This is a genomic window from Ewingella sp. S1.OA.A_B6 (assembly GCF_049889095.1).
Classification (GTDB): domain Bacteria; phylum Pseudomonadota; class Gammaproteobacteria; order Enterobacterales; family Enterobacteriaceae; genus Ewingella.
This window is the reverse complement of sequence record NZ_JBLJFK010000001.1, coordinates 1,432,888-1,548,230: the sequence shown is the minus strand read 5'-3', so window position 1 is coordinate 1,548,230 and position 115,343 is coordinate 1,432,888. Positions and strand designations below refer to the sequence as shown.

The window sequence follows — 115,343 nt, the reverse complement described above, 5'->3', positions numbered from 1 at the left end:
GAGGGAGACGGATTAGCAGACTCTGTTGAAGGGAATTCCGCAAGGTCTGCTGACCGCAGGGAGGTGATGCGTTGTTGAAACCTTCATAGTAGCCAATAGCCGTGTAGGGTAACGCCAATCTTTATAACAAGATTTTTGAGTCAAATAAATCTATGCTCACCCGCTCGGATAAAATTTATCCTGGCCAGATGTTGCGTATTCCTCAGTAAAGCGCTCGCTGAATATATTCCCGCCACGAATACCCAAAATTCTTGAGTGAACTGCGGTGCTGACTTATTTCAACACCATTTGTTATTTGTAGAATACATTTTACAACGCTTGTACTTATTTACCCTTGATCAATTTTCCGGCCAGTATTTGTATGCCGGTAATATACCGGCCTGTCCTTCTTTGGCAGAATTATTGAGGGTAAGCGTTTATTGTTTGGCCAGTTAAGCGGAAGTCTTTTCGCTGCCGCTAAAAAAGCCTTCTACAATCGAACCAAAAGTGTTGCCAACAAAGCTACCAATCTGCTTGCCGATAAAGCCGGTGATATTTGATACCACGGAGGAAATAATCGGAACGGGTATCAGACGACCAAGTGCACTGCCGATAAATTCGCCCACGTGACTCCCTAACCAACCACTGGTATCACGGAAAAAACCTGCGCCGCTTACATGTTCAACTTCCTGTATTGTCAGTTCTCTCATTATCAATCTCCTTATAATAAACGAAATGTTTTGTAATATATTTTGAGGGAATGCACAACAATCCTGCGGTTGTTTGTTTTTTAATACCCAATTCATTGATTTAAATCAATGATTTTTCCGTATTATATAGGATGTTTATTATTAGTTTTCAGCCCTCAGTCGGTATTCTTCTGGCGTTAGGCTATTCAGTGACTCATGGGGGGCGTTTGCTATTGAATAAATCACTGATTGTCGCCAGGAATGTGGTGATCTGATCTTGATTACAGCCAAACGTTCGATTTATTAAACAAAGCCGACAGGATTATCTGCTTGGCGGGGCTGAAAAAATCGGGAATATAAATAAATAGATTTTATCTCAGTCTGATGGGGATATCCTATATTTAATATAGCCGTCATTTTTCAACCTGCAGGTGTGTTGGCCGCCTTCATGACTCAGCCCATCTATAGGGCTCGGCTCTGTTTGTCGTCATCCTGCACCTTGAAATCTATTGTGTATAACACATTGAATTTAAGGATATTACTGCATGGAATTTAAAGACTACTATGTCGTCATGGGCCTCGAGCCCACGGCTTCCCTAAAAGAGATAAAAACAGCCTATCGCAGGCTGGCACGTAAGTACCACCCGGATGTTAGTTCTGAAATTGATGCTGAAAGTAAGTTTAAGGAAGTTGCCGAGGCTTACGAAGTATTAAAAAATACTGAAAAGCGAGCTGAATACGATGAATTAAGATCACACCGTAATGACCCACGATTTGGTCGACAACAGGCGGCTTACGATACCGATGGTCAACAGTGGCGCAGTCGTACGGACAGTGGCACGCATGACTTCTCAGACTTTTTCGAATCTTACTTTGGTCATCGTAGTTCTTCAGATCAACGCTCATCTCATCGAGCAGGTCAAGGGGGGCACGGGCAGGATCTTGAGATGGAACTCCCCATCTTTTTAGAGGAAACGTTAACTGAACAGACTCGTTCGATCTCTTACAAAATACCGACTATTGATCCCTCTGGCTTCCCTGGCGCTGAGACGTCTAAGTCACTCAACGTAAAAATACCTGCAGGCGTAGGCGATGGCGAACGCATCCGTCTTAAAGGGCAGGGAGCGCCAGGTTTTGGTGGAGGAAGCAATGGCGATTTATTCCTGATTATTCGCATTGCGCCGCACCCGGTGTTTGATGTTGATGGCCAGAACTTACAAATAGTGCTGCCGTTAGCCCCATGGGAAGCGGCATTAGGTGCCAGTGTTGAGATACCGACACTGACGGGGAAAATTGCCTTATCTATCCCGGCGGGTAGCCAAAGTGGCCAGCGCTTGCGCATTAAAGGCAAAGGTCTGGTCAGTAAAAAGGGTGCTGGCGATTTGTACGCAATTCTTAAAGTGGTCATGCCACCAAAACCTGAGGAGAAAACGCGGGCGCTTTGGCAACAACTGTCAGAGCAGGCGGCATTTAATCCTCGGACTGGATGGGAGTAACAGATTATGACTGAAATAGAAATCACCTACACCGTGACTGAATTATGCCAGTCAACGGGGATCATGCAGGATGAATTAGTCGAGGTGGTCGGGCTGGGTGTGATTGTGCCCTTAGAGCGTGCCGACAGGGTTTGGATTTTTGATGCGAATGCATTAAACGGCCTTAAACGTGCCCGGCGTCTCCAAAATGAGCTGGATTTGGAGTGGTCTGGTGTCGCCATGACATTGACACTGCTTGAGAAAGTTGAGCAGCTAAAGAAAGAAAATGACCAATTGCGCAGGCAACTTGATCGTTTTCTTCAAACCTCTTAAAACGACCAACACGAGGGTGCTGCATCGAAAGCGCATCGGTATTTGATGGATAAAATCTGAACGGGCAGGGGCTACAAAGGAATGCGGCCTTGTTGGGGCGGGATCAGTCCAAAATAGATGCCTGCCTGTTAATCAAAATAGGGCTCCAGTACACCTTCAATCCAACTCATGAAGGCCCGGACGCGTCGTGACAGATTACGCCGATGGGCCACGACAAGTGACGCGGCCAGTGGCTCAGGACGCAGGTCGGGCAGTATTTCTACTAAAGCACCGCGTTCAATGTGGTGCGCAAGCGCCGAATATCCAGCCTGAATCAACCCAATCCCCGCAAGTCCGGCTTCATGATAGCTCTGCACACTATTGACTTGTATCGCACCCGGCAGCGGAAGCGACGTATAGCCATTGCCGTCTGGGTATTCCCATCCGGGAAGCCTGCTGCCGAATGTTCGCGTGTAGTGGACCATCAGATGTCCCTGACTGCGAAGGTCGTCGATCGTGTGCGGTATGCCGAAATGTGCCAGATAGTCCGGGCTTGCCGCATTGATCATGCGCAGTTGACCCAGCGGTCGTGCAATCAGAGTCTCGTCGACAACCGGACCCAAACGGATGACGCAGTCGAACCCTTCCTGAACAAGATCGACTCGGCGATCGGTACAGGAAAGCTCCAGCTCCAGTTCCGGATGTGCCGCCATCAGCCGGGGAAGTGCTGGGATCACGACGCTTTGTGCCAGCACGGTTGGCATATCGATGCGCAATCTACCCCGTAATGGTGCGCCGTTACCGCCGATATTTATTCCTTTGGTCAGTGTGAATGCATAGTTGGACAGGCGCTGAAAGACCTCGGAGTGGCGCGCAGCGAAATCGTGCTGGCGACGAAAACAGCCGGTGTGATAGGAGCGAAACCGGATGGATGATCGCGCAGCAGGATGCGAGCCGACGGCCTTTTTCTTTAAAGTCCGCCGCGTCAAAATAAACTTGATAAGTTCACACCCGTATCGTCAACGCGGAGCGTTTATTAGCATCTGCTTCGGTTGTAATGAAAACCACCACTACAGAAGAGAGAAAGAAATGCCAAAAGGTTATCTAATCGCACACGTCAGCATATCTGACGACACTGCTTATGCCGAATATGCAAAAGCCGCAGGCAACGCAATGAAAAAGTTCAACCCTAAGATCATTGCATGGTCAGGACAGTATGAAAACCTCGAAGGCGAGGCTCACCAGCGTCATGTAATTTTTGAGTTTGATTCTTTCGCCGAGGCCAAACGTTTTTATGAGAGTCCTGAATATCAGGCCGCTAAGGTACTTCGCGCCGGTGCAGCGACCGGGACTTTTGTCCTTGTAGAGGGACATTCATAATTCTCAAGATGAAGTTGAGGGATATAAGTTCTTTTTTATATCAATGAGCACTATGTTGAATAAATCGAACTCCTGGCCGTAATCAGGAGCAGATCTCTCTTCTGGACGATATTGCGGTATCTCGCGGCAAAAAAAGACTCGAAGTCACTCACTGGAAAGTTTACAGCAAGGCGCTCATTAATCACGTCAGAGCTACCTTACGGGATGAACGGCCAGCCGGCAGTGGGCACGGTTGCCTGTCGGGTAATGACAGTCGGACTACAAAATTACTGGCTTAATTAAGCATGTAGCAGGGCGCTTCTTTTAAACAGTCGCGCCTTCCCGCGAACGGATACAGGCGAAACTTATATTGTTGCCGTTATAAATATTGTGGATAGTAGATAGAAGGGGATGATTGAGGTACCACTGAAAAACCAAAAGCCCGCTTAAGTTTCCTTAAGCGGGCTTTTCTAATTTGGCTCCTCTGACGGGGATCGCCTTTGCCATTAAATGGCTGATGTTTTATCCGTTTTGATGCGTGCCATATAAAATATAGATATGAGTGTCCCCCGATTAAGAGCCGCCTCGTATCTATAATTTCGATAGTGATATCGAAATTATCCATTAGAGCAAAGAGGAGAGTTGTTCTAATAATAGCAACGTCAGCATCGTTTTTAAGGTTGATCATCACAGCGAGAACACTTATTTCCATGAAACTGAAAAAAATAATATGGAGTATTAAATGTTTATTCGGCCACTTAAATTAACTCAGCACGTCGATGTGCAGGGTCCAGAAAATGCAACCACGGTGGTACTTCTTCATTCTTTGGGGACGGATTTGCACCTTTGGGATTTGCAAATGCCGCGTCTGAGTGAACGCTATCGCGTTGTTCGCCTGGATATCCGCGGGCATGGATTAAGCGCAGTCGACGCTCTGCGATTTTCAATGTCAGATTTGGCTGACGATGTCGTGGCGGCACTTGATCATCTTCAAATCAACGCGTTCTACGTTGCCGGGGTTTCAATCGGTGGAACAATAGCGCAATGGATTGGCTTCAAGATCCCCAAACGAGTACAGGGAATGATTATTGTTGATACTGCACTTGTGAATGCTGCCCCGCCTTCGCTCTGGCGAGCCAGGGCTGAAGATGTCTTTCACCACGGTGTAGAACATCTTGAGATGGGGATTTTAAGCAAATGGGTGACACCGAAATTTCTCGACTCACCCTACGCAGACGGTATGAAGCAGATGCTGCGTAGGACAACGGTTGGAGCCTTCGCGGGTTGCTCTTATGCCATCGCCGATACCGATTTGACCGATATGAATATTCCGGGGGTAAGGGCTGTGGTCGTGAGAGGGCGTGAGGATCAACTTACGCCCCCGGACTACGCGCAGCGTCTGGCTGAAAAACGAAATGCAGAATTGCATATCATACCCGGCGCTGCCCATTTACCGAATTTTGAGCAACCCGGTGCGCTCACTGATGAAATCATCTCGTTCATTGAGAAAAAGAATACACATTAGAAATCCGCAGCAGGAAGTCAGCCGCTGAAAGGGGCTCATGCGCGTTGTTAATGGGCAAATCTGGCATGGCAGACGATATAAGGTCTGATGCGTGATCGGAGTAAATCATATGAATCGTCGGTTGTTTATTGGCGGAAGCCTGGGTCTGTACGCAGGTACTGTAATGCTTCCTGCCGCGTTGAAAGGATTAATGAATCAAAGTGATCTCATCGAGATGGAACTGGAGAGTGGATCAGTGACCATCCGCTTATTTCCCGATTTGGCACCAGGACATGTTGAACGTATAAAATCGCTGGTGCAGGCCAAATTTTACGATGGCATGCCATTTAGCCGGGTCATAGAAGGTTTTATGGCACAAACGGGTGATCCGGTAAAAGAGACGGGTCTGGATTACAGGCGATTACCGACGCTGGCCGCAGAGTTTAATAGCCTGCCTTTCGAGCGCGGTACCGTCGGCATGGCCCGGTCACGACATCCACACAGTGCCAGCCATCAGTTTTTCATCATCTCGGCCAGAGCAGGCTATTTAGACCAAAATTATACGGCTTTTGGGAAAGTAACGCATGGCATCGACTTGATTGACCAACTCCGCCAGAGGGCTCCTGAAACGGGCTCGGTGGTTAATCCGGATGTCATTAAAAGCATGCGATTAGCTACTGTCAGAGCAGAAAAATATAACCCAACGGCTTAAATATAAATCTGAGGGAGTCGATATAAGATGCCCAGCATTACGCTCTATACGTCTGCAAGCCATCGGTTAGATGCAGATTCTTTTACGGAATTTTCAACTGCTTTAACCCGTCTCGCCAAAGAGATACTGAAAGCGAGAGAAAATAATATTCACATCAGCTACCTCACCGCAGAGATAGGTTTTGGCACGCCGATCTACTTCGAAGCAAAACTCCGGCAGGACGTTTTCCGAACGGTGTTCGTGTTGAATGAATTTATGCATCAGGTTGATTTATTAATTAAGGAGAAGACAGGAGTCACAGCGCGAATTCGCTGTTTCTCTTCTGAAGCGAGTCATATTTATGCAAAGAACTAAGGAACAGATTATGAATGCCAATTTTCCAACAAGAGATCTCGGCGATATAGAGGTCACAGCAGTAAGCGATGGATATTTGCAAGTCGGCTTCGCAATGCTTTCAAATGTTGATGAGCAAGAGTGCGAGGACATTCAACGCAGTGCGCAAGTCAATGAACTCAATGCGGTTCATATTAATACCTTCTTAGTACGCCGGAAGGGGAAAAATATTCTTATTGATAGCGGGGCTGGAGGTGTTAAAGGCTGGGGGGGCAGGCTGATTGCCAATCTCGCCAGGCTAGGTATACAACCTGACGAGATTGACGCTGTTCTTCTCACACACGCACATCCCGACCATATTGGTGGATTATTAAACGCAGAGGGTGAAGCTGTATTTTCTAATGCCGAATTGATTATAAATAGTGATGAGTTTAATTATCTGGAAGACGATGAAAACTTCGCAGCAGTCAGTGACCGGATAAAAGGTAATTTCCTGTTAGCGCGGAGTGTATTTAAAAGGTATCAGAAAAGTCTTCGTATGATCGATGAAGGCGAGGTATTTCCTGGTATTTTTGCCATCCCGCTGAAAGGCCACACGCCGGGTCATACAGGTTACCGGATTGAGGGCAAAACAGGCAGCCTTTTAATTTGGGGGGATATTGTTCATTTTCCCCATATTCAATTGCTAAAACCGGATGTTGCAATCGCCTTTGACTATGATCCTCAAATGGCGGCAGAGACACGTTCTCGCATGCTTGATGTGGTCAGCTCGGACAAAATCCTTGTCGGTGGCATGCATTTTGGCGAGCAAGGATTTGGTTATATTGAAAAACTTAAATCTGGATACGGGATCGTCGATATCGAATAGTTAAAAACTATAGGTAGAACTTTCTGCTCTGAAAATAATTTATTTCCTGACAGGCATCGCAACGGTTAATTATTGGAAATCTGTCAGGCCCTGCTACGTTGCTTTGTCGTATTGATTTTTTCCTGTGTAACATTGTCGCTATGCTACCGAATAAATTTTTCGGTATAAAATACTATCCTCAGGGGGAACGCAATGAATCCTGCAATAAACAGAGAAATAAGTATTGATGCTATTCATACTGACGTAAAAGAATTAGATGGGAGTCAGTCAACCACGACAGATAAATTACTCTCTCCGCCCAAACTTCCATCGCTTACCGGAAGCAGGTTCTGGGCAGCATTATTGGTTTTTTTATTTCATTCATCGCTACCCAGCGATCTGGCTCCCTTTTCAGACCCCACTATTCAGCATATTTACACTCTTTGAGGATCGGATTATTTAGATGGGAGGGCATACATCAGATGTATGCTCTCCAACTCTCTGCTTGATGAGTGGCTGTCAATAAAAATGGGGAACCTATGTGTGTTTGCTACCAATATCCTAATAACCGATATTGTGCAGTCGAGGATCCTGAAAAACTGAAGTCATTATACCTCTGAATTTAGTGCTATCCAGATAGGGTGAATCAGTACGATAAACAAGCTCTATCTTGAAGTCATTGAACTGGCCACAGAGTTCATGAATTTTTATCTTATTTTGAACCTCACCACTGATCGAACAACGTAATACTAACGATACGCCTTTACCGGCAGCAATGCTGGAGAACAGCACGGGATAGGATCCACATTCAACAACTCGCTTAGGCGTGATATGGCCTTCATTAAAGAGAACATTATAGTTGCGGGTCGTACTAGCACATTTTTTACTGCTGAGTAAAAAAACTTCGCCATCCAGACTGGAGATATCTTTAATTGTTGGGTAATCTTTCTCTGTAATAATAACCAGTTCGCTAGTGAGCAGTATAGAACGTGCATGTTGCGTGTTTGAAAACCCCGCGCCGATTATTATCGCGTCAAATTCATTTTGGTCAAATGATTTGAGCAAACTTATTGTATTTCCAATCGAAATATCTATATCCCACCCCAAATCATGACCTAAGTCGATCAGTGAGCTAACGATATAGGGGGGTAAACACTCGATTATGCCAATACGTATATTCAGTTGGCTATTTTTGGAGTGGGAAATGTTGTTTTTACAATCATCCGCAAGGTTCAATATTTTAAGGGCGTAGTCATAAAGTATCTGGCCTTGTGCAGTAAGTGAGCACCCATCGGTTTTTCGATCTAATAGGGTGACATCCAGGTTATTCTCCAGACTCCTGATTCGGTGGGAAATACTCGATTGCACTCGATTAAGACGCTCGGCAGCCTGGGTTATGTTTCCTGTCTCCACGACTGTCACGAACGCAAGAAGTTCACTTAGCTTCATTTGAGACCTCATGCTAAAAAGTAGCTCACCGTCACAACAATTATTTATATTCTGTATTATTAATTTTGTCACTATATTTAACCTCGCCTCTGGGAGACGGGTTCGAGCACTGCGTGACCCTCTCAGGGGCGTATCAGTATTATTATCCTTCAAAAAGATATTAATCCTGAATTGCCCGCTTTTAGCAACAGACTCTGCTTATATCCCGACCCTGTAATTCATGATCTTTTCCCCGATCTGCCATCATCCTCAATAGGAATATTGTTAGGGCATCAATATTTTCGATGAGCGCCTCAATTTTATTCGCTGGTCTTTTATTGTCATGACAATTACGATTTTACAAGTGAGTGTTGATAGTAATCTCATATAAATCAATTGGTTGAATATTTATATTGTCTGCATGTATATATTACTGGGTCTCCATTAATTGTATTTTAGAAAATTCATTTTCGTTTATGGGATGAAATATGGCGCACGCAGAGTTTGGTAAGGTAATGGTTGAACTGGTTGACTATGCCTATGAGCAAGCAACTTTTGATAATGAGGCTTTACGCCTGGCGCGTTTTTGCCTGTTGGATTCGATAGGTTGCGCGATTGCCGCATCCACCGACCATGACTGTATGAGGCTGATGGACGGCGCTCAGTTCAGCAAGAGCCCCGAAGGTGTCCGCGTTGTCGGTACCGGGCTGAAAGCCTCTGTGCGTAACTCCAATTCACTATAGGATGTCCGCGATATGTCGTTGGTAAGCAGTAGTACCTTAGAACAAGGATTTGAGGCGCCCAGGCGCTATCTGGCGGCTGCCGCCATCTTGATTGGCGTTGTTATGGCGGCGCTGGACAGTTCCATCGTCAATATCTCCTTGCCCTCTATTGCCGCGGCTTTACGGGTAGATTCAGCCTCTGTCATCTGGGTGACCAACGGCTATCAGGTTGCCAGTGCTGCAGCGATGCTGATCTGTGCATCATTGGGTTCGAGGATAGGGGAGCGGCGCTTCTATACGGCGGGCATGGCGCTGTTTACGCTGGCATCGTTAGGTTGCAGCCTCTCCTCAACCTTCGGCATGCTGGTTGCCATGCGGGTACTTCAGGGGGTGAGTTATGCGGTCATGATCAGTGTCGGACTGGGTCTCTACCGGGTTATCTTTCCGCCGAATGCGCTGGGAACGATTTTAGGGCTAAATGCGCTGGCCTTTGCGGTGGGGACGGCCATCGGACCTGCGTTAGGTGGCCTGATCATCTCCTATCTCGACTGGCCCTGGTTGTTCTATATCAATATCCCGCTGGGTGCACTTGCCATTGTATTCTCGCTTATCTCGTTGGGCGTCGATACTGAGAGGGAAAAAGGTTTCGATTGGGGAGGGGCTGTTACCTCAGCAGCGGCCTTAGGTCTGATGGTCATTGCTGTCGATCAAATCGGGCGCTGGGACAGCCGCACACTCATACTTTGTGGCGTTGCTTCAGTGGTGCTGATCGCCATCTTCCTCAACGCGCAGACGCGTTCAAAGAACCCGTTGCTGCCTCTGGATATATTTCATTCCCGGCGATATTCCTTTGCGGTGATCTCTTCCGTCTCAATGTTTGTGGCTCAGGGGATGGCGCTGGTCGGTTTACCCTTTGTATTGCAGCACGCCTATCACTATTCTGTGTTGGAATCGGCGTTCATCTTTACACCGTGGCCGATTGCAGTTGCAATCTGTGCCCCGATTGCTGGCAGGCTGTCCAATCGTTTAAATCCTGCCCAGATATCGACTGTCGGCGTGGTGGTTTTCTGCCTGGGCTTAGGGTCTCTGGCTCTGCTGCCGGCAGCCGCGACGGTGAATGATTTTCTATGGCGTGTGGCGATTTGTGGGATTGGTTATGGATTATTCTTGCCGCCGAACAATAAAGAGATGTTTTCGAATGTAGCAGCGAATCGAACGGTAACGGCCTCGGGTGTATTGTCGACCGCCAGGACAGCAGGGCAATCCATTGGAGCGGCATTGGTTGCGATGGTTATTGCACTTTTGAACGGATTGACGGGCCACGCGGGCGCGCAGTTCGCCGTCTATGTATTTGGATTAGCCTGCTTTATATCAGCGCTATCGTCTCTTTCAAGTATGCTACGTCTGCATCGATAATATACCGGGTAGCCATTATGCTTCATGCCAGCAGTATTATTAATGCTGTCCTGCTGCGGGCGTGTATCGGTCCTCATTTAGTGGAAGACTTTTCAGAGAAGCAAAAAGCAAAAAGCCCGCTTAAGTTTCCTTAAGCGGGCTTTTCTAATTTGGCTCCTCTGACTGGACTCGAACCAGTGACATACGGATTAACAGTCCGCCGTTCTACCAACTGAACTACAGAGGAATTGTCTGACGGGGCGCATGATATCCAGCCCCCCGCAGGGTGTCAACGCTAAATTAGCTTTACAAAGCTGACTGCTCACCAACTGAGCAAAAACAGGTGAAATCCCTTAGGATCCTTATCAATAACAACCTTGTGAAGATAAATTAACAGTCGCAAGGGTGGTTACGGGCCAGCCTGGCCAGTGGGTCTTGCTTATAAAAGCGGGTAAAATGACCATAAACCAATGGAAAACGGGTAGAAAGCAGATCCGGCGCACTGAAAAAGTATTCTGACAGCACGGCGAAACACTCCGCGGCATCACTGGCAGCGTAGGCGTCCATACTGGCGGCATCCTCGCCCACCATGTCGATTTCGTCCTGAAGATTTTCCATGGCCGCGTGGAGATCGTGCTCCCAGGCCACTACATCACGCAGCGCGACAGGCGGAATTCCGCTGACCTCGCCACCGTTGCGTAGATCCAGTTTATGCGCGGCTTCGTGAATGATTAGGTTAAAACCGGAGTTATCAAAGGAGTCTTCTATATCTTGCCAATTGAGTACAACAGGGCCCTGATCCCAGCTCTGCCCGGCATGAATTTGTGAACCCGCATGCACCAGACCGTTATCATCCTGCCACGGAGAGTCAACCACGAAAGGATTCGGATAGAGCAGAATTTCATGGAAACCGTCGAGCCACTCCGCGCCAAGTTCCATCACCGGGAGCGCAAAGAGCAGAGCAATCCTTGCCTGCATTTGTTCATTTAGAACAATACCTTGCAGGGGTACTAGCCGTTTTTGATGTAATAACTGGCTAGCCACTTGCACCAGACGTTTCTGCTCTTGGTCATTCAATGACGCCAAAAGGGGGATATTCAGTGCATCTTGCCACGCAGCCCACTTTTCTGTCTGGAGATCGTTCGTTTTCCACGGCCACTTAATCATTGGATTGCTCGCACAGTGATCATTTGAACTGCTCGCTGGAGTTGAACTGTAAACTTGCCGCAAAACGGGGGCGCTTTGCAACCTGCAATACAGGAGAGGGCGAAGTTGCTGAACTTCGAATTCTCGTAACCGTTTGAACCATGAAGATATTTATTCATATTCGAACGATTTTCATTCAGCGCTATTCAAGCACTTACAGCAACAAATGTCTGTGACCAAAACCACGTTACTCTGTGCCTAATTTATCGTATCCCTTCCAGCGATAATTGGCCGCCGATATACCCCAAAAGAGAATGAACAACGCCACGGCGGCATAGCCTACGTTACCCATATTTTCATTCAGCCCGTCTATGATCCGCCAACCTCCCTGGTGCCAGTTAAATTTATCGGCCAGCAGACCGAGTGTTTCCAGTCCGCCGATAAACAGAGCAATCATCACGCTGGTGGCGGTGATGGTCATATTGTAATAGAGCTTGCGCACCGGTTTATCGAAAGCCCATCCGTACGCGCCGACCATAACAAAGTTGTCGAGTGAGTCAATAAGCGCCATGCCGCTGGCAAAAAGTGCTGGAAACACCATGATGCTCCAGACTGACATACCCGATGAAGCGCCCGCCGCAGAAATACCCAGCAAGCCGATTTCCGTTGCGGTGTCGAAACCTAACCCGAATAAAAACCCGACCAGATACATCTGCCAACTGCGGTTAACCAGTTTGAATGCGAAACCAAAAACGCGGGTCATCACGCCACCCTGCATGTCTTGCGCATTTTCCGGTTGAATAAATGGCACACCGCGCTTTACCTGTTCAAAGCGACGCCAAACATCGCGCAGGATTGCGGCATTAACTGCTGCCATCAACAATAAAAAGAGCGCTGAAACCAGCGTGCCAATGGTGCTGCCGTAGTGATGTAACCAGCCGATCTTGTCACCAAATAACAAAGAGGTGGCCGCAATTGCTGCGCAGGCAATGACCACAATGCTTGAATGACCGAGGGAGAAATAAGCCCCGACCGCCACCGGACGCTGTCCCTGCTGCATTAGTTTGCGGGTGACGTTGTCGATCGCCGCAATATGGTCAGCATCCACTGCATGACGCAGGCCATAGCCATAGGCCAGCAGGGCCGCCGCAATCAATGCTGCGCTGTGGCGGAACATCACCAACGCCCAGCCCCAGGCCAACAGATTGACGGCTATCAGCCCGGTGAGAAGCCAGAAAGCACGGCGGTGCGTTTGGAAAAAATTGCGGTTAATCATGAGGACCCTTATTTTATTTCAATTTAAAACCAGAGGCAGTTTAAAACCAGAAGCATGTTGAAGACGGGCGCAGGCGATGACCGCCTGACCCAGTGCCAGCCCACCGTCGCCTGCCGGATAGTCGAGAGGCATGAGTATGTTAAGTGGCGATAGCGCGCGATGTAAAAGCTGGCGCAGTAACCGGTTATGCAGCACGCCGCCGCCGAGTGCGACGGTACGGATGCCCGTTTTCGCGCAGTAATAGCGGGCGAGGGTCGCAAGTCCTTGTGCCAGCGCGTCATGGAAGGCAAAGGCGCGCGCAGCCGGTGCGGCTTCCCAGCGGAGCCACTGTTGCCAGAACACGGCTAAATCCAAAAAAGTGCCGTTAGCGGTGTGCATGAGTGGCAAAGTGACCGGATGTTTGGCGCCAGCCCCTCGCTGCGCCAGTGCTTCGAGCTGACATGCTGCTTCACCTTCCCAACTCAGGACTTCTGGCGTGCAGCCCAGAGCGAATGCCACGGCGTCGAATAAGCGTCCGCAGGAAGAAGCCCGCGGCGAATTAATTCCTGCCGTAATCGCTTTGGACAGCGGTTGCCACGGATGCGTAAGTAACGCCTGCGCCTCAGGAAGACTCTGCCAGTCCGGCACAAAAGCCATCCACTGCGCGAGCAGGTTACGCCAGGGTTCCCGTGCGGCACGGTCGCCACCCGCTAGCGCGATTGCCGGTAAGCCGCCCAGATGCTGGCAGTGCAGATAATCCACCAGCAAACATTCGCCGCCCCACAACGCGCCTTTATTATCATAAGAGATGCCATACCCGAGCCCGTCCAGTGCCAGACCGATGACGCTTCCGCCGTCAAGCGGCCAGAGGTGTTCTGCCAGACAGGCGGCAATATGCGCATGGTGATGCAGAACATTCACCACCCTTATTGCGGGCTTGTGCGTCCGAACGTGGCTCACGTAAGCAGGATGTGCATCGCGGACGACGGTGAGTGGCATGCAACCATAGAGATGCTGAAAATGTTCAATTGCCTGTTGCTGTTGTAAGGCAATATCACGATGCGCCAGCGAACCAAAGTGCGCACTGAGTACTGCCTGTCCACCGCGCACCAGACAAAAGGTATTTTTGAGATCGCCACCGAGTGCCAGTAGCGGCGCCTGCGCGATAAAGCCTGGTGGAAGTGATATTGCGTCAGGTACGTAACCCCTTGCGCGTCGTAGCACTTCGGTGCCCTGTGGAGTAAGGCGGACCAGTGAATCATCAGCACGCTGAACGATATTGCGGTTATGCATTAACCACAGGTCGGCGATACCCTCGAGTTGGTGCAGCGCATCCGCGTTGTTTAACGCCGGTGCGCAGCCTGCGGCATTGCCAGACGTCATCACCAGCGGCGTCTGGCAGGCTTGCATCAGCAAGTGATGCAGTGGTGTAAACGGCAGCATCAACCCAACTTCATCCAGTTCCGGCGCAATGGCTGCACACAGCGGCGACGTCTTACTTTGTGCCGTCAGTACAATCGGCGCAGCGGCGGACTGCAACACTTCACGCAGCGCAAACAACGGGCTTTCATTGCTGCACCGCGCCAGCCAGTGAATGTCAGGCAGCATGACCGCCAGCGGTTTTGTCGGGCGGTGTTTACGCTCACGCAGGCGCATTACGGCGGCCTGCTGTGTGGCATCACAGGCCAGATGGAAACCGCCAAGTCCTTTGATCGCGATGATTCTCCCATCTCGCAGCGCTGCCACTGCCTGTTCAATGGCCGCCTGATCCTGCGTCATTGTTTCGCCATTGGGTTCGCCATTTTTATGGATGGCGCTGACCCGTGGACCGCAGTGAGGGCAGGCTATCGGCTGGGCGTGAAAGCGCCGGTCAGCGGGATTTTGATATTCCTGCTGACACTCGGGGCACAGCGTAAATTCCATCATGCTGGTGGAAGAGCGGTCGTACGGCATTGATCGGATCAGCGTAAAACGCGGGCCGCAATGGGTGCAGTTGGTAAAGGCATAGCCGAAACGACGCTCGCCGGGCTGGTTGATCTCTTTCAAACATTCCGGGCAGGTTGCGGCATCTGGCACCACCTGAGTGTCCATCTGACTTTTGCGACTACCGGTAATGGTGAAGTTTTGTGGGGGAGTCGGCCAGTCAAAAGGATCGAGGGCAATGCTGTCGATACGGGCCAGTGGCGGACAGTCGCGCTGCAACTGTTCGACAAAAGCGTCGATATTGACTGGCTGAAGCAGTCTGATTTCTACACCCGCGCTGTCGTTACACACCTCACCGCGCAGCCGAAGCCGTTCAGCCAGTTGCCAGATAAAAGGGCGGAAACCCACGCCCTGAACCTTGCCGCTGATGCGGATGAGTAAAGAATCAAACATAAAATTTCTCTGAAAATTTTGAGGGATAGCCGGGAAGGTCAAAGCACACTTCAACTTTGTGATTGACCTTGATACCCCACCCCAACTTTTTCCCTGGTGAGAAGTGAAGGAGCAAAAAACTAAATCTCAACCACCGGGATCACATCTTCGACGGCACTGCGCAGGCGTGCTTTCATGTCGCTGTAAGTTTGCTGGGCATAGTTTTCCGCCCAGCGCTGATCGGCGATTTGCTCGACGTTTACCGCGCAATATTTGGTTTCTGGCGTTTTGGAGATCGGATCCAGATTTTCCTGTGTCAGTTCATTACAGGCACCGATCCACCACTGATAAGTCATATATACCGCGCCAATGTTGATGCGCTCGTTGTAGTTGGCGCGGGTGATCACTTTGCCACGGCGTGAAGCGACCCAGACCAGTTGTTGATCGCGGATACCCAGCGCCTGCGCGTCCTGAGGATGCATCTGCACGAAGCCCGGTTCATCGGCCAGGGTTTGCAGGGCGGCGCAGTTACCGGTCATGGAACGGCAGGAGTAGTGGCCAACTTCGCGCACGGTACACAGCACCAGCGGGTAATCGCCGTCCGGCACTTCAGCCGGTGCGCGCCACGGTGCGGCAAACAACTGGCCTTTACCGGTTGGCGTGTCGAAGTGATTATCCTGATACAAGTACGGAGTTCCCGGGCTTTCGAGCGTGGTGCACGGCCACTGGATATGCCCAAGCGCGCCCATTTTTTCGTAGGTTGCGCCATAGAACAGCGGGCACAGCGCGCGCATTTCGTCCCAGATTTCCTGATTGTCGTTATAGTGCATCGGATAACCGAGTTCGGTTGCCAGCAAGCTGATAATTTCCCAGTCGCGTTTGACGTTATACTTCGGCTCGATGGCTTTCTCGAATCGCTGGAAGCCACGGTCCGCGCAGGAAAATACACCGCCGTGCTCGCCCCAGGACGTCGCAGGCAGGATCACGTCAGCCTGTTCAGCGGTTTTGGTCATGAAAATATCCTGCACCACGACAAACTCCAGCGCCTCGAAGCCTTTACGTACTAAACTCAAATCCGCTTCGGTCTGCAGCGGATCTTCACCCATGATGTAGTAGGCTTTGACGTGGCCTTCGATGGCCAGATGCGGGATCTCGGTGATGCGCAGGCCAACTTCTGCGTCCATCTGGTTGACGTCAATGCCCCAGGCGTCAGCGAATTTCGCACGGACTTTCGGATCGGTGACCGACTGATACCCTGGGAATTCATTCGGCAGCACGCCCATGTCGCAGGCTCCCTGCACATTGTTCTGACCGCGCACTGGCCCGACGCCGACGTTGGCACGGCCCAGATTACCGGTCAGCAGCGCCAGGCCCGCCAGGCCTTTCACGACATCAACCGCTTGACCGAACTGCGTCACGCCCATGCCCCACATGATGGTGGCAGAAGGCGCGGCGGCATAAGTGCGCATTGCCTGACGGATTTGCTGGGCGGATACACCGGTCTGTTCTGCGACCGCTTCCGGCGAATAATCGGCAACGTTTTTGCGGTATTCGTCGAAGCCTTCGGTGTATTTGGCGACATAGTCCTGGTCATACAGATTTTCTTCGATCAGAACATGAGCAAAAGCATTAACCAGCGCCATGTTGCAGCCGTTGGTGATTTGCAGATGTTGATCGGCGATACGTGCGGTTTCGATGCGGCGCGGATCGCAAACAATGATCTGCGCGCCTTTCTCTTTCGCTTTGATCACGCGGCGGGCGACGATCGGATGTGAATCGGCGCAGTTATAGCCAATCACCAGCAGACATTTGGAGTTCTCGATATCGCCGATGGAATTACTCATCGCACCGTTGCCGAGCGTAGCCTGTAAACCAGCGACCGACGGGCCGTGACACACGCGGGCGCAGCAGTCGACGTTGTTAGTGCCGATCACCGCACGGGCGAATTTTTGCATCACATAGTTAGTTTCATTACCGGTGCCACGTGAAGAACCGGTATGCATAATGGCGCGTGGACCGTGTTTTTGCTTGATCTCTTTCAGGCGTTGCGCAGTATAGCGGATGGCTTCATCCCAACTGACGGCTTCAAATTTTCCGCCTTTTTGACGACGGATCAACGGCTGTGTCAGGCGCGGGGTCAGCAGTTTTGTATCATTGAGAAAATCCCAGCCGTAGTAGCCTTTCAGGCACAGTTCGCCCTGATTAGTGACGCCATTGGCGGCTTCGGCGCGAATAATTTTTCCGTTATCCACAACCAGATTCATTTTGCATCCCGCCCCACAGTATGGGCAGACAGTGGTGATTTTTTTCATGTTCTTCCTTCCTCTCTCCGAGGTTAAAACAGCAGGGGTGAGGTGCTATCGAGCGCAGCGCGGCGGCGTTTTTCTGCGTTCATTTCCTGTAAGTGATTACGGTCAATGGCGAACAGCGCCTTGGTCGGGCAGATTTCCATACAGGCCGGGCCGCCGGCACGGGTGTGGCACAGGTCGCATTTATGCGCTTCGGCTTTGTCAGAGGTGGCAGTCATGGCCGCGCCGTTCTGGCGGAAAATTGGTTTGGTGACGACTTCCATTGCGCCGTAAGGGCAGGCAACGACGCAGGTTTTGCAGCCGATGCAGCGTTCCTGCATGACCTGCACGCGGTCGCCGACGCGGCTAATAGCACCGTTCGGACAAACGTTGGCGCAGGGCGCATCTTCACACTGGCGGCACATTACGGCGGTGCTAAGATTGACGCCTTTGATCACATGCAAGCGCGGCGCGAAAGTGGCGGCATTGAGCAGTGAAATATCCTGCGATTCACTGTGTGCCATCACGCAGGCAATTTCACAGGTACGACAGCCGATACATTTTTTGGGGTCGGCGATAATAAACCGGTTCATACTTAACTCTCCAAATCCCCTTCGTCCTTGACGCCGCAGGTGTGCTGGCTGTACTCACTCGCCCGAATAACTGATTCATGTCAGCTCATCGGGACGCTTTCGCTTGCCGCCTTCCTGCAACGTCAATGACGTTGGGGGATCTCTGTGTTCAGTTTTAAACGTTGTCAGCTACTGGCTATACATAAAACGTGCCAGTTCTGGTTATTTATTTTTAGTATTTATATTCAAATGGTTAGCTTGATATTTTTTCGCAGTGACGAAATTCATCGCTGACGTCATGTCCGTGTCGTCACCGCTTCGACAGTTGTGTCGAAAGCCGTTGTCAGGCTATGTCCGCATCAAAAAGAGCAATACCCAGCCCGGTTTCAAGCAAAGGTAAAATCTGATGTAAATGGCAAACCGCCTGTTCCACCACCGGGCTCATCGGGTAGTAAAACGCCACGACATCCGGCTGGATACCGACAAACGTGATTTGCGGGATGTCTTCACGTAGTTGCTGGATCAGGAACGTGAGCGGCAAATTATGGGTGGTCATCATGAACATCTCACCGATGTCATTTTCGTCGATAATGCGCATCTCTCCGGGTGTCAGGCCCATATCGGTGGCATCGACAATCACCAGATGTTCCGGCCGCAGTTGGCGCAAAAAACCGATGTCGTTTTCCGGTGCGGCACCGCCGTCAACCACCGTCCAACCGGTCAGCGGTTGTTCTGCGCACAGTTCTGCCAGCCTCGGGCCGGCACCGTCGTCACCCATCATGCTGTTACCGACGCACAACAGGGCGTAGCGGGAAGGGGTATCAGGCATCGTATCTCCTGACCATCAGGTACATGGCGGGGTCGTTTTCGATTTGCTGGAGCAGGGCGATAAGCGTGTCGCTCCAACCCTGTTGCTCCGCGTTCATATGTTCACGGGCGTCGCGCAGCGCCAGCGCCAGACAATGCGTGTGGCTGCTGTCGATATTTATTTCGCCAAAGCGTTGTACACCGGCCAATTTCCGATGTGCAACGCTATTTTCCGGCAGGCAGTCAACCCACTGCCGGTAGGCGTTGAGCGGGCATTCGAGGCGGGATTTCAGGCAGTCGATCACCCCAAGGTGATGGCCGATCGCCAGACTGTAATAAATCACCTCCTTTACTTGTTGTGAGCTGCGTTTCTGCGCGCTTTTCTCGTCGACAAACTTGCTGCTCAGCGAATAGAAAATCACTTTATTCTTATCGTACGCGCTGCCCGCTGGCTTCTGATGCCGGGCATAACGCTGGTCGTTAGCGGAAGCCATCACAGATGCACCTCCCCGCGCAGCACCTGCTGATAAATCTGTTGCAGGTTGCCGACAATTTCGTTGAGCCGCATATCCCCTTGCTCGTCGAGATACGCCGACACGCGCTGTTCGACCGGTTGCAGGCCGGGTGCGGCGACCAACTGCATAAATTGGTCGGCAATCTGGCGGCCATAGCGATAACCGGCCATGCGGCGCGCTTCGCGATCGAGCAAGACACGCAGCGGCTGTGGCAGCTCGGGGTGCAGTAACGCCGCCGGAACCGCTGCCGCTTCATCGTGCTGCTGACCTTTGATTTTTTGATCCAGCAGGCCGAGCGCCATCGCGAAGCCGTAAATCGTGGCGGCAGGGGTCGGCGGGCAACCCGGAATATACACATCAACCGGAACGATTTTGTCGGTGCCGCCCCATACGCAGTAAAGGTCGTGGAAGATACCGCCGCTGTTGCCGCAGGCACCGTAGGAAATGCAAATTTTCGGATCCGGTGCAGAATCCCAGGCACGCAGCGCGGGCACGCGCATGGCACGGGTGACGGCACCGGTGAACAGCAAAATGTCGGCGTGACGCGGCGACGGCACGACTTTAATACCAAAGCGTTCGGCATCGAACAGCGGTGAAATTGCGGCGAAAATCTCAATTTCACAACCGTTGCAGCCGCCGCAGTCTACGCGGTAGACATAGGCGGAACGGCGGATGCTAGTGAGCAGGGTGGATTTCAGTTTGGCAATGCTTTCGTCAATAGTGACGGGTACCGGCAAGCCATTTTCGTCACGCGGGCCGATCAGCGTCTGGCTCATAGCTGTGTCTCCGTGGACATATGACGGCCGATATCAATACGGTCGGTGGATGCAAGGCAGTGCATTTTTTTGCATGTCGGACAGGTTTCATACTGTGCCCGGCGGTCGGTCACCTGACGCTCGCTCAGCGCGCCGTTTTCCTGCAACAGGCTGAGCGCGAAATCGATTTCCTTTTGTACGGCGTAAGGTTTACCGCATTCACGGCAATGGCAGACGGGAAAATCGGCGGTTTCGTACAGGTCTTCTTTGCGCCACACGGCCAGTTCGAACTCTTGCGAGAGTTTAATTGCCGCCGTCGGACAGACTTCTTCGCAGCGGGCGCAGAAAATGCAGCGACCTAAAAACAGCGACCAGCGGAGACTTTCGCCGTCTTCCGCCGTGGTCATGGTCAGTGCGTTGGAGGGACAGGCGTTGGCGCAGGCCCCGCAGGCGATGCACTGCTGCGCCGTATAGTGCGGTTTGCCGCGAAAGTTAGGTGCCAGATCCAGCGGTTTGAACGGATAGGCCACCGTTGCCGTGCCGGTTTTTAGCACTTTCTTAATCAGTTTCAGCATGATGAGCGGTTCCTTAAAGCGGTGAATTTTTACGTTCAATGCCGTAACGTTCGATCTCTTTGTAGGGCACTACGATGGTCGTTTTCTTCCGCACATCGACCACCGTCATGCGATCGGTGCAGGAATAACAAGGATCGAGGCTGCCGATGATCAGCGGTGCGTCGGACACGGTATTGCCGCGCAGCATATAGCGCAGCGTCGGCCAGTTGGCGTAGGTTGCTGCACGGCAGCGCCAGCGGAACAGCTTCTGGTTATCGCCGGTCATGCTCCAGTGAATGTCGTCGCCGCGTGGTGCTTCGGCAAAGCCCAGCGCGAAGCGGTGCGGAATATAAGTAAAGCCTTCTACCGCCAGCGGGCCGCCTGGCAAGCTTTGCAGGCCGAACTCAATCATATTCAATGAGTTAAAAACTTCGTGGATGCGTACTTTCAGGCGGGAATAAACGTCGTTACCGGTTTCGCTGTAAAGCTCGAACGGTAACCTGGCGTACCCGGCGTAAGGATGATCCTGGCGCATGTCGCGGCGATGGCCACTGCCGCGCACCATGGGACCAACGTTGCTGAAATCGCGTGCCACCTGCGGGTCGAGAATACCGACACCAACGCTGCGCTGTTCGGTATTCGGCGTGCTGAGCAGAATATCCACCAACTCATGCAGGTCACGGCGCATGCTGCCCGCCAGCGCAATCGTTGCGATCATGTCATCTTTCAGGATGTCGCGACGCATACCGCCAATCAGATTCATACCGTAGGTTTTACGCGCGCCGGTGAGAATTTCGGCCATTTTCATGGACTGCTCACGTACGCGGAAAAACTGCATAAAGCCGGAGTCAAACCCAACGAAATGGCAGGCCAGCCCAAGGTTCAGCAGGTGGCTGTGCAGGCGTTCTACTTCCAACAGAATCGAGCGGATCATCTGCGCACGTTCCGGTACCACAATCCCCATCGCATTTTCTACCGATGAGGTGTAGGCCACGCTGTGGGTAAAGCCGCAGATGCCGCAGACGCGATCCGACAAGAACGTCACTTCGTTATAACCCATGCGCGTTTCAGCCAGTTTTTCCATGCCACGATGCACGTAAAACAGGCGGTAATCTGCGTCGATAATGTCTTCGCCGTCGACGAACAGACGGAAGTGTCCGGGCTCGTCAGACGTGACGTGCAGCGGGCCAATCGGCACAATTTTGCTGCCTTCTTTGGCCTCGGAAATAAACGGATAGGTCTCCTCGTCGGTAGTCGGCGCAGGGCGCTGACGGTAATCCATTGAATCCTTGCGCAGCGGATACAAATCGTCAGGCCAGTCATCGGGCAGCACCAAGCGGCGCTCATCCGGCAACCCCACTGGGCGCAGACCGTACATGTCGCGGACTTCGCGTTCGCCCCAGACTGCCGCCGGCACGCGCGGCGTGACCGAAGGGAATTCCAGCGAAACGGGATCCACGTCGGCGCGCACGGTGATCCAGCACTTCACGCCTTGTTCCATCGACAGCACGTAATACAGCGCGTAGTTGCCGCACAGCGTGCGCTCATCATTGCCAAATACCACTGACAGCCAGCCTCCCTGCTGGTAATACAGCCACTCGACCACTTCCGGCAGGGCGTTCAGTTTGATAGTCACCGTCGCCTGCGTGTCGGTCTGCCATTCGCTGCCTAAAATCGCTGACGGGAACTGCTTCACCAGCGCCGCCAGATAATGTTTACCGACCGGATTTTGGTTTAACGCGGTATTTAAATCACTCATTACAAAGCCTCTTCCCACCGCAGCGGGACAAGAAAAATGTCAGGTCAGCCTGCGACCCACCAGGAAACCAGCGCCAGAAACGCCAGCCCGAAGCCTGCCCAGGTGGTGCGGGACGTTTTAAGAAAGCGCAGACGGGCGACGCTATTTTCGATCAATGCCACCAGGAAAACGGCAATCAGCAGTTTCAGCAGGCACAGCACCACGGCGGTCAGTAACGTCAGCGGGGTGATGTGCTCCGCCAGCCCGAACGGGAAAAACAGGCCGAGGAACAACTGCAACACCACCAACTGCTTCAGGCTTATACCCATTTTCAGCACGCCCAGCGCGGCACCGGAATATTCGGTCAGCGGGCCTTCCTGCAACTCCTGTTCGGCTTCTGCCATATCAAACGGCAGCTTGCCCATCTCGATATAGGTGGCGAAGGCGCAGGCCAGACCTGCCAGAATTAACGTTAAGGAAGACGACACGGGCCAGTGCAGCACGCGGGTGGAAATCGCGCCAAGTGAGGTCGAACCGGCAACCAGCGCCGCCACCCACAGACCGAGCAGCAAAATAGGCTCAACCAGCACACCGAGCACCGCTTCGCGGCTGGCACCGATGCCGGTGAACGGACTGCCGGTATCCAGACCGGCGATGACAAACACGAAACGCACCACGGCGAACAGATAAATGACGGTGATCAGATCACCGGCTGCGCCCATCGGCGACGCTAGGGTGACCATCGGCAGGGCGGTAGCGATCACCAGTAATCCGCCGGTCAGCAGATAAGGCATACTGCGAAAGGCTTTGCCGGACGCTGCCGGAGCCACGCTCTGACGCGTTAATAATTTGGCGATGTCGCGATATTCCTGTAACACGCCCGGTCCCTGTCGGTTGTGCATACGGGCGCGCATCACGCGGCTGAAGCCGGCAAACAGCGGCGCAATGGCCAGCAGTGCCAGTGCCTGAATCAGCGCCAGTGGCCACAGTGAACTGACCAGCAGCTCTTCATAAAAAACGGGGAAATTCATGTTCAGTTCCTCAGGCAAAAGCCACAACCAGCAGCACGGCCAGTTCGATGAAAGCCAGACGACGGCAGAATACCCCCAACCAGCCCTGATGCAGGGCGGCAACCAGCGCGGCAGGGGTGGCCCAGACACGCAGCCGGTACAGCGGCGCAAACATGATGCGCAGCGGCTGGGCGAAACCGGTGGCGGTCACCACCATGTCCGCAGAATGTCCGTAGCCGCAGGCCCAGGCGTCACCGCGCAGGCGGTTTGGCGGGCGGCTTGCGCGCAACAGGCTGGCTATCAGCCACGGCAGTAACGGCATCGCCAGCAGCAGCAGGGCAATCATTGGCGCAGACACGGCAGAGGTGGTGGAAAACACGATGCCGTGTTGTGCAAACGGCATGACCGGCAGGTTCAACGTAGAAGCAAGCACCGAGGCGGCAACGGCGGAGAAATGCGGAATGATCCACGGTGATGCGATGCCACAAATCACGCACAGCAGCGCCAGCAGCAGGCTGCCTAGCGTCATCGCCAGCGGTGCCGGTGCGGCGTTCGCAGCGGCTGGGCTGCGCGGTGCACCGAGAAAAGTGACCCCGAACACTTTGCTAATACACATCAGCGCCAGCGCTCCGGTCAGTGCCAAACCGACCGCCAGCAGCGGCCCAAGCAGACGCGCAATAAATACCTGACTGCTGCTGAGCTGGAACAACGACTGATACAACAGCCATTCGCTGGCAAAACCGTTCAGCGGCGGCAGTGCCGCCATCGACATCAGCGCAATCAGCATCGCCACGGCGGTCCAGGGCATCAGGCGCGCAATCCCGCCGAGTTTTTCCATATCCTTAATACCGGTCTGCATTTCGATTTCACCGGCACCGAGGAATAGCGAGGTTTTGAACAGCCCGTGGTTGAAAAGATGGAACAATCCTGCCAGCAGCGCGAGGGAGGCCAGCACCGGCAGATCCAGCGCCACGCCAACCATCGCACCGCCAACGCCAAGCAGAATAATTCCGACGTTTTCCAGCGTGTGATAGGCCAGCAGACGGCGGATATCGTGCTCCATCAGCGCATAAAGCCCACCAATAAACGCGGTCAGCATCGCCAGGAGCAGAACCACAACCCCCCACCAGAGTGGCGGTGCGCCGAGCAGATCCAGACCGATTTTCACGATGCCAATAATGGCGACTTTCATCAATGCGCCAGAGAACAGCGCGGCGGCATGAGCCGGTGCGCTGGAGTGAGACTGCGGCACCCAGCCATGCAGCGGAATCATTCCGGCGTAGAGCCCGAAACCGGTCAGTGCCAGCAGAAAGGCGACTGACTTCACACCTGCCGTAAATTCGGTATGACGCAGCACCTCAAAATTCACACTCCCGCTGGTGTGATGCAGCAGGGCAAAGGCCAGAATCAGGCAGGTCGTGCCGAGACGGCCAGATAAGAACTGGTTCAAACCGGCGCGACGGCTTTTTGCATCGTCGCTCTGCACAATCAGGAAGTAGGCGCATAGCGCCGCCAGCTCCATCATCAGGATCAGTTCAACGGCGCTGGCTGATATTGCCGCCGCTGTCAGCGCGGCCATTAGCAGGTTACACAACAGGCCGGTGCGCGCGCGTTTGCGCTGATCCACACCCCTGAGCCATGCGCAGGCGTACAGGCTGCAAAGTAGCGCCGGCACTGACATCGCCAGCAGCAGCAAGCCGTTCAGCGGACTGAATTCAGCGGAGTAATGGAGCGCCGGCAAGGGGATGATGTGTACAGGACCATCCTGGAGTATCTGGAAAGCGGCAATTATCGTCACCAGACAGGCCAGCATGCCTCCTGCGCCGGAAATCAGGCTGCTCAGACGGGCGAAAGCAGCCACCAGCCAGCTCACCGCACCGCTCAGCAGCCAGAGAGCCAGCGCCAGGGTAAGCAGTGACACCGGGGTAAAAACGAACATAGTCGTCATTATTTCGTCTCCGCTTGAGGTGCGGTGAAGGTTGTCAGTTCGACAGGGAGATCGGCGGGGAAAACATTCATGGCGTTCAGGCGTTTCTGCTGACTGACGTCTTCTGCCCGCGCGGCGGTCACCAGCGTAATGGCCTGCGTCGGGCAGGTAGTAATACACGCGGGGCCTTCAGGACTGAAGCTGCACAAATCGCATTTCACCGCCACGGCACGGATGCCGGGAATACAGTCAAGAAATGGGCTGATGGCTCTGGGCGCCTGCGGTGCGGGCAGGGCTTTCGGAGTATTACAGTCGCGCGGGATATCCAGCGGTGTGCTGCCGGAAAAGGTGATCGCGCCAAACGGGCAGGCGATGCCGCACAGCTTGCAACTGACGCACAGACTTTCATTCAGATGAATGGCGTTGTTCTCGCGAGTGATCGCATTGACCGGGCATACCTGCGCGCAGGGTGCATCTTCACACTGGTGACACATCACCGGCGCGGAATCGAGACGGTTACGCATCACCTGCAAACGGGGGGCGGACTGTAAGCCGTGGCGCTGATGTTCCTGCGAGCAGCTGGCCATGCAGGTATTGCAGCCGATGCAGAGTTTCGCATTGGCTATCACATATTGATTCATGGCGATGTTAGTTCGGCTCATGAAGTCTCCTCTCTTGACCCTTCATACTTCGAGCCGCAGATGCCTTGGCTGCTCTCAGTCACACGAATCACTTACCTGAGTAAGCTCATCGCAATGCCTTCGTTTGCCGTCTTTCTGCAATTCGAATTATTTTGGGTAAACCTCGTCAAAGATGACGAAATCGGCACTTAAAATGACATTTCGACATTTGTGTCGGAATTAATCCCACGTTCAAACGGCAGTTCAGCAGCGATAACGCTTATTTTTTTCATGCCGTAAAAATTAATTAAGGGGTCGTTTTAATCCTGCATAAGTAATTTCTCTAATTGCGGCTGAATAGGCTGGTTATTATACAAAGAGTCAAACAGGCACTGATAAATAGCGGAAATTTTAGTCAGATAATGTTCCTGTACAGCATTCTTGTCGCGGATGTCTACAACGCCGTCGAGAAGCCCGTCATCACTCAGCTTTGCTCGGGCAAAGTCTTTAAATATCGGCTCTTCGCTGGCGGGTGCCATATTCAAACTGTAGATAATATCCTGACTGTAAAAGTCGTCGCTTAGATGAACGCTGACCGCAAAATGGTTAAACAACATGAAACGGACATCCTGTTCTTCACTACAGGTAAACTCATGATTTATCTTGTTATTGTATGTGGTTATTGCCTGGATTAAGCTGTTTTTATAGCTGTGCCACTGTGATTTCAGATGATTATTTTTACTGGCAATGAAATCCGCTTTAGTGGTCAGTTCGCTGAGAGTGCTCATGGTGGTTACCCGTTGTTGAGTTCTTTATGGGTGCCATTTCGACATGTCAGATGACGACGAAAATACGGCGCATAAAGCTCTATCAGCATAAAGCGTGCCAGTTACCAGATGTATGTATTAAATTATTTAAAATCAATGAATTAAATTTATTTAAGTGATCTTGTTCATCACTGCAGGAAAATATTGCCATGTCGATGGCAGGTTGTTTCGACAAATATGACGGAACAGGCACGCTACTTTATTTCCAGCATGCTGAATCAGATTTTAATCAGTCATTGGATTCTGGCATTAATATTGCAATAACCCATTTATTGATCTCTGGAGGGACCCGTAATAATGCACGAAATAACACTGTGCCAGAATGCCGTGGAAATAATGCAAGAGTTTGGGCAGCAAAATAATGCCCGGCGAATTACGGCGGTGTGGATGGAAGTCGGCGCATTTTCCTGCGTTGAGCCAGAAGCGCTGAGGTTTTGTTTTGAACTGGTCTGTCGCCAAACGCTGGCCGAAGGCTGCGAACTGCACCTTGACACGCCCGCCGCAGAAAGCTGGTGTCACGATTGCCGACAGGATATTCACTTACTCAGCCCCGGCGTGTTGCTTTGCCCGCAGTGTAGCGGCCGCAATGTGCGGGTCATTGCCGACGATGGCATGAAAATTAAACGTATTGAAATTGAATAACGGGCGTTCATTTGCCTGAGGAGAAAACTATGTGCAGTACCTGTGGTTGTGCCAGTGGCGAACTTCGGATTGAAGGTGTCAGCAGCAAACATTCTCATCAACATTCTCATGATGCTTCCCCACATTCTCATGCGCACGGCCTACCGTTTTCGGCTCGCCGCCTGATTGATATCGAAATGGACGTGCTGGCGAAAAATAATTATATCGCCGCTCACAACCGCGAGCATTTCGCCGCGGCCTCGATTCTGGCGCTAAATCTGGTCTCCAGCCCCGGCTCGGGCAAAACAACCTTGCTGACCAGTACGCTGAACCGTCTTGCGTCACAGCTCGATTGCGCCGTGGTGGAGGGCGATCAACAAACCACCAACGATGCCGATCGTATCCGCGCGACGGGCGTTCCTGCGATTCAGGTGAATACCGGCAAAGGTTGTCATCTGGATGCACAGATGGTTCACGATGCGGTGCATCAGCTGGCACCGAAAAATAACAGCCTGCTGTTTATCGAAAATGTCGGCAATCTGGTGTGTCCGGCCAGTTTTGATCTCGGCGAGCGACATAAAGTCGCCGTTCTTTCCGTGACCGAAGGCGAAGACAAGCCGCTCAAATACCCACATATGTTTGCCGCATCTCGACTGATGATCCTCAATAAAATTGATCTGCTGCCCTACGTCACTTTTAACGTCGACATCTGCATTGCCAATGCACGTCAGGTCAATCCGGAAATCGACGTGATCGCGCTGTCAGCGACGACGGGTGAGGGAATGGATCAGTGGCTGGCGTGGCTGGAGCAGCAACGATGTGCATAGGCATTCCGGGACAAATCGTGGCGCTGCACGAACAGCAGCCCGATCACGCCTGGGCAGAGGTATGCGGAATGCGTCGGGAAGTGAATATTGCGCTGGTCTGTGAGGGAAATTCGCCAGACTTGATCGGCTGCTGGGTACTGATCCACGTTGGTTTTGCGCTGAGCAAACTCGATGAGCAGGAAGCCCGGGAAACGCTGGCGGCGCTGCATGCGATGGCAGAAGTGGAAGCCGACGTCGCGATGTTCCTCGGCAAAGGAGAGACAAAATAATGCGTTTTGTCGATGAATTTCGCGATCCCCAACTCGCCAGGACGCTGATTGAACGGTTGCATCAGCGTGCGGCAGGGCTGCCCTATACCGCAGAAAAACCGATGCAGATTATGGAAGTGTGCGGGGGTCATACCCACGCTATTTTCAAATTCGGGCTGGATAAACTGCTGCCACCGCAGCTGGAGTTTATCCACGGGCCGGGTTGTCCGGTTTGTGTCTTACCTATGGGGCGTATCGACGCCTGTTGTGAAATTGCTGCCCATCCGGAGGTGATTTTCTGCACCTTTGGTGATGCGCTGCGCGTGCCCGGCAAACAGGGTTCACTGTTACAGGCGCGCGAACGTGGCGCGGATGTGCGGGTGGTGTATTCGCCACTCGATGCCTTGAAAATGGCGCGTGAAAATCCTCAGCGCAGTGTGGTGTTTTTCGCTCTCGGTTTTGAAACTACGCTGCCGGTGACCGCCGTCACGCTGCAACAGGCGCGCCGGGAGGGGCTTACCAACTTCAGCGTGTTCTGCCAGCACATCAGTCTGATTCCCACGTTGCGTAGTTTGCTACAGCAGGACGACGTGCGGATTGACGCCTTTCTCGCGCCTGGCCACGTCAGCATGGTGATCGGCACTTCGCCGTACCACTTCATTAATGAACAGTTTGGTAAACCGCTGGTGATCAGCGGGTTCGAACCACTGGATATGCTGCAAAGCGTTCTGATGCTGGTGGAACAAGTTTGCGAGGCATCGTGTAAAACGGAAAACCAGTACCGTCGCGTGGTGCCGGAAGAGGGTAACCTGCTGGCACAGGACGCGATACGTGATGTGTTTCAGCTCTGCGGCAGTAGCGAATGGCGTGGTCTTGGGTTGATTGAAGACTCAGGTATTTCTCTGACCACCGCCTACGCGGCCTTTGATGCTGAACAACGCTTCAGCCCGCAATCGCAGTCGGTTGCCGACGATCCGCGCGCACGCTGTGGCGAAGTACTGACAGGTCGTTGCAAGCCGCATCAGTGCCCGCTGTTTGGCACAGGTTGCACGCCGCATAACGCTTTCGGTGCGCTGATGGTGTCGTCCGAAGGTGCCTGCGCGGCATGGTATCAGTACCGGCATCAGGAAACTCAACACGTGCAAAAGCAAGAAAAACAGAAGGTGACAGGATGAGCCATCGTAACCAAGTGGTCACGATGGCGCACGGCAGCGGCGGGCGTGCCATGCAACAGATGATCGAACGGATGTTTCTCTGCGCGTTTGACAACCCGTGGCTCAACGAGCGCGAAGATGGCGCGCGGCTTAGTTTGGCCGATCTCAGCCGTCAGGGCGATCGTCTGGCGTTTACCACCGACAGTTATGTCATCGACCCGATTTTTTTCCCCGGCGGCAACATCGGCACACTGGCGGTGTGCGGCACGGCTAACGATCTGGCGGTCAGTGGCGCAATACCGGCCTATCTCTCCTGTGGGTTTATTCTTGAAGAGGGCTTACCGCTTGACGACTTGCAGGAAATTGTCAGTGCGATGGCGCAGACCTCGCGGGATGCGGGCATTGCCATTGTGACCGGTGATACCAAAGTCGTTCAGCGCGGTGCGGCGGACAAAATCTTTATTAACACCGCCGGGATCGGCGTGATTCCGACGGCAGTGAGGTGGGCGGCAAAAACCATTCAACCCGGTGACAAAGTCATCGTCAGCGGTACGCTCGGCGATCACGGCGCGACGATCCTTAATCTGCGCGAACAGCTTGGTATGGAGCTTGGTGTTAAAAGTGACTGCGCGGTGCTGGCACCGATGATTGCGCCGCTGCGTGCGCTTTCCGGCGTGCATGCTTTGCGCGACGCGACGCGCGGCGGGGTGAATGCTGTCCTGCACGAGTTCAGCGAAGCCAGCGGGTTCGGAATTTGCATCGACGAAAATGCTTTACCGGTGAAACCGGCGGTACGGGGGATCTGCGAGTTACTGGGGCTGGAACCTTTGAATTTTGCCAACGAAGGCAAACTGGTTGCGGTGGTGTCCGCCCAGGATGAAGACGCTGTGCTAAAAATCTTGCGTCAACATCCTCTGGGGGCCGATGCCGTGATCATTGGTGAGGTGACTGAACAACCGCAGGTATGTTTACGTGGTGCGCTGGGCGTTATTCGCCAGCTCATGTTGCCGCATGCGGAGCCTTTACCCCGCATTTGTTGATCTCGTCAGGGAGTGGTCTGCGATGAAAGAGGTAGAATTTGGGTTATTACCCTGGTGATAAAATTCTTGCTACCAAAACTTATGTTACAGAACCTCTTTTACTAAAAAACGGGTATCCAGAGCTAACGCTATGCAGAGTGCAACAATGAGTATCACAAAACATAAAGGACTATTGGAACTGACGCGCACGTTGCTGCTGCAACAGACCATGACATCGCTACTGGAAACCCTGACGCAGGTAGTCCAGAGCGCGGGTATCGCGGAAGCCGTTACGCTGGTGCTGTTCAACAGCAACAGCGACCGCGTCAGTTTTTACGGCATCGATCCGCATCATCAGCCGGTCAATTATGAAGATGAAACCCTGCTGGCGACCGGGCCGGTGCATAGCCTGCTGAACAACCCCAAAATGCAAATCTGGCGCAGTGAAGCACTGAATCTGCGTTACCCGCAACTGGCGGCACTGAATTTATATCCGTCGTTTACGGGATATTGTCTGGTGCCTTTGCTGGCGTCTTCCGGCCTGCTCGGCGGCTGTGAATTTATCCGTCACCATGAAGATCCGTTTAGCGATGAAGATAAAGCCGGTTTGCACGAACTGTGCATGCTGGCCGCCATTGCGGTCGAACAGATCCAACTACGTGAAAGCGCGCTGTTTCAGCAATCTTTGCTGCGTCACGAACGCGATGATTTTAGTATTCTGGTGGATATCACCAACGCGGTACTTTCTAAGCTGGATCTCGACGAGTTGACCGGAGAAATCGCTAAAACGATTCATCATTTCTTTCACATCAACGCCATCAGCATTGTGCTGTGCGATGCCGATAAAGACAGTAAGCAAGCCAGCGTCTACGCCACGCATTACGTGCAAACACACGTCGCCGAACGGGAGCAATCACGCATAATGCTGGACGGTTCGTTGGAACGACAAGTGATGAAAAGCGGTGAGATGTTGCTGACCAATATACGGCCTTCCGCAGAAGATGAAAGCGAGGAGAGCACGTTGCTCAAGCTATTATGGCGCGACCAGACACAAACGCTGTGTATCCTGCCGCTTCGCTTCGGTCATAAAACGCTGGGTGTGCTGAAGTTGGCGCAGTGCCAGCCGGACAATTTCAATTCGGCTAATCTGCGGGTGTTACAGCAAATTGCTGAGCGTATTGCCATTGCGGTCGACAACGCGCTGGCCTATCGGGAAATCAAAAGTCTGAAGGAAAAGCTTCAACACGAGAATCTGTATCTGACCGAGGAGATCAACAGTAATAACCCGGATTTTAGCGACATCGTTGGGCGCAGCCCTGGCATGTCATCGGTGCTGAAACAGGTGGAGATCGTGGCGAAAAGTGATTGTTCAGTGCTGATCTTAGGTGAAACCGGCACTGGCAAAGAGCTGATCGCACGCGCGATCCATAACCTCGGCGATCGCCGCGATCAGCGCATGGTGAAAATGAACTGCGCCGCCATGCCTGCCGGACTTATGGAAAGCGACCTGTTCGGCCATGAAAAAGGCTCATTTACCGGTGCAACGGCGCAACGCATGGGGCGCTTCGAACTGGCAGACAAGGGTACGTTGTTCCTCGATGAAGTGGGTGAAATTCCTCTTGAGCTACAACCCAAACTGCTGCGGATCTTACAAGAGCGTGAGTTTGAGCGGGTGGGTGGAAACAAGCTGATTTCGGTCAACGTGCGGATGATTGCCGCGACTAACCGCGATTTGCAGCAGATGGTCGCCGACAAAGAGTTTCGCAGCGACTTGTTTTACCGGCTGAACGTTTTCCCGATCGTCATTCCGCCCCTGCGAGAACGCCCTGAAGATATTCCGCAACTGGTGAAATTCCTGACCTATAAAATCGCTAAACGCATGAAGCGCACCATTGACAGTATTCCTGCCAGTACCCTACGTCATCTAAGCCAGATGCCCTGGCCGGGCAACGTGCGTGAACTGGAAAATGTCATTGAGCGCGCCGTCCTGCTGACGCGTGGCACTGTTTTGGATCTGCAACTTCCCGAACTCAACTATTCGCTGAGTACTCTGCCGGTGGTTGAGCCTCTGGCGAGGACTCAACCTGTTGCGCACCTCAGTGACGACGACGAACGCGAGCGCATTATTGCGGTGCTGAAAGAAACCAACGGTGTGGTCGCTGGGCCACGTGGCGCGGCTCAACGTCTTGGGTTAAAGCGCACGACGCTGCTGTCCCGGATGAAGAAGTTGGGTATTACTTCGCATTAATAACCCGTTATTATTTTTACCCTCATCTCCTATTTAGAATCCGGGGTGGTCACCGAAAGCGGCCCCCTCTTTTCGCGCTTACTCAACTCATTTCTCGTTCAGTTTTTAGGTTCTAACCACTGGCGGTTGAATTCTTCCAGTGGCATCGGTTTGCCGAAGAAATAACCCTGCAGGTAGTCCAACTGGTAAGGCGCGAGGTAGTCGATTTGAGTCTGAGTCTCGATGCCTTCAGCCACAATGACCATCTCCAGGCGTTTTGCCAGATCGATAACGTTATCAACAATATGACCCGAAAGGGAATCCGTACCGATACGGGCAATAAAACTTTGGTCGATTTTCAGGAAGTCGATGTGAAACTTCTGCAGATAGGTCAGGCTGGAGTGACCGGTGCCGAAGTCATCCAGAGCAACCAGCACCCCCAGACGCCGCAGGGCTTTGAACAGGTTATCGGTAATAGGACTTGGCACAATCAGTTCGCGTTCAGTCAGTTCCAACACCAGTTTGATGGGTTTGATTTTGAAGGCATGAATAAAAGCTTTGCAATCTTCTACGAGACTTAAATCTTTAAAATGATTGGCGCAAATATTAAACGCAAAATGAAAATCATCCGGCAGTTGTGCAGCCAGCGGGGCATAAATATCACGGGTTTGCGCCATCAGTTGGCGGGTCATGTCGATAATTAAACCCGTCTCTTCGGCCAGCGGAATAAATTGATAGGGCGATATCAGACCCATTTGCGGATGTTGCCAGCGCATCAGTATTTCACCGCCGGTCATCTGATGAGTCGTGCCGTCGACCACTGGCTGAATGTAGGGGACGAACTCATGGTTTGCCACGGCGGCTTTCATCATGGCCAAAGGCGTACCGACACGACCCAGTGCCAGGTAGGTCATGATACCAACGAACAGACCTAACAGAGGGAACAAAAACAGGCTGATGGGCGAGTAGTAAAGGGCTTGACGCCAGTGGCTGGTATGCTGAATAAATAACATCACCTGATAAGGGTAATGTGAAGAAGCGTGCTGGATCTTTTCACCGTTTTTACGGTAAATACCGTCGTGCACTTCTCCCTGAGTATCCAACCATTGGTCGCCAACTTGTAGCATTATCTCGACGTGGGTGCTTAGCAGGTTGAGAATATTGTGCAGGTAATAGCCGTCAACGCCAACCAGGATACTATTTTTACCTTGCTGGTCACGGTAGACAATCAGCGGGTGATCGGGCGTAACGTCATTACCACTCATCAGTAAAAGTTGACCGCCGACGTATTCATTATTGTCAACGATGCCAGTGCTGGGGCCAAATAACGTCGTACAGTAAATATCTTTTCCTCCGTTCGTCGCCAGATTGATGGTTCGAACGTTCGGCATCACCACAGTCTGGCGACGTAATTCCAATACTACTTTCTCACTACAGGGCTGCCCAAGTAAGGGTTCCACGGCTTTTGCCGCTTTTTCAGCATTATTGAACATCATATCAATTTGCTCTACGGCCATACTAAGGCGCTCATGTGCGTCATTTTTCAGACCGTGCGACGTTTGCCAGGAAACAGAAAAAATACCGAGCGCAACGATCAGCAGAGAGGCGATCACCGCAAGGATGATGCGGGTATGTGATTTATTGATGTTAGCTCGGAACAAAAGTAAGTGATCCCTGTGCTTTTAAAATAGCGTGTTGATATGGGTTTAATATAACCTATTTGCCGGAAACCGATTTCAAAAAAATAGGTAACTGTGCCGGCCCCCCAATGAGACTATCAGTGATTTTGTGCGGTTGCGGTTATCACACGATCCCTTTAGCGGGCTACAATTTGTAGGATCACTCTTTACGCCGTTAATCAGGTCGTCGGTGATAGCGCTTGTCGCAATCAGCTAGGGTTAACCAAATTACTCGTTTCCCGGAGAACGACAATTCCTGGTTTTGAACTCATATATTCCATAAGCGGTGAGTCTACTACTTCCCTATTTTTTGACAGCGAGGATGCATTTCTGAACCAGACTTTTCCGCCTTCCTTTACGACGATCCCAACATGAGAAACATCCAACCCGTCAAGTGGTGTGTATATACCAATAAAATCTCCAGTGTCTAGCCTATCAAGCACCTTTTCGTTTATGGCATTACCTGGAATATAATATATAACGCGTGGAATAATACCGAGACCTGGAATATATTCACCACCTCCGGGTTTACTGTTCAGTTCCTTTCTTACGGTGATGTAATTGGGGCTGATATCTCTGGTGACATCGACAGCATTTCTGGGCGAGGTGGCGAACCAATCAGAGAAAAAATGCTTTCTGCTAAGATAGTCTACATGGCCGTTAACATATCGCGTTCTGACCAGATGATTTAGAAACGTTTGCTGATCGCTTGCGCGAGAGAGTGCTGCAACATAGTCAATCAGAGTGAAACAGTCGACGTCATTAAAATTTGCAACCAGGATTTCTTTGGTATCTGGAGAGCCGACAAGTGAATCTGCACGGTATGGTGTGCCAAGGAACGCTGATGAGACTGACTCAATGATAAGACCGTGTTTTTGTTTTTTTGCCGGGATGACGCGAGTGTGAATAATCTCATTCACTTTTTCAGCAGTAGGTGTATCGATTTGAGTCTGATATTTTTGCCCGCCTGCTGAGCAGGAAGCCAGACATACTGACATCAATAATAAAACAGGTATTTTCATTTTTCTTTTCCATAAGTTTTTTTCCTTCAGTTTAAGAATATCAGATTGAAGTTTGCTGAAATGAGTAATAAGTGTTGGTTTATGAACTGTTAATACAGCGGCGCAAGGTAATACCCTGTAGCGCTCACTCGTTTATGGATCGTTGACGTAACGCTGCTATCATCAGCACCGCAAATAATGAATAAGGTAGGAATTGATGCTAACTCGATGGATTGTTATTGCTGCGATGAGTTTATTGGCCGGCTGCGTTGACCTGGGCCATGTTGGGAGCCACCCGCAGTTAAAAGAAGCCTGGTTCCCCGCTAACGTTGAAAAAACATATACGTGTCTCTATTCGGCTGCCCTGGTGAACCATTTGCGTCTGGAAGAGGATGAATCTCTGCCCGGCGGCCGTAGACGATTTAATCTTCTGAACCAGAACGATGAGTTGGTGGCCTGGTTAGATATGGCCCGTTCAGGTAAACAAACCGACGTTGACTTTTTCTATGGTCGTAATGATAAGCCAATCGAACAGCGGCTGATGGCGATGATTAAACAGTGCCGACAGGAACTGAACTGAAATATAGAGTCTGGAATATTGGAGCGGTAATGCAGGTTGAATTGAATAAAAGCACCAGAGAGCGGATTTTTCATGCGGTATTGTTTGAGCTGATTGGCAATATTCTCATTACGTTGTTTGTTGCATATATTCTAAAGGTTTCGCTACTCCAGTCTGGAATGCTATCGGTGATTTCTGCGTTGATGGCAACGGTCTGGAACTACATTTTTAATAAGATTTTCGACGAGTTGCAAAAGCACTATGCGTTCGAGCGTAATTTCATGGTGCGGCTGCTGCACGCTGTTGCATTTGAGATCGGCCTGATTGTTACGCTGACACCGGTAGTGATGGTATTGCTTAATCTGTCGTTAATTAACGCATTTTTTGTTGAAATAGGGCTAGTGCTATTTTTCCTGCCCTATACCATGATTTATAACTGGGGCTACGATTATATCCGAGGGCTTCTTATGCTCAGGCAACGGCAGTCGGGCGCTATAGAGTAAAATTCTGTTCGTTACGCGTGATCCCGTCTGCCGTTTTTAGATGCATTTCAAACTATGTAGCCGGGAGTCTCAGCGTAAACCGGCCGGGAAATCTTTCGGCAACTCGCTGGCCGCGCAGTTGATAACATCTTCGTTGTTTTCACCACAGTCGCGTACAAAGCTGATGGTGGCGAATTCGTCGATGACTTCTGTCGGGTAAGCCGGGCCTGCATCTCGCAGCGCCTTCATTTCATCAATGTGGTCGTTCTGGAAGCAGACGGTTTTTTCTGGATTGTTCATCACCCAGCGTGGGAAGAAGATAGTGCCATGGAATACCTTGTCGGCCAGATTGGCGATCAGGCTAACGTCGGTGCCGGTAGGTTCAGTCCAGGATATTTTGTAGACATCCTGACCGACGCGCACGATGTACGCCAACTGGTTTTTTACCCAACGGTTTCCAACCAGCCCGCTGTGAATACGGTAGTCGAGCGTGGTGGCATTTTTGACATAAATTTCATAGTTCCAACCGTTGTCATAGGTGTAAACCAGATGTTTACCAACGAAACCGCTCAGGTCATGTTTATCAAAGCTGCTCATGTATTTATCCTTGAAGTGTCTATTTACTGTCGATGAAATGATCCTACTCTTCCATTTTTTAAATAAAAAACGCTTATTTTTGATGAAACACATCTAAAATTCAGATGTGTTTGGGTCGTATTTGACAGATATACCTTTTGGGGAGAGGCAGATGGCAGTACCGCAAACCACGCTTGAGCAATGGTTCGTTTTGCAGACGGTAATCGAGAAGGGAGGATATGCGCAGGCGGCGTTGCATCTGCATCGTAGTCAGTCTTCGGTCAGTTACGCTCTGAGCAGTTTGCAGGAACGGCTTGGTTTGCCGTTGTTGGACATCGTTGGCCGTCGGGCGGTGCTTACTGAGCAGGGGCAGGCGTTGTTGGCGCAGGTCCGACCGCTTATTGTGGCATTCATCCAGCTTGAGCAGCGTGCTGCAGGGTTGAAAGATGGAGGGCGTACGCAGTTGAGCCTGGTAGTAGACAGCGTTTTTCCAAAGCGTCAGCTGTTTTCTGCGCTAAAGATTTTTCAGCAGCAATTTCCGCAAACGCAGGTACACCTCACTGAGATTTTGCGAACTGAAGATGCGCGCCAGCTTTCCGAGCGGGCGGCTGATGTCTATATCACCACGCTGGCGCCGGAAAATACCCTCAGTGGCCACTGGCTGTTGGACGTGGATTTTATTCCGGTTGCGAGCAGCAAACATCCGTTATTGCAGCTGTCAGCAAACCTTTCGGGTGCCGATCTGGCACGTTTCCCTCTTATTACTATTGCTGACCGTGACGCGCAGCGCTGGGAAAAACAACGGCTGGACGCCGCGAGCAGTTGGACGTTTACCACGGTTGAAGCCGCAGTGGATGCAATCTCTGTCGGCGTAGGCTACGGCTGGATGCCGCTTGAGAGGGTAAGGCGTGCGCTGGAGAACGGCGTGCTGTGCCGGTTGCCGCTGGCGGCGGAGACGGTGCGCCAGACGCCCCTGTATCTTAGATTTGGCGCGGGTTCCAATACGCTCGACCACACGGCGAGTACGCTGGCGCAGATTGTGATGCAGGAAATTGCTGCCACATCGCTATGAGCCTTTCCTCGCCAGCGTAAGTGAAACCCGCTTTTAGCTAGCGCTGCTATTAACCTGTTTTGCAATCGCGCAAGATGTTCAACTGCGGATCAAGTTCGGAAGTCTGTACGTTCATGGCATCCAGCACGGTATGGAACAGGTTGTCCTGAGACACATTGGCTTGGGTGCCTTTGTGTTTCAGACACTGCAGATTGATGCCGTTGGCTTCGACATAACCGGGCGAGAGCCAGAACAGCATCGGCACATGGGTTTGCTCTGCCGGGGCGATGCTGTAAGGGGTGCCATGCAAATACAGGCCATTTTCCCCCAGGGATTCACCGTGATCGGAGAGGTAGATCACCGCTACGTTGTATTTGTCCTGATACTGTCTGGCCTTTTCGATGATTTGTGACACCACATAATCAGTGTAGTGCAGTGTGTTGTCATAGGTATTGACCAACTGTTCATGCGAGCAGTTCTCAATGTCGCTACGCGGACAGTCCGGCATAAAAGTGCGGAATTCTGGCGGGTAACGTTTGTAGTAGGTTGGACCGTGGCTGCCTATCAGGTGCAGTGCAATCAGCGTACTCTTACCGTCATTTTTAATGTCGGCATCAATGTTGTTGAGTAATGCCATGTCGTAACAGGTATCTCCGTCACAATACTTGCCATCTTTGGTGGTGCTGATGATCTCATTCGACACCCGGTCACACACGCCTTTACAGCCTTCATCATTGTCTTTCCAGAAAACGGAAACCCCAGCTTTCTGCACGATGTCCAGTACGCCTTCGCTATTACGGGCGCGGTTGTTGTCGAAGTCTACCCGCTTCATGTTTGAGAACATGCAGGGAACGGACACGGCCGTTGCCGTTCCGCACGAGCTGGTATGACTGAAATAGGCTACGTCCGACACCTTTTGCGTGAATTCGTTGGTCGGTCGGTCATAGCCGTTGTAAGACTGGTTCTGAGCGCGCGCCGTTTCGCCGATGACCAGGAACAGCAGGGTCGGTTTCTGGCCCGGTTGCTGAACTCGTTTTGCGTCATTGCCGATGTTCTGGAAAGGTCCGGTGTGGGTAAAGTAGCGGTGGTTGTAGTACTGGAAGGCGCTGTATAGATAATTAGTCGGTACAATTTCAAGATTGAGCGTGCGGTTATTTCGTCCGACTGACGCGTAATCCTTGTAATAAACGCCGGCAACCGAGGCCACCACCAGCAGGGATAGCACCATCGATAACAGGCGAACTCCCAGACGTTGAAGCGCGGTCTTTTCGTATTTTACCGGAGTGAAAAACAGCAGGACTGCAGGCAACACGCCGGTCAGCAAGAACCACAGCACGACTGAAATATTCAGATATGACGTGGCTTCACTCTGTTGGGTTTCGAGAATGTTCTCTATCATCCCGCGATCAAAAATGATCTGGTACTCGTACATCGCGTAACTGGCCAGTGCGCTGACCTGCAGAATGATGATAAAGAAAGGTTTAAGTAATGGTCGAAAACTGAAAAGCGTGAAGACGAAATTCAGCGCGGCGAAGAGCACCAGCGGAATAGTGATGGCAAAACCGATACTAAAGGCAGGAAGCGCGTGAAGAATCCGGTAAAAATGCAACAAAATCGGAAAGTTAACGACGAAGACAAAATAGAGACTCAAAAGTAAAGTCAGAGAAAGGTAACTGACTCTAGGCGTGAATTTGCGCAAAAAATAACTCCAACTAAAAGGCAATTCGCTGAATGAATTAACATCAAAAGCGGACGGTCAGGTAAAAAATGGGATGACACCATCAGGATGACTGAGATCCTAATTGCGCAAGCTTAAGAAAGCCTTAATCCTTATGCACAGGTTTTCCAGGAGAGATAAAGTTCATAAAATAAAAAAAATATAAAATAGCCACTTAGCTGTTCGCCCAACGTATGCTGAGTGACGTGTGCAATAAAATGGTCAGATGAATTGACCGGCATACACACTGCGTGCTTTCTGAATGCCTTTCTGTTTTTTCAGCGCGACTCCAATTTTCTGTCGATTTTCCTTTTGTGAAGACGATCACTGATGCCTATTTTGCAGGTGTCTGGAGGCTTTTGCGTTGATTTCAATCACTGCTATCGTGGCAAGTAACTCTGTTATTGCCACCGGTGCCACTCTGGGGGCCCATGTTCGTATTGGTGCATTTTGCGTCATCGAGGCTAATGTCGTGATCGGCGACGGTTCGATCATTGCCTCCCATTCTGTGATTAATGGTCACACCCGTATCGGCCGCAACAACGTTATCGGCCAGTTTGCGTCGATAGGCGAAATCAATCAGGATCTGAAATTCCGTGGCGAACCTACCACCGTGGTGATTGGTGACGACAACCAGATTGGTAAAAACTCCACTATTCATTGCGGCACTCTGCAGGGCGCGAAAAGTACATGGATCGGTAACCATAATCGGTTGTTATGCAATGTGCATATTGGACATGATTGTGTGGTGGGAAATTCGACACTAATTGGTGACAACAGTGGGCTGGCCGGACACGTAGTGGTCGGTGATTTCGCCCAGATTGGCTCAATGAGTGCGATTCATCAATTCTGTGTGATTGGTCAGGGAGCGCTGATAGCCGATCAGTCCGCCGTAGTGCAGGATGTTCCACCCTATGTCTGCGCCAGCGGTAACCATGCAGTACTTGAAGGATTTAACGCCCTGGCGTTGACCTTTATGAACGCCAATTTGCCACTGAAGCGAATATTGTTGTCAATTTATGCCAAGCTGTTTCATGACCGCGTGGCGATCGATGATGTTAAATCAGAAGTCCTGCGACTTAGCGAGGAGTACCCGCTACTGTGCTGCTTTAATGAATTCTTCGATCTTTCGAAGCGCGGGATCATTCGCTAACCTCCCGCACGTCGTTAAGTCAGGCTTCCAGCGCCAGCAACGCAAAGGTAGCGAGCCAGTGTTGCCCCATGTAATCGGCGTCGAGATGCGCCATCGCGCTGGATAAATGCCGCTCTGCGCTATCATGCAGTGGGGCTATGCGAGGGTCACCTGCCGGTAGGACTGCTGCCAGCGATCGCTGGCACCATGCGCGGCTGAGGTTCAGTCCGTCAAGATGACCGATTTTACCGTCTGTCCTGTCTGTCACCGTCGCTGGGGTAAAAAGTGCCGCAGGTTGGCACCGTGCCAAATCCGGCAGAAATTCACCAAACCATATTATAAACGCCTCTCGTGGCAGTACCCGACGCATCAGTTCTGCTTCCATTAATGACGGGGATAAAAACTCGTCGCCACCTGGCTCCCACGCCTGACAGTTCACATCCTTTAAATGCCAGCCACGGGCGGTTTCTTCAATCAGCGTATTTAAAGCGGTGTGGTTGATGCTGCGTGAGTAGTCCAGGGTCAGCGACAGGGCGAATGCTGTATTGAAATGGCTGCCGACGCGCAGCGGATAAGTGGCCTTGGGTAAAAATTCGCTGAAACAGTTTTCGAAAAAATGGCTCATTGGCGCAAGGTTGTTCGCCCAGCCCGCGGCTTGTGGCAGTGACATGCTATTCAGCTGTTGAGTCAGCGCGAGGAACCACGCCCAGCCATAAGGTCGCTCGAAACCGGCATGCTGCGGCTGTTGCAGATACTCCATTTCGCCCGCAACATTTTTTACCGTAAAGTGCCGGTCAACCACGTCAATAATTTCTGCCGCCTGCGGTAACTGTGGGTAGCGGTCTACCAGCTTCAGCAGCAACCAATAACCGTGTACACAAGAGTGCCAGTCGTAGCTGCCGTAAAAAATCGGGTGCAGCTCTCGCGGTGTTTTGGCGTCCTGCGGACTGCTCATCGCGTGCATCAGTTTGTTAGGGAATTCGCGGTTCAGATGATCCAGTGCCATCAGGGCAAAACGAGACGCCATTGCTGGCGTCATATGCATTGTCATTTTTCTCTTCTCTGTTTCAGGCGTTAAAAGCGAAACACTAACAGGTACATCAGCGCGGTATTGACCAGTAGCAACAGGGCACCTGTCAGCCACTGTGCTTTGATAACGCCATTTTTGTCCTGGAGCTCAAGCAGTGCTGCCGGAACAATATTGAAATTCGCTGCCATTGGTGTCATCAGCGTACCGCAGAAGCCGGAAAGCATACCGATAGCGCCCATGATGGCAGGGTTACCGCCGAGCTGGTTAACGATAAGCGGCAGGCCGATACCGGCGGTCATCACCGGGAATGCAGCAAAACCGTTACCCATAATGATGGTGAACAAGGCCATACCGAAGGTGTAGGCAACGACTATTGCCAGCGGTGAGCCCAGAGGAATCACATTTTTGACCAGATCTGCTACTACGCCACCAACGCCAGCCAGTGCAAATAGCGCGCCGAGGGCTGCCAGCATCTGCGGCAAAATAGCGGCCCAGCCGACGGTATCCATCATTTGTCCACCGGCCCGGATGGCTTTGAGCGGTGAGTCGCGCAACATCGCTAGCGCCACCACGAAAGCCACCAGAGTTCCCAGAACCAGAGAGATCAGCGTGACATTTTTTGCTTCCACCAGTGGGGTGTATTTCAGGGTCAGCGTGCCGATGAGGGTCACGACAGGGATTAGCAGAGCAGGTATGAACAGTTTATTGCGGTAAAGCGAGGCACCAGATTCTCGCTGGGCGACCGCTGCGGGCTGTTCAGTATCCGTTTTCCCCTTGCCGAGTTTGCCGGTGCCGGCAATCACCGCCAGCAGAATTGCCAGACAGCCGGTGACAAAATGGGGCAGTACACCGCCGAACAAAAAGGTAACGCCATAAGCGCCCCAAAACAGCGCGTTGATCCAGCGGCGGCTGTTGGTTTTATCTTTCAGATTGAAAATCGCGAAGCCGCAAAACAGCAGGCCTGCCAGAATATAAAGTGATTGAAGATTGATCATGGCGCAACGCCCCCGTGCTGGCTGTCAAAACGTTTTGCCAGCGAGCGGTCAAGCAGCCAGAGGCGGATAAAGTGAATGATTAACGCGGCGATAGCGGTTGGGATCGCCCAGACCGACAGGTGCAGAGGTTCGACGGAAATGCCGTTTTGTTCAAGGAAGCCTTTGATCAACAAGATGGACTGCACGGCGATGAAGATATCTTCACCAAAGAATACCGCAATGTTGTCCACGGCGGCCGCATTGGCGCGGATTTTCTGGCGTACATCGCTTGGCAGATCACCGTATTTTGTAACGGCGGCGGCTTCTGCCATCGGTGCTATTAGCGGGCGAACCATCTGAGCGTGGCCGCCGAGTGAGTTCAGACCCAGCGCTGCAGTCATCTGGCGCAAAAAAAAGTAGAGCATCAGAACGCGGCCGGTGGTGGCGGCGTGAATTTTTGAAATCAGATGGCTGGCCTGCTCTTTCAATCCATTACGCTCAAGTAATGCAATGACTGGCAATGTCAGCCAGATGAGACCCATATAACGGTTGTCAGCAAAGGCTTTGCCGAACGCGCTGATAATTTCTACCGTCTGCATTCCTCCGGCAATACCGGTTGAAATACCCGCGATAGTGACCACCAGCAGTGGATTAAAACGTAGTGCAAAGCCCAGCACTACGATCGGGATGCCTATTAGTACCCACATGCTTATTACCCCTGTTTTCTATAAGGTGTTTGTCGACCCAAAAAGTCACTTGTCTTTATATTTTTTAAGCGTCCAAAAAATTTATAATAACTTTAAGTTATTAATTAGATTGATATCGAATAATGAACGCCCTGGGTCGGAAAGTATCAAGCACGTTTGCCGAGTGCAAGGCTCAGGCTTTATGCCATACAGAAGGGCTGGCAAGGTTTATTTAGGTTACAGGGACACGCGGCAGAATAAATAACTGCCCTTAAGCGTGAGATGAGTTCATTTGGCGGAGCATTTGGCAATATACCAGTGAGATTAACCCGTTCACTTAACCGGGTCTTATCCAAAAGAGGGGCGAAAAAACTTATTCGTCGTCTTCGTCACCGTAGTATTTGACGCCAAGCTTGATCAGATCGCGGCCCTGGGATTTTCGGTGCAGGTTGCTGTCGCGCAGCGAATAGACACAGCCGCAATATTCCTGCTGATAGAAGCGCTCACGTTTGCTGATTTCTACCATACGCGCTGAGCCGCCTTGCTTGCGCCAGTTATAGTCCCAGTAGACCATGCCCGGATAGGGCGCGGCGGCGCGCACGCCACATCCGGTGATCTGCTTCATATCTTTCCAGCGTGAGATACCGAGACAGCTGGTCATTGCGCTGAAGCCATGTTCAAAAGCATACAAGGCCGTTCGCTCAAATCGCATATCAAAACACATGGTGCAACGAATACCGCGCTCAGGTTCTTTTTCCATGCCGCGCGCGCGTTCAAACCAATTATCGCTGTCGTAGTCCGCATCAATAAAAGGAATGCCGTGCTGCTCGGCGAAGCGCATATTCTCTTCTTTACGCAGCGTATATTCTTTTTGTGGATGAATATTTGGGTTATAGAAAAAAATAGTGTACTCAATACCAGAAGCCTGAATAGCTTCCATTACTTCGCCGGAGCAGGGTGCACAACAGGAGTGAAGTAATAATCTATTGTGTCCATTGGGAAGGGACAGTTTCTCGCGGATCAGTTCTGACATCTTTTTCGCCTATGACTAAGATTTTTATAAACATTGATTGTTCATTAGGGTTGATGCCTATGATAAAAGACTGTGGATGAGTGTCAAAAATTTCTTATCGGTTTCACCGGCGTACGCAATGCCCTAAGAAACAACAGTGCTATGATATCGGTCGGGATGTTGACCGAAGAAGCGGGACGATGACCGGCAATTGAATGTTAAGGATGCAGGCAATGCAATTAATGAGATCGCATCACATCCGCTGGCTCAGTTTGTTTATCGTGATGGGCGGTTTGTTACTTATTCTTCCTCTGCATTTACTTGCGTGTTTTATCGCTGGTTTTGTAGTGTACGAACTGGTCAATGGGCTGACACCGCACTTCCAGAAAGTTATCAGCGGTGAGCGCGCCCGCTGGCTGGTGGTGGCGTTGATCAGCACCATCGTGGTTAGTGCACTGATTATGGCAGTCGTGGGGATCACCAATTTTCTCATGCAAGATGTGAGAAACCCAGCGGCATTCAACGCGATGGTTTCCCGGTTGCTAACGGATGCACAAAGCCGGATTTCACCCGTGATGCTGCACTATATGCCAGCCAATATAGAGGAGTTGCAGCGTGAGTTCCTGCAGTGGCTACGTCAGCACGTTGCGATGATCCAGACCGTCGGGAAAAACGCAGCACATGCTTTTGTCACCATGCTAATTGGTATGATTTTAGGGGCCATTGTTTCCCTGCAACGTTACGATAAGGAAGCGCAGCATGCGCCACTGAAAAGTGATTTGCTGCAGCGTATCCGCCTGCTGGGAGATGCATTCCGCAACGTAGTTTTCGCTCAGTTTCAGATTTCACTTATCAACACCGTGCTCTCGGGCATTTTCTTGTTTGGTATTTTACCGCTGTTTGATATTCACCTGCCGCTGGCAAAAACCTTGGTGGTATTCACCTTCGTCTGCGGACTATTGCCGGTGATTGGTAATCTGATTTCCAATACGGTCATTTTCATCGTCGGCCTGTCTCTCTCTTTATGGGTAGGCGCGCTGGTGCTGGCGTACCTGATTGTGATCCACAAGGTAGAATATTTTCTTAATGCGCGGATTGTCGGGACACGAATCAACGCCAAGTCGTGGGAAGTCCTGCTGGCGATGCTTATTTTTGAGTCGGCCTTTGGTTTGCCGGGTGTGGTTGCCGCGCCGATTTATTACGCGTATCTGAAAAGTGAGCTGAAAGCTGCCCGTTTGATCTGAGCGCCTTTCTCGGTTAATCCTCCCCCTTGCCGCCAGCGACGTGCCATTCCTGCCACGTCGCTGTGCTGACCTTAGCCATATATCCTGAAAAAAACAGATTCAGGCAAGTAATGGCGAGGATCGTTATAACGATTTTATCTTTCCGTGGTCCATACTTCTTAACGTCAGCGCACCTTGCGCTGACGAATTTCGTCTATTGATCACCCCTCAGGAGAAAACTGATGACCCTTAACGTCCGAGGTTTTGCTGCAACGTCCGCTGATGCGCCGTTGGCACCCCATAATTTTGTACGCCGCGACCCGCGTGATACCGACGTCGTTATCGACATTTTGTATTGTGGTGTTTGTCATTCAGACATTCACCAGGCACGTAATGAATGGCATCAAAGTATCTATCCGATGGTGCCAGGGCACGAAGTGATCGGCCGTATCACTAAAGTCGGCGCCAGCGTAAAAGGCTTCAGCGTCGGCGATACCGTCGGTGTCGGTTGTATGGTCGATTCTTGTCAGCACTGTGAGTCCTGCGCAGAAAGCCTGGAACAGTACTGTGAAGAAGGCGCGACCATGACCTATAACAGCTACGATCGTCATGACAACATGATGACCTATGGCGGTTATTCCGAGCAGATCGTGGTCGCTGAGAAGTTCGTGCTGCGCGTGTCTGACAAATTGGATATCAAATCCGCTGCGCCACTGTTGTGTGCTGGTATCACAACCTATTCACCGCTGAAGCACTGGAAAATTGGTAAAGGCCATAAAGTGGCTGTCGTCGGTTTGGGCGGTCTTGGCCATATGGGTCTGAAATTTGCTAAAGCGCTGGGCGCTGACGTGACTTTGTTCACCCGTTCCGCAGGCAAAGAACAGGAAGCATACCGTCTGGGCGCAGATCACGTCGTGCTGTCAACGGATGCAAAACAGATGGAAGCGGTTAAAAACCACTTCGACTTCATCCTTGATACCGTGCCAAACCAGCACGATCTGAACCCGTATCTTGAAACCCTTAAACGTGACGGAACCCATATTCTGGTTGGGTTGGTCGAGCCTATTGAGCCTGCACTGCACAGTGGTGCACTGATCATGGGCCGTAAAACCGTGGCCGGCTCACTGATTGGTGGTATCGCGGAAACTCAGGAAATGTTGGATTTCTGTGCCGAGCACAATATTGGTTGTGACGTCGAAATGATCGACATGCAAGACATCAACGGCGCGTATGAACGTATGCTGAAAAGCGACGTGAAATACCGTTTCGTGGTGGACATGGCTTCGCTTAAAAACGCGTAACTTTGAGCGGATAGTGTAAGAATGCGTCGAGATGCGCCTGTGGTTTTTTGCCCACAGGCGTTTTTTTTAGTACGCCGAACAGGATGCTGAGCAGGGTTAGCAACATCACACCGCTGCACGCCCAGAGTTACGCTTATTATTTTTGGCGTTGTGACAGTAGTTACTTTCCGTGGTTAATATTTGCGCCTACTCCTTTAGGGGCGTAAGACTATTCCCGACTTCTCAACAAGAATTATCGGGCGGGGTTGCCTGATTTGTATGAAAAGTACCTGAAACCCAATACATAGAGGATACGTTGTATGTCTGATCATGGAAAAGTGGCGTTAGTAACAGGAGCAGGACAAGGGATCGGTAGAGCAATTGCGTTGCGGCTGGCAAAAGACGGTTTTGCCGTCGCCGTGGTAGATTTTAACGCGGAAACGGCCAAACAAGTGGCGGAAGAGATTAATAATGCAGGTGGACGTGCCATTGCCCATCTGGCTGATGTGTCGGACCGCGACCAGGTGTTTGCCGCCGTCGAAGCGGCGAAAACCCAACTGGGCGGATTTGACGTCATCATCAATAACGCCGGTATTGCGCCCACCACGTTGATTGAAGATATCACGCCAGAAATCATAGACCGCGTGTACAACATCAATGTGAAAGGCGTTATCTGGGGTATGCAGGCGGCAATCAAAGCGTTTAAATCTCTCAATCACGGCGGGAAAATCATTAATGCCTGTTCGCAGGCCGGGCATGTCGGGAACCCAGAATTGGCGATCTACAGCTCGAGCAAATTTGCCGTTCGCGGGCTGACTCAAACCGCTGCGCGCGATCTGGCTCCACTGGGTATTACGGTTAATGGTTACTGTCCGGGCATCGTGAAAACGCCGATGTGGGAAGAGATTGATCGTCAGGTGTCCAAAGCAGCGGGTAAACCAGTAGGTTACGGTACCGCTGAGTTTTCTAAAAACATTACTCTGAAGCGTTTGTCCGAGCCGGAAGATGTGGCAGGGTGTGTGTCTTACCTCGCCGGTCCAGATTCCGATTACATGACCGGTCAGTCATTATTGATCGACGGCGGCATGGTGTTTAATTAAGTTAAACGCGATTGCTGCGCTAGCTGAAGCCCGCCTTTTGGCGGGTTTCTTCGTTATGCGCCTTGAGAGGTGCAATGTCATGTTTAGACTAAATCGGCCTCACGAAATCATTGCGTGCTGAAATTTCATCTTCCCTGTCTTGCTGGCTTTTCGCTGGGTGCCGGCGGTGGTATTCTTCGGCTTTCGCCGAGCGAAGGAAAATCAGTGGCAAAGAATTTTGATGAATTGATCAGAGATATTGATCTGATGATTGAACATGTGGATGGTCTAAAAAACCTTCCGCCGCGTGCACAAATTGTCGCTGCAGTACCAGCTGACAAGCCTGCCTATGACTCATTTTGTGAAATTTATGCGCTGAAAGCGGTGATGCGGGCATTTATTTCTTCGGTCGATACCATCGTGAAGGTCCAAATTGCCAAGAAAGTTGAACAGGATATTGGCCATCTTGAGAACACTGTTCGCTCCATTGGCGGTGGTAACGCCGATGCGGAAGACGTAGCGCAAATCACAGCGTATGTGCGCAAAGCCGTTTCTGAATTAATGGATTAAACCGCTTCAGGCACAGCGTGCAGACAAAGAAGCGTCGCCCACTATGCGTGGTCGGCGTTTTTTTATGTGCGTGACTTCATTGTGCGGAATCCGGCCGGAATTCGCCTTCTTATTCGGCATTGTCACCGGATACATCAATCGGATGCATTTTTTTGCGTAAACTACGGCGCAAAATTCTCAACTGTTTACGTTCAACATATTGATAAAAATCGATTAATCGCACAAGGAACGAGCAAGGTGATGCTTAAACCACCATTTTATGGGGTTTGCAAAGATTATTAGATAAAAAGAGTTGCTATTAATGGGCCATCATGAGTAAATACATCCCGGCCTGTGGTACAGACCTATTTATGCACGACATCCTGAGTAAAGTTGTTCAAATGTAATGAGTTATCCATGATAACACTGATCTGACGAATTTCCTTCTTAGTGCCTCCATAAGTAACGACTGAAATCCGGCTATAACATGCCCATGGTGGCGAAATTTTTATATAAAAGGTAATTCTTATGTCAATGATGAAAGGTCAGGTTAAGTGGTTTAACGAGTCTAAAGGCTTTGGCTTCATCACTCCTGCTGACGGCAGCAAAGATGTGTTCGTACACTTCTCTGCTATCCAGGATCAAGGTTTCAAGACCCTGGCTGAAGGCCAGAATGTACAGTTCTCTATCGAGAACGGTGCTAAAGGTCCGTCTGCGGCAAACGTAACCGCTATCTAATCTCGCTTCTGCGCTGTTTACAGCACATTAACGTAGATTACAAAAACCCGCATATGCGGGTTTTTTTATGCCTGAATTTTGCCAAACGTCGTACCTCAGATCGTTTGGCAAAGTCTTGGTATACGTGCTGTTTTGACAGATTCTGTACTACAATCAACAGCATTGAAAATGATAGGATAACTCGATGAAAGTTAACGATCTGGTTACGGTAAAAACTGACGGCGGTCCGCGTCGCGAAGGTAAGGTTCTGGCAGTTGAAGAGTTTTACGAGGGCGTGATGTATCTGGTGTCGCTGGACGACTATCCGGCAGGCATCTGGTTCTTCAATGAAGGTGATAGCAAAGATGGCACCTTCGTTGAGCCACGGGTCGTAAGCAAATAAGGGGTGACGGCTTACCCCCGCGTCGGCACTGACTTGATCCCATAAAAAAACACCGGAAGGCGACTGCATCCGGTGTTTTTGTTCTTAATGGGATCGACTACCCGTCTAACGTCATTTCTAACGATCACTATCGATATCGATACTTAGAATTTTTCCCAATTCTGAACGCTGTTGCTGCTCGCTTTGGAAGCCCGTTTGGCATCCAGCTGAGCCAGCTTCGGCTTGTGTTTCAACGGTGATGAGGCACGTACATCAAGGCGGAACACTGCCACGGCTTGGGTCAGGCGCTCGGCTTGCTCTTCCAGCGAGGCCGCCGCCGCAGACGCTTCCTGTACCAGCGAGGCGTTCTGCTGGGTCACGCCGTCCATTTCTGATACCGCCAGGCTAACCTGACTAATGCCGCGGCTCTGCTCGTCAGATGCTGAGGCTATCTCGCCCATAATATCGGTAACATGGCTGACCGCGGTGACAATTTCATACATAGTGTCACCTGCATCTCCCACCAGCAGACTGCCTTCACCGACATAATCCACCGACTCTTCAATCAAAGACTCTATTTCTTTCGCAGCCTGTGCGCTTCGCTGTGCCAGGTTGCGCACTTCGCTGGCCACGACGGCAAAACCACGACCCTGTTCACCCGCGCGTGCGGCTTCAACGGCGGCATTCAGTGCCAGAATATTGGTTTGAAACGCAATGCTGTTAATCACGCTGGTAATTTCTGCAATTTTGGTCGAACTGCGCGAAATATTCTCCATCGTACTGACCACGCTCGCGACAATATCGCCGCCTTTTTGCGCTTTTTCGGAGGCCTCTGCGGCCAGTTTGCTGGCGTGATGGGCGTTTTCAGAATTCAGTTTTACCGTAGCGGTGAGCTGCTCCATGCTGGCAGCTGTTTGCTCCAGCGCAGCGGCTTGCTGCTCGGTACGGGAGGATAAGTCCGTATTGCCGGACGTTATCTCGGTAGAACCCTGATAAATCGACGTTGCTCCTTCGCGGACAATCAGTACCGTATTGGCAAGCGATGACTGCATAATGTCGACGTTGCTACTCAACACGCCGATTTCATTGCGCCCCGCGCCATCAGCCGGTTGGGTCAAGTCACCTTCGGCAATTTTCTGAATGCGGCTGACCAGTCGGTTGATTGGCGTGATGATCACTTTGCGTATCACAATATAGGTGATGATTGTCAGCACCAGCGCCAGCGCGAAACTAGCCACCATCAATATATAACCCAGCTTCGCATCAGACTGCGCTTTCTGATTAATCTCATTGGCAGTTTTGGTGCGGTAGGCAATGGCCGCCAGCAGAGGGATATTATTGTCCTGATCTAGCCCGCGCACCGTTTCTGCTTCCTGAGAAATGACTTCCTCGAAATGAGCCTGACGTGCTGACTCGAGCATCGGTGTCAGGCCGATTTTCAGGTAGTTATCATAGGATTTTTTCAGTGGCTCATCGAGGCTGAGGTCGGTGGCGGTTTTATTCGGGCGGTCAGCATATTGCTTGAACGACAATTGCGACTGCTTAATACGATTTTCGGCATCGTTGATGTTCTTTTGGAAGACCTTCTGATCGCCAATACGTGCTGCTGCGGCGGCCTGAATCAATAGCAGGCGTGCTGTGCGCAGATGGTTGGAACTGTTCGAGAGCGCCAGGCGGATTTGCAGCTCCTGGGTGGCATTTTCCAGGGCATCATTACTCTGTTTAAGGAAAAAGCTGGAGGTAGAAATAGAGAGGGCAAATAAAATCAGGATCCCGGACAAGATAGTACTGATCAAGGTGATCAGACGAATGTTACTGATAAAAGAGATGTTTTTTTTGGCAGTGGTTAATGCGTGTTCCGTCGTGAAATTATCCATATTATTCCGCTCTGTTAATCGTGCATGTGCGGCAATTATGCAGCTCACGCTACAACGATGTAGGTTTGCCTGACGGCAAAACCTGCCGTGACGCAAAAACGTCATCCTCAGTTATCGGCATTTCATGGCGGAAATTGAATCTATAAGTGGGATCCAGATCTCACTTTTGTTATTAATCCGGCAGGTCGTTTTGTAGTATCTGCGAAAGAACACTGCTAATGCATTGTCCCCTAAGATAAAAATAGCGACTAGTTGACATAAATGCCGCCGGTGAATTGATCGCTCAGGCGCACGACGTGATAAATAATATGTTTATTTGCTGTTTTTATTTTACGTTTGATACTGCCTTTATAGGATGAAACCGTTTTTACTTTAATGTGCAACTTATCCGAAATTTGAATCGTGCCTTCTCCTGACATCCACATTTTTAACGTATTGGACTCGCTGCGGCTGAGCATCACCGGGGTAATATCCAACATCGCAAACTCAAGTTCTGCTAAATCATGATGATACAAGTATTTACGAATCAACAAATTAAGCGTCATTGTCTTAATTGATTTTGATGAAATAATGACGTTCCTTCTAACGAATACATACTCTTCGAAATGGATCCGCATTTCCGACATGAAAATAAAGAACAACGTTTCCGGATACTGACTGATTAAATTTCTTATCTGCTCTTTACTCTCATCATGGGGTTGCAAACAAGCTTCATTGATAAATACCATCCCGGTTTTATTTTCCAGACGACTTAAATTTAACTGTTCAAAAGTACGAACAAAACTGACATTTTGTGCCTGAATACCGCTATCGCGTAATGACTGAACTAGCCCAAGGCAGGTAAAACTGCATGAATCTAAAATTATTGTTTGCATCGTTAATCCTCATGGGACATCCCTGTTCGTCATAATATTTGCGTGGTATATAACTGCTGGTGATGAAAGCTATAAATGTGTATTTCTTATATCTTTGTGCAACAAAAGTCCGCGCAGTCATAGGATTTTTTTTAGTGAAATAGCAACCTGTGTGAGCCAGTTAAATTTGCTTTAAGTCGCTACGGAGTGGGAAGGGACAACAATAGGCATCACTGATTGGGAATATTCTTAATGGTGCTAATCACATAGCGGGAAGGGTTTAATGAAACGTTAGGATTTCCCTCATAAAAATTGATGAGTCGGTTTATTATTCAAACATAAAATGCTTAAAAATTATTCATCAATATTGTTACTGAACATTCAGTCAGTATGCCAATGTGGATAGTTAAGACGGCCAGGCCTGGGCATGTGATAAACCATCAGTATTTTTTATCAGTAGTTCTGTGGAAGCGGTCGGCAACCCGTGCGGTTTTGCCGACGTGTCGTATTTCATTATCTTTTTTTGTCATCTGATTGGCAGGGCACCGCTGCAAAATCGCAAAACGGTGTTTCTGCTGGAGCTTTAAGCTTACGTTGAGTTTACATCTCCGCGCGGCAGGCTTTGATCGACGCCAGCGTGAGTTCAATATCATGCTCACTGGTCATCCAGTTAACCAGCGCAGCACGCATACCGGGTTTGCCGTTGAGTGAGGTTGAGGTGCAGCGCACTACGCCCGCCTGGTCGAGCAAATTCAGAAAGCGGTTGCGGCGCACGACTGACCGCGCACTGCCATCTGCATCATCGAGCGCAAAACAGACCACATTTAATGTCACCGGTGCGAGCAGGCGAAAACCTTTCATCACGTCAATGTGGCGGGCGAACAGGGCGGCAAGCCCTACATTGCGTTCCACCACCTCTGCCAGTCCGGCGCGTCCGTAGGCTTTGAGCGCCATCCACACCGGCAAAGCGCGGAAGCGGCGGGAATTTTCCGGCGTCAGGTGCAGATAATTGTCTGGACGGACACTGGGTGGTATGAGATACGCCGAATGGTTTTGGAAGACGTCAATCTGCAACGCCAGATGGGCTTCGCGAGTAAATTGAATCGCGCTGTCATAGGGCACGTTTAGCCATTTATGCGCATCAACCGTAATGGAGTCTGCCTGTTGCCAGCCTTCAAGTAAGTGAGCGAATTTCTCTGAGGCTGCCGCCACACCGCCAAAAGCAGCATCAACGTGCAACCAAAAACCATATTTATCGCGCAGTTTAAGTAACGCCAGGATGTCATCGAAGGCCACGGTATTGACGGTTCCGGCACTGGCCAGCACCAACGTCGGGGCATCCGGTTGCTGCTGCAATGCGACTTCCAACGCCTGCGGGTCAATGGCTTCACTGCCGTGCAGCGTGGCGACATTCTCAAGTGCGTCGCGGCCGATCCCCAATATACTGAGACCTTTCACACTGCTCGAATGCGCCGCCGCCGACAGTACTCGCAGCGGGCCAAGCGCGTGCAAACCCTGCTGTGCAATGTCGACTCCACGCTGCCTGCCGAGCCACTGACGGGCAATCGCCATACTGACAACGTTCGCCATGGTTGCTCCGCTGACAAACGTGCCGCATTGATCGGCGGGCAGGCCAAGTAGCTGTTTTAGCTGATTGATGGTTGCCAGCTCAATGGCCGGCGAAACAGTATCAAAATTCAGCTGAGCATTTTGGTCGATAGTGCTGACCAACCAGTCGGCTGACAAAGAGGCCGGTGTCCCCCCGCCGGTCACGAAACCGAAATAGCGCGGCCCCGCGCTGGCTGAAATACCTTCTGCATATTTTTCCCAAAAATGGTTCATCGCAGCCGCGGCACCTATGCCTTGCTCGGGCAGAACATCGTCTCCGGCTTTAAGTTGCTGCGCACTCAGTGGAGGGCAAGTCGAGCGGCCAGGCAGAGAATCAATAAATGACACCGCTGTATCACGCGCCTGTTGCAGAATATCACCGAACGTGTCGGAGTCATGCTGAAGAAGTGGATGCATAGGTTGTATAAGCCTTGTGAGGGTCTGGTGATGAGTTTAACGATGCATTACGTTAGCGGATTTCCAAAGGAATCAATACTGAGACTTTTTCACCGCCGTTTCCCTCCACTCCGCCTGCGCCGAACCCAGCGTTGATGCTGCAAAATCCCATGTCATAGCCGTTCCTGCCAGCATCACCGGTGGCAGCAAGCGCCATCCTTCGCCCCATTGAGTATGTTCCGGCGTGGAGGCGTAATCGCTTTTCACTGTATGTCCAATATCGGGATTCAGATTACTGCTGTCCGCCGTGGAACATTGCATCAGCTCGATGGCGGTTCGTGCCAGTGACAGCCGCGTTTCGCTGCCCTGACCGCTGCGTAGCCGTTGGGTTAATCCGTGGAGAACGGTGGCAGCCATCAAATAGCCGGTGGCGTGATCCAGCCCTTGTACCGGCAGCGGGAACGGTTTCTGGCTATCGGCCCAGCGCCTGCCCTGTTCGGCGATACCGCAACTCATCTGCACCAGACTGTCGAACCCGCGTCTTTCACGCCACGGCCCACTCCAACCGTAGGCATTCAGACAGACATCAACCAGCCCCGGTGACAACATGCGTCGCTGCTCAGTTCCGTAACCTAATTTTTGCAGTGCACCGGCGCGGTAGCCATGAACGATGACGTCTGCTTCACGCAGTAACTGTTCGAAAGTATGCCTGTCCTGCCGATTATGCAGATTGAGCCTGGCACAGCGTTTCCCCAGAGTAACCTCCGGTTCCTGGCTGGCTTCGTCCCAGCCGAACGGATCAATGCGCAATACGTCGGCACCGAAGCCGGCCAGAAAACGTGTCGCGACAGGACCGGCAATAATACGCGTGAGATCCAGAACGCGAATGCCCTGTAGGGGACGCTGGCCTGACACCGGCCAGTCAGGTTTGGGCTGGGCAGAAAAAAAAGCATGCTGGAACAGGGGTTCCTGCGCCACGCTTTTTCCCTGAATGTGTTGTTGCCACTCCTGCGGGCTGCGCATTTGTGCTGCGCAGCCCGCACTCTCAACGATAGCCTGTTCCAGCGCCTGCTTATGCCATTTTTTTACGACCAAAGCCAGTGACTGCCGATCAGGGTGATGACCGAGCACCGTTTCGACCACCTTACGGTGCGCTGGCGCATTGGTATGCAGCCGGATCCAGCCGTCTGCCGTGACGTAATCACCGGCGATGGCATCCCACACGGGCGGCAAGGCCCAACCACGGGGTGAGAAACTGGTGGAGAACCACAGTGAGGCTCGCCGCCGGTCCACATCAATCGACGGTACAGGCACACCGCTTTCAATCATTAATGCGGCTAACGCCATAGACGCTAACGCAATCGACGCGGTGGCAAATTCTGTGACCGGATAGGCGCAAGGAAAATGACCGGTACCGCTGACCTGCAACTCAGCCGGCAGGGGGGCATTGGCGGTTGTGGTTAATTGTGAATACAGAGACCGGGTCCATTGTGGAATTTGAGGATCTGACATCGGGGACTCCTTGAAAAGAAAATCAAAGAAAGTGACTGGCTCCATAATGATTAATATTTTCATAACCATTCATTAACTTTAAAAGTAACAGATTCATCTTAAAAAAGACGCCGAGAGGTTTTTTTGAATAGCAGATAAAAGTTCTGTAAGCGTTACTTACGTTTTATGTCAGTCGCCGTGTGTCCTGCCTGCAGTGGTGATCTCACATATCGGAAGCGTCATCCTGTGCAAGCTATTTTTAGCTGAAAGTTCTTAATTTTATGGTACTCGCCATGTGAATTTTACGTTAGCCTTGAGGTCGTAATTTTCACATCCCGTGGATGTCTTTCGCGCCAGTCCGGCACATTGCCTTTCGGCGGCGACACTCACGGATAACTTACCGTCTGGCACAGGAAACCCTTCTTGCATGGAACGAAGAGCATTTATCAAAGCGTCAATGGCGTTTGCCGCCTACTGCGGGGTGCCAACGATGGCATCAGTGTTCACGCGATCTGCTGCGGCAGCGCAGGAAAACGTAGCGGACGGTGGTGCCACCACTTTCGACTTCTCCGTACTGCAAAAGATGGCCAGCTCCCTCGCTTCGCAACCTTTTGGTGGTCCGCCTCAGCCTCTGCCGCAGACGCTGGCTGAACTAACGCCGCAGGCGTATAACGCCATTCAGTACGATCACGATCACTCACTGTGGAATGACTTGCCGAATCGTCAGCTCGACGTTGAGTTGTTCCACGTCGGCATGGGCTTCAAGCGCCGGGTATGTATGTATTCGGTGGATGCAGACCAGCATCTGGCTCGCGAAATTCACTTCCGTCCGGAGCTGTTCAAGTACCATGATGCGGGCGTGAAAACCGAACAGCTCGAAGGTATTACCAACCTCGGATTTGCTGGATTTAAAGTTAATAAAGCGCCTGAGCTGACCCGCCGTGACGTGGTATCGTTCCTCGGTGCCAGCTACTTCCGTGCGGTTGATGACACCTATCAGTACGGCCTGTCAGCACGTGGCGTAGCGGTAGATACTTTCGCAGGCGTGCCTGAAGAGTTCCCGGACTTTACCGCTTTCTGGTTTGACAGGCCAAAACCGGGCGATACCACTTTCACTGTTTACGCGCTGCTCGATGGTCCGAGTATAACGGGCGCTTATCGCTTCATCATTCACTGTGAACCCACCCGCGTGGTGATGGAAATCGAAAAGCACATCAACGCCCGTAAAGACATCAAACAGCTCGGCATCTCGCCAATGACCAGCATGTACAGCTGTGGCACCAGCGAGCGTGGCCGCTGCGACACTATTCACCCACAGATTCATGACTCAGACCGTTTGGCGATGTGGCGTGGCAATGGCGAATGGGTCTGTCGTCCGCTGAATAATCCGAAGAAGTTGCAGTTCAACGCATTTGCTGATGAAAACCCGAAAGGGTTCGGTTTGTTACAGCTGGATCATGAGTTCAATAATTATCAGGACGTGATTGGTTGGTACAACAAACGCCCGAGCTTGTGGGTTGAACCGGTAGGAAACTGGGGGAAAGGGGCGCTTAATCTGCTGGAGATCCCGACCACCGGCGAAACGCTGGATAACATTGTCTGCTTTTGGCAGCCGGAAAAACCGGTCAAAGCTGGCGACTCGTTTGATTTCAGCTATAAGCTCTACTGGAGCAGCACGCCACCAGAGCGCAGCCCGCTAGCCAACGTGTTGGCAACCCGCACTGGCATGGGCGGCTTCCCGGAAGGATGGGCACCGGGGGAACACTACCCGAACGTCTGGGCACGCCGTTTCGCCGTTGATTTTATTGGCGGTGATTTGAAAGCCAACGCGGATAAAGGCCTGGCGCCGGTGATCAACGTGTCATCAGGTAAAATTAAAGATATCGAAATTCTGTATGTGCAGCCGTTTGATGGCTATCGCATCCTGTTCGACTGGTATCCGGATAGCGATTCAGTCGAGCCGGTTGAATTGCGAATGTATATTAAAACGGGCAACACCGCGCTAACTGAGACCTGGCTTTATCAGTACTTCCCGCCAGCGCCAGACCAGCGCCGTTATATCGATGACCGGCAGATGAGCTAACCGCGATTCGCGCCGTTGCCAAAAGGTCATTAATGACAAAGCCCCGTCTCTTCCGAGCTGGGCTTCTTTTTTACTTCTTTTCGCAGATGAAGTAGACGCTTATTCTTGCTGATTTACCCGACACAGGAGACCTCAACAATACTGCATTTATCAAACAAATTGTTCAGAATGCTTTTACCAGCACTTCTCGCTGCGAAGGTTCATGACCTGTTCTCATCAAGGCTTCGAAGGATTTCTCCATCTTTCTGACTTGCTGTAAAAACTCTTGCGGCGAAAAGTCATGCGACTTGCCGCTCATGTATGCAAGAGCTAATTCTTTTGCCTGGTAACGCTGGAAGTTATACATGTTATCCCTCAATTCCGTCATATAGGGTGTTGTATCTGCGTTAGCGGTATTCACTAACCTTAGTCAGCTCATCACCATGGGTTCTCTTGCTGCTTTGATACAACGCTAACTATTTGGGAATTCATTAAAGTTAAAGTTAAACAGGATGGCTAACAGCGAGCTGAATCGTTTGCAACTGCTTACATCGTGCTGCCAATACGAAACATTCTACGGACTCTTTTGATAAGTAAAAGTCGCTTTTATTGATAGATTTGATAGCTAAAAGCTTAGATTAGAAGGGTTGACTCTAAGGGATAATGATTTTCATTACGTAAATTACGCTAATGTTTTTTTCTTACCATTCCATGCGATCATTATTAGATTTAATAATGTGAATTTACAGTACAGTAGGATAGTCTCGAGGTGAGTTTTTCAACGAAAGAGGTCATTATTATGAGTAAATTTATCTTCTCTTCGCCACGAAAATACGTACAAGGTAGCGGCGTGCTGGATGAACTTGGTGAGTACTTGCCTGCACTGGGGGGCAAGTCTCTGCTGATAGCCGATGATATGGTGTGGGGCATTATTGGCGATCGCGTTAAAGCGTCATTGAAAAAAGCCGAAGTGCCATTCCACTATGAGAAATTTAAGGGCGAAGCGTCATCGAATGAGATCACCCGTCTGGCTGAGATTGCCCGTAAAGCTGGGACTCATGTTGTGGTCGGCCTGGGGGGGGGTAAGACGCTCGATACTGCCAAAGCCATTGCTGACGAACTGAAACAAAATGTGGTGATTGTCCCGACCGTGGCTTCTACCGATGCACCATGCAGTGCGCTCTCGGTAATTTATACCGATGAAGGCGTGTTCGATACCTACCGTTTCTACGATAAAAACCCGGATCTGGTGCTGGTGGATACACAGGTTTGCGCGCAGGCGCCGGTGCGTCTGTTTGCGTCCGGTATTGCGGATGGTCTGGCGACCTTCGTCGAAGCGCAGGCCGTACTGCGTTCGCATTCACAATCTATGGTGGGCGGTGACCCGACGATCGCCGGTATGGCGATTGCCGAAGCCTGTGAGAAAACCTTGCTGACTTATGGCTACAGTGCCTATACCGCCGTGGAGCAAAAACTGGTGACCCCAGCGGTTGAAGCCGTGGTTGAAGCCAATACGCTGCTGTCCGGACTAGGTTTTGAGAACGCAGGTCTGGCCGGCGCACATGCGATCCACAATGGTTTTACTGCGATTTCAGGGGATATTCACCACTTGACCCACGGTGAGAAAGTCGCTTATGGCACGCTGACGCAGATGGTGCTTGAACAGCGTCCGGACGAAGAAATTGCTCGTTATGTCCGTTTTTACCGCGCTATCAAAATGCCGACCACCTTAAAAGAGATGCATCTTGAAAATGAATCTTACGAAAATCTGGTGAAGGTCGGCGCGTTGGCAGGCGGCAAGGGCGATACCCTCGGTAATCTGAATCAACATTTGTCACCGGAAGGTGTCGCCAACGCTATTCTGGCGGTGGATGCATTCAGCAAAACGGTTAAGTAATCTTGCGGCTCCCTCTGTAAAGGGGGAGATTGTTTAAACTCTCGCCAGCACCCACGGCAACAACGCCGGTAACTGTGACAACAGATATAACACCAGGCCGATAAACGCCCCAACCAGCGTACCGTTGATGCGGATAAACTGGAGGTCCTTGCCGATATTAAGCTCAATCTGTCGCGACATATCCTTTGCGTCCCAACTTTTTACAGTGTCACTGATATGTCGGGTGAGGAACTCGGCGAAATCCGGTGCCATTCTGGCGGCGACCGTTTCCATCTGCGTATTCAGCGACGCGCGCAGTGTGGGGTCGTGCTCCAGCGCCTGACCGAGCCACTGACCGGATTCGGTTATTTTGGTATGTACTTTGGAATCCGGGCTTTCCAAATCCTCTTTCAACCAGCCGCGCATATCTCCCCACAGCTGCATGACATAGCCATTGAGTTTTCCGTCATTTTTGAGGTACTGCTTAATCTCCTCGGCTTTTTGGGCAATGACCGGATCGTTTTGCAGTTTTCCTATTAATCCCTGCACCGAACGGTCAAAACCTTTGCGGAAAGCATGGGTTTTATCATTGCCCATGTCATCAAGCACCGAATTGACCGCGTTCGACACCATATCAGCACCATTTCGGCCGAGCCAGCCAGTGGGTAACAGTTTGGCAGTGAGAGGATGTTCACGTTTCATCCAGCTAACAATCTGACTGGAGATAAGCTTTCGGGTGCTCTCTTTAGCCAGTAGTTGCTCAAGCTGATCCATTGCCTGGTCCAGCAACTCTTGATGACGGCCGTCTTTGGTCAGACTTTCCAATAAAGTGGCCAACGACTGCGATAAATCGATTTTGTCGATCACGCGAAACAGCCCCCGCTTGATCAATTGAGCGATGCGCTGATCGTCTGTGACATCCAGAAAACCGCGCATCATTTTTACCATATACCCGGCGAATCGTGGGGCGTTGTCCGGCGCATTCAGCCAGTCCGAGAGCATCTGCGCAGGGTCATGCTTGCGGATCAATTCGACAATCGAGGCCGGTGCGAGGAATTTTTCCTGTACGAAGGCCGCCAGATTATCGGCAATTTTGTCTTTGTTCTTTGGGATAATCGCCGTGTGCGCGGCGATAAACGGCACTGGCACCCGACGAAACAGCGCTACCACCGCAAACCAGTCGGCCAGCGCGCCAACCATCGCGGCTTCACAAATAGTCTTCAGACCGGAGACCCAAAAATTGGGGGTTAAAAAAAGCGTGACAACAAACAGAGCAGCCGCGGCCAGTAGCAGCCCTAGTGCATTACGTTTACTTCGATGAAGTTCATGTTCTTTATCCATTACAGAAGTTTAGGAACTGGTTCGCCCGCTGTCAGCTTTTTTCTCACGTTGAGGCGCCCAGCAGATAAAATGAGAATAATTATTGATATCAACTCACTCCTCATTACACTGCGTACAGAATTTTATTAGCTATTTATCTGTTTTAAGAAAGTGAGAGCCTTATGGAGTTGTTACGCGTTGTCTTTAAGCAGTATCGCTGGCCATTTTTAGCCGTGATGGTACTGAGTCTGCTCAGTGCAGCCTTGGGGATCGGGCTGATTGCTTTTATCAATCTGAAACTGATTGAGACCACTAATGCGACACTGGCGGTATTGCCGCAATTCCTGGGCTTTTTGCTGTTGTTGTTGATGGTGACGCTCGGTTCTCAGCTAGCGCTGACAACCTTGGGGCACCACTTTATCTACCGTCTACGCGGCCAGTTTATCAAGCGTATTTTAGATACGGATATCGAACGTATTGAGCAAATTGGCAATGCGCAGTTGCTCGCCAGCTTGAGTAGCGACCTGAGAGCGATCACGTTGGCTTTTGTGCGCCTGCCTGAGCTTGTTCAGGGGATCATCCTGACGCTCGGTTCGGCAGCCTATCTGGCCTGGTTATCACCCAAAATGCTGTTGGTCACCGTGGTGTGGTTGGTGGTTACCATTGCGGTCAGTTTTACGCTGGTATCGCGGGTTTATCGTCATCTAACCCATGTACGGGAGTCGGAAGACAACCTGCAACAGGATTATCAGAGGGTGATCGACGGGCGCAAAGAGCTGGCGTTAAACCGTGAGCGCGCCCGACAGTTGTATGAAGATGAATATCAAAAAAACGCCGGAGATTATCGCCATCACATTGTGCGTGCCGACACCTTCCACCTCAGCGCAGTCAACTGGTCGAACATTATGATGCTCGGTGCTATAGGTCTGGTATTTTTCATGGCTAATACGCTCGGCTGGTCCGATACCAACGTCGCCGCAACCTATTCTCTGACGCTGCTGTTCTTGCGTACACCGTTGTTGCAGGCAGTGGGCGCGTTGCCAACCCTGCTCAGCGCACAGGTGGCGTTTGGTAAATTGACGGCCCTGAAACTCAGTGACTATCAGCCGGAATTCTCCGTGTCAACTGCATCTCAGCGTTGGCATACCCTTGAACTGCGAGACCTGATGTTCAGCTATGGCGAGACATCAGGGGAACAAGGCTTTGGCGTCGGACCACTCAACCTGACGATCAAACGCCGTGAACTGGTGTTTCTGATCGGCGGCAACGGTAGCGGGAAATCGACGCTGGCAATGCTGCTGACCGGCTTATATCAGCCGTGCTCGGGTCAGATCCTGCTCGACGGCGTGCCGATCACCGCACAAAGCCAGGAGCAATACCGCCAGCTCTTCTCGGCCGTGTTTACCGATTTTCATCTGTTTGGTCAGATGATGGGACCGCAGGGTACTGCGCCGGATCCGCAACTGGTGGAAGCGTGGTTGCAGCGGCTCAATATGAAAGAGAAGCTGCAATTTGATGGTGATCGCATTACCAATTTGCAACTGTCACAGGGTCAGCGTAAACGTGTTGCTTTACTGCTGGCGGCCTGTGAGGGGCGCGACTTCCTGCTGCTTGATGAATGGGCAGCGGATCAAGACCCGCAGTTCCGCCGAACTTTCTACCGTGAACTCTTGCCGTGTCTGCGTGACATGGGTAAAACCGTGCTGGCAATCAGCCATGATGATCACTACTTTGAGCATGCAGACCGTCTGCTGGAGATGCGCTCCGGCAAACTGACAGAATTGCATGATGAGGCACGGGCCGATGCCAGCCGCGATGCTGTGGCACAAATCGGAAACTAAAAGGAAGTAGCAAATGAATTGGAATGAAGTCATGGTTTGGGCAGTGAGCGGGGCGATTGTCGCCGCAGTGATCGCTGCTTTGCACAAAAAGGGCAAGATAGGCCGTATACCCGGTATTGTGCTGTTTCTGGTACTCATAGTCGGCGGCAATGCCTTGTATGCGGGGCTGATTAAACCGCGCATGCAGGGAGATGAACAAACGCAGGAAATCGACCAGACTCTCTCCGCTTTACCTATTTACAGCACCATTAAAGCGCAGGAACCTGCGTTGTACAGCCAGATCCGCAGCAATATTCTTCGGTTGAAGAAAGAAGGAAAATCCCAGCAGGAAGCTATTGATACGGTCAAGCCGATGGTGTCAGACCTGCTTTCCCGCCGGATGAATACTGCACCAGATGTCAACGTGATAGCCGCCATGAAGGTCAGTCTCGAAGAGATGCTGGCCCTGCAGGCGCGTAATGACGGCAGCTGTTTTAAATTTCTTTATCCGCAGATTAACGGCGGGATCAATACCGCACAGGTTCTTTCACCTGAGCTGTTTAAGAAAGATTTGGACACCATGAACACGTTACTGTTGGCCAGTGGTAGTGGCCAGACGGCACAACCCACCGTTGTCAGCGGCGAAAAAGCCAAGGCACTGATGGCACCGGTACGTCAGGCATTACAGGATAAATACGGCGATAAATTGCAGATGTTCAATGAGTTAAGCGCCGAGAATGTCGATCACGCCAAAGTCTGTGACATTTCCATCACTCTCTATACTGACATTCTGGCACTGCCAGCGCAGGACTCGGCGGCTGTATTGCGCCTGATGCTGGGCAAACAAGGTTAAACCTGTCTTTGACGTCCCACGGCGGTATGCTCCCGCAGTGGGTATCGACATGTCGGAAACTATTTACGAACTTTGTCTCCAATACAGAAAAAACCTGATCTTTTAATGTCTGTTAGCCGTTATTCTAATCACACTGAAAAATAATTTCCCAGGTTGCGGACATATTCCTTTATGCATAATTTCTTCAAATCGTCTGTGATGTGGACACTGCTGTTAGGGCTGTTAGCCGCGCCTGTCACGGTGCTGGCCGCTGCAGATAATGCGGCGTTGCAAACGACTATCACCAATAACGAAGCGGCTGAACCGATAAAGATTAATGCTCCTGCCACGCTGACCGCGCTGCAAAAGCGGCTCGATGCCACCAAACAGCAAGTGGCGACAGCCAAAACAGAGAAGCAACTCAGTGCACTAAATGATGATGCGTTAAAACTTGCGGAAGATGCCGACAAGCTGGTCGTGGCACTTGGGCCGCAACGGGCGCAGGTCCAGTCACAGGTTGAGGTGCTTGGCCCCGCTCCGGCGGCGGGTGCATTACCAGAAACGTCAGAGGTTGTTCGCCAGCGCAGCAAACTGAGTGCCAGCAAAATCTTGCTGGACGCGCAAATTGAGCAAGCTACTGCTATCCGAACCGGTGCCCAGAACTTGTCGACACAAATCGGTGCGCTGCGCCGCGACACGTTGAAAACGCAGCTTGCTCTCAACTCGGGCAGTATTCTCAGCGCCAATTTCTGGTCACCCTTATTTTCCCCGCAAGAGAGCGACATCGCCCGTTTTGATGATTTCAATTCTCAGATAAAAAGTGCCTGGGATCAGGCATGGCAACCCGAGTGGCGAGTTGGGTCTGCGCTTTATCTGTTGTTGGCGCTGGTGGTTGGAGTCTTCGGCCGACGATTATTCGATCGGCCTTTGGGCTGGATGCTACCGCGCTGGTTGCCGGGAGGGCGCCTGCGGCGTAGCTTGCTGGCGACTGTAGCGACCACCATTATTGTGGTCGCCCAGTGGATGTGCGCGATGTTGTTTTGCCTGTTCTTTACCCGTCTGCCAGACACGTCGCCGCCGTTGCTTGAGTTCGCCAAATCTATTATCGCGCTGGCGGTCTTCTCCTCTCTGATTGCCGGGTTGGGGTCGGCGCTGTTGTCTAACCGTCACCCTTCATGGCGGCTGCCTGGTGTGGCTGATCCTATCGCTAAAACCATGGCGGCATTCCCGATCGTGCTGGCGTCATTTATCTTTATTTTCGGCATTGTCGAAGAGATGAATAATCTGGTTGGCTCCAGCGTGGCGGTGACGCTGTTTGGTAATGGTATCTCGGCGCTGTTAGTGGCGTTGAGTTGCCTGGTTGTTCCTGTGCGGGTCAACCGTATGCGTCGCCGTATGTTGGCGCGTGGTGAACAGCCGGAAGCGCGCTCCACCATGGCTGGTTTTATCAATTTGGCCATCAGCGGTACTGCCGTCGCCATCATTGTTTCTCTGTTGATTGGTTACATTCCTCTGGCCCGGTTCCTGACTTATGAACTGGTCTGGGTGGGTTTGGTGCTGACCTGCCTCTATTTGCTTATTCATCTGGTGGTTGATTTTAGCGAAAGCTTCTTTGCGCCGACGACTTACAGTGGCCGCCTGCTCAAAAGCAGCCTGAGCATTAATGAGCGCCACCTGTTGCTGGCGGCAACGCTGTTTGCGGCGGTAGGTAAAGCCCTGTTGGTACTGTTCGCTGCGGTGGCACTGCTTAATGGGACTTTCGGTACGACGACGCCGCTGGAGTTACTCAGTAAAGTAGTGGATATCTGGGGTGGGAAAGGGCTGGAAAGTATCAATGTCATCCCGGCACATGCGGTCAACGCTTTTTTGTGTCTGTCGGTGGGTTGGTATGTATTGCGCTCTGCCAAACTTTGGTTGGATAACGATTTCCTGCCAAAAACCATGATGGACCGGGGAATGCGTGCTTCGCTGGTGACGCTGTTTACCAACGTCGGTTACGTGCTGATTATTTTGCTGACCTTATCCACGCTGGGCATTGAGTGGAACAAACTGGCGTGGATCGTCAGTGCGCTGTCGGTTGGTATCGGTTTTGGTTTGCAGGAGATTGTGAAGAACTTTATCTCTGGTTTGATCCTGCTGACCGAGCGCCCGGTAAAAGTGGGCGATCTGGTGACGATCAGCGGCGTGGAAGGGGACATACGCCGCATCAATGTGCGCGCCACTGAAATTCAGCTGAGCGATCGTTCGACGGTCATTGTGCCCAACTCGCAGTTCATCTCGCAGAACGTACGCAACGCTACTATGGGTAATGCCCAGGGGGTCGCCACTATCACGTTGACATTCCCACTGGATATCGACCCGGAACAGGTGCGCTCTTTGTTGTTGGAATGTTATGGACTGCATGAATCCATCCTCGATAACCCGCCGCCTTCGGTAAGTTTCAAAGAACTCGGCCCGACTGGGATTGTGCTTAGCGTCACCGGTTACGTTAATACTCCGCGTGTGGTCGGTGAAACCAAAAGTGATTTGCTGTATGAAATCCTCAAAGCCCTGCGCGTTGCCGAGATTAGTTTGAGCCAGACGCAAACCATGGTGTTGGAGCAACCGGTCGAAAAACGGTAGGGTTTTCGCCTGAGCGGCGGGCTTTTTTGGCTTTGGTAAATCCCGGAAATGCTTTTTTAAATTCAACTTCAACTTCAAGGTCGTGGGCACCGGCCCACACCGGGGAGCCTTGGGTGGCCACCCAAGCCGGCCTTAAGAGGCGCCTATCGCCGCGCCTCTTAAGAATCTCCGGCTCTTTTAAAAACAGCAGCTGCGCGGGTCACAATGGCCGTGTTTCAGGTATTTCTGTTATAGCCGCAAAATCCCGCCGCTGTGCGGTACTCTCAGTTCGGGCTTCAACCCGCGTAAACTTCCACGCGGTTTTGCGCCTCTCCCTCGACGTCGTTTTGAACGCGGCCGACGCTTTTTCAAATTCAAATTCAAATTCAAATTCAAAACCTCATCTGTTTTTGTCTTTTAAAAAGTCCGGGCCGCATTCAAAAATGCCGCCGGAGGAGCGGTGAGAAACGACGAACAGGTTTATCGTGAGTTGGTCCGAACCCGAACGGAAGGGACCGCAACGCGGCGGAATTTTGCGGCTATAACAGCGATGACTGGAACACGGCCATCACGATTCAGCGATAGCGCGCAGTTAAAAAAACGCCGGATTGTTAAGGGCCGCGTTTACGGCCCTTAACCCGGTGTGGGCCGGCGCCCACGACCTTGAATTTGAATTTGAATTTGAATTTAAAAATTTACCTCAGCTTTCTAAAAGCTGAAAAACACTCATAACCACCCGGACTTCTTCAACTTCCAGTACAGCAAAACGCATCCCACGACCGTGACCCCGACGGTCACCGGGTAGCCCCACACGTCATTAAGCTCCGGCATGTTCTTGAAGTTCATACCGTAGAGGCTGAAAACCACGGTAGGGATCGCCAATATTGCACCCCAGCCGGCAAGGCGCTGTACCACTTCGTTCTGATGCACGGACACCAATGCCAGATTGACGTGCATGGCGTTGGCGAGCATTTCGCGCATGTCGTCTGTGACGGTGATCACCTGATGTGAATGGTCCTGCACGTCGCGAATATATGCCCGCAGGCTTTTCGGGATCAGATCTTCGTAATGGTGGCTGAGCTGGTTACAGATATCTTCCGCAGGCACGGCGGCGTTACGGAGTGACAACAACTCGCGGCGAAGCTTATACACATCCTGAATCGCGTCCTGGTCGAAGTCAGACTTAAACATCTTTTGCTCGATATGGTCGAACTGTTTGGTGTATTCACTGACGATCGCCAAATAGTTATCCACCACCAGGTCAAGCACGCAATAGAGTGCATAGGCTGGACCCTTAGCGAGCATATCCGGGCACTCTTCAGCGCGGGCACGGATATGTTTATAGCTGGATGATGCGCCGTGGCGTACGGTGATCAAAAAATTCTTACCCAGAAAAATGTGGGTTTCACCATATTCTATTTTGTCGTCCACCAGCTGCGCAGTATGAATGACGATAAACAGCGATTCTCCATACTGTTCAATTTTTGGGCGCTGATGGGCCGCGAGCGCATCTTCAATCGCCAGGTCGTGCAGGCCGAACTCTTCCTGGATAGTGCGCATCAGACTGTCTTCTGGCTGCCATAGCCCCAGCCAGACAAAGGTGCCTGGCTCTTTCAATACTTCGCTAATGTCTTGGGTGGTGACTTCCTGTAAACGCTTTCCATCCCGGTAAGCGACACTGTTAACCACGGAATCACAGCTGGGTTTTTTTTCTTCTTTTGCAATGGCGTTCATCGGTCTTATTCCTCAGCCGTGGTTTGCACGCGGACATCCGATGTTGCTGCCGGACCGAAAACGGTATAGGTCGGCAATTTCACATTCTGGTACGGCTCCCAGCCGCCGCCGAGGGCTTTGTAGAGCGAGACTAAATCGGTACTGGTCTGCACTTTTGCGGCAGCAGATTGCTGTTTGGCCTGCGCCAGCTGACGCTGGGCGTCCAGCACGTTGATAAAGGATGACAGTCCTTTGCGGTAGCTGTCGGATGCCAGTTCAAACGTCGTTTGCAAGGCTTTGGTAGTTTGATCAAGGCCGGTCATGCGGTCTTGATCGGTACGGTAATTGACCAGCGCGTTATCGACATCCTGCAAGGCAGTCAGCACCGTCTGGCGATAATTCAGTGCGGAATTAGCCTGCTGCGCGCGGGAGAGATGCACACTGGAGACCAGCCGACCGCCCTGGAAGATGGGCAGGGTGACCGAAGGGCCGAAGGAGTAAAAGTTGCTGCTCCATTTATCGAGATAACTGGCGTCAGTGTTGCGCATGCCAAACTGGCCGGTGAGCGAAATACTCGGGAACATTTGTGCCACTGACACGCCGATCTCAGCCGTGGCGGCATGCAGATCCGCTTCCGCCTTGCGCACGTCCGGGCGGCGGCGCGCCAGCTGTGATGGGACGCCAACGGGAACAGCGGCAGGTAAGGCTGGCATCGGTTTGATGGGCGTCAGTTCTCTATCAAGTGTGCCTGGAGCCTGGCCGAGCAACACCGCTAGCCCATTCATCGCCTGACGCGCCTGGGCCTGATACTGTGGCAATTGGGCACGCAGTGAACCCAGCTGAGCACGGGCGTTTTCTACATCCATCTGCGGAGCCAGACCGTTCTTTTGCTGACTTTGAGTCAGCTCCAGCGTCTGCTGAGCGACATCAATCTGCGTCTGAATAGCGGCGGTAATGCTTTGTGCACCGCGCAGTTGCAGATAGGCGCGCGCAACTTCGGCCTGTAGTGACACCAGTGCATCGTTACGCTGCTCCAGGGATGACTGCTGCTGCGCGTTAGCGGCTTCGACCTGACGGCGTGTACCGCCGAACAGATCCAGCTCCCAGCTGGCATCAAAGCTGCCTTGATACAGATTCGATGGTCCGGTGGCGGAATCAATGGCGCTCGCGACTTGAGGACTTGAGTTCTCAGTCTGACTGGTAATGCCGTTGGATTCGAGTATGCCTTTTAAACCCAGCTGCTGGCGGGTGAACTTGGTGTTGGCCTGAAGTGATGGCATCCATGCGCCGCGTGCCTGTGTGACTTGCTCGCGCGCGCCGGCGATACGCAGAACGGCCTGTTGCAGTGAAATATTACCGGCTATGGCACGGTCGATCAGGCTGTCGAGCTGTGGGTCCTTAAAGGCTTTCCACCATATCGGGTTGGGTTCTGAGGGCAGGGCGATTGACGCACCGTCCTGAACCTGCGGGCGGCTCATATCGTTATAAGCCGCAGGTGTTGTCGATTTTGGCTGCTGATAATCAGGGCCGACGGAACAACCGGTCAATGCCAGAGCCAGCGCGGAAAGTGTGTATGTCAGATTTTTCATTTTTTATCAGTGTGCTCCGGCACTGCCTTCGCTCTTAACCGGCGAAAGCAGAAAACAGAAGGGGATCAAAATAACGGCGACGACGGCGCAGTAACTGAAGACGTCGATGTAGGCCAGAATGCGCGACTGCGAAATCATCTCCTGATACATACGCACAGTGGCGATCTGCATCGGGTCACCCGCCACGTGTGCGAAATCGCGAACGGCAGCGGCGCTGCGGCTAAGGGCTTGGTTGAACTGCTCGTTAAACGGCGTCATGTTGCTCACCATATGGGCGCTATGTGCCTGACCGCGTTCGGTCACCGCGGCGGTAGACAGCGAAATCCCAATCGACCCAGCGACGTTACGGAACATAGTGAACAACGCGGCGGCATCGGCATTCAGACGCTCCGGAATCGTCACAAAAGCGATAGTTGTGAGCGGCACAAACAGGAAGCCGAGGCCCAGCGACTGCATGCTGCGGTACAACACCAGCGTGGTGAAATCGACGTTGGGCGTTAGCCTGCCGGAGTAGATAAACGACGCGGCCAGCAGGAAGAAGCCAAAGGCGATGATGTAACGCGTCTGCACGATAGGCATGAGTTTCAACACCAGCGGAATCGACAGGACGATCAGAATTGCCCCAGGCGACATCACCAGCCCGGCGAGCGTCGCTGTGTAGCCAAGCTGTTGCTGCGAAAGCTGCGGAATAATCACCGAACTGCCATACAGGATAACCGACATGCCCGCCATTAATAGACCCGCAACTGCGAAGTTACGGTCTTTAAGACAGCGCAAATCCACTACGGGTTTTTTGGCATATAACAGCCAGTAAATTGCGCCGACAATCCCGGTGATGGCAAGGAGTGCAAAGGTGACGATAAAGGCCGAATTGAACCAGTTTTCATCCTCGCCACGGTCCATCATCACCTGCAAACAACCGAGGCCAAGCGCAATCAATCCAATCCCGATGTAGTCAATGCTCAGCTTGCCTTTTGCCTTGCGCTCCCACGGTGGATCTTCCAGCAGTTGGTAAATCGCCAGCAAGGCAATAAGACCTACCGGAATATTGATAAAGAAGATCCAGCGCCAACTGATGTTATCGGTGATGTAACCCCCGAGGGTCGGCCCGATCACCGGCGCGACGATAATGGCGATCGATGACAGACCAAAAGCTTTGCCGCGATCTTTCGGTTTGAAGTAATCGAGCAGTACGGATTGTTGCACCGGCTGCAAGCCCCCGCCGAAGAAGCCCTGCAAAATGCGGAACAGAATCATTTGCCACAGTTCGGTGGCGATACCGCACAGGAAGGAGCAGACGGTGAACATTCCGATACAAATCAGAAAATAGTTTTTGCGGCCCAGTACCCGACTGAGAAACGCGGAGATCGGTAATACGATACCGTTTGCCACCAGATACGAGGTGAGTACCCAGGTGGATTCATCGTAACTTGATGAGAGGGAGCCGGCGACGTGCGGCAGCGCGACGTTGACGATCGTGGTGTCTAAAATTTCCATAAACACCGCGATGGTGACGACCGCAGCCACCGCCCACGGGTTGCTGGCAGGTTTCCAACTGCTGCGAGCCTCACTCATTCGACGGTAACCGTTGGGTCAACTGAAAGGCCTAATGGCAGCGGTTGCTTTGGATCCAGTCCGCTGTCGATAACAATTTTCACCGGCACACGTTGCACAATTTTCACATAGTTACCGGTCGCATTTTCCGCCGGGAAAGCGGAGAAGCGTGAACCGGTGCCTTGTTGCACGCTGTCGACATGGCCGTGTAGTTCGATGTCCGGATAGGCATCAATCTTTATCAGCACTTTGTTACCCGGACGCATGCGTTCGAGCTGTGATTCTTTGAGGTTAGCGACTATCCATATATTGGGGGAAACGATAGAGAACAGCGACGAGCCGGCCTGCACCAGCGTACCCAACTGCACATTACGCATGGTGACATAACCATCGTAAGGCGCGCGGACATCGGCATAGGAGAGGTTCAGCGCAGCGGTTTCTAGCTGGGCTTTAGCCTGTTCAACTTGCTGCTGACGCGCTTCGACGTTGGTTTCTGCCTGACGGATTTGCAACCCGACTTGCGCGGCAACCTTTACCTGCGCTTTGGCATTTTCCAGGTCGGCTTTGGCAGAACGCAACTGCGCGCTGGCACTGTCAATATTTTGCTGTGAGGTGGCGCGTGGATCGACACCGTGCTGACGGCGGTAATCTGCCGTGGTGTTCAGCAAACTGGCTTCGGCTCGCGTTTGCTGCGCCTGAGCCTGTGCCAGTTGGGCGGGATACTGCACCTTTGAGAGTTCATACTGCACCTGCGCCTGATGCAGTTGAGAAATCGCAACGCCCAGCTGCGCCTGCGCCTGATCGCGCTGTGCGGTAGCATCACGTGGGTCAATTTGCACCAGCAACTGGCCTTTTTTCACCAGTTGATTGTCTTTTACCACCAGATTAGTGACATAACCGGAAATTTTTGGCGCGATGGTGACTGCGTCACCGTCGGTAAAGGCATCATCGGTGGTGATCTGATCTTTGGTCATCAGCCACCAAACGAGCGCAACAATCACCATCACAATCACCACAACACCCAGGATAATCAGCGGTTTTTTGCCTGGCCCTTTGCGTTTTTCACCGTCGCCCTGCGGACTATCACCTTGATCTTTATCAGAAGGAGCCCTGTCCGTGTTGTGCTCGTTTGGCGAAGAAGAACGGTGTCCTTCCCCGGTTTTTATCTGGCTGGAATCGAGTTCAGATTGTGCGTCGGTTGAAGGTGCATTGTTGTGGTGGGTGGCGTCATTTTTATTAGTGGTCATAATACTCATCTGGTTATGGGCATGATGCATGAATGAGGGATCTCATTATTCTCGTTTCACCCTAGATTGTATTGATGTAAAAGCAAGTAAATAAGCGTCAAGTTAGTACAGTGAGGGCACGAAAATCCACACCATAGGCTTGCTCCTAAAAAAGAGAAAAAAGGGTATAATCCACGTCGCCCATTTAGTGGTAATACCTTGTTAATTTATAAAATCCAATTTTGTATCAGGAACCCTGTGTGAATAGTTCTCAAACTGATGTTATTTTCCGGAACCGCCGATGAGCCGTCCTGCACCGTATAAAGGTTTGACCCGCGTGGCCTCACTGATTTCAGTGTGCGTGGCGCTGGTGTTGGTATTCGTCAAAGTCTGGGCCTGGGTCGCCACCGGATCAATTGCCATGCTGACTTCCGCTGCGGATGGTCTTGTTGATGTGCTGGCTTCAATGGTGACGTTGATTGGTGTGAGTTATGCCGGTCGGCCAGCCGATAAAGGCCACCGCTATGGGCATGGCAAAGCCGAAGCCGTTGCGGCCTTTGTGCAGGCTTTATTACTCGGTGCTGCGGGTCTGGTGCTGGGGGGGGAATCCATCAGCCGCATTATCAATCCGCAACCGCTGGCGCAGTTGGGACTGGGTATTTGGGTGATCATCGGGAGTAGCTGCGCAGCTATTTGTCTGGTGCTGATGCAAACTTATGTAGTGAAGCGCACAGGTTCAACGGCGATTGCCGCCGATCGCGCACATTATATTACCGACGTAGCGGTCAATATTGCAGTGCTGGTGGCGCTGGTACTGGAAAGCTATCTTGGCTGGACGCGTTCTGATTCTATCGGTGCGCTGCTGATATCGTTCTATATGATCTGGAACGCACGCGGTATGGTCGGCGACGCCCTTAAGCAACTGCTGGATCGCGAATTGGACATTGAGGACCGCAAACGTATCAAACATGCTGTCCTCAGTGTGAATGGCGTCAGCGGTGTGCATGATATTCGCACCCGTAACGGCGGTGACCGCGTGTTCGTGGAGTTTCACGTGGAAGTGGATGGCGGATTGTCTGTGGATGTTGGGCATGATATCGGCGATGCCGCCGAAGTGGCCGTCAGCCTGTTGTTTAAGGTGGCAGATGTCACGGCGCATCTCGAACCGGCCGGTATTGACGACGACCGGCTGGATGATCTGCTAAATAATATTGTTAAGTAAGCGTCGTTGGCGGTTTTATATCGGACACCGCGTGCGACACGCGGTGTCCGTTTTTATTTAATGACTCCGCATTCCTGCCGCCGTCATTAACAACCTGAACAGTGACGCTACCACAAACAGCGTCAGTACGCTGCCGGCCCAGATGATGGCCAGCCAACCCACGCGTTTCCACCACGGCTGGCGGATCACGCTCTGATCGTCCATCTCTCTGATGAGTTTTTTCATTATTACCTCAATGATAGCCCTGATCGTGGGTCACTTTCCCCCGGAACACGTAGTAGCTCCAGAAGGTGTAAACCAGAATGATCGGGATGATAATAATCGCGCCGACCAGCATAAAGCTTAGGCTTTGCGGCGGTGCGGCGGCTTCCCACAGCGTGATGGAAGGGGGAATGATGTTCGGCCAGATGCTGATCCCGAGGCCGCTATAGCCAAGAAATATCAGAGCCAGCGTCAGCAGGAACGGCGCGTGGTGTGACTTTTGATTCACCGTTCGCAGCATCCAGAGCGACACCAGAAGCACCAGAACGGGCACTGGCAGGAACCACAGAATATTTGGCATGGTGAACCAGCGGTCAGCAATCGCAGAGTGCATCAGCGGCGTCCACAGGCTGATGACGGCTATCACCAGCAGGAAGACCAGCAACAGCGGTTTCACCCGGCGTTGCATATTCTCCTGCAATGGGCCTTCGGTTTTCATAATGAGCCAGGTGCAGCCAAGCAGGGCGTACGCGATCACCAGCCCGACGCCACAGAACAGCGTGAACGGCGAAAACCAGTCCAATGCACCACCGGCATAGGCACGGTTAACCACCGGAATGCCGTTGATCACCGCACCGAGTACCACGCCTTGGCTGAAAGTGGCAAACAGCGAACCCCAGATAAAGGCTTTGTCCCAGACATGGCGTTTTTCTGCGCTGGCCTTAAAGCGAAACTCAAAGGCCACACCGCGAAAAATCAGCCCGAACAACATCAGCGTCAGCGGGATCGCCAATGCATCAAGGATCACTGCGTAGGCCAGCGGAAAAGCACCAAACAGTGCTGCACCACCGAGCACCAGCCAGGTCTCGTTTCCGTCCCAGACCGGGGCCACTGTGTTCATCATAACGTCGCGTTCATGTTCCTCTTTGACCAACGGAAACAGAATGCCGATGCCTAAGTCGAAGCCGTCCATCACCACGTACATCATCACGCCAAAGACGATGATTAAAAACCAGATCAGCGGAAGATCAATGCTCATTGTCAGCTCCTTTATCATGGTCGTTCAGCGATTCCTGCGCCGCAGAAAGAGGGCGGGCCGGTGTGCGATGTTGCCCCGGTCCGCCGTGATTAGTTTCTAATCCTTCGTGAGCGATCGGCCCTTTACGGATCAGACGCATCATGTACAGGTAGCCGACGCCAAACACCGAGCAGTAAATCAGAATAAACAGCAGCAGACTGATGCTCATCTGCATCGCGCCGTGACCCGACACCGCGTCTTTAGTGCGCAACAGGCCGTACACCACCCAAGGCTGGCGGCCAATTTCTGTGGTGAACCAGCCCGCCAGCAGTGCCAGCAAACCTGAAGGCCCCATCCAAAATACAAAATGCAAGAAGGGCCGTGAACGGTAAAGCGTGCCACGATGGCGCAGCCACAGGCTCCAGACGCCCGCCAGGATCATCAGTAACCCCAATCCAACCATGATACGGAAGGTGAAGAAGATGATGGTGGAGTTTGGCCGGTCCTCTTTGGCGAAAGACTTCAGCGCAGGAATTTGCTGGTCCAGACTGTGGGTTAGAATCAAGCTACCGAGCCAAGGGATCTCAACGGCATAGCGCGTCTCTTCACGGTTCATATCGGGATAGCCAATCAGCACCAGCGGCGACGGTCCGCTGTGGGTATTCTCCCAGTGGCCTTCAATCGCGGCAATTTTAGCTGGCTGATATTGTAGTGTATTCAGGCCATGGGCATCACCAAGCATCGCCTGAATGGGGGCGACGATTAGCGCCATCCACATTGCCATTGAAAGCATAGTGCGCATCGCCGGGTTGTCGCGGCCCTTGAGCAAATGCCACGCAGCTGAAGCCCCGACAAAGAAGGCAGAAGAGAGGAAAGCCGCAGTTGTCATGTGCAGCAAACGGTAGGGGAACGACGGGTTGAAAATGACCTTGAACCAGTCGACCGGCACCACCTGATTATTGATGATCTCAAAGCCCTGTGGCGTTTGCATCCAGCTGTTGGATGCCAGGATCCAGAAGGTGGACATCAGCGTACCGAGTGCCACCATGCAGGTGGCGAAAAAATGTAAGCCGGGGCCGACGCGGTTCCAGCCAAACAGCATGACGCCAAGAAAACCGGCTTCGAGGAAGAAGGCGGTCAGCACTTCATACGTTAGCAGCGGGCCAGTGATACTGCCGGCGAACGACGAAAAAAAACTCCAGTTGGTCCCAAACTGATAGGCCATCACCAGCCCGGAAACTACGCCCATGCCGAAGTTTACCGCAAAAATTTTCGACCAAAAATGGTACAGGTCGCGGTATTCCTCTTTTTTTGTTTTCAGCCACATACCTTCGAGCACAACCAGAAAACTGGCCAGTCCGATGGTGATGGCAGGGAAAATGATGTGAAACGAGACGGTGAAAGCAAACTGGATCCGGGCCAGTTCGAGTGCATCCAGACCAAACATAACGACCTCTGTTTTTTTGCGGAATGACTCTTTCAGCATAGGCGCAGGCAGCGGAAGGTGCGCGATGAGATTTGCAGGTGAATTCTCTAAGAAAGGTCATGCCACGTTGGTTTTTTGCGAGGCGTGAATTTAAGCACGGCAGATAGCATGTATAACAGTAACAATATTATGAATAAAAACTATAACAGATGGCCTTTGTCATTAAGGCGGTGACAACAAGCGAGCTTAAAAGGTTCAGGTTCGCTTCACCGCCAGAGTTTAGGCTTAGATTTTCGTTTTATTCCTCATGTTTTTTACGATCGGTCGTCCGCTCTGATCGAAATAACGCTGCGGCCAGATTTCAGAAGGGGTGACACCAATGGCCTGTGCTATCAGCAACTCACCTTTCGGCCAGGGCCGGGAAAGTGCGTTGGACAGGGTTGATGAGCAGAGGCCAGACTCGCGTGACAACGCAGCCAGTGTAGTGCCTTTTTTACGCAACGCAGCGATGATATCTGCCGGATGCCAGTTCTGATGAAAATCGGGGGGCAGAATAGAAGATGAGGGATTAACTTCACGTGTATTGGTTACTGACTGGTGAGTGATAGACATTCGCATTCTCCGTTGCAAAACGAACTTTACTACCACCAAAAGGTGCAAATCTCTTGGGTGGTAGCCCAGACGGAGTTTGCACTACCGGCCACAACGGATCACCGGCCAGCCCGAAGGCTGCCCCGCCTGAGCCACCATAGAAGCATTGCTTATTACGTGAACAGTTAATAAACAAAAGGTGTGCTAAGGCTTCGATATATAAATGCAATCTACATATCGACGCTGTGTTATCCAGGGTGCAAATCCCGGCTGCGGATGTGCCGCAGCGGACGAAACTATACCGCAATCGCTTAGCGGAAACCATGCATCTGTGAGGGGTTACATAAGTCTGTGGCGTTAATTTAATCAATAATCCGGCAACAGCCGGATTATTGATCTTGGGGGAAAAGAAAATCGTTATTTAATCGCCATGGCATTTTTCATGGTGAAGAACAGATCGGTCTGGTCAGTCAGGCCCGCGACGTTGGCGGCATGTGGACCATAGGCAGCAATACGCAGCTGTGTTCCTGTGTGGCCCTGCGAATCCTCCTCCGAGTTACCGTAGCTGATTGTCATCGGTGCACCATCTTTGGTGGTCAGCGTTTGCGTGAGGCCTGGTGCTTTGGCATCAGTTTCAATGATCTGGCTGGAATGGGCATGGTCAGCGGTCACAATGACCAGCGTATTGCCCTCTTTACGGGCAAACTCGAGCGCTTTCTGTACAGCCTCGTCGAGGTCGACAGTTTCGCCGAACTGACCGCATGGGTTGGCCGCGTGATCTTGTTTATCAATCGATGCGCCTTCCACTTGCAAGAAGAAACCTTTTGGTTGCGATTTCAGTAAATCGATGGCCTTTTCGGTCATGGCTGCCAGCGTAGGGATATCCTTAGTGCGTAGCGGATTGGTTTCACAGGTAACTGCTGGCTTGTCGAGATTGCCATGATAGCTGGCTTTTGGCCCGCTCCAGCGCACCGGCATATTGCCCGCAGAAAACAGACCCAGAAGGGGTTTTTGCTGATCTGCGAGTACCACCGCTTTCAGCTCATCTGCATTCTCTACCCATTGATAACCCTGCGCGATGGCCTGATCTTTCAGTGATTTCCCCTGAAACTCACCGCTTTTAGCTAGCTGGCTGAAGGATTTTGCCCCGCCACCGAGCGTGACGTCTGCGCGGCTTTTCAGCAACTGCTCAGTAATCGAGCCGCGACCGCCATTTTCCAACGCGTTAGTTGGGCATTTTTCACTGGTTTCTTCGGGCCCATAGCACTTACGCGAGGTGACGTGCGAGATCTGTGCCGCTGGGGTGGCATCCTGCAATTCGGCGGTAGAGACGTTGCCGGTAGCAAAACCTGCCGCTTTAGCCAGCTCAAGCAAGGTGTCATGATCTTTACCATTGACGTCTACGCCCAGTGCACCGTTGTAGCTTTTAACCCCGGTTGACCAGGCGGTTGCCGAGGCCGCAGAGTCGGTCACGTAGTTCGGTTTATGCGTTTTCTTGTCAAGTGAATAATGGGTGTATTGTCCTGTGAGCGGCAGTGCATCAATACCTTTAAAATAACCGCCGGCACCTTCAGCGTAGTTTCGTGCTGAGGTGATTTCAGAATCTCCCATGCCGTCGCCAATCAGCAGAATCACATTTTTTACTGTCTTATCGGAAAGCGACGCTTTTAGCGCTTCGGTCTGGTCACCGCTCAGACGGCGTGCACCGCCCTGTTCAGTGATATTGCCAGTGGCTGCGCGGGACGTCATAGACGCGTCGGCAAGTGCAGCCTGCGTAGAAGTGAGGAGCAGAGCGGCAACAACCGCACGAGAGATAAGAGAAACAGGCTGATACATAAAGAAAACTCCGTGTAGTAGAACGTCAGATAAGAAAAGACACAACTTGTCTTACTTTGTTACACGGGATCTTAAGTCAGTAGCATGACGACTTTATGACATTGAACATTTAAAGAGGAAAGCGGGGTGGGGCCAAAAAAAAGCTCCTCATATGAGGAGCTTTCTACTGCAGGTGAAGCTGAATTAATTCACCAGCGTTGGCATACCTGAACGCAGTTCGATGGCACGCTGAACCACAGTCTGATTGACGCTAGGGTCCATAGCGATGGCACCAACTTTACCGGTCAGGGAAACAGGGATTGGCTCTTGAGAGTCAAACTCTTGCTCATTCGCTGACAGTGGGTTGTGGATCTCTACATAACGCTTGCCACCTGGCTCAACGGTTGCCTTCAGCGGCTCGTTGATAAACTGTACACGAGTGCCTTGTGGCACGTTGTCATACAACCATTTGATATCAGCATCACGCAGACGTACACAGCCGTGGCTCACGCGCAGACCGATACCAAAGTTGGCATTGGTGCCGTGCACGGCATAAAGACGACCAACGTATAGTGCATACAGGCCCATCGGGTTGTCCGGGCCAGCAGGGAAGACGGCTGGCAGGACTTCACCGCGTGCTGCATATTCTTCATGCATTTTTGCGGTTGGGGTCCAGGTCGGGCCCGCTTTCTTACGCTGGATAGTGGTCACCCAGTTCAGTGGGGTGTCTTTACCCAGTTCGCCGATGCCGATCGGCAGGACCACGACGGTATTACTGCCTTTCGGGTAGTAGTACAGACGCATCTCAGCGCTATTGATAACCACGCCTTCGTGTGGGGTATCTGGCAGGATCAACTGATGTGGAATGGTTAACACAGTCCCTGGTGTTGGCAGGAAAGGATCCACACCTGGGTTAGCTTCAAGCATGTTGCTCAGGCCCATCTGGAACTGTGCAGCATAACTTTCCAGCGGTAATTTGCTGTTTTCTGGAACGGTAACGGTGATGTTCTCCCCGATTAACCGCCCATTATTGGCCGGGAGAGGATAGACCACGGCAGAGGCTGCCTGGCTGTACGCAGCAACTGCCAAAACCATAGTAAAGATCGCGCGAATGCTCATTTTCATATTTTCGTTGGTTGTTATTGCCACACCGGCAGTTGTTGTCAGGTTGTTCCCCCGGCGTTACACAACCGGATGAGTATTGTAGATACACATGAGCCTGATAGGGAATCAAGATGTGTAACTAATCACATTTCTGGGCCGCTAAGTATAAGGATTTATTTCAAACAGGCCAAAGCTTTCTCAGCAAGTGTGAAAAGTTCCCTCAAGAGACTGCATTTTTTACCAGATTGGTGGCAAACATTTTACATTTTAGCTGAAAAAAAACCGGCAGATTTGCCGGTTTTGCATTTTAAACGTTTAAACCACTATCAGAAATCATACCCGACGGTTGCTACGACGGTACGCTCCTGGCCCCAGTAGCAGTAGCTGGTACCATAACAGGCGGCGACATATTTCTTGTCGAACAGGTTATTGGCATTCAACTGCACATAAGCGCCTTTTAGTTGCGGGTTAAACTGCGCCAAATTCATACGTACTGAAGCATCGACCAGTGTGGCGGAAGGCATATGCTGGGTGTTTTCATTATCAGCCCACTGGGTACCGATATAACGCACGCCCGCTCCCAGATCCACGCCTGCCGGCGTGTTGTACTGACCCCAGATAGAGGCCATCTGCTTCGGCGTTACGTAAGGCGTGTTGCCGTTGTTCTCGGTAGCATCATCCAGACGTACTTTGTTGTACGTATAACCCGCCATAATGTTGAAGCGTTCTGTCACCTGCTTTTTGGCTTCCAGCTCAAGGCCTTGCGAACGCACTTTTCCTGCCGGCTCATAGTAGCTGCCTACCACAACACGGTTACCCACGTCATCCTGAGTCAGGTCAAACAACGCGGCGGTATAGAGATCTGACGTTCCCACTGGTTGGTATTTGATCCCGGCTTCGTACTGCTCGCTCTGCATTGGTTTCAGCAAGGTATTGTTCGGACCTGGCAGGGAAGACGGGGTCATGGCCTGGCTGTAACTCACGTAAGGCGAGATGCCGTTTTCAAACGCATACAACAATGAGGCTCGGCTATTGAAATGGCGGTCAGTTCGCTCGGTGGTGACGTCAGTGAGTGCAATGCTGTCTACTGCCGCCGTTTTAGTTTTCAGCGTGTCATAGCGGCCGGAAAGCGTCAGGTGCCACTGATTCCATACCATATCATCCTGCAAATAGGTGCCCATTTGCTCATAACGGTTTTGGCCGGTTTTACTGCTGTAATAATCCAGACCCGGTCCACCGGTATAGCCGGTGTAAGGATTAAGCGTGCTGGCTGTTGCGCTCAGGGATTTCAGGTCATTCATAAAGTAGGAGTAATCGAAACCGACCACCACTTTATGTTCTAGCTCGCCGGTAGCGAAATCGGCTTCCAGCTGGTTATCGACGGCGACGCTGTTCAGTGACGAGGTTTCACCGGAGTAGTAGCGGTTCATCAGGGTACGGTCCGCGTTCCAGCCCGCCTGATAGACCTGATCCAGTTCAGTGTTGGAGTGCGTATAGTTGGCATTCTGGCGGAACGACCACACGTCGTTGAAAGCGTGGCGGAATTCGTAGCTGTAGATCTGCTCCCAGCGTTTGAACTGGTTGAGAGAGGACTCGCCATCAAAGAAACCGCGGCTCAGTTTATCTCCGTACAGGCTGCCGTCGGCAGGCACGGCGGCGTGGTAACCACCGGAAGGATCTTTTTGCAGGTAGGCGCGCAGTAACAGCGAGGTATTTTCATCCGGCTGCCACATCAGCTGTGGGGAAATGGCATAACGCTCTTCACGCTGATGATCGTATTGGGTATCGCTGCTGCGGGTCATCCCCGTCAGGCGGAACGCCCACTGATCGTTGATGGCGTTGGTGTAGTCGAATGCGCCGCCTTGGGTATCTTGCGTCCCGCCGGAAAGGCGGAAGTGACCTTCTTCACTGAACTGTGGGCGTTTGGTGGTTTCCATCACCAGACCGCCAGGAATGCTTTGACCATACAGCGCAGATGAAGGGCCTTTGATCACATCGATACGTTCGAGGAACCAGGGATCAACCTGAATGGAGTTATAGCTGCCGCCATCGCTCAAAATACGCAGGCCATCGAGGAAGGTATTGTTGACGTCACCGCCGTGGAAACCGCGCAGGGAGATAGTGTCATAGCGCGTTGCGCCACCGGCAAAGTTGGTAAATACGCCCGGCGTGTAGTTCAGCGCGGCGTTGACGGTGGTGGCGTTCTGGTCGTCCATCTGCTGACGCGTTACGACGGATATGGCCTGGCCAGTGGTCATTATCGGCTGATCTGTCTTGGTGGCGGTCCGGCTGGTTTTCGCATTGTACCCCTGGGTTGGAGTATCGGCGGTTTGCACCGGTGCTGAGGTTACAACCACAGTTTCTTCCGCGAAAGAGGCAGCAGGAAGCGTCAGAGCGACGGCACACAACAGTACCGAACGCTTAAGAGGGAAGGCCAACAACATGTTCAAAGTTCCTATGAATTCTGAGTAGAAAATGGAGTGATGAATTAATTAATTGCATGTCTGACGTCTAAAAACTAAGCGCAAACACCGACTGTTTTCGCGCGAAAATCCCCGCCAGTGGCGAAAGGTTCTTTTAGGATTCGCCATGGCAATGGTAAACATAATGATAACTATTATCATTATTATTTTACAAATTCAAGTGAACTTTCTTCAAAACTTGTGAAGTGCATGAATTTTTATCCGCATGAAAATTATGGGATTAGTGTTCAAAAATGAATAAAGCCATCTTGGGCAATGTCACATTTGTGACTGTCTCACGGCATCAGGGATGAGATATTCCGTGAAAAAATCTAAACAAACAGGCAGGAAGGGTATTAGCTTTAATAGTGCGTTTTTCAAAAATAGAGATTCACTATGGGGAGCCGGAATGATTCAGCTAAGCGCGGAGCAATACAGTGAGAAATGGACTCAGGTCGATAATTATTTGGTCAGCCATTTAATTGAAGATGACCCGATTTTAGATCAGGTACTCAAAAATAACCTCGAAGGTGGTTTGCCTGCTCATGACGTCGCACCGAATCAGGGGAAATTACTGGCATTTTTTGCACAAATGATCGGCGCACATAGAGTGCTGGAAATCGGCACGTTGGGCGCATACAGCACCATCTGGTTGGCGCGGTCGATACCTGACTCTGGTCATGTGGTGACATTGGAAGCCGACCCGCATCATGCTCAAATCGCGCAGGTTAATATCCGGCTGGCAGGTTTACAGGACAAAATTACGCTGCACGTTGGCGCTGCGTCCAACACCTTGCCTTTACTGGAGGCAGAAGCACCCTTTGATCTGATCTTCATTGATGCCGATAAACCCAGCAACCCGCTGTATTTAGAGTGGGCACTGAAGTTGTCTAAGCCGGGAACGTTAATCATCGGAGATAATGTAGTGCGCGACGGTGCCGTGCTGGATCCTGGCAGCGACGATGCCCGTGTTCAGGGCGTGCGTCGCTTTATTGAGATGATTGAGCGGGAGCCGCGTTTAACGGCCACCGCGTTGCAAACCGTCGGCAGCAAAGGCTGGGATGGTTTTGTGCTGGCGCGGGTTACCGGTTAGAAAACGGTTTTTACCGCGAAAGCCCAAAGCCAATTTCATACAGAGGGGATTCACTGTCATGCGGCATGTCCGACTTCTGTTTGCGTATCGCAGCCATTGAGGAGGGCAGCTCAAATGGGAGTTTTCCAGTGAACGCTTCTCCGCTGGTCAGGCGGGTGAACAGTACGGTATCGCTGACGCCGAAGTTGCCCACAATGGCTTTGGCTTTTTCTTTGACGTTAGTCAGAATGGCTGGGCGGTCGAGGTAAACGGTGACGACCGTCGGCACATGTTTACTGGCATTAACGATCGCTTGATAATCGACATTATCATCGGTAAACGCCAGCGAACCTTCATGATGACGCTTGCCAAAGAACCAGCTCTCATGCAATTTCTCATGCGGTGTTTGTGTGCGAATTAAGGCCACATCCGCCTTCTCTGGAGAATCAACTACGATGAAACCAGCCGCTTGTGCCGCCTTTGGTTCGATGCCATACAGCCAGATTTTTTTGCCTTTCTTGAGCGGTAATACATCATCGGTATTTTGCAGTAACACCAGCGAGTGCCCTTGTGCCGCGTTAGCTTCTTTCTGCCAGTCCGCTCGGCCTATGGTTTGCACCGCTTTTTGTACATCAACATACGGATTTTCAAACAAACCCGTCTGGAATTTCTGTTCAAGAATGCGCATTACGGACTCATTCAGGCGTTCTTCAGTCAGCTGTTTTTCATTGACCGCGTTAACCAGCAACTGGGAGTCGGTGACACCACCAAACTGATCGACACCGGCTTTCACCGCTTTGACAAAGCGCTGCTGAGGCGTCAGATCTTCAACGCCCCAGGACATCCCGCCCGGCACGGGCTCTTTGTTGTCTTGCGCGCCGTTGTTACACTCTTCGTCGCAGTCGCTGGTGATCAGCCAGTCGCTGAGGATCACGCCTTTGAAGCCGTATTGCCCGCGTAGAATGTCGGTGAGTAGCTGATGGTTGAAACCGGCACCTACTTGTTCCACCGGTTTGCCTTCGATGTTGACATTTTTCAAGATGGAATAGGTGGGCATTACGCTGGCGACGTTGACTTCAAATGCACCGGTGAACGGATAAATATGTTCTTTAAGATTGTTGCCGGGAAAGATGGCGTTCTTGCCATAGGCGTTGTGGCTGTCGAAGCCATTTTCGGCTGCGCCGTAACCGACCCAGTGTTTCACCACTGAAATCACGCTGCCCTGATTCAGGCCGTCTGCGCCGTTTTGCATACCTTCAACATAACCGCGCACCATGTTGTGAACGCGGGTCGGATCTTCACCGAATGTTCCGCTGATACGCGCCCAGCGTGGTTCGGTTGCCAGATCTGCCTGCGGTGACAGCGCTTCCCGGATCCCGGCGGCCAGATACTCCTGACGGACGATGTCGGCATAGCGGCGGGTCACTTTCTCATCGCCAATCGCGGCCAGACCTAACGTCTCCGGCCACTGGGTGAATTTGCCGGATGAGGTGCTGGCGCCGATAAGATATTCGAACGAGTTGCGCGGATCGCTGCTGATGGTGACTGGAATACCCAGCCGCGTGCCTTCGGCGATCTGTTGAAGTTTGTTATTTTCTTCCGCCATCACTGCCGGGTCATCCGCCGACAGACGGGTGATCAGGCTGTTTACTTTCGCTCCGGCAATCATCTTTTTCGCGGCTTCAATATCGTAATGTGTTCCTGCACCCACCGGGCTGTTGGCCGTCGGCGCGGACCCGTGCATCATCGCGCCCGCTTTTTCTTCCAGCGTCATGTGCTTCACCAGATCTGCTGCGCGCTCTTCTGGAGTCAACCGCCAGTCTTCGTAGGGTTCGAGTTTTTCTGAGTGGTTGAGATCTTTGAACTGCAAGCCATCGACGCTCAGTAACGTTACTTCACGCTGGCTGAGATCGGGCTGAGTGTTGTCGGCAGAGGCAGTCGCAGAAAGCAGGAGGGCAGAAACAGCCAGGCTCAGAGGTTTACTATTCATCATCATCCTTAACTTTTTTTGATATATAAAGAGTTGATATCTAAAGTGGGTATATAGAGAAAATCGATGTTCAATCAATAGCCTATTTGCAGGATGAATGTTGAGATCGGCTTCTCAAATAAAAAGCACATTAAGTATGTTAATTTTAAAACCTGATCTAAACTTCTGCCTGAATCGTCCGATAACCTAAATTAGTCAACGACTGCAGCCCGTTTCTGTAAGCGGGAGCATCCGCAGACTGTTATCGATATTTAATGGTCGTTTTGGCCTTCTATAAGGGATTTTCATGAATAAGGTTATTTTAGCTGCGGCCGTTGCCGTACTGTTATCCGGCTGTGCGCAGCAAACTTTCAATATGGATCAGGGGATTGCGACCACACCTAAGCAAGTGACCACGCATCACTTCTTTGTTAGCGGTATTGGTCAGAAAAAATCCATTGATGCTGCGAAAGTATGCGGCGGCGCGGAAAAAGTGGTACGTGTTGAAACGCAACAGACTTTCGTGAACGGCCTTCTGGGTCTGGTAACTTTCGGGATTTATACCCCACGTGAAGCACGTGTTTACTGTTCTTAAGTCGAACTAATTGATTGACTCAGGCTGCCAGTGGGCAGCCTTTTTTATCAACTCAACTCAACTCAACTCAACGCCAGCCCCAGCACTGCGCCTGCCGCCAGCACCCACAGCGGATGGATGCGTTTGTTCATCGCCAACAGGGTACACAAAATGATTATGCCCCCCATGATGACCGTGGTGGCCGATGCTTTGGCGATCAACAGCCCGCTTGATACCACCAGACCGACGGTTACCGGCACCAGCCCGCGCTGAATAACCTGCCGCCACGGTTTGTCTTTATAGCGTTTCCAGCCACCCATGACGATCAGCGTCACGATTGACGATGGGCCGAACTTCGCCAGCGAGGACACCAGCAGCCCTGACCAGCCGGCGACCTGCCAGCCAATCAGCGGCACGATCATCATATTCGGGCCGGGCGCTGCTTGCGCCAGCGCAAACAGGGCACTGAATTCCTGTGCGTTCATCCAGTGGTGCACATCCACTACGGCGCGCTGCATCTCGGGCAGGATGGTATTGCCGCCGCCGAAGGCCAGTAAGGAGAGTTCGGTGAAGAGCAGAGCAAGGGAAAGTAAAACCGCCATCAGAATTTACTCCTGGCGCAGATGAAAATGCTGACCGGCGCCAGCACCAACATGACCGGCAACATCGGTATGCGAAATATGGCGATAGCCACCACCCCAACGGCGACCAGTGAAAGTTGCAGCCATTTTCCCCGCAACGGTGCCAGCATTTTTATGCCGGTCGAGAGCAGTAAACCGGCGGCCGCGGCGGCCATCCCGGCGAACAGATGCTCTACCAGCGGTTCATTCTGATAGCGTGCATAAACTAAACCGAGCAGCACGACGCAAATCGTCGGGGCCAAAATTAAGCCCAACAGCGCTGACAGCGCACCGCGCAACCCGCGAAATTCCATCCCCAATGCCACTGACAAATTAATGATATTGCCGCCCGGCAGAAACTGGCAGAGCCCCAGCAGCTCGGTGAACTGACCCGTACTCAGCCAGCGTTTTTTTTCCACCAGCATATGCCTTGCCATAGGCAGCACGCCGCCAAAGCCGGTCAGGCCCAGAACAAAAAAGCCCATAAAGAGTTGTCGGCAATCAGGTGATGCTGCTGTTTGATCATCGGTATTTAATAGGGTCACTTCCCGTATTGGTTCGGTCATACTCACCCTCCCTGCAAATTTAATTCGACAATGCCAAAGGCGTAAATTTCTTTAAGGATCATGCGCGTGGCTGTGCCATGATGTCTAATGCATTTATTGGTTGCAATGGATACCCTGAAAGTATGGCAATGATTGAACTCAAACGGCTTAACGCCTTTGTAACCGTGGTGGAAGCCGGGAGTATTACCCGGGCCGCTGAGTTGTTATTTATTCAACAACCGCCGCTGACCCGCTTATTACAGGGGCTGGAGCAGGATTTTGGTGTGCCGCTGCTTAAACGCCTGCCACGCGGCGTGATCACGACCGAAGCTGGAGAAGTGTTGCTGAACGAAGCCCGCGCGTTGCTGGCGCGTGCCGACCAACTGAATGCTGCCATGCAACGTGCCGTGCTGGGCGAGCAGGGGCGGATCCGCATCGGTTTCACCAGTTCAGCGGCCCTGCACACCTTTGTACCTGGACTGCTGCGCCGTTATCGCGAAATTTTCCCTTCGGTCAGCACGCAGCTTGAGGAGAGCGGCAGCGGCGAGTTGTTGGCAGCGGTGGTTGCCGGGCAGCTTGACGTGGCGTTTGTGCGTATGTCGGTGAAAGACATGCCGGAGTTAGAGATGGAAAAAGTGCTGGAGGAACCCATGTGGGTGGCGGTTCCCGCCGGACACCAGCTGGCGTTGCGACGGTCTCGTCAGCCTCTGAAACTGAAAGAACTGAGCAATGAACCCTTTGTCTTGTACCGGCGGCGGGCTGGGCAAGGGTTGTATGATGCAATACTTGCCGCGTATGTCCGTGCCGGTTTCAGCCCGCACATTGTGCAGGAAGCTCCGCGCTTAACCTCATGTCTGAGTTTGGTGGGTGCTGGGTTAGGCATCTCTATTGTGCCTGAATCCATGATCCGGTTGGGCGGCGACGGCGTCGTCTTTTTACCGCTGGATCCGACCACGCAGCTCAGCGCGCCCTTATATCTGGCGCGGCGGGGAGACTGTCACGCATCGTCTATAATTAATACGTTTTGCCAACTGGTGAAAACGCAATTGGCGGGAAATTAAAGGTGTTGGTCTGAGATATGTTTTTGAGTGGATTCCAGCGTAATGCCGTCCGATTCAATGACGCTCAGCAGGGATTCAAGCAGGCCGGGAAAGCGTGCGTTGAGGTCTTCACGGCGTAGTGACAGTAAATTGGCACGGCCGTCCGGGCGTTGCCAGATCACGCCGCTCTCGCGCAGCACGCGCCAGTGATGGGTCAGAGTCGATTTCGATAATCCCTGCAACAATGTACCGCATGGATATTCGCCACCTTTTGCCAGTGCGCGTACCACGGCCAGGCGCAGCGGGTTTCCGAGTGCAGTCAGCACATTCTCGAGGCGGATCTGCTCGCGTTCAGGGTGATTGGCTATCATCAGACTTTTCTCGAATCCTTCATCTTGCTTCTGCATTGGTCGCGCAATATAGCCTATACCTACTTCAGTTTACAGCGCGCCGATTTCAGCGATAGTGAAAATAATTGTACGAATATATACGTACAGTTGTATCATGCGCTCCGTAAAACGAAATGACGAAAATCTGTACTGATTAGATCGTCACCTTTGCCATCCATCACGTAAGGACGTTATATGGCTCGCCAAACCCCTATCGAGCGCTACCGGAATATTGGTATCTCAGCACACATCGACGCCGGTAAAACTACCACCACTGAGCGTATTCTTTTTTACACCGGCATGAATCACAAGCTGGGTGAAGTGCATGACGGCGGTGCGACTACGGATTGGATGGCGCAGGAGCAGGAGCGCGGAATTACTATCACTTCCGCAGCGGTGACCTGCTTCTGGCAGGGTATGGATCACTCGTTTGAGTCGCACCGGATTAATATTATCGACACCCCGGGACACGTTGATTTCACCATTGAAGTGGAGCGATCCATGCGCGTGCTGGACGGCGCGGTGATGGTGTATGACTCGGTTGGCGGCGTGCAGCCGCAGTCGGAAACTGTCTGGCGACAGGCCAATAAATACAAAGTACCGCGTTTGGCCTTCGTCAATAAAATGGATCGTGCGGGTGCTGACTTCTTCCGTGTTCGTCAGATGATGGTGGATCGCCTGAAAGCCAACCCAGTGCCGATTGTTATTCCTATTGGTAGCGAGGAGCATTTCACCGGCGTCGTGGATTTACGCAAAATGCGGGCAATCTACTGGGATGACGACACGCAGGGCATGACTTTCAGCTATGCAGCCGTTCCGCCTGAGCTTCAGTCACTGGCAGAAGAGTGGCGCGAGAAAATGGTCTCGGCAGCAGCGGAAGCCAGCGAAGCGCTGATGGACAAGTATCTTGAATTGGGCGAACTGTCTGAGGATGAGATCACTCAAGGTCTGCGAATCCGTACCATTGCCGGCGAAATTCAACCGATGCTGTGTGGCAGCGCCTTCAAGAATAAAGGCGTGCAGCGCATGCTTGACGCGGTGGTCGAACTGATGCCGTCACCGCTGGATATTCCTCCGGTGGCAGGTACAGACGAAGACGGTAACGAGGTGTTTCGTCATTCTGATGACAGCGAGAAATTCTCGGCGCTGGCGTTCAAACTGATGACTGACCCGTACGTGGGCCAGTTGACGTTTGTACGCGTTTATTCCGGTGTGCTGAAAAAAGGCGACAGTGTGTACAACCCGGTGCGCGGCAAGAAAGAGCGTATTGGCCGTATCGTGCAAATGCATGCTAATGATCGCATCGAGATTGATGAAATCCGCGCCGGAGATATTGCGGCCTGCGTCGGGTTGAAAGATGTGACCACGGGTGAAACGCTGTGCGATCCGTCTGACATCATCACGCTGGTGCGTATGGAGTTCCCTGAACCGGTAATTTCGCAGGCTATCGAGCCAAAAACCAAGGCCGATCAGGAGAGGATGGGCATCGCGTTGTCGCGTCTGGCCTCGGAGGATCCCTCATTTCGCATCCGCACTGACGAGGAGTCCGGCCAGACGATTATTTCCGGAATGGGTGAGTTGCATCTGGAAATCATCGTTGACCGAATGAAACGTGAGTTTGGGGTGGAAGCTAACATCGGTAAACCGCAGGTCACCTATCGCGAAACTGTGCGTAAAACCGTGACCGACGTGGATGGCAAATTTGTGCGCCAATCCGGTGGTAAAGGTCAATACGGGCACGTGGTATTTACGCTGGAACCGCAGGAAGCGGGCAAAGGTTTTGCTTTTGTTGATGCCACCAAAGGCGGCGTGGTGCCGCGTGAATTCATTCCGGCGGTTGAGAAGGGCGTGGTGGAAGCGCTGAACAACGGCATTCTGGCCGGTTATCCGGTGGTTGACGTTAAAGTCACACTAACGTTTGGTTCGTATCACGAGGTGGATTCTTCGGAGATGGCGTTCAAAATGGCGGCGATCTTCGGTTTTAAAGAGGCCGCGCGCCTTGCGAGTCCGGTGATCCTTGAGCCAATGATGCGGGTCGAAGTGGAAACGCCGGAAGATTATGCAGGCAGCGTAATGGGGGATTTATCCTCACGTCGGGGTACGGTGCAAGGAATGGAGGAGATTGCGGGCGGCGGTGGCAAAATCATTAAGGCCGAAGTGCCGCTCTCCGAGATGTTTGGTTACTCGACCACTTTGCGATCTATGTCGCAGGGCCGTGCAACCTATACGATGGAGTTCAACCATTATTCCGAGGCGCCGCGCAATGTCGCTGAAAGTATCATCACTTCACGCGGCAAGTGATAAATAAACTAAGTCATCAAAAGGCGCAAATTTTGCGCCTTTTCTATTTTGCTATTCAGCCTAACTCACCAATTTACTGGTGATGGTGGCGACATGCTTGCCCTGATGATGAGCAATTCGCAGTTCTTCCGCACTGGGTTGGCGTGAACCGTCACCACCGGCGATGGTCGTTGCGCCGTAAGGTGTACCGCCACGAACCTGGGAGATATCAAATAATTCCGGAGTGGTATAACCGATAGGCACAATGATCATGCCGTGGTGCGCGAGGGTGGTCCAGGTCGAAGTAATGGTCATTTCCTGACCGCCACCGGTGCCGGTTGAGCTGAATACGCTGGCGACTTTACCTGCCAATGCGCCTCTCGCCCACAGACCGCCGGTCTGGTCGAGGAAATTACGCATCTGCCCTGTCATGTTGCCGAAGCGGGTTGGGGTGCCGAGAATGATGGCATCGTAATCGGCAAGTTCTGCTACCGAGGCCACTGGAGCGGACTGCTCCGTTTTGCCGCCTGCCGCTTTGAACGCCTCTGCATCCATAGTTTCAGGCACACGCTTCACGGTAACTTCTACACCGGGAACGCTGCGCGCACCTTCTGCGATACTCTGCGCCATCGTTTCAATATGCCCGTACATGGAATGATAAAGCACTAATACTTTTGCCATTTTTAACTCCTCATTGGGGGATTGTGATTCCGAACTTTTGCCCAAAAGACGTGTAAAAAAATTGCTCAGCGATCCCACTGTCTATCCTGCGCCTGATGGCGGGCTGATGAGTGTGAAGTTCCATACTCCCCGCATTAGGACTGCGATACAACCGCAAATTTTTAAACAAACACACCCTCCGACAACGCTAAAGTAATATCCTGTAAAGAGCAAAACAGCCTGATATCCCAACATGTTAAGCTCCTGCAATATTTTGAAATACTATCATCAGAGACAATAGAGAATGGAAGCTATTTTGGGATATGTTATTGAAAACCCGTCGAGGGTGTTGGTTTCCGTTGCATCTCTGGGGATGGTGATTTTTGCTGCGTTATTGCGAGGGAAACATGCCGTATGCGCCAGCCTGCTGGCAATCTTTGGTTCATTCCTGGCGATGATGTTATAAGCCCGCGTCCGATTCTACTACCAGACTGCCTCTGCTTTAATCTCGTATTTTGGAATGAGAAGACTTTATGATGTCTATCTATTTCAGCGCTGAATTCCAGCGCTGAATATCGACGAAATATAAAAGAGTTCGTTTTATCTTAATTTGAAAACGTTAATAAAAATCCCACCCATTATTAATTGAAAGTCATGCGTCTTGACGTTTTTCCAGCGTCTTAGTTAGCCACGGCAGCACCTCTTTCTTGCGGCTGAGCATGCCCGGCAGCGAGACGGACTCGGAGTCAAATAGCGTATTTTGCGAGAAGTAGATCACTGAGTTTTTGATGCTGATGTCGGTGATGATCAACGCAAACAGATCCAGTGCGTTCTCGTGACATTGGCTGCTCATCGCGGCGACCAACTGTGGCAAGATCGTGTCGGTCTGGGTAAAGCTGCTGACTTCGATTTGTGCCAGCAGAACATTCAGATTGGCAATGCGATAATTCTTTGCGTCTTTATTGATCAGCGTCTCGGGGCTCATGCCCGCCAGATCGGTTTTTGCCGCCAGCAGACCGCTGATGAACGTTTCGCGCTCCAGCTGGCTGATGGCGAACAGAGCATCAGCGGCTTTGATATCCACCGGCGTAGTGGTCGGCGAGGTGAGGGCGACGGTATCACTGAGCAATGCGCCGAGCATCAGCGTGGCTTGAGATGCGGTGATCTGCTGATCCGTTTCACGGGTGATCAACTGCCATAACAACGTGGCGCAGCTTCCCAGTGGCTGAACCCATACTTCGGCCGGGTTGCGGGTGGTGACAGTACCGAGTCGGTGATGGTCGACAATCCCCAAAATATTGCTGTGAGGAAGCGATGCCGGCCCCTGCTCAAATTCGCTGAAATCCACCAGCCAGACGTCTTTATCTTCCACGCTCTCTTCCAGTAACGGCGGCGCTTCTACGCCAGCAGTTGTCAGAATAAAGCGGGTTTCTGGGTTGATCTCCCCCAGTCTGAATGCACGCGCCGGTCGTCCCTGCGCGTTAAGCCAATCAGCAGCAATTAAGGCGCTGCAAACCGTGTCGCTGTCAGGGTTCAGGTGCCCGAAAACAGATATCATAATGACCTCGTTGTGCTGGTTTTCGAAAGGCCACTCGCCTTTCAATCGAAACAGAGTGTACATCAGACCCACAGGGTTGTTGCTGCTGATGTTCTCTACTGTCAATTTTATACTCTCTACCAGTGAGAATGCCGGATAACAGCATTTAATGCAGCATGTTATCCGATATTATAATGCAACGAAACCGGCCAAATAAAACCAGAATTAATTATAATCAGAAGCGATAACCAAGACCGATCACAACGCCGTTCATATGAGTACTGTAATCATTGAAGCCTTTAATTTTTGAGCCTTGATAAGCTACATCAACGACCATCTGGGGAATTGGATTTATCTGCACACCCGCACTGTAAGCCAGATTGGTAGAGTGAGTGTTACGGTCTTCGGTGTAGTCATTTCCGCTATAATATAAATTGACATCTATTTTGCTACGGCTTAAACCAACCAAAGCATATGCGCTAATATAGTCGTTAACACGGTAAGCGGGTCCGGCCGTCAGTGAATAATATTTCACATCAGTTGATTTATTAACATAGCCATTTTCCTCGTACCCATTAATCATGCTATCGCTTATGTTATCTTTCATGTAGGTGAAAGAGGCAATCATGCTTACCGGACTATCCCACTCATAACGGTATTTAACATCAACGCCTTTGAGCTTCACGTCGTCTGCTTTACCATAGGCATAACCTAAAGAAACAGTATGATTATCTGCTTGCGCAAAAGTACTAAAACCAATAGTGGCAACCAACGCAGAGGTGATTAATAACGCTTTCATTACTTCATCCTTTTAGTAAAAATGCTGATTATAATATCGTTTTTATAACTGTCAATATTGGTTGGTTAAAAAATATATTCCGTGTCACCCCTCCTATTAATCCTATGTGAATTTTAAATCTTTGAGGATGGATAAATCTCATTGAGTCATTTAAAATTGCCAAATACTATGCGGATACACGGACGTCTTATTTATAACAAGCCACACTTGCCACATTTATTTCTGATGTACATTATGCACGTCACGTCAGGCGCGTCCGAAAAGCATGCTATGAACGTCAAAGGGTGATAATTGAAGCCATACAATTGTATCCTCCGCAGAGTATTAGGGTTGAACCGACGGACTCAGGAATTCATATTGTTTGTTGGTTATCGGACACTCTTAATGAACAGGATATTATCGATAAATGTCGTAAAGTGGGTTTAGGCGCGCAACCTCTTTCCCGTTACTGCCAAACAAAATCCACAAACCAGGCCATCTTGTTAGGTTTTGCGGCTCCAAAAGAAAGTGAATGATAACCGCACGGCTTAATAAGCCGCCTTCAGGCAGCTTATTAAGCGCTAAAGCCGGTATGAAACCGCTGCTCAGCCGCGCAGCAATCCAGACCCATTTTCAGCCAACTGATTTTTCTTCATTCCTTCGATTTTCATTAGCATGTGATAGAGCGGCGCGATGCGCTGAAAATCTTTGCTCAATATGCCAACCAGTCTGTCAGAGAACAGGGTGTCCATGTCCATATGAGTGCTGATGAGCGCGAAGGATTTTTTGTTGTACCATGCCGCCAGGTCCGGGGACTGATCTTTAATCAGCGGGCGTTTATAGTTTTCACCTTCAATGGTGAAATTGGGCTCGATGCACTTCGCCATGGTTAGAAAAGCCGTAGGATCGCGCAGCAGTTGCTGACGAAACAGATCCATGGTCTTTTTGGATGCACTGTAGTAGCCCAGGCCGTAGCGCCACCAGTCTTGCCCAAATTCGAAAAAGTAGGTCGGTGCGTCGGTCCAATTTTTGCGGGAACGCTTAAAGGTGACCCAAATGTTGCTGCGATAAATCGACTTGTCGCGGGAAAAACGAGTATCTCGATGCATTCTGGAGATGGTTTTTCCTATCGCAGGGCGCAGTTCAAAAAGGTCATCAATCACTTGCATATCCTGACTTAAATCCGTCACCAGATTGCGCACCGGCTTGAGCAGTTGCTGCTGATAGATATCGCGATGTTCCTCAAACCACTCCTTATTATTGTTTTGACTAAGCTGCTGCAAGAATGTCAGGCCAGGCTGAGTAAAACCGGAAAATTCTCCCATGGTATCCCTCATTAAAATGTTAAGAATAGGCCTGTTTTTTTAAACAGACTGTTTATTAATCCAGTATCGCTGAAGATGAACAAGAGAGCAAAGAGATCAACATTCGGTGTATTAGGCATGAAAAGCATCCTGCTTTTCATGCCTAATTAATGACCACGTAATATACTTATGGCAGGATGATCGGTTAGTAAAACGTCAATTCATTGATTTGTATAAAAAAATTATAAACAGATTTCTTCACAATAAATTATTGAGAAGAGGATGAAAAAGCCATATATTGGCCGCGATTTATTCATAGTGGTTATTTTTTTACTCATTTATTCAACTTTGGCGTTAGCGATAACCCAGTTGTAGGAGAGATATGATGACGGATAAAGTCCGTATTGATAATTTTGGTGCGAATTCATTTAATGAAAACAATGAAACCTATTTAGCCCGACAGGCTAAATTTGAATCGAATGTTAGGAGTTATCCCCGCAAATTGCCGTTAGCCATTGCGCAAGCCCATGGCGTCTGGATCACCGATGTTGAGAATAATCAATATCTTGATTGCCTTGCCGGCGCGGGAACCTTGGCTCTGGGACACAATCATCCTGATGTGCTGCAAAGCATCCAAAATGTCATTACCAGCGGCTTGCCGTTACATACACTGGATCTGACAACGCCGTTGAAAGATCAGTTCTCTGAATATCTGCTGTCTTTATTACCGGGACAGGGCCAAGAGTATTGCCTGCAGTTTACCGGCCCAACCGGTGCTGATGCCGTGGAGGCAGCGCTGAAACTGGCCAAGAAATATACCGGCCGCTCTGGTGTGATCAGCTTCTCCGGCGGCTATCATGGCATGACCCATGGCGCGCTTGCGGTCACGGGGAACCTGTCACCGAAAGAAGCGGTCAATGGCATGATGCCTGAAGTGCAGTTTATGCCTTATCCGCACCTGTACCGCTGCCCATTGGGCATTGGCGGTGACGCGGGCGTGAAGGCGTTAACCTATTACTTCGAAAACCTGATTAATGATGTCGAAAGTGGCGTGCGTAAGCCAGCGGCGGTCATTCTGGAAGCCGTTCAGGGTGAAGGCGGCGTTAACCCGGCGCCTGCTGAGTGGTTGCAGCGCATTCGCAAAGTGACTCAGGAACACGGTATTCTGCTGATTATTGACGAAGTTCAGGCTGGTTTCTGCCGCACTGGCAAATTGTTTGCCTTCGAACACGCGGGTATCGAGCCAGACATCATCGTGATGTCCAAAGCGGTCGGCGGCGGCTTGCCACTGGCGGTACTCGGCATCAAGAAAGAGTTTGATGCCTGGTCACCTGGCCACCATACCGGCACCTTCCGTGGTAACCAGTTGGCAATGGCCACCGGCCTGACGACTCTGCAGCATCTGAAAGACAACAACATTGCTGACAAAGTGGCTGCTCAGGGCGAATGGCTGAAAGATAAATTGGCCGACCTGCAAGAGCGTTATCCGGTCATCGGTAATGTGCGTGGGCTGGGCTTAATGATCGGCATTGAGATTGTTAAACCCAACGAGGCACAGGATCACATGGGCTGCTACCCGGCTGACGGTTATCTGTCTGCGCTGTTACAGAAAAAATGCTTCGAAGCCGGGCTGATTCTGGAACGCGGTGGCCGTAACGGTTGCGTTCTGCGTCTGCTGCCTTCCTTGCTGATCACCAATGATGAATTGGGTATTTTCCTGGATAAATTTGAGCAGGCCTTGTTAGCGGCCGGCGTCAAACCTGTCTGAGTGGAGTAAATGACCGCGATGTCCGAGTTAAACCCGATCCTGGCCGCCTCCGCGCAAAGCACCGAGGCGTACCAGCAGGCGATTGCACAGAGCAGCAACGCTGTGGTGCAGTGGCTGCAACAACCTGAGATGTATCAGGGTAAGACCGTTGCTGAACTGCGTGAACGTATCAAGCTTGATTTCAACCCGCAGGGTCTGGGCAATCAGGTAGCGATTGAACGTGCGATTGAGTACTTTTTAAAAGACAGCTTGTCCGTACATCATCCGCAGTGCGTTGCGCATTTACATTGCCCGAGCCTGGTAATAAGCCAGGCTGCCGAAGTGCTGATTAACGCCACTAACCAAAGTATGGACTCCTGGGATCAAAGCCCGTCAGCCACTATTATTGAGATGAAGCTGATCGAATGGCTGCGTACTCAGGTGGGTTATCAGGCTGGCGATGCCGGCGTGTTCACCAGCGGTGGCACCCAAAGTAACCTGATGGGACTGATGCTGGCGCGCGATGCCTTCTTTGCGCGTCAGGGGCATTCTATTCAACAGGATGGATTGGTCGGTAACCTGAAGAAGATTAAAGTGTTATGTTCTGAAAATGCCCATTTTTCGGTGCAGAAGAACATGGCTTTACTCGGTCTGGGTTACCAGTCAGTGACGCGGGTGAAAACCGATCAGTTCGCCCGTATGGACGTCAACGATTTAGCAGATAAACTCGCCACAGCGCAGGCCAACGGCGAGCAGATCCTGGCGATTGTTGCGACCGCAGGCACGACCGATGCCGGTGCTATCGATCCGCTGCGCGCTATTGCAACACTGGCGGCAGAGCATCAGATCTGGGTGCATGTTGACGCGGCGTGGGGCGGTGCATTGCTCTTGTCAGAGAAGTACCGTGACTATCTGGATGGCATTGAACTCGTGGATTCCATCACCCTGGACTTCCACAAACAGTTCTTCCAGACCATCAGCTGTGGCGCGTTCCTGCTTAAAGAGTCCCGTCACTATGAGCTGATGCGCTATCAGGCGGCTTACCTGAACTCCGAGTTTGATGAAGAAGCGGGCGTGCCGAATCTGGTGTCCAAATCTTTGCAAACCACCCGCCGTTTCGATGCACTAAAACTGTGGATGGGCCTGGAAGCGTTAGGGCAGAAGCAGTATGCCGAGATCATCGATCACGGCGTAACGCTGGCGCAGGAAGTGGCTCACTATCTCACTGAGCAACCGTCTCTGGAACTGGTGATGCAGCCACAGCTGGCGAGCGTCCTGTTTCGTTTCCGTCCGCAGTCACTGCCAAGTGCCAGCGATGCCGCTATTGCGCTGCTGAATCAGAAGATCGGCGATGCGCTGCTGGAGTCTGGCCGCGCTAATGTGGGTGTGACCGAGCATAACGGCATCACCTGCCTGAAGCTGACCTTGCTGAACCCAACCGTCAGCCTGGAGGATGTCAAAGTCCTGCTGACGCTGGTGGAGAGTACGGCGCAGCAACTGCTGAACGCTTAAACCTTCATTTCTGCGTTAGTTCGCAGTAAAAAAAGCCGATAACATGAAGGTGTTATCGGCTTTTTTATTCCTGAAAATCACCCGCTTGTTTTACCACCTGTCGCATTAACTCGTCGGCCCGACATGCTGCTGTTTGATGGTTTTTGACATCAAACGTTAGCGATCACTCTCGATAATCTTGACGTACAACGCACCAAGTAATGAGAGATCCGCTAACAGGGCAAACGCGTAGGGGAAACCTGTCATACCGGTAAATCTGGACTGTAGCAGCACGACAGCCGTCACCGAAAGTACAGGTCCGATTATCAACATGGCTGACATGTATATCGGCGTATGCCATTTGTGCCATTCTTTTTTGCATCCTTTGATGACTGCTGTGCAAACTATTCCTTGTCCCAGCCCGGAGATAATAATGCCCGGAAGCAGCGACAGCCAGCTGTGTAATTCGCGTGATGCCGCCAGCAGTAGCACCATACCGGCTGCGCTGATGAGGAAACCCTGACATAACCGTGGCAGGAGACTTTTTCGCTGTAATACCTTGAATTGCGCCAGAAAACATCCGCCTGAAAAAACGATACATAGCAACGAAAGCAGCGCAATACTGATGAACAGGTTTCCCCGTGCAGAGAGCTTGAGTAAAAGGATTGTTTGTCCTGCCAGGATGCTGCACAGAATAGTGGCGGCATGTATCCGTGCTTGTCCGGCAGAGGGGAACGCGTCAGGTATAGAAGTCATTGTCATGATAAATCTCACTATTAAAAGCGACCATGCTAAATTATATTCATCCTTAATTAGCCAGTGCTGCGAGCTTATCCCTTGTATGACAAGAGGGACAAAGTCATGCTTTTCACCCATGGATGAAATTAACTCATCATGAAAAAATTACGGTTACCTCCTCTTGGTGCACTACGCGCATTTCATGCTGTTGCCGGCTGTCTCAGCTTTAAACGAGCCGCCGGGCAACTTAACGTGAGTGCGACAGCCATCAGTCACCAAATTCGCCTGATTGAGTCGATGCTTGAGTGTCGCGTATTCGAGCGAAATGCGCAGGGTGTGAAATTGACAGAGGTGGGTTGCATACTTTATTCAGGCACACAATCCGCGTTTACCGCGCTGGAAGATTCCGTCGTAAAAATTGACCACCTCAGACAACTTCCCGCACTGACTATTACCACCACCTCAAACTTTCTGACTAACTGGCTGGTTCCCCGGCTGGCGAATTTTAAGACAGATTTTCCCCTGATTGATTTACGCCTGCATACCGGCATTGAAAGAGTCGACTTAACCCAGCGCACGGTTGATGTGGCCATCCGTTATAGAGAGAGTGCCGAGACTGACTTACACAGCACGTTGTTATATGAGGATCGGTTTGTCGTCGTCGCCAGCCCGACGCTGGGATTGAAAGCGGTGGGCGATTTGCACAGTGCGACTCTGTTGCATGTTGAACACCGGCACGTGCCCGCAGAGTCACCTGACTGGAAACACTGGCAACAACGCTATGGACCAGAGGAGCTGAATATTTCAAGGGGTCTGCATTTCAGCGATGAAACGCATGCGTTGCAGGCGGCGGTGGCGGGGCAGGGAGTGGTGATTGCCAGTCAGTTGCTGGTCGGGGATCTATTACAGCGCGGAATACTGATCGCACCTTTCGCGGCTTATCTGCCAGGCGCCAATTATTATCTGCTCACGCTGGAAGATATTGCACAACGTCCTGATGTAGAAGCATTACGTGAATGGATGTTGGAAAAAATGCAGCCTCGGTGAGTTTTGCGACTGTCTTGGTTGGGTGGCTCGGGTAAACACCCTGCGGATGGTCTAAAAAACTGCTGATGCCGACATTACTCCAGGATAATCAGAGTATTTTCGAGTCCCACTTTTCATTGCCGTAGCGGCGCCCTTTATAGCTATCAATTCGCCATTCGCCCGCCTTTTTTAAAACGACAACCAGATACTCATCCTGAAAGGGGGTTTGGGTGATAACGATGACTTCGGCGCGGCTTTTGGTTTTAAGCTCTACGCGGACTTCTGTCGGACGTTCAATACCGACAAATTTGGACGGGAAGCCAAAACTCTTAGTTTTTTTCCGCCGTACACTCTGTGCTTATCCGTACAGTATTCATCAAACAGCGGCGCTGTGCGTTCACCTAAAACTTCGAACCAGTTGGTGCCAGGCGCGTAATGGTATTCGGTGCCGGGATAGTTCTCGTGGAGGATTTTTTCCTCTTCGTCATGCCGGGTGCGGCTATCGTTTTCAATCAGGTTCCACTTCTCGCCGAATTCCCTAACGCGCCGGCCAGATGCGTTTTTAACGTATCGTCATCCATCGTTGTCCCTTTTCTCAATTTTTCACTATGGTTATCGCTTTACTTTACAAACAGTTAGGCACCAATGCTTTTACAAAGCATTGGTGGGTGTTGACGTGATGTCCCGTTTCCGTCAGCAGTTACTGCTAACTCGTTGTTTGGCGGCTTCAGATACCGATGTTGTTCAACGATGACAGGAGATCTTCAGGTAACTGAAGGTTGACACTTTTGATGTTCTGTTGCAGATGCTCTACTGATGAGGTTCCCGGTATCAGCAGGATGTTCGGTGCGCGCTGTAGCAACCATGCCAGAGCTACCTGCATCGGTGTCGCCTCGCATTGCTCCGCAGCGTAGCTCAACGCATCGGCCTGCAGAGGAGAGAAACCTCCGAGCGGAAAAAACGGGACATAGGCGATGCCCTCTTTTGCAAGACTATCAATCAGCTCGTCATCTTGACGATGAGCAAGATTGTACATGTTCTGGATGCACGCAATGTTCGTGATCGTGCGCCCCTGAGCCACCTGTTGTCCGGTCACATTGCTTAGTCCAATGTGACGAATCAAGCCTTTGGCCTGAAGCTCTGCGAGCGCCGTCAAAGGCTCTTCAATATCACCTTCAGTCGGTGCTGCGGCATTGAACATGACGCGAAAGTTCACCACATCGAGCACATCGAGACCGAGATTACGCAGGTTGTCATGCACTGCCGATTCCAGTTCGGCCGGCGATGAGGCTGCGTTCCATGAAGCATCGCTACCCCGGCGGGCCCCTACCTTCGTCACAATGGTGAGCGCGTCAGAATAGGGATGGAGCGCCTCGCGGATAAGTTGATTTGTCACGTGAGGGCCATAAAAATCGCTCGTGTCGATGTGAGTAATTCCGCTTTCGATAGCAGCGCGAAGCACCGTCAGTGCTGCTGCCCGATCTTTCGGTGGCCCGAAAACGTGAGGACCCGCCAGTTGCATTGCACCGTAGCCCATGCGTGTAACCGACAGATCGCCCAGTTGAAAAGTACCTGCTCGTGTCACTTCAGTCATTGATGCGTTCCTTATTCCAGGGATTAGTAAGCGGTAACGTGTTCATGTAGAATACGAATAATCATTCATATTGTGAATTCGCATATGCAGACAGATAACGGACAGGGGTTAGAGGCCCGCAAACAACCGCGGCAAGCGCGTTCCCAGGCTACAGTGGAGGCGATTTTTGATGCGACTATTCAGGTTTTACGGGCTGAGGGATTGCAGCGGCTTACTACTATCCGCGTGGCTGAGAGAGCCGGGGTCTCGGTCGGCAGTCTTTATCAGTATTTTCCTCAAAAGCAGGCGCTGCTATTTGCCGTGTTGCAGCGACATTTAGAAAGGGTGGTGAGAGCGACGGAGAATGCTGCTGCGTCAGCGCATAACGCGAGTTTGCAGATGATGGTGAAGACCGTGGTTAGAGCATTCGTGCAAGCGAAGACGGAAAACCTTGACGAGTCGCGAGCTCTCTACGCGGTTGCCGTCGAACTCGATTCACGGCTTTATGTTCGCGAAGTGGGGGATCGCAATCGCGCTGCGCTGGAAGCTATGTTGAAGACCGCTTGCGATGCGCATTTTGACGACGTTGCCATGACCTCGTTTATGTTCATGGGAGCCTTGGTCGGCCCCATTCGTTTGGTGCTTGAAGGGGAATCACCGCAATTAATTATCCCTAAGCTTTGCGGGCAACTTGAGTCACTCTGCCTGGGATATCTGCAGTGCGAGGCACGACCAAAAATCGTCTGATATTCATCATATCCCTATATAAATAGCCAGTTTCTACAGGAGATTATCTACCCGTTTGATGACAAGTCCTGACCAATCATCATTCTGTGACCCTCTGGAGTGGCTACCGTAAATTCACGCATACCATGAGGTTGATCGGCTGGAGGTTGAAGTATGATGGCCCCCGAGCTGACGAATTCATGATAAAGCGCGTTGGCATCGTCGACATTCAGATAACCAAAATAGCTGTGATCGCCCGTTTCCGAAGGGGGAATCGCATCCGGTGAATGGCCCATCATGATACGCACAGCTCCTCGTGATGCCATTTGCCAGCCCAAGTCTTCAGGCCAGGCCAAACTAAATCCGAGAACATCACGAAAATAAGCCGCACTTTTCTTAAGATCGGGCACGGCAAGCACAAAAGAACATGAAAGCAAATTAGCGGTAGAACCAGACACAGTAAAACTCCTTTAGACACGATGATATTCGCGCTGCATCAGCGCATAAGACCATTGTTGATTATGGCAGTGGAATAGCCAGTGCTAAAACATCCGATTTTCATTTAACCGTTTCTCTGTGAGATCAGGGTCTTTATTTCCTTATACTGTAACTCACTGTGGCAAAGCCTGACCCGTATCAGTATCCACGATCAGATGCAGTTTCTGCCAGACGGGATGCTTTTGCTTACGCGGTATGGTGGCGCCTGAGCATTAAGGCCTTCTGGTCAGAATTCGGTCTATCAGCCCCCATTCAAGCGCCTGCTCTGCGGTCATAAAGTTGTCGCGATCGAGTGCACGCTCTGCCTCTTCATGGGTACGCCCACAATGTTGAGCATACAGCGCGGTGATCCGTTTCTTGGTCAGTTGCATCTCCTGCGCATGAATGAAAATATCGGATGCCTTTCCCTGAAACCCTCCTGAAGGCTGATGCACCACGATACTGGCGTTGGGCAACGCTGCTCGTTCACCGGATTCGCCTGCCATTAACAGGAATGAACCCATCGATCCGGCCGTGCCCATACATAGCGTGTGCACCGGTGCCTGAATAAAACACATAGTGTCATAAATCGCCAGGCCACTGGTGATGACACCACCGGGTGAATTGATATAGAGATTGATCGGCTTGCCGGGATTTTCTGCTTCCAAAAATAACAGTTGCGCACAAATGAGTGTGGAGATGCTGTCATTCACCTCGCCGTTGAGAAAAATGATCCGATCGCGCAGCAGGCGCGAATAGATATCAAAAGACCGCTCGCCCGTGCTGGATTGCTCGACGACCATCGGGACGAGTTGCATCATTTCGCGCATGGCGAACTCCTTTTATCGGGGAAAATTATTTTTAAACTGCCGCCTCAGGCTGCACACATCAGTCCGGGTTGAGCGCCATGGGCTGGCATCAGCCGGGCGTCTTCCAGCCCATGAATAATGGTGAGCGTGGTGCCACCTTGCGGGTTAGGCATAAGCTGAAATGTCACCATGCTGGCGAGATATGGCGGCTCATCGTCCTGCATCTTGTAGCAGATTTCCTTGCCTGGTATGGAACACACCGGCGCACTTTCGGCCAAAACTTGTGACGGTAACCACTGCTGACGCAGGGAGGAAAGGCTTATTGCGCGCCAGACTTTCTCAGGAGGCGCGTCGAGATCGTATTTCAACACGACGTGTTTATTTTTCCTCTCGGTCATCATGTCGTTTACTCCATATCCTTCAGCAACGTTTTCAAGCTGTCGATCCGCGCTGGCCAGAAGGCGCGATACTTGGCCAACCATTGCGCGACAAACGCCAGGCCTGCGGGATCGACTTCATAATTTACGAAACGCCCCTGACGCTCTTCGCGCACCAGACTTGCGTGACGCAAAACTGCAAGGTGTTGGGACATGGCGGACTGGCTGATCGACATGCCTTCGCGCAGGGCTGTGGCATTCAGGCCGCCTGTCGACAGTTTCTCGAAGATGGCGCGGCGGGTAGGGTCAGCCAGCGCTTTGAATATCTCATTTTCAGTCATTTTTAAACATTAGTATCCACTTATCTGAAGCGCAAGTTTATCGAATAAAAAAATTATAGGTATCACGGATGCCATTAAGCACCTCAGGCGGGGGAGTTAACCGCGCTGAGGTAAAAGGTGAGAGGGTAATCAAGGGGGATGGGCTCGACGCTAGCTGATTAGCCCCGCAGCCACGTTCACTGACAGGCCTAAAATCGCCAGATTGAACACAAACGCCATAATGGACTGAATCAGCGTAATACGGCGAACTTCGGTGGTGCCAGTGGCCACATCGGCGGTCTGGCAGGCGACGGCCAGCGTGAAGGAGAAGTAGAGGAAATCCCAATACTCGGGTTGTTCTATTTTATCCGGGAACAATAGTGCTTTCTGTTTTTCTGCCCCGCGCCGGTAATAAAGATGGGCGTAGTGCATCGAAAAGGCGGTCGGTAGCAGCGACCACGAGGCAACCAGCGTGGTAACCGTGAGGATCAGATGAAAGGATTTAGCCGCGCCGGAGAGCTGCTTAACGGTACTGAGTTCCATAAAAATCACCAGCATACTGACCAGACAGGCGATGCTGACCAGCATCAGCACCTGGCTGGCACTTTCATCCTGGGCACGGGCAATAGTACGGATCCGCGCCGGTGCCGCCGTCATCATCAGTAGCCAGATCAGGATCAGATAGAGCCATGCCAGCATGTTCCAACTGACCATCAGGCGTTCAAATTGTGACAAGTGTGCTGGCAGCAATGGCAGCAAAAAATAACAGCCAATGCCAGCAGCGATGGCGATCAACAACCGCGGGCGAGTATGAATATAGTGTTTAACGGAAAGCATAGTTAAATCTTCTGGAAAGAGGATGGGTTAACTGTAGCTCAACTACGTGACGTTGGTGAGTAAGGGCAACCAACGCGGCTGCCCTTGGAAGAGAACGGGGATTTTAACGATAAACCAGACCGACGATCGAAGCGGACAGCAGGCTGACCAGCGTAGCGCCAACCAGCAGGCGGAAAGCTGCACGGGCGACCATGTTGCCCTGAACCTCCGAAATGCTTTTTACCGCACCGGCAATAATACCGACGGTAGAAATATTGGCAAAAGAGACCAGGAACACGGACAGGATTGCCACGGTGCGCGGTTCCAACTGGGCCAACAGATCTTTCATCTGCAACATGGCGACAAATTCATTGGCGACAATTTTGGTGCCCATGATGCTGCCGGCGGTCAGTGAGTCATGGCTGACAATACCGGTCAACCATGCCACCGGATAGAACAGATAACCGATGATGTCCTGGAAGCTCAGACCAACGCCGTGCAGGAAAATCGCATTGATCATCGCCAGGAGAGCGTTGAACCCTACCAGCATGGCGGCCACAATCATCGCCATTTTGAAACCGGCCATGATGTATTCACCCAGCATCTCGACAAAGCTGTGCTTGGGTATGTCCATCTTAGGCATTTCACTGTCTGCTTCATCAGAATAAGGGTTCACTACCTGTAAAACAGCGAAGGTAGAGAGCATATTCAGGATCAGCGACAGCATAACGTAGCGCGGCTCCAGCAAGGTCATATACGAGCCGACAATGGACATTGAGACGGTTGATATGGCGGTGGCAGATAACGTATACATCCGGCGTTCATTAAGTTGAGGAACAATATCTTTAATAGCGATGAAGTTTTCGGATTGTCCGACTAATAATGAACTCACCGCATTAAAGGACTCCAGCTTAGGCATACCATTAATTTTGGATAAAGCCCAACCGATACCTTTAATCATTAACGGTAAAATACGCAGATGCTGGAGAATACCAATCAGCGCGGAAATAAAGATGATTGGGCAGAGCACAAATAAGAAGAAGCTGAACTGGTTTTCATTGACCAGACCACCGAAAACAAAATCGGTACCGACGCGAGCATAACTCATCAGGTTAGTGAACACGCCAGACAAGCCAGAGATAAGGTAGACCCCGGCCTGGCTGTATAGCAGCACCCAAGCCAGTGCGATTTCAATCACCAGAATTTGCAGCACATAACGTAATTTAATGCCGCGTTTGTTGTAGCTAATTAGCCAACTCACGCCGAATACCATTATAAGACTCAACAGGAAATGCAATATATTTGATGCCATGAGGATCCCAGAAAGTTTAAGTGGTGTTTTAAACGCGAACTATAACAGCAAGCTCACAAAACTCATCTGGTTTTTTCATTACGTTACTGGCAAGTAATCGCTTGCGTTCAAAAAACCAACCAACAGAGTTGAAGTAATGAAATAATGCCCCGTCATGGTGATGTTTATATAGCTTCGCACTATTTTGGGGAGACAGTAGATATTCTTAATAGGGATATCCGTCACTGTGTGGCAAGAATCTCTATTTAATTTATCTGACTAGCGACGCGTGTTTATTTCTCCGGCAATACGGTCACTGAATTGCTGGCGGTAAAGGGTCGGCGTTGTGCCCAGGCGCTGACGAAAGTGGTGGCGCAGGCTTTCAGGGGAGCCAAAACCTGATTGCTCGGCCACGCGGTCGACGCTCAACGTACCGCTTTCAAGCAGCGCACAGGCTTTCTCCAGCCGTACGCCGAGCATCCACTCACCCGGCGTGCTGCCGGTCGCGTCATGAAAACGGCGCAGGAAGGTGCGGCGGCTCATTCCCGCTTCGGCAGCCAGTTGTTCAATCGCCAGCGGTTTATTGAGGCGTCTACGCAGGTTGTCGAGCAGCGGCGACAGCGTTTGTGTCGGGCGAACGGGTACGGGTTGTTGAATATATTGCGCCTGGTTGCCTTCCCTGTGCGGCGGCGTCACCATCCGCCTTGCGGTGCGGTTGGCAACGTCGATACCGTAATCGCGCCGGATCAGGTGCAGACATAAATCGACCCCGGCGGCTCCGCCTGCGGAAGTGATCACGCTGCCTTCATCGACATAAATCATGCCGTGTTCTACCTGAATCCTCGGAAACCGTTGTGCCAGCGCGTGTGTACTATTCCAGTGGGCAGTGGCCCGTTTGCCGTCCAGCAGCCCTGCGGCTGCCAGCACAAAACTACCGGCGCAGATGGAAACAATACGAGTGCCAAGTGCATGGGCTTTTTGCAGTGCGGCAATCAACCGCTCGGTGGCGGGTTCGTCAATGCTGCGCCAGCCGGGGATCACAATGGTTCCGGCATCTTCGAGTAACTCCAGCCCGCCATCTACCACCAGACGCACGCCGCCTTGCGCGCCAAAAGTGCCTTCCTCAACTGACGCGACTTCCAGGTCATACAGCGGTTCACCAAGCAGTTCATCGGCCCGGCCAAATGCCTCGACCGCAATGCCAAATTCAAAGGTGCACAAACATTCGTAAGCCAGCAGCACCAGCCGCCGGTTGCGGGGCGGCGCAGAAAACGCCGGAGCAGACATAGTCGTCAGGAGGTTAACTTTTGGCATACAGGGCAGGGTTTCACTCAAGTTGGCATGATCTTGACGATACATGGCATCCGGGCTGATTTCCACCGCGACGCACTTCTTTCATGCTGGCGCTCTCTTAACGCTTTGCAGGAAATGTTCATGAAGGATCTATTGGCTCTGACCGCTGTTTGTCTGGCGGCGCTGATGTCAGGGTTGGAAATCTCCAGCGTGCCGGTGATCCTACCGGTGCTGGAAAAACAGATGCACGCCAGTTTCAACGATCTGCAATGGATCATGAATGCCTACACGTTGGCCTGCACCACGGTGTTAATGGCAACCGGCACGCTGGCTGACCGCTATGGCCGCAAACGGGTCTTCATCATCAGCATCATCGCTTTTGGGTTGACGTCGCTGATGTGCGGGCTGGCCGGTAACGCGGCGTGGCTCATCGCTGGCCGTTTTTTGCAGGGGCTGAGCGGTGGCGCGATGCTGACCTGCCTTATCGCCATTCTCTCGTACCAGTTTCCCCAGGGTAAAGCGCGCAGCCGTGCGTTTGCCGCCTGGGGGATCCTGTTTGGCTTCGGACTGGGGTTCGGGCCCATTATCGGCGGCGCGCTGGTGGCGCTGTTCAGCTGGCAGTGGGTATTTTTGGTTCACGTCTTTATTGCGCTGGTAACGTTGATTTTAGCGCTGGGAAATGTGGTGGAATCGCGCGATACAAACGCCCAAAAACTCGATATTGGCGGGCTTGTGACGTTGTCACTCACTGTATTAGGCACCACGTTTCTCATCACGCAGGGCAGCAGTCTCGGCTGGCAAAGCGGTGCGGCGCAGGCCATCGGACTGGTCACCGGGCTGAGTGCCGTGTTGTTTGTCTGGATTGAGAAACGCCATCCTCACCCGATGTTCGATTTCGGTGTCTTCCGCATCCGGCGTTTTTCCGGCGCGCTGATGGGGTCCGTGGGCATGAATTTCAGCTTCTGGCCGCTGATGATCTATCTGCCGGTCTACTATCAGAGTGGTCTGGGTTACGGTAGTGTGGCAACCGGACTGGCGCTACTGGCTTACACCTTACCGACGTTAGTCATGCCCCCGTTGGCAGAGAAACTGGTGGCGAAATACGGCGCGGCGGAAGTTATTCCGCTGGGGTTATTGGTCATCGGCGCCGGGTTCATGCTGATGAAATACGCGGCGGCGCACGATGGAAGCCTGCTGCCTGGCGCACTACTGGCAGGCACCGCGCTGGGCCTGACCAACACACCGGTGACCAATACCACCACCGGTTCGGTGCCAGGCGATCGCGCAGGGATGGCGTCTGGGATTGATATCAGCGCGCGGCTGATCACGCTGGCCATTAATATTGCCTTGATGGGCAGTTTGCTGGTGGCGGGAATTACCGCCAGCCTGCGCGGACGACTGCTGCTACCCGTGAATGAAGCAGATCTGCATCGGCTTGCCGAACGTATCGCCGGAGGTGCTGAATTTAATAACGAGCATAATAACGAGCATAGCGTCGCCCAACTGGCGTTGATTGATGGCTTTAGCGGCGTGTTGATGTATGGCGCACTGGGTGTCTGTTTGCTGTCTCTGGCCAGCTATCTGCTCTTCAACTGGCGAGTGAGCTGTCAACGAGAATCACCCGCAGCCAAAATCTGAACCCCGTCACAAATTAAACTTTTCGCCTGATTTCTACTTGTATCTGACGCAGGTTCGCAACAGAATCTCTGTCAGAAAAACAGGATTGTTACTGTTAATCAGGCAAAACCTAAACTTTCTGCTTCTTCACCCCAACGGTGGAAGAGGCATGAAGTTTAGGTTTTTTTTTGGCCTGAAGTCAGCGGCATCCTTTTACTCAGACTGTTAACGGCAATGTCGTGCACGACGCCATTTTATTCGCAGAAAATCATTACTACGAGATAATTCAATGGAATACAAAGTATTAGCGGAAGAGATTCTCTTGGGTGTTGGCGGTCGGGAGAACGTGAAAAGCGTAGTGCACTGTGCTACCCGTCTGCGTTTCAAACTTAAAGACGCCAGTAAGGCGGATGCGGAACGACTGAAGCGGGATCCGGGCGTGATCATGGTGGTGGAGAGCGGCGGGCAGTTTCAGGTGGTGATCGGTAATCATGTGGGGGACGTGTTTAATGCACTGAACCACGGCGCGGAGATAACCGAAACGCCGGGGTCTGAGCAACCAGGCAGCGAAGGGCTATTTGCGCGCCTGATCGATGTTATCTCCAGTATCTTCACCCCATTCATCGGCATTATGGCGGCATCGGGCATTTTGAAAGGGTTGCTGGCGCTGGCGCTGGCCTGCCACTGGACCTCAGCCGAAAGCGGCACCTATAAAGTGTTGTTTGCCGCCAGTGACGCCATGTTCTATTTCTTCCCGCTGATCATTGGCTATACCGCCGGTAAAAAATTTGGTGGGAATCCGTTTATCACCATGATGATTGGCGGCGCGATGATGCATCCGCTGATGATCTCCGCCTTTGACGCGTCACTTCAGCCCGGTGCTCCCGAGCAGTATTTCCTCGGTATTCCTCTGGGGTTCATCAATTACGCGTCATCCGTGATCCCCGTTATTCTTGCTGCGTGGGCGTCCAGCTGGCTTGAGCGCAGGGTGGTGAGAATATTACCCGGCGCATTGCGTAACTTTATTACGCCACTGATTTGCCTGGTGGTGATTGTTCCGCTGACCTTCCTGGTGATTGGGCCGCTGGCGACCTGGGCGAGTCAGCAACTGGCGCACGGCTACCTGGCCGTTTACAACGTCAGCCCGGCGATTGCTGGTGCATTTATGGGAGCGTTCTGGCAGGTCTGTGTGATCTTCGGGCTGCACTGGGGGTTGGTGCCGCTGATGATTAACAATCTGAGCATACTCGGCCATGACACTATGCTGCCGTTGTTACTGCCCGCAGTGATGGGACAGGTAGGGGCTACACTGGGCGTAATGCTTTATACAAAGGATGCACGTACTAAAGCGCTGGCTGGTTCAGCCATCAGCGCCGGTATCTTTGGTATCACCGAACCTGCGATCTACGGTATTACGCTACCTAATCGCCGGGCGTTTATCTTCGGCTGTATTGGCGGTGCTATGGGATCGGCAATCCTGGGATACTTCCACACCACGACCTATTCTTTCGGCTTCCCCAGCGTATTTACATTTACACAGGTTATTCCGCCAACCGGCTTTGACCATACGGTGACTGCCGCGGTTGTCGGGACCCTGGTTGCGCTGATTTTTGCTGCCGTCAGTACCTATCTTTTCGGTCAGCAAATCAAACAGCCTGTGATTGACGCGACGGACGCCGTTCCGGCTAGCATCGCTCGTGAAAAAGTGGCTATCAGTAGTCCGCTGACAGGCGTACTGATTGACCTTGCGAATGTCCGGGATTCGACGTTCGCCAGTGGTTTGCTGGGTAAAGGTGTGGCGGTGAGACCGACTATCGGGCAGGTGCTGGCACCGGCGGACGGCGTGGTTGCCTCGCTGTTTCGCACCCATCACGCTATCGGTATTGAGTGCATCAACGGTGCTGAAGTGCTGATCCACATCGGCATTGATACCGTCAAACTCGACGGCCAGTTTTTTACACCACACGTCCACGTCGATGACGTAGTGAAACAGGGTGACCTGTTGCTCGAGTTCGATATAGAAGGCATCACTGCGGCGGGTTATGACCTGACTACACCGGTGATTATTACCAACAGTGATGACTATCTGGATGTCATCCCTGCCCGCAGCGGGCAAGACATCACGCAAAATGCACCCTTACTAACGCTTTTACGCTAATTTCGTTTCTTAAAAGGAGGTTCCAATGAGTTTACGTTTCCCTGATGGTTTCTTGTGGGGCGGCGCGGTTGCCGCAAATCAGGTTGAAGGTGCCTATCTGACTGACGGCAAAGGGCTGTCCACTTCAGATTTGCAACCCAACGGCATCTTTGGTGAAGTTAAGCAGCGTGTGGAAGGGGATGTCGGCATCAAAGATGTCGCTATTGATTTCTATCACCGTTTCCCACAGGACATGGAATTGTTTGCCGAGATGGGATTCAGCGTATTGCGGACGTCGATTGCCTGGACGCGTATTTTTCCTGAAGGGGATGAGACTCAACCGAACGAAGCCGGTCTGGCGTATTACGACCGTCTGTTTGATGAGATGAAAAAGTACGGAATTACGCCTCTTGTGACGTTGTCACATTACGAAATGCCTTACGGATTAGTCAAAAAGCATGGCGGCTGGGGCAGTCGCGATACCATCGGCTTTTTCGAGAACTATGCCCGCACCGTCTTCCAGCGTTATCAGCATAAAGTGAAACACTGGCTAACCTTCAACGAAATCAACATGTCACTGCATGCGCCATTTACCGGCGTGGGTTTACCGGAAGGCAGCGATAAACAGGCGATTTATCAGGCTATTCACCATCAACTGGTGGCCAGTGCCAAAGCGGTTAAAGCCTGTCATGAAATCATCCCGGACGCTAAAATCGGTAATATGCTGTTGGGGGGGATGCTTTATCCGCTGACCTGCAAACCGGCTGACGTAATGGAAACTCTGCAACAGAATCGCGAATGGCTGTTCTTCGGTGACGTGCAGGTGCGCGGTTATTATCCAGCTTATATGACGCGTTTCTTTAAGCAGAATAATATTGCGCTGACTATCACCGAAGAAGATAACGTGGCGCTGAAAGAGACCATCGATTTCATCTCCTTCAGCTATTACATGACCGGTTGTGTGACGACTGACGACGAGTTAAATAATAAAGCCCGTGCCAATATTCTGAATATGGTGCCGAATCCTCATCTGGCGAGTTCTGAATGGGGCTGGCAAATAGATCCGGAAGGCCTGCGCTATCTGATGAATGAACTGTATGACCGCTACCAAAAGCCGCTGTTTATTGTCGAGAACGGTTTAGGCGCACGCGATACCGTTGAAGCCGATGGCAGCATCAACGATGACTACCGCATCCAATACATCAATGATCACCTGGTCCAGGTACATGAAGCTATTGAAGACGGTGTGGAAGTGATCGGCTACACCAGTTGGGGACCCATCGATCTGGTCAGCGCGTCAAAAGCAGAGTTCTCGAAACGCTACGGCTTTATTTACGTCAATCGTGACGATCAGGGTAATGGCACGCTGGAACGTCGCCGCAAGAAAAGCTTCTTCTGGTACGCCGACGTGATTAAAAGCAATGGCGCGACACTCAAAGTGTAATTAATCATCCTCGCGGCTTATTTAATTCCCTTAATTAAGCCGCTCTTATAAAAATATAAAAACAAATGCGATATTTCGCAGGGCACCTTATGCTTGCGAATTGGCAAAATAATAAAATCTTCAACAAGGTTATAATGATGAAGCCTATTCCAAAAACACTTATTCCTGACTTCAGTAAAATACGAGCCGCGGCGATAATAGCGGGTTGTCTGGCAATGCCTTTATACGCGCATGGAGAACCTACCTGGAGCGGCACTGTACTGGGTTTTGAAAGTCAGCCGGAAGGCATGTTAGGGGATATGCTGGGTATTCGTCCGATCCTGGAAAATAACGGTTTCCATTATAATCTGGGCTATCTGAGTGAATCTGCTTATAACGCCGGGGGCGGATATAACCATAATAAAAAGACCGCCTATATTGATCAGTTCTCTCTAACGTTTACTCAGGATTTGGAAATGTGGACCGGTATTCCTGATGCGGCCATTGAGGGAAATATTGTTAATCGTAATCACAACGATAATATGACCACCGAACGCACGCAGGACCCGCGCGTCTCATTCAATGATATTGCCCAGGAAAGTTGGGGAGGACAGTCGATCACCCGTCTTGGCTGGCTGACCTTTGCCCGTAGTTTTGACGCTCGCCGTCTGCACTGGCGTATCGGTATGATGAATAAAAATCAGGACTTTGACCAAATCATTCCTTGCGACTTTCAGTTACTGAGCCAATGCGGCGGGAAATCGGCGAACTCACTGACCTGGTACAACTGGAATGTACATTACTGGGGAACAACTGTTCAGTATAAATTAACGCCTGAGCTGACCTTGAAAACGGGCGTATTGGAACAAAACCCACAGGCACCGGCGCGTAGCCATGCCTGGAGCTGGTCAACCAAAGGCAGCAAAGGTTTTCTGCTGCCGGTCGAGGCGGAATTGAAAACAACGGTCAACGGTTTGCCCGGTATTTATAATCTCGGAGTGTTGTTTACCAATGCACCGCAGCAAGACTTGTCAGAGGGCAAGTCCCAAAGTAACGGCGCGACCGACCTCGCAGGATATAACAACCACGACCGGACCTGGTTTATGTATACCGGTTTTAACCAGCAGATCACGCAGAGGGACGGGGATCCGAATCGGGGGATGAGTGTTTCCTATAGCCTCGGGCTGGGCGATCAGCGCAGCAACTACATCCATTACTCGCAGGCGGTTTCTATGCGTTATCGCGGTCTGTTTGATGCGCGTCCTGATGACTGGCTGGGTTTTGGCGTCACTTACATCAAAATGAGCGATCACTACCGACAAAATCAAATTAATCTCAACAATGTCGATCAAGTGGATGATTATGGAAATCCGCTTTACCATCCTCTGCCGGGACATTCGGTGAATGCTGATTTGTACTATCAAATTAAGGTCAGGCCCTGGTTAATCCTGCAACCGGATCTGCAATATTGGTACCGTCCGGCGGGAATTAAAGAGACACAGGATGCGTGGGTCACCGGGCTGAAAGCCATCGTCACTTTCTAAAATCACAGGCAGCGACGATCCTCATCACGTTTGTGCAAAGCGGCTGTTGAGACGCTTACGAAAACTGCTAAAGTCCGTGTTTGGATTGTCACTGCTCCGGCAGGCAAAACCTGATCCCCCAATGTCCGGGTGATCAGGTTTTTTTGTTTTTCAGGGGTCGCAA

General features: G+C 51.5%; 103 protein-coding genes, 1 tRNA gene and 2 pseudogenes. 46 read left to right on the top strand and 60 right to left on the bottom strand.

The annotated features are described in order from the left end of the window. Positions 1–107 precede the first annotated feature (107 nt). Positions 108–209 (top strand): annotated as a pseudogene (locus ACMV8I_RS07370) (peptidoglycan-binding protein LysM); the annotation flags it as partial. A 222-nt stretch (positions 210–431) separates the two neighbouring features. On the opposite strand, the gene ACMV8I_RS07365 reads toward ACMV8I_RS07370, so the two are convergent. Beyond that, a complete protein-coding gene (locus ACMV8I_RS07365) occupies positions 432–689 on the bottom strand; it encodes a hypothetical protein (RefSeq protein WP_498864513.1) in 258 nt (85 codons plus the stop codon). 524 nt (positions 690–1,213) lie between these two features. Here ACMV8I_RS07365 and cbpA point away from each other — a divergent pair. Beyond that, positions 1,214–2,164, top strand: coding sequence for a curved DNA-binding protein (gene cbpA, locus ACMV8I_RS07360; protein WP_498864512.1), 951 nt, complete (start codon positions 1,214–1,216; stop codon positions 2,162–2,164). A 6-nt stretch (positions 2,165–2,170) separates the two neighbouring features. Then, positions 2,171–2,476, top strand: coding sequence for a chaperone modulator CbpM (gene cbpM / locus ACMV8I_RS07355; protein ID WP_498864511.1), 306 nt, complete (start codon positions 2,171–2,173; stop codon positions 2,474–2,476). Positions 2,477–2,604: 128 nt separating this feature from the next. On the opposite strand, the pseudogene ACMV8I_RS07350 reads toward cbpM, so the two are convergent. Beyond that, positions 2,605–3,252: pseudogene (locus ACMV8I_RS07350) on the bottom strand (LysR substrate-binding domain-containing protein); the annotation flags it as partial. A 292-nt stretch (positions 3,253–3,544) separates the two neighbouring features. Between ACMV8I_RS07350 and ACMV8I_RS07345 the strand changes: the two are divergent. From ACMV8I_RS07345 to ACMV8I_RS07320, 6 genes are all read left to right on the top strand, one after another. Next, the gene (locus ACMV8I_RS07345; RefSeq protein ID WP_498864510.1) at positions 3,545–3,835 is read left to right on the top strand and encodes a DUF1330 domain-containing protein; all 291 of its coding nucleotides are present in this window, start codon (positions 3,545–3,547) and stop codon (positions 3,833–3,835) included. Between the two features lie 721 nt (positions 3,836–4,556). Continuing rightward, the gene (locus ACMV8I_RS07340) at positions 4,557–5,339 is read left to right on the top strand and encodes an alpha/beta fold hydrolase (protein WP_498864509.1); all 783 of its coding nucleotides are present in this window, start codon (positions 4,557–4,559) and stop codon (positions 5,337–5,339) included. Between the two features lie 109 nt (positions 5,340–5,448). Further along, on the top strand, positions 5,449–6,030 hold the full coding sequence (locus ACMV8I_RS07335) for a peptidylprolyl isomerase (RefSeq protein ID WP_498864508.1): 582 nt from the start codon (positions 5,449–5,451) through the stop codon (positions 6,028–6,030). Between the two features lie 27 nt (positions 6,031–6,057). Beyond that, positions 6,058–6,384 carry a hypothetical protein gene (locus ACMV8I_RS07330; protein ID WP_498864507.1) on the top strand — a complete coding sequence of 109 codons (327 nt, stop codon included), beginning with the start codon at positions 6,058–6,060 and terminating at the stop codon, positions 6,382–6,384. 10 nt (positions 6,385–6,394) lie between these two features. Further along, positions 6,395–7,231, top strand: coding sequence for an MBL fold metallo-hydrolase (locus ACMV8I_RS07325; RefSeq protein ID WP_498864506.1), 837 nt, complete (start codon positions 6,395–6,397; stop codon positions 7,229–7,231). Between the two features lie 192 nt (positions 7,232–7,423). Further along, positions 7,424–7,657 (top strand): hypothetical protein, encoded by a 234-nt coding sequence (locus tag ACMV8I_RS07320; protein ID WP_498864505.1) that lies wholly within the window; start codon positions 7,424–7,426, stop codon positions 7,655–7,657. A 114-nt stretch (positions 7,658–7,771) separates the two neighbouring features. Here the strand turns inward: ACMV8I_RS07320 and ACMV8I_RS07315 are convergent, their stop codons facing one another. Beyond that, the gene (locus ACMV8I_RS07315) at positions 7,772–8,659 is read right to left on the bottom strand and encodes a LysR family transcriptional regulator (RefSeq protein WP_498864504.1); all 888 of its coding nucleotides are present in this window, start codon (positions 8,657–8,659) and stop codon (positions 7,772–7,774) included. 467 nt (positions 8,660–9,126) lie between these two features. Between ACMV8I_RS07315 and ACMV8I_RS07310 the strand changes: the two genes are divergently transcribed. Together ACMV8I_RS07310 and ACMV8I_RS07305 are read left to right on the top strand one after the other, a co-directional pair. Continuing rightward, positions 9,127–9,381, top strand: a complete 255-nt coding sequence (locus tag ACMV8I_RS07310) for an MmgE/PrpD family protein (protein WP_498864503.1) — start codon at positions 9,127–9,129, stop codon at positions 9,379–9,381. A 12-nt stretch (positions 9,382–9,393) separates the two neighbouring features. Then, on the top strand, positions 9,394–10,776 hold the full coding sequence (locus ACMV8I_RS07305; protein ID WP_498864502.1) for a DHA2 family efflux MFS transporter permease subunit: 1,383 nt from the start codon (positions 9,394–9,396) through the stop codon (positions 10,774–10,776). A gap of 150 nt (positions 10,777–10,926) precedes the next feature. Here the strand turns inward: ACMV8I_RS07305 and ACMV8I_RS07300 are convergent. The 15 genes from ACMV8I_RS07300 to hycA all read right to left on the bottom strand — a co-directional run bounded on the left by ACMV8I_RS07300 (position 10,927) and on the right by hycA (position 27,085). Further along, a tRNA-Asn gene (locus ACMV8I_RS07300) sits at positions 10,927–11,002 on the bottom strand. 143 nt (positions 11,003–11,145) lie between these two features. Continuing rightward, a complete protein-coding gene (mtfA, locus tag ACMV8I_RS07295; RefSeq protein ID WP_498864501.1) occupies positions 11,146–11,922 on the bottom strand; it encodes a DgsA anti-repressor MtfA in 777 nt (258 codons plus the stop codon). A gap of 226 nt (positions 11,923–12,148) precedes the next feature. Further along, positions 12,149–13,177, bottom strand: a complete 1,029-nt coding sequence (locus tag ACMV8I_RS07290; protein WP_498864500.1) for a HoxN/HupN/NixA family nickel/cobalt transporter — start codon at positions 13,175–13,177, stop codon at positions 12,149–12,151. Positions 13,178–13,195: 18 nt separating this feature from the next. Further along, positions 13,196–15,532: a carbamoyltransferase HypF gene (gene hypF / locus ACMV8I_RS07285; protein ID WP_498864499.1), complete on the bottom strand. Its 2,337-nt coding sequence runs from the start codon at positions 15,530–15,532 to the stop codon at positions 13,196–13,198. A 119-nt stretch (positions 15,533–15,651) separates the two neighbouring features. After that, the gene (fdhF, locus tag ACMV8I_RS07280) at positions 15,652–17,823 is read right to left on the bottom strand and encodes a formate dehydrogenase subunit alpha (protein WP_498864498.1); all 2,172 of its coding nucleotides are present in this window, start codon (positions 17,821–17,823) and stop codon (positions 15,652–15,654) included. A gap of 23 nt (positions 17,824–17,846) precedes the next feature. Further along, positions 17,847–18,392, bottom strand: coding sequence for an electron transport protein HydN (hydN, locus tag ACMV8I_RS07275; protein ID WP_498864497.1), 546 nt, complete (start codon positions 18,390–18,392; stop codon positions 17,847–17,849). A gap of 322 nt (positions 18,393–18,714) precedes the next feature. After that, the gene (hycI, locus tag ACMV8I_RS07270; RefSeq protein WP_498864496.1) at positions 18,715–19,200 is read right to left on the bottom strand and encodes a hydrogenase maturation peptidase HycI; all 486 of its coding nucleotides are present in this window, start codon (positions 19,198–19,200) and stop codon (positions 18,715–18,717) included. Continuing rightward, a complete protein-coding gene (locus ACMV8I_RS07265) occupies positions 19,193–19,672 on the bottom strand; it encodes a formate hydrogenlyase maturation HycH family protein (RefSeq protein WP_498864495.1) in 480 nt (159 codons plus the stop codon). Before ACMV8I_RS07265 ends, hycI begins: the two co-directional genes overlap by 8 nt. Further along, positions 19,672–20,469, bottom strand: coding sequence for an NADH-quinone oxidoreductase subunit B family protein (locus tag ACMV8I_RS07260; RefSeq protein ID WP_498864494.1), 798 nt, complete (start codon positions 20,467–20,469; stop codon positions 19,672–19,674). The genes ACMV8I_RS07265 and ACMV8I_RS07260 overlap by 1 nt, the downstream gene beginning before the upstream one ends. Continuing rightward, the gene (locus ACMV8I_RS07255; protein ID WP_498864493.1) at positions 20,466–21,023 is read right to left on the bottom strand and encodes a formate hydrogenlyase complex iron-sulfur subunit; all 558 of its coding nucleotides are present in this window, start codon (positions 21,021–21,023) and stop codon (positions 20,466–20,468) included. The genes ACMV8I_RS07260 and ACMV8I_RS07255 overlap by 4 nt, the downstream gene beginning before the upstream one ends. A gap of 13 nt (positions 21,024–21,036) precedes the next feature. Further along, positions 21,037–22,761, bottom strand: a complete 1,725-nt coding sequence (locus ACMV8I_RS07250; RefSeq protein WP_498864492.1) for a hydrogenase large subunit — start codon at positions 22,759–22,761, stop codon at positions 21,037–21,039. 44 nt (positions 22,762–22,805) lie between these two features. Next, the gene (locus ACMV8I_RS07245; RefSeq protein WP_498864491.1) at positions 22,806–23,771 is read right to left on the bottom strand and encodes a respiratory chain complex I subunit 1 family protein; all 966 of its coding nucleotides are present in this window, start codon (positions 23,769–23,771) and stop codon (positions 22,806–22,808) included. Between the two features lie 10 nt (positions 23,772–23,781). Further along, positions 23,782–25,698, bottom strand: a complete 1,917-nt coding sequence (locus tag ACMV8I_RS07240; protein WP_498864490.1) for a proton-conducting transporter transmembrane domain-containing protein — start codon at positions 25,696–25,698, stop codon at positions 23,782–23,784. Further along, entirely contained in the window at positions 25,698–26,318 is a 621-nt protein-coding gene (locus tag ACMV8I_RS07235; protein ID WP_498864753.1) for a 4Fe-4S dicluster domain-containing protein, read from the bottom strand. Before ACMV8I_RS07235 ends, ACMV8I_RS07240 begins: the two co-directional genes overlap by 1 nt. 299 nt (positions 26,319–26,617) lie before the next feature. Then, positions 26,618–27,085 (bottom strand): formate hydrogenlyase regulator HycA, encoded by a 468-nt coding sequence (gene hycA / locus ACMV8I_RS07230; RefSeq protein ID WP_498864489.1) that lies wholly within the window; start codon positions 27,083–27,085, stop codon positions 26,618–26,620. Between the two features lie 336 nt (positions 27,086–27,421). Between hycA and hypA the strand changes: the two genes are divergently transcribed. The 6 genes from hypA (at position 27,422) to flhA (ending at position 33,241) form a co-directional block, all read left to right on the top strand. After that, positions 27,422–27,766, top strand: coding sequence for a hydrogenase maturation nickel metallochaperone HypA (gene hypA, locus ACMV8I_RS07225; protein ID WP_498864488.1), 345 nt, complete (start codon positions 27,422–27,424; stop codon positions 27,764–27,766). A gap of 29 nt (positions 27,767–27,795) precedes the next feature. Further along, positions 27,796–28,572 (top strand): hydrogenase nickel incorporation protein HypB, encoded by a 777-nt coding sequence (gene hypB, locus ACMV8I_RS07220; protein ID WP_498864487.1) that lies wholly within the window; start codon positions 27,796–27,798, stop codon positions 28,570–28,572. Beyond that, complete coding sequence (gene hypC / locus ACMV8I_RS07215) at positions 28,563–28,841, top strand: HypC/HybG/HupF family hydrogenase formation chaperone (RefSeq protein WP_498864486.1); 279 nt, start codon at positions 28,563–28,565, stop codon at positions 28,839–28,841. The genes hypB and hypC overlap by 10 nt, the downstream gene beginning before the upstream one ends. Next, positions 28,841–29,995: a hydrogenase formation protein HypD gene (hypD, locus tag ACMV8I_RS07210; protein ID WP_498864485.1), complete on the top strand. Its 1,155-nt coding sequence runs from the start codon at positions 28,841–28,843 to the stop codon at positions 29,993–29,995. The genes hypC and hypD overlap by 1 nt, the downstream gene beginning before the upstream one ends. Next, positions 29,992–31,014, top strand: a complete 1,023-nt coding sequence (gene hypE, locus ACMV8I_RS07205) for a hydrogenase expression/formation protein HypE (RefSeq protein WP_498864484.1) — start codon at positions 29,992–29,994, stop codon at positions 31,012–31,014. Before hypD ends, hypE begins: the two co-directional genes overlap by 4 nt. 145 nt (positions 31,015–31,159) lie before the next feature. Beyond that, positions 31,160–33,241, top strand: coding sequence for a formate hydrogenlyase transcriptional activator FlhA (flhA, locus tag ACMV8I_RS07200; protein WP_498864483.1), 2,082 nt, complete (start codon positions 31,160–31,162; stop codon positions 33,239–33,241). Between the two features lie 98 nt (positions 33,242–33,339). Here the strand turns inward: flhA and ACMV8I_RS07195 are convergent, their stop codons facing one another. Further along, positions 33,340–34,881, bottom strand: a complete 1,542-nt coding sequence (locus tag ACMV8I_RS07195; protein ID WP_498864482.1) for an EAL domain-containing protein — start codon at positions 34,879–34,881, stop codon at positions 33,340–33,342. Between the two features lie 227 nt (positions 34,882–35,108). Continuing rightward, entirely contained in the window at positions 35,109–35,921 is an 813-nt protein-coding gene (locus tag ACMV8I_RS07190) for a DUF1460 domain-containing protein (protein ID WP_498864481.1), read from the bottom strand. Between the two features lie 196 nt (positions 35,922–36,117). On the opposite strand from ACMV8I_RS07190, the gene ACMV8I_RS07185 reads away from it, so the two are divergent. Both ACMV8I_RS07185 and ACMV8I_RS07180 read left to right on the top strand, forming a co-directional pair. Further along, entirely contained in the window at positions 36,118–36,480 is a 363-nt protein-coding gene (locus ACMV8I_RS07185) for a hypothetical protein (protein ID WP_498864480.1), read from the top strand. After that, positions 36,459–36,962, top strand: coding sequence for a PACE efflux transporter (locus tag ACMV8I_RS07180; protein ID WP_498864479.1), 504 nt, complete (start codon positions 36,459–36,461; stop codon positions 36,960–36,962). The genes ACMV8I_RS07185 and ACMV8I_RS07180 overlap by 22 nt, the downstream gene beginning before the upstream one ends. Positions 36,963–37,031: 69 nt before the next feature. Here the strand turns inward: ACMV8I_RS07180 and ACMV8I_RS07175 are convergent, their stop codons facing one another. Continuing rightward, positions 37,032–37,538: a phenolic acid decarboxylase gene (locus tag ACMV8I_RS07175; protein WP_498864478.1), complete on the bottom strand. Its 507-nt coding sequence runs from the start codon at positions 37,536–37,538 to the stop codon at positions 37,032–37,034. A 151-nt stretch (positions 37,539–37,689) separates the two neighbouring features. Between ACMV8I_RS07175 and ACMV8I_RS07170 the strand changes: the two genes are divergently transcribed. After that, on the top strand, positions 37,690–38,589 hold the full coding sequence (locus ACMV8I_RS07170; protein ID WP_498864477.1) for a LysR family transcriptional regulator: 900 nt from the start codon (positions 37,690–37,692) through the stop codon (positions 38,587–38,589). A gap of 49 nt (positions 38,590–38,638) precedes the next feature. On the opposite strand, the gene ACMV8I_RS07165 is transcribed toward ACMV8I_RS07170, so the two are convergent. Further along, positions 38,639–40,267 carry a phosphoethanolamine transferase gene (locus ACMV8I_RS07165; protein ID WP_498864476.1) on the bottom strand — a complete coding sequence of 543 codons (1,629 nt, stop codon included), beginning with the start codon at positions 40,265–40,267 and terminating at the stop codon, positions 38,639–38,641. Between the two features lie 382 nt (positions 40,268–40,649). On the opposite strand from ACMV8I_RS07165, the gene lpxA reads away from it, so the two are divergent. Then, a complete protein-coding gene (gene lpxA / locus ACMV8I_RS07160; protein ID WP_498864475.1) occupies positions 40,650–41,438 on the top strand; it encodes an acyl-ACP--UDP-N-acetylglucosamine O-acyltransferase in 789 nt (262 codons plus the stop codon). 19 nt (positions 41,439–41,457) lie between these two features. On the opposite strand, the gene ACMV8I_RS07155 is transcribed toward lpxA, so the two are convergent. From ACMV8I_RS07155 to ACMV8I_RS07140, 4 genes are all read right to left on the bottom strand, one after another. Continuing rightward, complete coding sequence (locus ACMV8I_RS07155) at positions 41,458–42,462, bottom strand: DUF2891 domain-containing protein (protein WP_498864752.1); 1,005 nt, start codon at positions 42,460–42,462, stop codon at positions 41,458–41,460. Between the two features lie 29 nt (positions 42,463–42,491). After that, positions 42,492–43,439, bottom strand: coding sequence for a DUF979 domain-containing protein (locus ACMV8I_RS07150; RefSeq protein WP_498864751.1), 948 nt, complete (start codon positions 43,437–43,439; stop codon positions 42,492–42,494). After that, complete coding sequence (locus ACMV8I_RS07145; RefSeq protein WP_498864474.1) at positions 43,439–44,128, bottom strand: DUF969 domain-containing protein; 690 nt, start codon at positions 44,126–44,128, stop codon at positions 43,439–43,441. Before ACMV8I_RS07145 ends, ACMV8I_RS07150 begins: the two co-directional genes overlap by 1 nt. A gap of 352 nt (positions 44,129–44,480) precedes the next feature. After that, entirely contained in the window at positions 44,481–45,140 is a 660-nt protein-coding gene (locus ACMV8I_RS07140) for an epoxyqueuosine reductase QueH (RefSeq protein WP_498864473.1), read from the bottom strand. Between the two features lie 212 nt (positions 45,141–45,352). Here ACMV8I_RS07140 and ACMV8I_RS07135 point away from each other — a divergent pair, with 212 nt between their 5' ends. The 6 genes from ACMV8I_RS07135 (at position 45,353) to dsrB (ending at position 50,370) form a co-directional block, all read left to right on the top strand. Then, positions 45,353–46,363, top strand: coding sequence for an AI-2E family transporter (locus ACMV8I_RS07135; RefSeq protein ID WP_498864472.1), 1,011 nt, complete (start codon positions 45,353–45,355; stop codon positions 46,361–46,363). A gap of 221 nt (positions 46,364–46,584) precedes the next feature. Further along, positions 46,585–47,643, top strand: a complete 1,059-nt coding sequence (locus tag ACMV8I_RS07130) for an NAD(P)-dependent alcohol dehydrogenase (protein WP_498864471.1) — start codon at positions 46,585–46,587, stop codon at positions 47,641–47,643. 299 nt (positions 47,644–47,942) lie between these two features. Further along, positions 47,943–48,722 (top strand): (S)-acetoin forming diacetyl reductase, encoded by a 780-nt coding sequence (locus tag ACMV8I_RS07125; RefSeq protein ID WP_498864470.1) that lies wholly within the window; start codon positions 47,943–47,945, stop codon positions 48,720–48,722. A gap of 204 nt (positions 48,723–48,926) precedes the next feature. After that, on the top strand, positions 48,927–49,271 hold the full coding sequence (locus ACMV8I_RS07120; RefSeq protein ID WP_498864750.1) for a hypothetical protein: 345 nt from the start codon (positions 48,927–48,929) through the stop codon (positions 49,269–49,271). Positions 49,272–49,778: 507 nt separating this feature from the next. Beyond that, positions 49,779–49,988, top strand: coding sequence for a transcription antiterminator/RNA stability regulator CspE (cspE, locus tag ACMV8I_RS07115; protein WP_034789491.1), 210 nt, complete (start codon positions 49,779–49,781; stop codon positions 49,986–49,988). 184 nt (positions 49,989–50,172) lie between these two features. Then, a complete protein-coding gene (dsrB, locus tag ACMV8I_RS07110; RefSeq protein WP_498864469.1) occupies positions 50,173–50,370 on the top strand; it encodes a protein DsrB in 198 nt (65 codons plus the stop codon). Positions 50,371–50,513: 143 nt separating this feature from the next. Here dsrB and ACMV8I_RS07105 read toward each other — a convergent pair whose 3' ends face one another. The 4 genes from ACMV8I_RS07105 to ACMV8I_RS07090 form a co-directional block, all read right to left on the bottom strand. Beyond that, the gene (locus ACMV8I_RS07105) at positions 50,514–52,226 is read right to left on the bottom strand and encodes a methyl-accepting chemotaxis protein (protein WP_498864468.1); all 1,713 of its coding nucleotides are present in this window, start codon (positions 52,224–52,226) and stop codon (positions 50,514–50,516) included. A gap of 248 nt (positions 52,227–52,474) precedes the next feature. Continuing rightward, positions 52,475–53,101: a transcriptional regulator RcsA gene (gene rcsA, locus ACMV8I_RS07100; RefSeq protein ID WP_498864467.1), complete on the bottom strand. Its 627-nt coding sequence runs from the start codon at positions 53,099–53,101 to the stop codon at positions 52,475–52,477. A gap of 579 nt (positions 53,102–53,680) precedes the next feature. Next, complete coding sequence (locus tag ACMV8I_RS07095; protein WP_498864466.1) at positions 53,681–55,105, bottom strand: pyridoxal phosphate-dependent decarboxylase family protein; 1,425 nt, start codon at positions 55,103–55,105, stop codon at positions 53,681–53,683. Between the two features lie 72 nt (positions 55,106–55,177). Next, entirely contained in the window at positions 55,178–56,596 is a 1,419-nt protein-coding gene (locus ACMV8I_RS07090; protein WP_498864465.1) for a CoA transferase, read from the bottom strand. Positions 56,597–57,002: 406 nt separating this feature from the next. On the opposite strand from ACMV8I_RS07090, the gene ACMV8I_RS07085 reads away from it, so the two are divergent. Then, complete coding sequence (locus ACMV8I_RS07085; RefSeq protein WP_498864464.1) at positions 57,003–58,658, top strand: glucan biosynthesis protein D; 1,656 nt, start codon at positions 57,003–57,005, stop codon at positions 58,656–58,658. 163 nt (positions 58,659–58,821) lie between these two features. Here ACMV8I_RS07085 and ACMV8I_RS07080 read toward each other — a convergent pair whose 3' ends face one another. Further along, a complete protein-coding gene (locus ACMV8I_RS07080) occupies positions 58,822–59,004 on the bottom strand; it encodes a hypothetical protein (RefSeq protein WP_498864463.1) in 183 nt (60 codons plus the stop codon). A gap of 432 nt (positions 59,005–59,436) precedes the next feature. Here ACMV8I_RS07080 and ACMV8I_RS07075 point away from each other — a divergent pair, with 432 nt between their 5' ends. Continuing rightward, positions 59,437–60,534 carry a glycerol dehydrogenase gene (locus tag ACMV8I_RS07075; RefSeq protein ID WP_498864462.1) on the top strand — a complete coding sequence of 366 codons (1,098 nt, stop codon included), beginning with the start codon at positions 59,437–59,439 and terminating at the stop codon, positions 60,532–60,534. Positions 60,535–60,567: 33 nt separating this feature from the next. Here the strand turns inward: ACMV8I_RS07075 and ACMV8I_RS07070 are convergent, their stop codons facing one another. Further along, positions 60,568–61,854, bottom strand: coding sequence for a DUF445 domain-containing protein (locus ACMV8I_RS07070; RefSeq protein WP_498864461.1), 1,287 nt, complete (start codon positions 61,852–61,854; stop codon positions 60,568–60,570). Positions 61,855–62,015: 161 nt separating this feature from the next. Here ACMV8I_RS07070 and ACMV8I_RS07065 point away from each other — a divergent pair, with 161 nt between their 5' ends. The 3 genes from ACMV8I_RS07065 (at position 62,016) to ACMV8I_RS07055 (ending at position 67,107) form a co-directional block, all read left to right on the top strand. Continuing rightward, complete coding sequence (locus ACMV8I_RS07065) at positions 62,016–63,674, top strand: multidrug ABC transporter permease/ATP-binding protein (RefSeq protein ID WP_498864460.1); 1,659 nt, start codon at positions 62,016–62,018, stop codon at positions 63,672–63,674. A 13-nt stretch (positions 63,675–63,687) separates the two neighbouring features. Beyond that, positions 63,688–64,506 carry a hypothetical protein gene (locus tag ACMV8I_RS07060; RefSeq protein ID WP_498864459.1) on the top strand — a complete coding sequence of 273 codons (819 nt, stop codon included), beginning with the start codon at positions 63,688–63,690 and terminating at the stop codon, positions 64,504–64,506. A gap of 171 nt (positions 64,507–64,677) precedes the next feature. Then, positions 64,678–67,107 carry a DUF3772 domain-containing protein gene (locus ACMV8I_RS07055; protein WP_498864458.1) on the top strand — a complete coding sequence of 810 codons (2,430 nt, stop codon included), beginning with the start codon at positions 64,678–64,680 and terminating at the stop codon, positions 67,105–67,107. A gap of 705 nt (positions 67,108–67,812) precedes the next feature. On the opposite strand, the gene corA is transcribed toward ACMV8I_RS07055, so the two are convergent. Genes corA through ACMV8I_RS07035 form a run of 4 tightly spaced genes read right to left on the bottom strand, consistent with a single transcriptional unit; the run spans position 67,813 to position 73,189 of the window. Beyond that, positions 67,813–68,820, bottom strand: a complete 1,008-nt coding sequence (gene corA, locus ACMV8I_RS07050) for a magnesium/cobalt transporter CorA (RefSeq protein ID WP_498864457.1) — start codon at positions 68,818–68,820, stop codon at positions 67,813–67,815. Between the two features lie 5 nt (positions 68,821–68,825). Further along, a complete protein-coding gene (locus tag ACMV8I_RS07045; RefSeq protein WP_498864456.1) occupies positions 68,826–70,388 on the bottom strand; it encodes an efflux transporter outer membrane subunit in 1,563 nt (520 codons plus the stop codon). A 6-nt stretch (positions 70,389–70,394) separates the two neighbouring features. Continuing rightward, positions 70,395–71,963, bottom strand: coding sequence for a DHA2 family efflux MFS transporter permease subunit (locus tag ACMV8I_RS07040; RefSeq protein ID WP_498864455.1), 1,569 nt, complete (start codon positions 71,961–71,963; stop codon positions 70,395–70,397). Beyond that, a complete protein-coding gene (locus ACMV8I_RS07035) occupies positions 71,960–73,189 on the bottom strand; it encodes an HlyD family secretion protein (RefSeq protein WP_498864454.1) in 1,230 nt (409 codons plus the stop codon). The genes ACMV8I_RS07040 and ACMV8I_RS07035 overlap by 4 nt, the downstream gene beginning before the upstream one ends. 280 nt (positions 73,190–73,469) lie before the next feature. Between ACMV8I_RS07035 and ACMV8I_RS07030 the strand changes: the two genes are divergently transcribed. After that, complete coding sequence (locus ACMV8I_RS07030) at positions 73,470–74,390, top strand: cation diffusion facilitator family transporter (protein ID WP_498864453.1); 921 nt, start codon at positions 73,470–73,472, stop codon at positions 74,388–74,390. 57 nt (positions 74,391–74,447) lie between these two features. On the opposite strand, the gene ACMV8I_RS07025 is transcribed toward ACMV8I_RS07030, so the two are convergent. The 7 genes from ACMV8I_RS07025 to ACMV8I_RS06995 form a co-directional block, all read right to left on the bottom strand. Continuing rightward, positions 74,448–74,594 carry a DUF2474 domain-containing protein gene (locus ACMV8I_RS07025; RefSeq protein ID WP_498864749.1) on the bottom strand — a complete coding sequence of 49 codons (147 nt, stop codon included), beginning with the start codon at positions 74,592–74,594 and terminating at the stop codon, positions 74,448–74,450. A gap of 28 nt (positions 74,595–74,622) precedes the next feature. Next, positions 74,623–75,630: a cytochrome d ubiquinol oxidase subunit II gene (gene cydB / locus ACMV8I_RS07020; RefSeq protein ID WP_498864452.1), complete on the bottom strand. Its 1,008-nt coding sequence runs from the start codon at positions 75,628–75,630 to the stop codon at positions 74,623–74,625. Then, on the bottom strand, positions 75,620–77,056 hold the full coding sequence (locus ACMV8I_RS07015; RefSeq protein ID WP_498864451.1) for a cytochrome ubiquinol oxidase subunit I: 1,437 nt from the start codon (positions 77,054–77,056) through the stop codon (positions 75,620–75,622). Before ACMV8I_RS07015 ends, cydB begins: the two co-directional genes overlap by 11 nt. A 264-nt stretch (positions 77,057–77,320) precedes the next feature. Beyond that, entirely contained in the window at positions 77,321–77,587 is a 267-nt protein-coding gene (locus ACMV8I_RS07010; protein ID WP_498864748.1) for a helix-turn-helix domain-containing protein, read from the bottom strand. A gap of 456 nt (positions 77,588–78,043) precedes the next feature. After that, on the bottom strand, positions 78,044–79,462 hold the full coding sequence (phoA, locus tag ACMV8I_RS07005; protein WP_498864450.1) for an alkaline phosphatase: 1,419 nt from the start codon (positions 79,460–79,462) through the stop codon (positions 78,044–78,046). Positions 79,463–79,645: 183 nt separating this feature from the next. After that, positions 79,646–80,566, bottom strand: coding sequence for a L,D-transpeptidase family protein (locus tag ACMV8I_RS07000; protein ID WP_498864449.1), 921 nt, complete (start codon positions 80,564–80,566; stop codon positions 79,646–79,648). 305 nt (positions 80,567–80,871) lie between these two features. Continuing rightward, entirely contained in the window at positions 80,872–82,989 is a 2,118-nt protein-coding gene (locus tag ACMV8I_RS06995) for a TonB-dependent siderophore receptor (protein WP_498864448.1), read from the bottom strand. 427 nt (positions 82,990–83,416) lie between these two features. Between ACMV8I_RS06995 and ACMV8I_RS06990 the strand changes: the two genes are divergently transcribed. After that, a complete protein-coding gene (locus tag ACMV8I_RS06990; RefSeq protein WP_498864447.1) occupies positions 83,417–84,100 on the top strand; it encodes an O-methyltransferase in 684 nt (227 codons plus the stop codon). Positions 84,101–84,110: 10 nt separating this feature from the next. Here ACMV8I_RS06990 and ACMV8I_RS06985 read toward each other — a convergent pair whose 3' ends face one another. Beyond that, entirely contained in the window at positions 84,111–86,069 is a 1,959-nt protein-coding gene (locus ACMV8I_RS06985) for a glycoside hydrolase family 3 protein (protein ID WP_498864446.1), read from the bottom strand. A 286-nt stretch (positions 86,070–86,355) separates the two neighbouring features. Between ACMV8I_RS06985 and ACMV8I_RS06980 the strand changes: the two genes are divergently transcribed. Beyond that, positions 86,356–86,643, top strand: a complete 288-nt coding sequence (locus tag ACMV8I_RS06980; protein ID WP_498864445.1) for a Bor family protein — start codon at positions 86,356–86,358, stop codon at positions 86,641–86,643. A 62-nt stretch (positions 86,644–86,705) separates the two neighbouring features. On the opposite strand, the gene ACMV8I_RS06975 is transcribed toward ACMV8I_RS06980, so the two are convergent. Further along, entirely contained in the window at positions 86,706–87,224 is a 519-nt protein-coding gene (locus ACMV8I_RS06975; protein ID WP_498864444.1) for a chromate transporter, read from the bottom strand. Further along, positions 87,224–87,808, bottom strand: a complete 585-nt coding sequence (locus tag ACMV8I_RS06970) for a chromate transporter (protein WP_498864443.1) — start codon at positions 87,806–87,808, stop codon at positions 87,224–87,226. The genes ACMV8I_RS06975 and ACMV8I_RS06970 overlap by 1 nt, the downstream gene beginning before the upstream one ends. A 122-nt stretch (positions 87,809–87,930) precedes the next feature. On the opposite strand from ACMV8I_RS06970, the gene ACMV8I_RS06965 reads away from it, so the two are divergent. Then, the gene (locus tag ACMV8I_RS06965; RefSeq protein WP_498864442.1) at positions 87,931–88,848 is read left to right on the top strand and encodes a LysR family transcriptional regulator; all 918 of its coding nucleotides are present in this window, start codon (positions 87,931–87,933) and stop codon (positions 88,846–88,848) included. On the opposite strand, the gene ACMV8I_RS06960 is transcribed toward ACMV8I_RS06965, so the two are convergent. Further along, positions 88,845–89,198 carry an ArsR/SmtB family transcription factor gene (locus ACMV8I_RS06960; RefSeq protein WP_498864747.1) on the bottom strand — a complete coding sequence of 118 codons (354 nt, stop codon included), beginning with the start codon at positions 89,196–89,198 and terminating at the stop codon, positions 88,845–88,847. The two genes, ACMV8I_RS06965 and ACMV8I_RS06960, sit on opposite strands and share 4 nt — an antisense overlap. Before the next feature lie 213 nt (positions 89,199–89,411). On the opposite strand from ACMV8I_RS06960, the gene fusA reads away from it, so the two are divergent. Next, positions 89,412–91,517 carry an elongation factor G gene (gene fusA / locus ACMV8I_RS06955; RefSeq protein ID WP_498864441.1) on the top strand — a complete coding sequence of 702 codons (2,106 nt, stop codon included), beginning with the start codon at positions 89,412–89,414 and terminating at the stop codon, positions 91,515–91,517. Between the two features lie 60 nt (positions 91,518–91,577). On the opposite strand, the gene wrbA is transcribed toward fusA, so the two are convergent. Then, the gene (wrbA, locus tag ACMV8I_RS06950) at positions 91,578–92,177 is read right to left on the bottom strand and encodes an NAD(P)H:quinone oxidoreductase (protein WP_498864440.1); all 600 of its coding nucleotides are present in this window, start codon (positions 92,175–92,177) and stop codon (positions 91,578–91,580) included. A 283-nt stretch (positions 92,178–92,460) separates the two neighbouring features. On the opposite strand from wrbA, the gene ACMV8I_RS06945 reads away from it, so the two are divergent. Then, positions 92,461–92,622 (top strand): hypothetical protein, encoded by a 162-nt coding sequence (locus ACMV8I_RS06945; protein WP_498864439.1) that lies wholly within the window; start codon positions 92,461–92,463, stop codon positions 92,620–92,622. Positions 92,623–92,808: 186 nt separating this feature from the next. Here the strand turns inward: ACMV8I_RS06945 and ACMV8I_RS06940 are convergent, their stop codons facing one another. From ACMV8I_RS06940 to ACMV8I_RS06930, 3 genes are all read right to left on the bottom strand, one after another. Continuing rightward, positions 92,809–93,819, bottom strand: a complete 1,011-nt coding sequence (locus ACMV8I_RS06940) for a manganese-dependent inorganic pyrophosphatase (RefSeq protein ID WP_498864438.1) — start codon at positions 93,817–93,819, stop codon at positions 92,809–92,811. A gap of 109 nt (positions 93,820–93,928) precedes the next feature. Continuing rightward, the gene (locus ACMV8I_RS06935) at positions 93,929–94,492 is read right to left on the bottom strand and encodes an Ail/Lom family outer membrane beta-barrel protein (protein WP_498864437.1); all 564 of its coding nucleotides are present in this window, start codon (positions 94,490–94,492) and stop codon (positions 93,929–93,931) included. A gap of 584 nt (positions 94,493–95,076) precedes the next feature. Continuing rightward, a complete protein-coding gene (locus ACMV8I_RS06930) occupies positions 95,077–95,796 on the bottom strand; it encodes a DUF2461 domain-containing protein (RefSeq protein ID WP_498864436.1) in 720 nt (239 codons plus the stop codon). A 361-nt stretch (positions 95,797–96,157) separates the two neighbouring features. Between ACMV8I_RS06930 and ACMV8I_RS06925 the strand changes: the two genes are divergently transcribed. Beyond that, a complete protein-coding gene (locus ACMV8I_RS06925; protein WP_498864435.1) occupies positions 96,158–97,543 on the top strand; it encodes a diaminobutyrate--2-oxoglutarate transaminase in 1,386 nt (461 codons plus the stop codon). An 18-nt stretch (positions 97,544–97,561) separates the two neighbouring features. Next, positions 97,562–99,034 carry a pyridoxal phosphate-dependent decarboxylase family protein gene (locus ACMV8I_RS06920; RefSeq protein WP_498864746.1) on the top strand — a complete coding sequence of 491 codons (1,473 nt, stop codon included), beginning with the start codon at positions 97,562–97,564 and terminating at the stop codon, positions 99,032–99,034. 156 nt (positions 99,035–99,190) lie between these two features. On the opposite strand, the gene ACMV8I_RS06915 is transcribed toward ACMV8I_RS06920, so the two are convergent. Continuing rightward, positions 99,191–99,775: a hypothetical protein gene (locus tag ACMV8I_RS06915; protein ID WP_498864434.1), complete on the bottom strand. Its 585-nt coding sequence runs from the start codon at positions 99,773–99,775 to the stop codon at positions 99,191–99,193. A gap of 132 nt (positions 99,776–99,907) precedes the next feature. Between ACMV8I_RS06915 and ACMV8I_RS06910 the strand changes: the two genes are divergently transcribed. Further along, positions 99,908–100,798 (top strand): LysR substrate-binding domain-containing protein, encoded by an 891-nt coding sequence (locus ACMV8I_RS06910; RefSeq protein WP_498864433.1) that lies wholly within the window; start codon positions 99,908–99,910, stop codon positions 100,796–100,798. A 706-nt stretch (positions 100,799–101,504) separates the two neighbouring features. On the opposite strand, the gene ACMV8I_RS06905 is transcribed toward ACMV8I_RS06910, so the two are convergent. Beyond that, a complete protein-coding gene (locus tag ACMV8I_RS06905) occupies positions 101,505–102,371 on the bottom strand; it encodes an aldo/keto reductase family oxidoreductase (RefSeq protein ID WP_498864432.1) in 867 nt (288 codons plus the stop codon). A gap of 84 nt (positions 102,372–102,455) precedes the next feature. Here ACMV8I_RS06905 and ACMV8I_RS06900 point away from each other — a divergent pair, with 84 nt between their 5' ends. Further along, on the top strand, positions 102,456–103,097 hold the full coding sequence (locus ACMV8I_RS06900; RefSeq protein WP_498864431.1) for a TetR/AcrR family transcriptional regulator: 642 nt from the start codon (positions 102,456–102,458) through the stop codon (positions 103,095–103,097). A 47-nt stretch (positions 103,098–103,144) separates the two neighbouring features. Here ACMV8I_RS06900 and ACMV8I_RS06895 read toward each other — a convergent pair whose 3' ends face one another. From ACMV8I_RS06895 to ftrA, 7 genes are all read right to left on the bottom strand, one after another. Further along, positions 103,145–103,534, bottom strand: coding sequence for a VOC family protein (locus ACMV8I_RS06895; RefSeq protein ID WP_498864430.1), 390 nt, complete (start codon positions 103,532–103,534; stop codon positions 103,145–103,147). 252 nt (positions 103,535–103,786) lie between these two features. Continuing rightward, on the bottom strand, positions 103,787–104,383 hold the full coding sequence (locus ACMV8I_RS06890; protein ID WP_498864429.1) for an ATP-dependent Clp protease proteolytic subunit: 597 nt from the start codon (positions 104,381–104,383) through the stop codon (positions 103,787–103,789). A gap of 44 nt (positions 104,384–104,427) precedes the next feature. Further along, positions 104,428–104,763: an SRPBCC family protein gene (locus tag ACMV8I_RS06885; protein WP_498864428.1), complete on the bottom strand. Its 336-nt coding sequence runs from the start codon at positions 104,761–104,763 to the stop codon at positions 104,428–104,430. A 5-nt stretch (positions 104,764–104,768) separates the two neighbouring features. After that, positions 104,769–105,080: an ArsR/SmtB family transcription factor gene (locus ACMV8I_RS06880; protein WP_498864427.1), complete on the bottom strand. Its 312-nt coding sequence runs from the start codon at positions 105,078–105,080 to the stop codon at positions 104,769–104,771. Positions 105,081–105,230: 150 nt separating this feature from the next. Further along, positions 105,231–105,896, bottom strand: a complete 666-nt coding sequence (locus ACMV8I_RS06875; protein ID WP_498864426.1) for a DUF1345 domain-containing protein — start codon at positions 105,894–105,896, stop codon at positions 105,231–105,233. A gap of 103 nt (positions 105,897–105,999) precedes the next feature. After that, on the bottom strand, positions 106,000–107,187 hold the full coding sequence (locus ACMV8I_RS06870; protein WP_498864425.1) for a NupC/NupG family nucleoside CNT transporter: 1,188 nt from the start codon (positions 107,185–107,187) through the stop codon (positions 106,000–106,002). Between the two features lie 258 nt (positions 107,188–107,445). Next, on the bottom strand, positions 107,446–108,480 hold the full coding sequence (gene ftrA / locus ACMV8I_RS06865; protein ID WP_498864745.1) for a transcriptional regulator FtrA: 1,035 nt from the start codon (positions 108,478–108,480) through the stop codon (positions 107,446–107,448). A gap of 120 nt (positions 108,481–108,600) precedes the next feature. On the opposite strand from ftrA, the gene ACMV8I_RS06860 reads away from it, so the two are divergent. The 4 genes from ACMV8I_RS06860 (at position 108,601) to ACMV8I_RS06845 (ending at position 115,180) form a co-directional block, all read left to right on the top strand. Then, positions 108,601–110,097: an MFS transporter gene (locus ACMV8I_RS06860; RefSeq protein WP_498864424.1), complete on the top strand. Its 1,497-nt coding sequence runs from the start codon at positions 108,601–108,603 to the stop codon at positions 110,095–110,097. 268 nt (positions 110,098–110,365) lie between these two features. Next, a complete protein-coding gene (bglF, locus tag ACMV8I_RS06855; RefSeq protein ID WP_498864423.1) occupies positions 110,366–112,234 on the top strand; it encodes a PTS beta-glucoside transporter subunit IIABC in 1,869 nt (622 codons plus the stop codon). 25 nt (positions 112,235–112,259) lie between these two features. After that, positions 112,260–113,657 (top strand): glycoside hydrolase family 1 protein, encoded by a 1,398-nt coding sequence (locus ACMV8I_RS06850; protein ID WP_498864422.1) that lies wholly within the window; start codon positions 112,260–112,262, stop codon positions 113,655–113,657. Positions 113,658–113,872: 215 nt separating this feature from the next. Continuing rightward, a complete protein-coding gene (locus tag ACMV8I_RS06845; RefSeq protein ID WP_498864744.1) occupies positions 113,873–115,180 on the top strand; it encodes a carbohydrate porin in 1,308 nt (435 codons plus the stop codon). The last annotated feature ends 163 nt before the right edge of the window (positions 115,181–115,343 follow it).

What these genes read in the sequence shown, in the direction of transcription:
- ACMV8I_RS07365 (WP_498864513.1), bottom strand. Translation starts at nt 689, where the DNA reads ATGAGAGAACTGACAATACAGGAAGTTGAACATGTAAGCGGCGCAGGT.
- cbpA (WP_498864512.1), top strand. Translation starts at nt 1,214, where the DNA reads ATGGAATTTAAAGACTACTATGTCGTCATGGGCCTCGAGCCCACGGCT.
- cbpM (WP_498864511.1), top strand. Translation starts at nt 2,171, where the DNA reads ATGACTGAAATAGAAATCACCTACACCGTGACTGAATTATGCCAGTCA.
- ACMV8I_RS07345 (WP_498864510.1), top strand. Translation starts at nt 3,545, where the DNA reads ATGCCAAAAGGTTATCTAATCGCACACGTCAGCATATCTGACGACACT.
- ACMV8I_RS07340 (WP_498864509.1), top strand. Translation starts at nt 4,557, where the DNA reads ATGTTTATTCGGCCACTTAAATTAACTCAGCACGTCGATGTGCAGGGT.
- ACMV8I_RS07335 (WP_498864508.1), top strand. Translation starts at nt 5,449, where the DNA reads ATGAATCGTCGGTTGTTTATTGGCGGAAGCCTGGGTCTGTACGCAGGT.
- ACMV8I_RS07330 (WP_498864507.1), top strand. Translation starts at nt 6,058, where the DNA reads ATGCCCAGCATTACGCTCTATACGTCTGCAAGCCATCGGTTAGATGCA.
- ACMV8I_RS07325 (WP_498864506.1), top strand. Translation starts at nt 6,395, where the DNA reads ATGAATGCCAATTTTCCAACAAGAGATCTCGGCGATATAGAGGTCACA.
- ACMV8I_RS07320 (WP_498864505.1), top strand. Translation starts at nt 7,424, where the DNA reads ATGAATCCTGCAATAAACAGAGAAATAAGTATTGATGCTATTCATACT.
- ACMV8I_RS07315 (WP_498864504.1), bottom strand. Translation starts at nt 8,659, where the DNA reads ATGAAGCTAAGTGAACTTCTTGCGTTCGTGACAGTCGTGGAGACAGGA.
- ACMV8I_RS07310 (WP_498864503.1), top strand. Translation starts at nt 9,127, where the DNA reads ATGGCGCACGCAGAGTTTGGTAAGGTAATGGTTGAACTGGTTGACTAT.
- ACMV8I_RS07305 (WP_498864502.1), top strand. Translation starts at nt 9,394, where the DNA reads ATGTCGTTGGTAAGCAGTAGTACCTTAGAACAAGGATTTGAGGCGCCC.
- mtfA (WP_498864501.1), bottom strand. Translation starts at nt 11,922, where the DNA reads ATGATTAAGTGGCCGTGGAAAACGAACGATCTCCAGACAGAAAAGTGG.
- ACMV8I_RS07290 (WP_498864500.1), bottom strand. Translation starts at nt 13,177, where the DNA reads ATGATTAACCGCAATTTTTTCCAAACGCACCGCCGTGCTTTCTGGCTT.
- hypF (WP_498864499.1), bottom strand. Translation starts at nt 15,532, where the DNA reads ATGTTTGATTCTTTACTCATCCGCATCAGCGGCAAGGTTCAGGGCGTG.
- fdhF (WP_498864498.1), bottom strand. Translation starts at nt 17,823, where the DNA reads ATGAAAAAAATCACCACTGTCTGCCCATACTGTGGGGCGGGATGCAAA.
- hydN (WP_498864497.1), bottom strand. Translation starts at nt 18,392, where the DNA reads ATGAACCGGTTTATTATCGCCGACCCCAAAAAATGTATCGGCTGTCGT.
- hycI (WP_498864496.1), bottom strand. Translation starts at nt 19,200, where the DNA reads ATGCCTGATACCCCTTCCCGCTACGCCCTGTTGTGCGTCGGTAACAGC.
- ACMV8I_RS07265 (WP_498864495.1), bottom strand. Translation starts at nt 19,672, where the DNA reads ATGGCTTCCGCTAACGACCAGCGTTATGCCCGGCATCAGAAGCCAGCG.
- ACMV8I_RS07260 (WP_498864494.1), bottom strand. Translation starts at nt 20,469, where the DNA reads ATGAGCCAGACGCTGATCGGCCCGCGTGACGAAAATGGCTTGCCGGTA.
- ACMV8I_RS07255 (WP_498864493.1), bottom strand. Translation starts at nt 21,023, where the DNA reads ATGCTGAAACTGATTAAGAAAGTGCTAAAAACCGGCACGGCAACGGTG.
- ACMV8I_RS07250 (WP_498864492.1), bottom strand. Translation starts at nt 22,761, where the DNA reads ATGAGTGATTTAAATACCGCGTTAAACCAAAATCCGGTCGGTAAACAT.
- ACMV8I_RS07245 (WP_498864491.1), bottom strand. Translation starts at nt 23,771, where the DNA reads ATGAATTTCCCCGTTTTTTATGAAGAGCTGCTGGTCAGTTCACTGTGG.
- ACMV8I_RS07240 (WP_498864490.1), bottom strand. Translation starts at nt 25,698, where the DNA reads ATGACGACTATGTTCGTTTTTACCCCGGTGTCACTGCTTACCCTGGCG.
- ACMV8I_RS07235 (WP_498864753.1), bottom strand. Translation starts at nt 26,318, where the DNA reads ATGAATCAATATGTGATAGCCAATGCGAAACTCTGCATCGGCTGCAAT.
- hycA (WP_498864489.1), bottom strand. Translation starts at nt 27,085, where the DNA reads ATGAGCACTCTCAGCGAACTGACCACTAAAGCGGATTTCATTGCCAGT.
- hypA (WP_498864488.1), top strand. Translation starts at nt 27,422, where the DNA reads ATGCACGAAATAACACTGTGCCAGAATGCCGTGGAAATAATGCAAGAG.
- hypB (WP_498864487.1), top strand. Translation starts at nt 27,796, where the DNA reads ATGTGCAGTACCTGTGGTTGTGCCAGTGGCGAACTTCGGATTGAAGGT.
- hypC (WP_498864486.1), top strand. Translation starts at nt 28,563, where the DNA reads ATGTGCATAGGCATTCCGGGACAAATCGTGGCGCTGCACGAACAGCAG.
- hypD (WP_498864485.1), top strand. Translation starts at nt 28,841, where the DNA reads ATGCGTTTTGTCGATGAATTTCGCGATCCCCAACTCGCCAGGACGCTG.
- hypE (WP_498864484.1), top strand. Translation starts at nt 29,992, where the DNA reads ATGAGCCATCGTAACCAAGTGGTCACGATGGCGCACGGCAGCGGCGGG.
- flhA (WP_498864483.1), top strand. Translation starts at nt 31,160, where the DNA reads ATGAGTATCACAAAACATAAAGGACTATTGGAACTGACGCGCACGTTG.
- ACMV8I_RS07190 (WP_498864481.1), bottom strand. Translation starts at nt 35,921, where the DNA reads ATGAAAATACCTGTTTTATTATTGATGTCAGTATGTCTGGCTTCCTGC.
- ACMV8I_RS07185 (WP_498864480.1), top strand. Translation starts at nt 36,118, where the DNA reads ATGCTAACTCGATGGATTGTTATTGCTGCGATGAGTTTATTGGCCGGC.
- ACMV8I_RS07175 (WP_498864478.1), bottom strand. Translation starts at nt 37,538, where the DNA reads ATGAGCAGCTTTGATAAACATGACCTGAGCGGTTTCGTTGGTAAACAT.
- ACMV8I_RS07170 (WP_498864477.1), top strand. Translation starts at nt 37,690, where the DNA reads ATGGCAGTACCGCAAACCACGCTTGAGCAATGGTTCGTTTTGCAGACG.
- ACMV8I_RS07155 (WP_498864752.1), bottom strand. Translation starts at nt 42,462, where the DNA reads ATGCATATGACGCCAGCAATGGCGTCTCGTTTTGCCCTGATGGCACTG.
- ACMV8I_RS07145 (WP_498864474.1), bottom strand. Translation starts at nt 44,128, where the DNA reads ATGTGGGTACTAATAGGCATCCCGATCGTAGTGCTGGGCTTTGCACTA.
- ACMV8I_RS07140 (WP_498864473.1), bottom strand. Translation starts at nt 45,140, where the DNA reads ATGTCAGAACTGATCCGCGAGAAACTGTCCCTTCCCAATGGACACAAT.
- ACMV8I_RS07135 (WP_498864472.1), top strand. Translation starts at nt 45,353, where the DNA reads ATGCAATTAATGAGATCGCATCACATCCGCTGGCTCAGTTTGTTTATC.
- ACMV8I_RS07130 (WP_498864471.1), top strand. Translation starts at nt 46,585, where the DNA reads ATGACCCTTAACGTCCGAGGTTTTGCTGCAACGTCCGCTGATGCGCCG.
- ACMV8I_RS07125 (WP_498864470.1), top strand. Translation starts at nt 47,943, where the DNA reads ATGTCTGATCATGGAAAAGTGGCGTTAGTAACAGGAGCAGGACAAGGG.
- cspE (WP_034789491.1), top strand. Translation starts at nt 49,779, where the DNA reads ATGTCAATGATGAAAGGTCAGGTTAAGTGGTTTAACGAGTCTAAAGGC.
- dsrB (WP_498864469.1), top strand. Translation starts at nt 50,173, where the DNA reads ATGAAAGTTAACGATCTGGTTACGGTAAAAACTGACGGCGGTCCGCGT.
- ACMV8I_RS07105 (WP_498864468.1), bottom strand. Translation starts at nt 52,226, where the DNA reads ATGGATAATTTCACGACGGAACACGCATTAACCACTGCCAAAAAAAAC.
- rcsA (WP_498864467.1), bottom strand. Translation starts at nt 53,101, where the DNA reads ATGCAAACAATAATTTTAGATTCATGCAGTTTTACCTGCCTTGGGCTA.
- ACMV8I_RS07095 (WP_498864466.1), bottom strand. Translation starts at nt 55,105, where the DNA reads ATGCATCCACTTCTTCAGCATGACTCCGACACGTTCGGTGATATTCTG.
- ACMV8I_RS07090 (WP_498864465.1), bottom strand. Translation starts at nt 56,596, where the DNA reads ATGTCAGATCCTCAAATTCCACAATGGACCCGGTCTCTGTATTCACAA.
- ACMV8I_RS07085 (WP_498864464.1), top strand. Translation starts at nt 57,003, where the DNA reads ATGGAACGAAGAGCATTTATCAAAGCGTCAATGGCGTTTGCCGCCTAC.
- ACMV8I_RS07080 (WP_498864463.1), bottom strand. Translation starts at nt 59,004, where the DNA reads ATGTATAACTTCCAGCGTTACCAGGCAAAAGAATTAGCTCTTGCATAC.
- ACMV8I_RS07075 (WP_498864462.1), top strand. Translation starts at nt 59,437, where the DNA reads ATGAGTAAATTTATCTTCTCTTCGCCACGAAAATACGTACAAGGTAGC.
- ACMV8I_RS07070 (WP_498864461.1), bottom strand. Translation starts at nt 61,854, where the DNA reads ATGGATAAAGAACATGAACTTCATCGAAGTAAACGTAATGCACTAGGG.
- ACMV8I_RS07065 (WP_498864460.1), top strand. Translation starts at nt 62,016, where the DNA reads ATGGAGTTGTTACGCGTTGTCTTTAAGCAGTATCGCTGGCCATTTTTA.
- ACMV8I_RS07060 (WP_498864459.1), top strand. Translation starts at nt 63,688, where the DNA reads ATGAATTGGAATGAAGTCATGGTTTGGGCAGTGAGCGGGGCGATTGTC.
- ACMV8I_RS07055 (WP_498864458.1), top strand. Translation starts at nt 64,678, where the DNA reads ATGCATAATTTCTTCAAATCGTCTGTGATGTGGACACTGCTGTTAGGG.
- corA (WP_498864457.1), bottom strand. Translation starts at nt 68,820, where the DNA reads ATGAACGCCATTGCAAAAGAAGAAAAAAAACCCAGCTGTGATTCCGTG.
- ACMV8I_RS07045 (WP_498864456.1), bottom strand. Translation starts at nt 70,388, where the DNA reads ATGAAAAATCTGACATACACACTTTCCGCGCTGGCTCTGGCATTGACC.
- ACMV8I_RS07040 (WP_498864455.1), bottom strand. Translation starts at nt 71,963, where the DNA reads ATGAGTGAGGCTCGCAGCAGTTGGAAACCTGCCAGCAACCCGTGGGCG.
- ACMV8I_RS07035 (WP_498864454.1), bottom strand. Translation starts at nt 73,189, where the DNA reads ATGACCACTAATAAAAATGACGCCACCCACCACAACAATGCACCTTCA.
- ACMV8I_RS07030 (WP_498864453.1), top strand. Translation starts at nt 73,470, where the DNA reads ATGAGCCGTCCTGCACCGTATAAAGGTTTGACCCGCGTGGCCTCACTG.
- ACMV8I_RS07025 (WP_498864749.1), bottom strand. Translation starts at nt 74,594, where the DNA reads ATGGACGATCAGAGCGTGATCCGCCAGCCGTGGTGGAAACGCGTGGGT.
- cydB (WP_498864452.1), bottom strand. Translation starts at nt 75,630, where the DNA reads ATGAGCATTGATCTTCCGCTGATCTGGTTTTTAATCATCGTCTTTGGC.
- ACMV8I_RS07015 (WP_498864451.1), bottom strand. Translation starts at nt 77,056, where the DNA reads ATGTTTGGTCTGGATGCACTCGAACTGGCCCGGATCCAGTTTGCTTTC.
- phoA (WP_498864450.1), bottom strand. Translation starts at nt 79,462, where the DNA reads ATGTATCAGCCTGTTTCTCTTATCTCTCGTGCGGTTGTTGCCGCTCTG.
- ACMV8I_RS07000 (WP_498864449.1), bottom strand. Translation starts at nt 80,566, where the DNA reads ATGAAAATGAGCATTCGCGCGATCTTTACTATGGTTTTGGCAGTTGCT.
- ACMV8I_RS06995 (WP_498864448.1), bottom strand. Translation starts at nt 82,989, where the DNA reads ATGTTGTTGGCCTTCCCTCTTAAGCGTTCGGTACTGTTGTGTGCCGTC.
- ACMV8I_RS06990 (WP_498864447.1), top strand. Translation starts at nt 83,417, where the DNA reads ATGATTCAGCTAAGCGCGGAGCAATACAGTGAGAAATGGACTCAGGTC.
- ACMV8I_RS06985 (WP_498864446.1), bottom strand. Translation starts at nt 86,069, where the DNA reads ATGAATAGTAAACCTCTGAGCCTGGCTGTTTCTGCCCTCCTGCTTTCT.
- ACMV8I_RS06980 (WP_498864445.1), top strand. Translation starts at nt 86,356, where the DNA reads ATGAATAAGGTTATTTTAGCTGCGGCCGTTGCCGTACTGTTATCCGGC.
- ACMV8I_RS06975 (WP_498864444.1), bottom strand. Translation starts at nt 87,224, where the DNA reads ATGGCGGTTTTACTTTCCCTTGCTCTGCTCTTCACCGAACTCTCCTTA.
- ACMV8I_RS06970 (WP_498864443.1), bottom strand. Translation starts at nt 87,808, where the DNA reads ATGACCGAACCAATACGGGAAGTGACCCTATTAAATACCGATGATCAA.
- ACMV8I_RS06965 (WP_498864442.1), top strand. Translation starts at nt 87,931, where the DNA reads ATGGCAATGATTGAACTCAAACGGCTTAACGCCTTTGTAACCGTGGTG.
- ACMV8I_RS06960 (WP_498864747.1), bottom strand. Translation starts at nt 89,198, where the DNA reads ATGATAGCCAATCACCCTGAACGCGAGCAGATCCGCCTCGAGAATGTG.
- fusA (WP_498864441.1), top strand. Translation starts at nt 89,412, where the DNA reads ATGGCTCGCCAAACCCCTATCGAGCGCTACCGGAATATTGGTATCTCA.
- wrbA (WP_498864440.1), bottom strand. Translation starts at nt 92,177, where the DNA reads ATGGCAAAAGTATTAGTGCTTTATCATTCCATGTACGGGCATATTGAA.
- ACMV8I_RS06945 (WP_498864439.1), top strand. Translation starts at nt 92,461, where the DNA reads ATGGAAGCTATTTTGGGATATGTTATTGAAAACCCGTCGAGGGTGTTG.
- ACMV8I_RS06935 (WP_498864437.1), bottom strand. Translation starts at nt 94,492, where the DNA reads ATGAAAGCGTTATTAATCACCTCTGCGTTGGTTGCCACTATTGGTTTT.
- ACMV8I_RS06930 (WP_498864436.1), bottom strand. Translation starts at nt 95,796, where the DNA reads ATGGGAGAATTTTCCGGTTTTACTCAGCCTGGCCTGACATTCTTGCAG.
- ACMV8I_RS06925 (WP_498864435.1), top strand. Translation starts at nt 96,158, where the DNA reads ATGATGACGGATAAAGTCCGTATTGATAATTTTGGTGCGAATTCATTT.
- ACMV8I_RS06920 (WP_498864746.1), top strand. Translation starts at nt 97,562, where the DNA reads ATGTCCGAGTTAAACCCGATCCTGGCCGCCTCCGCGCAAAGCACCGAG.
- ACMV8I_RS06915 (WP_498864434.1), bottom strand. Translation starts at nt 99,775, where the DNA reads ATGACAATGACTTCTATACCTGACGCGTTCCCCTCTGCCGGACAAGCA.
- ACMV8I_RS06910 (WP_498864433.1), top strand. Translation starts at nt 99,908, where the DNA reads ATGAAAAAATTACGGTTACCTCCTCTTGGTGCACTACGCGCATTTCAT.
- ACMV8I_RS06905 (WP_498864432.1), bottom strand. Translation starts at nt 102,371, where the DNA reads ATGACTGAAGTGACACGAGCAGGTACTTTTCAACTGGGCGATCTGTCG.
- ACMV8I_RS06900 (WP_498864431.1), top strand. Translation starts at nt 102,456, where the DNA reads ATGCAGACAGATAACGGACAGGGGTTAGAGGCCCGCAAACAACCGCGG.
- ACMV8I_RS06890 (WP_498864429.1), bottom strand. Translation starts at nt 104,383, where the DNA reads ATGCGCGAAATGATGCAACTCGTCCCGATGGTCGTCGAGCAATCCAGC.
- ACMV8I_RS06885 (WP_498864428.1), bottom strand. Translation starts at nt 104,763, where the DNA reads ATGATGACCGAGAGGAAAAATAAACACGTCGTGTTGAAATACGATCTC.
- ACMV8I_RS06880 (WP_498864427.1), bottom strand. Translation starts at nt 105,080, where the DNA reads ATGACTGAAAATGAGATATTCAAAGCGCTGGCTGACCCTACCCGCCGC.
- ACMV8I_RS06875 (WP_498864426.1), bottom strand. Translation starts at nt 105,896, where the DNA reads ATGCTTTCCGTTAAACACTATATTCATACTCGCCCGCGGTTGTTGATC.
- ACMV8I_RS06870 (WP_498864425.1), bottom strand. Translation starts at nt 107,187, where the DNA reads ATGGCATCAAATATATTGCATTTCCTGTTGAGTCTTATAATGGTATTC.
- ftrA (WP_498864745.1), bottom strand. Translation starts at nt 108,480, where the DNA reads ATGCCAAAAGTTAACCTCCTGACGACTATGTCTGCTCCGGCGTTTTCT.
- ACMV8I_RS06860 (WP_498864424.1), top strand. Translation starts at nt 108,601, where the DNA reads ATGAAGGATCTATTGGCTCTGACCGCTGTTTGTCTGGCGGCGCTGATG.
- bglF (WP_498864423.1), top strand. Translation starts at nt 110,366, where the DNA reads ATGGAATACAAAGTATTAGCGGAAGAGATTCTCTTGGGTGTTGGCGGT.
- ACMV8I_RS06850 (WP_498864422.1), top strand. Translation starts at nt 112,260, where the DNA reads ATGAGTTTACGTTTCCCTGATGGTTTCTTGTGGGGCGGCGCGGTTGCC.
- ACMV8I_RS06845 (WP_498864744.1), top strand. Translation starts at nt 113,873, where the DNA reads ATGCCTTTATACGCGCATGGAGAACCTACCTGGAGCGGCACTGTACTG.